At 70.6% G+C, this 114135-nt stretch carries 99 protein-coding genes and 2 pseudogenes (2 of these 101 cut by a window edge); 42 read left to right on the forward strand and 59 right to left on the reverse strand.

What is annotated here, in order from left to right:
• The 3 genes from J8N05_RS15005 to J8N05_RS15015 all read left to right on the forward strand — a co-directional run.
• Window positions 1–1430, forward strand: the 3' portion of a protein-coding gene (locus tag J8N05_RS15005; RefSeq protein ID WP_210883199.1) for an HtaA domain-containing protein. It extends 46 nt beyond the left edge of the window; 1430 of the gene's 1476 nt are visible here — the last part of the coding sequence; its start codon lies beyond the left edge, outside the window; it ends in the stop codon at window positions 1428–1430.
• Window positions 1431–1505: 75 nt separating this feature from the next.
• On the forward strand, window positions 1506–2996 hold the full coding sequence (locus tag J8N05_RS15010; RefSeq protein ID WP_210883201.1) for an HtaA domain-containing protein: 1491 nt from the start codon (window positions 1506–1508) through the stop codon (window positions 2994–2996).
• Between the two features lie 68 nt (window positions 2997–3064).
• Window positions 3065–3709, forward strand: a complete 645-nt coding sequence (locus tag J8N05_RS15015) for a PhzF family phenazine biosynthesis protein (protein ID WP_210883202.1) — start codon at window positions 3065–3067, stop codon at window positions 3707–3709.
• Between the two features lie 468 nt (window positions 3710–4177).
• On the opposite strand, the gene J8N05_RS15020 is transcribed toward J8N05_RS15015, so the two are convergent.
• Complete coding sequence (locus J8N05_RS15020) at window positions 4178–4837, reverse strand: biliverdin-producing heme oxygenase (protein ID WP_210883204.1); 660 nt, start codon at window positions 4835–4837, stop codon at window positions 4178–4180.
• A 182-nt stretch (window positions 4838–5019) separates the two neighbouring features.
• A complete protein-coding gene (map, locus tag J8N05_RS15025; RefSeq protein WP_210883205.1) occupies window positions 5020–5877 on the reverse strand; it encodes a type I methionyl aminopeptidase in 858 nt (285 codons plus the stop codon).
• Between the two features lie 58 nt (window positions 5878–5935).
• Here map and J8N05_RS15030 point away from each other — a divergent pair, with 58 nt between their 5' ends.
• Window positions 5936–6166: an SPOR domain-containing protein gene (locus J8N05_RS15030; protein WP_210883206.1), complete on the forward strand. Its 231-nt coding sequence runs from the start codon at window positions 5936–5938 to the stop codon at window positions 6164–6166.
• Window positions 6167–6372: 206 nt separating this feature from the next.
• On the opposite strand, the gene J8N05_RS15035 is transcribed toward J8N05_RS15030, so the two are convergent.
• Together J8N05_RS15035 and J8N05_RS15040 are read right to left on the reverse strand one after the other, a co-directional pair.
• Window positions 6373–7677 (reverse strand): MFS transporter, encoded by a 1305-nt coding sequence (locus tag J8N05_RS15035; protein WP_383943065.1) that lies wholly within the window; start codon window positions 7675–7677, stop codon window positions 6373–6375.
• Window positions 7678–7758: 81 nt separating this feature from the next.
• Entirely contained in the window at window positions 7759–8373 is a 615-nt protein-coding gene (locus tag J8N05_RS15040) for a hypothetical protein (RefSeq protein ID WP_210883207.1), read from the reverse strand.
• Between the two features lie 113 nt (window positions 8374–8486).
• Between J8N05_RS15040 and J8N05_RS15045 the strand changes: the two genes are divergently transcribed.
• From J8N05_RS15045 to J8N05_RS15055, 3 genes are all read left to right on the forward strand, one after another.
• Window positions 8487–9626, forward strand: coding sequence for a sialidase family protein (locus tag J8N05_RS15045; RefSeq protein WP_210883208.1), 1140 nt, complete (start codon window positions 8487–8489; stop codon window positions 9624–9626).
• A gap of 37 nt (window positions 9627–9663) precedes the next feature.
• Window positions 9664–10368, forward strand: a complete 705-nt coding sequence (npdG, locus tag J8N05_RS15050) for an NADPH-dependent F420 reductase (protein ID WP_210883209.1) — start codon at window positions 9664–9666, stop codon at window positions 10366–10368.
• Window positions 10369–10484: 116 nt separating this feature from the next.
• Window positions 10485–10679, forward strand: coding sequence for a hypothetical protein (locus J8N05_RS15055; protein ID WP_210883211.1), 195 nt, complete (start codon window positions 10485–10487; stop codon window positions 10677–10679).
• A 2-nt stretch (window positions 10680–10681) separates the two neighbouring features.
• Here J8N05_RS15055 and J8N05_RS15060 read toward each other — a convergent pair whose 3' ends face one another.
• Entirely contained in the window at window positions 10682–11482 is an 801-nt protein-coding gene (locus J8N05_RS15060) for a site-2 protease family protein (protein WP_210883212.1), read from the reverse strand.
• A gap of 213 nt (window positions 11483–11695) precedes the next feature.
• Between J8N05_RS15060 and J8N05_RS15065 the strand changes: the two genes are divergently transcribed.
• On the forward strand, window positions 11696–15058 hold the full coding sequence (locus J8N05_RS15065) for an AfsR/SARP family transcriptional regulator (RefSeq protein WP_210883213.1): 3363 nt from the start codon (window positions 11696–11698) through the stop codon (window positions 15056–15058).
• Window positions 15059–15067: 9 nt separating this feature from the next.
• Here J8N05_RS15065 and J8N05_RS15070 read toward each other — a convergent pair whose 3' ends face one another.
• From J8N05_RS15070 to panB, 3 genes are all read right to left on the reverse strand, one after another.
• On the reverse strand, window positions 15068–15898 hold the full coding sequence (locus tag J8N05_RS15070; RefSeq protein WP_210883214.1) for an ABC transporter permease: 831 nt from the start codon (window positions 15896–15898) through the stop codon (window positions 15068–15070).
• The gene (locus J8N05_RS15075; RefSeq protein ID WP_210883215.1) at window positions 15895–16962 is read right to left on the reverse strand and encodes an ATP-binding cassette domain-containing protein; all 1068 of its coding nucleotides are present in this window, start codon (window positions 16960–16962) and stop codon (window positions 15895–15897) included. The genes J8N05_RS15070 and J8N05_RS15075 overlap by 4 nt, the downstream gene beginning before the upstream one ends.
• 335 nt (window positions 16963–17297) lie before the next feature.
• Entirely contained in the window at window positions 17298–18164 is an 867-nt protein-coding gene (gene panB, locus J8N05_RS15080) for a 3-methyl-2-oxobutanoate hydroxymethyltransferase (protein ID WP_210883216.1), read from the reverse strand.
• A gap of 219 nt (window positions 18165–18383) precedes the next feature.
• Here panB and J8N05_RS15085 point away from each other — a divergent pair, with 219 nt between their 5' ends.
• The 5 genes from J8N05_RS15085 to J8N05_RS15105 all read left to right on the forward strand — a co-directional run bounded on the left by J8N05_RS15085 (window position 18384) and on the right by J8N05_RS15105 (window position 24921).
• Window positions 18384–19958, forward strand: a complete 1575-nt coding sequence (locus J8N05_RS15085; RefSeq protein ID WP_210883217.1) for an MFS transporter — start codon at window positions 18384–18386, stop codon at window positions 19956–19958.
• Between the two features lie 169 nt (window positions 19959–20127).
• Window positions 20128–20757: a TetR/AcrR family transcriptional regulator gene (locus J8N05_RS15090; RefSeq protein ID WP_247706286.1), complete on the forward strand. Its 630-nt coding sequence runs from the start codon at window positions 20128–20130 to the stop codon at window positions 20755–20757.
• Window positions 20758–21028: 271 nt separating this feature from the next.
• Window positions 21029–22066 carry an endonuclease/exonuclease/phosphatase family protein gene (locus J8N05_RS15095; protein WP_210883220.1) on the forward strand — a complete coding sequence of 346 codons (1038 nt, stop codon included), beginning with the start codon at window positions 21029–21031 and terminating at the stop codon, window positions 22064–22066.
• Between the two features lie 121 nt (window positions 22067–22187).
• Window positions 22188–23408, forward strand: a complete 1221-nt coding sequence (locus J8N05_RS15100; protein ID WP_210883221.1) for an MFS transporter — start codon at window positions 22188–22190, stop codon at window positions 23406–23408.
• A 157-nt stretch (window positions 23409–23565) separates the two neighbouring features.
• Window positions 23566–24921 (forward strand): MFS transporter, encoded by a 1356-nt coding sequence (locus J8N05_RS15105; protein WP_247706287.1) that lies wholly within the window; start codon window positions 23566–23568, stop codon window positions 24919–24921.
• A gap of 275 nt (window positions 24922–25196) precedes the next feature.
• Here J8N05_RS15105 and J8N05_RS15110 read toward each other — a convergent pair whose 3' ends face one another.
• Window positions 25197–26951 carry an NAD+ synthase gene (locus tag J8N05_RS15110; RefSeq protein ID WP_210883222.1) on the reverse strand — a complete coding sequence of 585 codons (1755 nt, stop codon included), beginning with the start codon at window positions 26949–26951 and terminating at the stop codon, window positions 25197–25199.
• A gap of 575 nt (window positions 26952–27526) precedes the next feature.
• On the opposite strand from J8N05_RS15110, the gene J8N05_RS15115 reads away from it, so the two are divergent.
• Both J8N05_RS15115 and J8N05_RS15120 read left to right on the forward strand, forming a co-directional pair.
• Entirely contained in the window at window positions 27527–28252 is a 726-nt protein-coding gene (locus J8N05_RS15115; protein ID WP_210883223.1) for a DUF998 domain-containing protein, read from the forward strand.
• Complete coding sequence (locus J8N05_RS15120; RefSeq protein WP_210883224.1) at window positions 28249–29163, forward strand: alpha/beta fold hydrolase; 915 nt, start codon at window positions 28249–28251, stop codon at window positions 29161–29163. Before J8N05_RS15115 ends, J8N05_RS15120 begins: the two co-directional genes overlap by 4 nt.
• 17 nt (window positions 29164–29180) lie before the next feature.
• On the opposite strand, the gene J8N05_RS15125 is transcribed toward J8N05_RS15120, so the two are convergent.
• The 3 genes from J8N05_RS15125 to J8N05_RS15135 form a co-directional block, all read right to left on the reverse strand.
• A complete protein-coding gene (locus J8N05_RS15125) occupies window positions 29181–31121 on the reverse strand; it encodes a S53 family peptidase (RefSeq protein ID WP_210883225.1) in 1941 nt (646 codons plus the stop codon).
• Window positions 31122–31298: 177 nt separating this feature from the next.
• Window positions 31299–31922 (reverse strand): DUF305 domain-containing protein, encoded by a 624-nt coding sequence (locus tag J8N05_RS15130; protein WP_210883227.1) that lies wholly within the window; start codon window positions 31920–31922, stop codon window positions 31299–31301.
• Window positions 31923–31927: 5 nt separating this feature from the next.
• Entirely contained in the window at window positions 31928–32596 is a 669-nt protein-coding gene (locus J8N05_RS15135; RefSeq protein ID WP_210883228.1) for a DUF3105 domain-containing protein, read from the reverse strand.
• Between the two features lie 155 nt (window positions 32597–32751).
• Here J8N05_RS15135 and J8N05_RS15140 point away from each other — a divergent pair, with 155 nt between their 5' ends.
• The gene (locus J8N05_RS15140; RefSeq protein ID WP_210883229.1) at window positions 32752–33186 is read left to right on the forward strand and encodes an RrF2 family transcriptional regulator; all 435 of its coding nucleotides are present in this window, start codon (window positions 32752–32754) and stop codon (window positions 33184–33186) included.
• A gap of 490 nt (window positions 33187–33676) precedes the next feature.
• On the opposite strand, the gene J8N05_RS15145 is transcribed toward J8N05_RS15140, so the two are convergent.
• Entirely contained in the window at window positions 33677–34897 is a 1221-nt protein-coding gene (locus tag J8N05_RS15145) for a globin domain-containing protein (protein WP_210883230.1), read from the reverse strand.
• 330 nt (window positions 34898–35227) lie between these two features.
• Between J8N05_RS15145 and J8N05_RS15150 the strand changes: the two genes are divergently transcribed.
• Window positions 35228–36589, forward strand: a complete 1362-nt coding sequence (locus tag J8N05_RS15150) for a glutamine synthetase family protein (protein WP_107018335.1) — start codon at window positions 35228–35230, stop codon at window positions 36587–36589.
• A 75-nt stretch (window positions 36590–36664) separates the two neighbouring features.
• On the opposite strand, the gene J8N05_RS15155 is transcribed toward J8N05_RS15150, so the two are convergent.
• The 15 genes from J8N05_RS15155 to J8N05_RS15225 form a co-directional block, all read right to left on the reverse strand.
• On the reverse strand, window positions 36665–37933 hold the full coding sequence (locus tag J8N05_RS15155) for a tyrosine-type recombinase/integrase (protein ID WP_210883231.1): 1269 nt from the start codon (window positions 37931–37933) through the stop codon (window positions 36665–36667).
• A gap of 79 nt (window positions 37934–38012) precedes the next feature.
• Entirely contained in the window at window positions 38013–38258 is a 246-nt protein-coding gene (locus J8N05_RS15160; protein WP_210883232.1) for a helix-turn-helix domain-containing protein, read from the reverse strand.
• Window positions 38259–38347: 89 nt separating this feature from the next.
• On the reverse strand, window positions 38348–39772 hold the full coding sequence (locus J8N05_RS15165; RefSeq protein WP_247706288.1) for a DNA primase family protein: 1425 nt from the start codon (window positions 39770–39772) through the stop codon (window positions 38348–38350).
• Window positions 39769–40116, reverse strand: a complete 348-nt coding sequence (locus J8N05_RS15170; RefSeq protein ID WP_210883233.1) for a hypothetical protein — start codon at window positions 40114–40116, stop codon at window positions 39769–39771. The genes J8N05_RS15165 and J8N05_RS15170 overlap by 4 nt, the downstream gene beginning before the upstream one ends.
• On the reverse strand, window positions 40113–41021 hold the full coding sequence (locus J8N05_RS15175) for a bifunctional DNA primase/polymerase (protein WP_210883234.1): 909 nt from the start codon (window positions 41019–41021) through the stop codon (window positions 40113–40115). The genes J8N05_RS15170 and J8N05_RS15175 overlap by 4 nt, the downstream gene beginning before the upstream one ends.
• A complete protein-coding gene (locus tag J8N05_RS15180; protein WP_210883236.1) occupies window positions 41018–41389 on the reverse strand; it encodes a hypothetical protein in 372 nt (123 codons plus the stop codon). Before J8N05_RS15180 ends, J8N05_RS15175 begins: the two co-directional genes overlap by 4 nt.
• Before the next feature lie 84 nt (window positions 41390–41473).
• Complete coding sequence (locus J8N05_RS15185) at window positions 41474–41953, reverse strand: hypothetical protein (protein WP_210883238.1); 480 nt, start codon at window positions 41951–41953, stop codon at window positions 41474–41476.
• Window positions 41950–42201, reverse strand: a complete 252-nt coding sequence (locus tag J8N05_RS15190) for a hypothetical protein (protein ID WP_210883239.1) — start codon at window positions 42199–42201, stop codon at window positions 41950–41952. Before J8N05_RS15190 ends, J8N05_RS15185 begins: the two co-directional genes overlap by 4 nt.
• Window positions 42202–42213: 12 nt before the next feature.
• Window positions 42214–42408 carry a hypothetical protein gene (locus J8N05_RS15195; protein ID WP_210883240.1) on the reverse strand — a complete coding sequence of 65 codons (195 nt, stop codon included), beginning with the start codon at window positions 42406–42408 and terminating at the stop codon, window positions 42214–42216.
• Window positions 42405–42680 (reverse strand): hypothetical protein, encoded by a 276-nt coding sequence (locus tag J8N05_RS15200; RefSeq protein ID WP_210883241.1) that lies wholly within the window; start codon window positions 42678–42680, stop codon window positions 42405–42407. Before J8N05_RS15200 ends, J8N05_RS15195 begins: the two co-directional genes overlap by 4 nt.
• 141 nt (window positions 42681–42821) lie before the next feature.
• Entirely contained in the window at window positions 42822–45059 is a 2238-nt protein-coding gene (locus J8N05_RS15205) for a cell division protein FtsK (RefSeq protein WP_210883242.1), read from the reverse strand.
• Between the two features lie 150 nt (window positions 45060–45209).
• Window positions 45210–45590, reverse strand: coding sequence for an RRQRL motif-containing zinc-binding protein (locus J8N05_RS15210; protein WP_210883243.1), 381 nt, complete (start codon window positions 45588–45590; stop codon window positions 45210–45212).
• Window positions 45590–46588 (reverse strand): DUF2637 domain-containing protein, encoded by a 999-nt coding sequence (locus J8N05_RS15215; RefSeq protein ID WP_210883245.1) that lies wholly within the window; start codon window positions 46586–46588, stop codon window positions 45590–45592. Before J8N05_RS15215 ends, J8N05_RS15210 begins: the two co-directional genes overlap by 1 nt.
• The gene (locus tag J8N05_RS15220; RefSeq protein ID WP_210883247.1) at window positions 46585–46875 is read right to left on the reverse strand and encodes a hypothetical protein; all 291 of its coding nucleotides are present in this window, start codon (window positions 46873–46875) and stop codon (window positions 46585–46587) included. Before J8N05_RS15220 ends, J8N05_RS15215 begins: the two co-directional genes overlap by 4 nt.
• 97 nt (window positions 46876–46972) lie before the next feature.
• On the reverse strand, window positions 46973–47785 hold the full coding sequence (locus J8N05_RS15225) for a DUF4097 family beta strand repeat-containing protein (RefSeq protein ID WP_210883249.1): 813 nt from the start codon (window positions 47783–47785) through the stop codon (window positions 46973–46975).
• 464 nt (window positions 47786–48249) lie between these two features.
• Between J8N05_RS15225 and J8N05_RS15230 the strand changes: the two genes are divergently transcribed.
• Window positions 48250–48645 carry a winged helix-turn-helix domain-containing protein gene (locus tag J8N05_RS15230; RefSeq protein WP_210883250.1) on the forward strand — a complete coding sequence of 132 codons (396 nt, stop codon included), beginning with the start codon at window positions 48250–48252 and terminating at the stop codon, window positions 48643–48645.
• A 216-nt stretch (window positions 48646–48861) separates the two neighbouring features.
• On the opposite strand, the gene J8N05_RS15235 is transcribed toward J8N05_RS15230, so the two are convergent.
• Both J8N05_RS15235 and J8N05_RS15240 read right to left on the reverse strand, forming a co-directional pair.
• Window positions 48862–49425, reverse strand: coding sequence for a flavoprotein (locus J8N05_RS15235; protein WP_247706289.1), 564 nt, complete (start codon window positions 49423–49425; stop codon window positions 48862–48864).
• Window positions 49422–50657: a helix-turn-helix domain-containing protein gene (locus J8N05_RS15240; RefSeq protein WP_210883252.1), complete on the reverse strand. Its 1236-nt coding sequence runs from the start codon at window positions 50655–50657 to the stop codon at window positions 49422–49424. Before J8N05_RS15240 ends, J8N05_RS15235 begins: the two co-directional genes overlap by 4 nt.
• Window positions 50658–50956: 299 nt before the next feature.
• Between J8N05_RS15240 and J8N05_RS15245 the strand changes: the two genes are divergently transcribed.
• From J8N05_RS15245 to J8N05_RS15270, 6 genes and pseudogenes are all read left to right on the forward strand, one after another.
• Window positions 50957–52348 carry a hypothetical protein gene (locus J8N05_RS15245; RefSeq protein ID WP_210883253.1) on the forward strand — a complete coding sequence of 464 codons (1392 nt, stop codon included), beginning with the start codon at window positions 50957–50959 and terminating at the stop codon, window positions 52346–52348.
• 149 nt (window positions 52349–52497) lie between these two features.
• Window positions 52498–52584: pseudogene (locus tag J8N05_RS15250) on the forward strand (glutamine synthetase); the annotation flags it as partial.
• A 186-nt stretch (window positions 52585–52770) separates the two neighbouring features.
• Entirely contained in the window at window positions 52771–53244 is a 474-nt protein-coding gene (locus J8N05_RS15255) for a carboxymuconolactone decarboxylase family protein (protein WP_210883256.1), read from the forward strand.
• Between the two features lie 28 nt (window positions 53245–53272).
• A complete protein-coding gene (locus tag J8N05_RS15260) occupies window positions 53273–54196 on the forward strand; it encodes an RNA polymerase sigma-70 factor (protein ID WP_210883258.1) in 924 nt (307 codons plus the stop codon).
• A gap of 140 nt (window positions 54197–54336) precedes the next feature.
• Complete coding sequence (locus J8N05_RS15265) at window positions 54337–55194, forward strand: helix-turn-helix domain-containing protein (RefSeq protein ID WP_210883261.1); 858 nt, start codon at window positions 54337–54339, stop codon at window positions 55192–55194.
• Window positions 55191–55376 carry a DUF397 domain-containing protein gene (locus J8N05_RS15270; RefSeq protein ID WP_210883262.1) on the forward strand — a complete coding sequence of 62 codons (186 nt, stop codon included), beginning with the start codon at window positions 55191–55193 and terminating at the stop codon, window positions 55374–55376. The genes J8N05_RS15265 and J8N05_RS15270 overlap by 4 nt, the downstream gene beginning before the upstream one ends.
• A 31-nt stretch (window positions 55377–55407) precedes the next feature.
• Here J8N05_RS15270 and J8N05_RS15275 read toward each other — a convergent pair whose 3' ends face one another.
• Both J8N05_RS15275 and J8N05_RS47315 read right to left on the reverse strand, forming a co-directional pair.
• Window positions 55408–55845, reverse strand: a complete 438-nt coding sequence (locus J8N05_RS15275; protein WP_210883264.1) for a VOC family protein — start codon at window positions 55843–55845, stop codon at window positions 55408–55410.
• Window positions 55846–55866: 21 nt separating this feature from the next.
• Window positions 55867–55974: pseudogene (locus tag J8N05_RS47315) on the reverse strand (pyridoxamine 5'-phosphate oxidase family protein); the annotation flags it as partial.
• Between the two features lie 170 nt (window positions 55975–56144).
• Between J8N05_RS47315 and J8N05_RS15280 the strand changes: the two are divergent.
• On the forward strand, window positions 56145–59150 hold the full coding sequence (locus tag J8N05_RS15280) for a bifunctional [glutamine synthetase] adenylyltransferase/[glutamine synthetase]-adenylyl-L-tyrosine phosphorylase (RefSeq protein ID WP_210883266.1): 3006 nt from the start codon (window positions 56145–56147) through the stop codon (window positions 59148–59150).
• Between the two features lie 301 nt (window positions 59151–59451).
• On the opposite strand, the gene J8N05_RS15285 is transcribed toward J8N05_RS15280, so the two are convergent.
• Window positions 59452–60306, reverse strand: a complete 855-nt coding sequence (locus J8N05_RS15285; RefSeq protein WP_210883268.1) for a phosphatase PAP2 family protein — start codon at window positions 60304–60306, stop codon at window positions 59452–59454.
• 167 nt (window positions 60307–60473) lie between these two features.
• The gene (locus J8N05_RS15290; RefSeq protein ID WP_282108149.1) at window positions 60474–61508 is read right to left on the reverse strand and encodes a LacI family DNA-binding transcriptional regulator; all 1035 of its coding nucleotides are present in this window, start codon (window positions 61506–61508) and stop codon (window positions 60474–60476) included.
• Between the two features lie 496 nt (window positions 61509–62004).
• Here J8N05_RS15290 and J8N05_RS15295 point away from each other — a divergent pair, with 496 nt between their 5' ends.
• The 8 genes from J8N05_RS15295 (at window position 62005) to J8N05_RS15330 (ending at window position 76398) form a co-directional block, all read left to right on the forward strand.
• Window positions 62005–63279, forward strand: coding sequence for an extracellular solute-binding protein (locus J8N05_RS15295; protein WP_210883270.1), 1275 nt, complete (start codon window positions 62005–62007; stop codon window positions 63277–63279).
• 172 nt (window positions 63280–63451) lie between these two features.
• Complete coding sequence (locus J8N05_RS15300; RefSeq protein ID WP_210883271.1) at window positions 63452–64456, forward strand: carbohydrate ABC transporter permease; 1005 nt, start codon at window positions 63452–63454, stop codon at window positions 64454–64456.
• Between the two features lie 13 nt (window positions 64457–64469).
• Window positions 64470–65381, forward strand: coding sequence for a sugar ABC transporter permease (locus tag J8N05_RS15305; protein WP_210883272.1), 912 nt, complete (start codon window positions 64470–64472; stop codon window positions 65379–65381).
• A gap of 108 nt (window positions 65382–65489) precedes the next feature.
• A complete protein-coding gene (locus tag J8N05_RS15310) occupies window positions 65490–67175 on the forward strand; it encodes a glycoside hydrolase family 13 protein (RefSeq protein WP_210883273.1) in 1686 nt (561 codons plus the stop codon).
• Window positions 67176–67325: 150 nt separating this feature from the next.
• Window positions 67326–68708 (forward strand): alpha-amylase, encoded by a 1383-nt coding sequence (locus J8N05_RS15315; RefSeq protein WP_210883275.1) that lies wholly within the window; start codon window positions 67326–67328, stop codon window positions 68706–68708.
• Window positions 68709–68919: 211 nt separating this feature from the next.
• Window positions 68920–74319 carry a pullulanase-type alpha-1,6-glucosidase gene (gene pulA, locus J8N05_RS15320; RefSeq protein ID WP_247706290.1) on the forward strand — a complete coding sequence of 1800 codons (5400 nt, stop codon included), beginning with the start codon at window positions 68920–68922 and terminating at the stop codon, window positions 74317–74319.
• Window positions 74320–74390: 71 nt separating this feature from the next.
• A complete protein-coding gene (locus tag J8N05_RS15325; RefSeq protein ID WP_210890201.1) occupies window positions 74391–76010 on the forward strand; it encodes a fused response regulator/phosphatase in 1620 nt (539 codons plus the stop codon).
• 31 nt (window positions 76011–76041) lie between these two features.
• Window positions 76042–76398: a 5-carboxymethyl-2-hydroxymuconate Delta-isomerase gene (locus J8N05_RS15330; protein ID WP_210883277.1), complete on the forward strand. Its 357-nt coding sequence runs from the start codon at window positions 76042–76044 to the stop codon at window positions 76396–76398.
• Between the two features lie 151 nt (window positions 76399–76549).
• On the opposite strand, the gene J8N05_RS15335 is transcribed toward J8N05_RS15330, so the two are convergent.
• From J8N05_RS15335 to J8N05_RS15345, 3 genes are all read right to left on the reverse strand, one after another.
• Window positions 76550–77239 carry a TetR/AcrR family transcriptional regulator gene (locus tag J8N05_RS15335; protein WP_210883279.1) on the reverse strand — a complete coding sequence of 230 codons (690 nt, stop codon included), beginning with the start codon at window positions 77237–77239 and terminating at the stop codon, window positions 76550–76552.
• A gap of 50 nt (window positions 77240–77289) precedes the next feature.
• Entirely contained in the window at window positions 77290–79236 is a 1947-nt protein-coding gene (locus J8N05_RS15340; protein WP_210883281.1) for a hypothetical protein, read from the reverse strand.
• A 73-nt stretch (window positions 79237–79309) separates the two neighbouring features.
• On the reverse strand, window positions 79310–79786 hold the full coding sequence (locus J8N05_RS15345) for a tetratricopeptide repeat protein (RefSeq protein ID WP_247706718.1): 477 nt from the start codon (window positions 79784–79786) through the stop codon (window positions 79310–79312).
• Between the two features lie 322 nt (window positions 79787–80108).
• On the opposite strand from J8N05_RS15345, the gene J8N05_RS15350 reads away from it, so the two are divergent.
• Window positions 80109–80564: a hypothetical protein gene (locus tag J8N05_RS15350; protein WP_210883283.1), complete on the forward strand. Its 456-nt coding sequence runs from the start codon at window positions 80109–80111 to the stop codon at window positions 80562–80564.
• Between the two features lie 111 nt (window positions 80565–80675).
• Here the strand turns inward: J8N05_RS15350 and J8N05_RS15355 are convergent, their stop codons facing one another.
• From J8N05_RS15355 to J8N05_RS15390, 8 genes are all read right to left on the reverse strand, one after another.
• Complete coding sequence (locus tag J8N05_RS15355; RefSeq protein WP_210883284.1) at window positions 80676–82265, reverse strand: DUF1996 domain-containing protein; 1590 nt, start codon at window positions 82263–82265, stop codon at window positions 80676–80678.
• A 261-nt stretch (window positions 82266–82526) separates the two neighbouring features.
• Entirely contained in the window at window positions 82527–83180 is a 654-nt protein-coding gene (locus tag J8N05_RS15360) for a LuxR C-terminal-related transcriptional regulator (protein ID WP_210883285.1), read from the reverse strand.
• The gene (locus J8N05_RS15365) at window positions 83165–84475 is read right to left on the reverse strand and encodes a sensor histidine kinase (RefSeq protein ID WP_210883286.1); all 1311 of its coding nucleotides are present in this window, start codon (window positions 84473–84475) and stop codon (window positions 83165–83167) included. Before J8N05_RS15365 ends, J8N05_RS15360 begins: the two co-directional genes overlap by 16 nt.
• 96 nt (window positions 84476–84571) lie before the next feature.
• Window positions 84572–85588, reverse strand: a complete 1017-nt coding sequence (locus J8N05_RS15370) for an NAD-dependent epimerase/dehydratase family protein (protein ID WP_210883287.1) — start codon at window positions 85586–85588, stop codon at window positions 84572–84574.
• Between the two features lie 109 nt (window positions 85589–85697).
• On the reverse strand, window positions 85698–86288 hold the full coding sequence (locus tag J8N05_RS15375) for a winged helix-turn-helix domain-containing protein (protein WP_210883289.1): 591 nt from the start codon (window positions 86286–86288) through the stop codon (window positions 85698–85700).
• A gap of 453 nt (window positions 86289–86741) precedes the next feature.
• Entirely contained in the window at window positions 86742–87770 is a 1029-nt protein-coding gene (gene glnII / locus J8N05_RS15380; RefSeq protein ID WP_210883290.1) for a glutamine synthetase, read from the reverse strand.
• A 307-nt stretch (window positions 87771–88077) separates the two neighbouring features.
• On the reverse strand, window positions 88078–88797 hold the full coding sequence (locus J8N05_RS15385) for an RlpA-like double-psi beta-barrel domain-containing protein (RefSeq protein ID WP_210883291.1): 720 nt from the start codon (window positions 88795–88797) through the stop codon (window positions 88078–88080).
• Window positions 88798–88919: 122 nt separating this feature from the next.
• Entirely contained in the window at window positions 88920–89291 is a 372-nt protein-coding gene (locus J8N05_RS15390; RefSeq protein WP_210883292.1) for an arsenate reductase family protein, read from the reverse strand.
• Between the two features lie 165 nt (window positions 89292–89456).
• Between J8N05_RS15390 and J8N05_RS15395 the strand changes: the two genes are divergently transcribed.
• Window positions 89457–89765 (forward strand): hypothetical protein, encoded by a 309-nt coding sequence (locus tag J8N05_RS15395; protein ID WP_210883293.1) that lies wholly within the window; start codon window positions 89457–89459, stop codon window positions 89763–89765.
• Between the two features lie 76 nt (window positions 89766–89841).
• Here J8N05_RS15395 and J8N05_RS15400 read toward each other — a convergent pair whose 3' ends face one another.
• On the reverse strand, window positions 89842–91041 hold the full coding sequence (locus tag J8N05_RS15400) for a winged helix DNA-binding domain-containing protein (RefSeq protein WP_210883294.1): 1200 nt from the start codon (window positions 91039–91041) through the stop codon (window positions 89842–89844).
• A 346-nt stretch (window positions 91042–91387) separates the two neighbouring features.
• On the opposite strand from J8N05_RS15400, the gene J8N05_RS15405 reads away from it, so the two are divergent.
• On the forward strand, window positions 91388–91675 hold the full coding sequence (locus J8N05_RS15405; protein WP_210883295.1) for a hypothetical protein: 288 nt from the start codon (window positions 91388–91390) through the stop codon (window positions 91673–91675).
• Between the two features lie 82 nt (window positions 91676–91757).
• Here the strand turns inward: J8N05_RS15405 and glnA are convergent, their stop codons facing one another.
• Window positions 91758–93167 carry a type I glutamate--ammonia ligase gene (glnA, locus tag J8N05_RS15410; protein ID WP_107018291.1) on the reverse strand — a complete coding sequence of 470 codons (1410 nt, stop codon included), beginning with the start codon at window positions 93165–93167 and terminating at the stop codon, window positions 91758–91760.
• 199 nt (window positions 93168–93366) lie between these two features.
• Between glnA and J8N05_RS15415 the strand changes: the two genes are divergently transcribed.
• A complete protein-coding gene (locus J8N05_RS15415) occupies window positions 93367–93834 on the forward strand; it encodes an RDD family protein (protein ID WP_210883296.1) in 468 nt (155 codons plus the stop codon).
• A 128-nt stretch (window positions 93835–93962) separates the two neighbouring features.
• Here J8N05_RS15415 and J8N05_RS15420 read toward each other — a convergent pair whose 3' ends face one another.
• The 4 genes from J8N05_RS15420 to lipB all read right to left on the reverse strand — a co-directional run bounded on the left by J8N05_RS15420 (window position 93963) and on the right by lipB (window position 97332).
• The gene (locus J8N05_RS15420; RefSeq protein ID WP_189776609.1) at window positions 93963–94661 is read right to left on the reverse strand and encodes a DUF4191 domain-containing protein; all 699 of its coding nucleotides are present in this window, start codon (window positions 94659–94661) and stop codon (window positions 93963–93965) included.
• Between the two features lie 108 nt (window positions 94662–94769).
• Entirely contained in the window at window positions 94770–94970 is a 201-nt protein-coding gene (locus J8N05_RS15425) for an SCO2195 family GlnR-regulated protein (protein ID WP_107018288.1), read from the reverse strand.
• Window positions 94971–95259: 289 nt separating this feature from the next.
• Window positions 95260–96225 (reverse strand): lipoyl synthase, encoded by a 966-nt coding sequence (gene lipA / locus J8N05_RS15430; protein ID WP_210883297.1) that lies wholly within the window; start codon window positions 96223–96225, stop codon window positions 95260–95262.
• A 309-nt stretch (window positions 96226–96534) separates the two neighbouring features.
• Complete coding sequence (lipB, locus tag J8N05_RS15435) at window positions 96535–97332, reverse strand: lipoyl(octanoyl) transferase LipB (protein ID WP_210883299.1); 798 nt, start codon at window positions 97330–97332, stop codon at window positions 96535–96537.
• Window positions 97333–97614: 282 nt separating this feature from the next.
• Between lipB and J8N05_RS15440 the strand changes: the two genes are divergently transcribed.
• Window positions 97615–99096 carry a tetratricopeptide repeat protein gene (locus J8N05_RS15440; RefSeq protein WP_210883301.1) on the forward strand — a complete coding sequence of 494 codons (1482 nt, stop codon included), beginning with the start codon at window positions 97615–97617 and terminating at the stop codon, window positions 99094–99096.
• A 572-nt stretch (window positions 99097–99668) separates the two neighbouring features.
• Here the strand turns inward: J8N05_RS15440 and J8N05_RS15445 are convergent.
• On the reverse strand, window positions 99669–101039 hold the full coding sequence (locus J8N05_RS15445; protein WP_210883303.1) for an NAD(P)/FAD-dependent oxidoreductase: 1371 nt from the start codon (window positions 101037–101039) through the stop codon (window positions 99669–99671).
• A 194-nt stretch (window positions 101040–101233) separates the two neighbouring features.
• The gene (locus J8N05_RS15450) at window positions 101234–102133 is read right to left on the reverse strand and encodes a TIGR01777 family oxidoreductase (protein WP_210883305.1); all 900 of its coding nucleotides are present in this window, start codon (window positions 102131–102133) and stop codon (window positions 101234–101236) included.
• A 93-nt stretch (window positions 102134–102226) separates the two neighbouring features.
• Between J8N05_RS15450 and J8N05_RS15455 the strand changes: the two genes are divergently transcribed.
• A complete protein-coding gene (locus J8N05_RS15455; protein ID WP_210883307.1) occupies window positions 102227–102715 on the forward strand; it encodes a GNAT family N-acetyltransferase in 489 nt (162 codons plus the stop codon).
• Window positions 102716–102779: 64 nt separating this feature from the next.
• Here the strand turns inward: J8N05_RS15455 and J8N05_RS15460 are convergent, their stop codons facing one another.
• Window positions 102780–103964, reverse strand: coding sequence for a MarP family serine protease (locus tag J8N05_RS15460; RefSeq protein ID WP_210883309.1), 1185 nt, complete (start codon window positions 103962–103964; stop codon window positions 102780–102782).
• 188 nt (window positions 103965–104152) lie between these two features.
• Between J8N05_RS15460 and J8N05_RS15465 the strand changes: the two genes are divergently transcribed.
• On the forward strand, window positions 104153–104980 hold the full coding sequence (locus tag J8N05_RS15465; RefSeq protein ID WP_210883311.1) for a peptidoglycan recognition protein family protein: 828 nt from the start codon (window positions 104153–104155) through the stop codon (window positions 104978–104980).
• A 184-nt stretch (window positions 104981–105164) separates the two neighbouring features.
• Window positions 105165–105404 carry a hypothetical protein gene (locus tag J8N05_RS15470; protein ID WP_210883313.1) on the forward strand — a complete coding sequence of 80 codons (240 nt, stop codon included), beginning with the start codon at window positions 105165–105167 and terminating at the stop codon, window positions 105402–105404.
• Here the strand turns inward: J8N05_RS15470 and J8N05_RS15475 are convergent.
• Window positions 105354–105872 (reverse strand): DUF4240 domain-containing protein, encoded by a 519-nt coding sequence (locus tag J8N05_RS15475; protein WP_210890202.1) that lies wholly within the window; start codon window positions 105870–105872, stop codon window positions 105354–105356. The two genes, J8N05_RS15470 and J8N05_RS15475, sit on opposite strands and share 51 nt — an antisense overlap.
• 122 nt (window positions 105873–105994) lie before the next feature.
• On the opposite strand from J8N05_RS15475, the gene J8N05_RS15480 reads away from it, so the two are divergent.
• Window positions 105995–106972, forward strand: coding sequence for an SDR family oxidoreductase (locus J8N05_RS15480; protein ID WP_210883315.1), 978 nt, complete (start codon window positions 105995–105997; stop codon window positions 106970–106972).
• On the opposite strand, the gene J8N05_RS15485 is transcribed toward J8N05_RS15480, so the two are convergent.
• The 4 genes from J8N05_RS15485 to sucB all read right to left on the reverse strand — a co-directional run.
• Window positions 106969–107991, reverse strand: a complete 1023-nt coding sequence (locus J8N05_RS15485; RefSeq protein WP_210883316.1) for a helix-turn-helix transcriptional regulator — start codon at window positions 107989–107991, stop codon at window positions 106969–106971. The two genes, J8N05_RS15480 and J8N05_RS15485, sit on opposite strands and share 4 nt — an antisense overlap.
• Before the next feature lie 403 nt (window positions 107992–108394).
• A complete protein-coding gene (gene aceE, locus J8N05_RS15490) occupies window positions 108395–111100 on the reverse strand; it encodes a pyruvate dehydrogenase (acetyl-transferring), homodimeric type (protein ID WP_210883317.1) in 2706 nt (901 codons plus the stop codon).
• 329 nt (window positions 111101–111429) lie between these two features.
• Window positions 111430–112071: a GntR family transcriptional regulator gene (locus J8N05_RS15495; protein ID WP_210883318.1), complete on the reverse strand. Its 642-nt coding sequence runs from the start codon at window positions 112069–112071 to the stop codon at window positions 111430–111432.
• Window positions 112072–112676: 605 nt separating this feature from the next.
• On the reverse strand, window positions 112677–114135 hold the 3' portion of the coding sequence (gene sucB, locus J8N05_RS15500; protein ID WP_210883319.1) for a 2-oxoglutarate dehydrogenase, E2 component, dihydrolipoamide succinyltransferase. It continues 380 nt past the right edge of the window; the window shows 1459 of its 1839 coding nt (coding positions 381–1839); its start codon lies off the right edge, out of view; it ends in the stop codon at window positions 112677–112679.

Raw genomic sequence — 114135 nt, forward strand, 5'->3', positions numbered from 1 at the left:
CGGCAGTTGTCGCGGCGCTGCTCCCGGCCGGCCAGGCCCACGCGGCGAGCCGGACCGTGCAGGGCGGCCGACTGGACTGGGGCATCAAATCCTCCTTCCAGAGCTATGTCACCGGGCCGATAGCGAACGGCAGTTTCTCCCTCGCCGGGGGCGCGGCCACGGTCGGCGGCAGCCAGTTCCGCTTCCACTCGGCGACCGGCACGTACGACGGTTCCTCGGGTGCGTTCAACGCCGGCTTCTCCGGCGGTGTCCACTTCCTCGGGCACAAGGAGGACAACGGCACCTACCAGCTCGACCTGACGATCAGTCGCCCCACCGTCCGCCTCGCGGGCAACGGCGGCACCCTCTACGTCGACATCGTCAGCAAGGCGAAGGGCACCGGGGCGGTCACGTCGTCCTCGCAGGTGCCCTTCGCCTCCCTCTCCCTCGGCGGTATCGACATGAAGGGCGGCGGCAACGCCGTCCAGCTGAACAACCTGCCCGCCACGCTGACCGCCCAGGGCGCCAAGTCCTTCGCCGGCTACTACACGGCGGGCACCGCCCTCGACCCGGTCAGCCTCTCCGCGGACGTACAGGCCGCGGCTGCCGAACCGACCCGTACGCCGACCCCCTCGCCGACCGCGTCCACCTCCAAGCCGAAGGCGAAGAAGGAGACTTCGGGCCGGATCGAGAACGGCGCCGTGGACTGGGGGGTGCGCAGGACCTTCCGCGAGTACGTCACCGGCGCCATCGCGCAGGGCGAGTGGAAGCTCAGCGACGGCGCCCAGGACGGCGGCGCGCTCTTCCGCTTCCCCGAGGGCTCGGGCACGTACGACGAGAAGAAGGGGACCCTCGACGCGGCCTTCACCGGAGCCGTCCGCTTCACCGGCGAGCAGGGCCTCGACCTGAAGCTCGGCGGGATCCGGGCCAAGGTCACGGACGACGGCAAGGGCACGCTGTACGCCGATGTCACGAGCGCTGACGTCACGAGCGGCGGCAAGACGGGGACGGACACGCGGAAGAAGGTGCCGCTGGTCACCTTCACCGCCAAGGACCTCAAGGCCGAGGACGGGCTCGCCCAGGTCACCGAGGCCCCCGCGAAGCTCACCGCCAAGGGCGCCGAGGCCTTCGGCGGGATGTACAAGGCGGGCACGGAGATGGACCCGGTGTCCCTCGCCGTCGCCCTGACCGCCCAGGCCGAACTGCCCGCCCTGCCCGACCTGGGCAGCGCGGAGTCGGCCACGCCCGAGGCCGCGGCGGCCGAACCGAAGAAGGCCGAGCCGAAGACCGAGGCCGCCGCGAGCGAATCGGACGTCCCCGTCCTGCCCATCGGCCTCGCGGTCGCCTCCCTGGCCGCGATCGCCGCGGCCTTCCTGATCATCCGCAGGCGCCGTACGCCGCAGACCGCCACCGCCACCGCCGCGACCCCGGACGCCCCCGACGAGAACTGAACTTCTGCGCCCTGTCCGCGAGTTGCGCGGACTCCCACACACTGCACGCACCCTGAACCGAGGAGATCCACGACCATGGCCGCCAACCGCCGCCGTCCCATAGCCCTTGCCGCAGCCTGCGCGACCGCCGTCACGCTCGGCGCCACCGCGCTCGCCGTCACGTCCGCCTCCGCCGCCGAAGTACCGCTCAAGGGTTACGAGTTGACCTGGGGCATCAAGGAGTCGTACCGCAACTACGTGACGGGCATGGCGGCCGGCACCTTCACGCCCGAGGCCGGTGCCACGCAGGCCAAGGACAACGGCGTGTTCACCTTCGTCAACGGCACCGGGAGCTACGACTCCGAGGCCCACACCGTCGCACTCGGCTTCGAGGGCACCCTGAACATCGTCTCCAAGGCGCACGGCTTCGAACTGAAGCTGTCCGACGTGAAGTTCGACAGCAAGGACGCGAGAGTCACCGCCGATGTGACGAAGGCCGGTACGACCCAGCAGGACGTGCCGCTCGCCGAGGTCACCGTCAACCGCACGATGACGGACATGACGACCAAGCTGACCAAGGAGGCGGGCGACGTCTTCGGCAGCTCCTCCTACACGGGTGCGGCCGGCGACCCCCTGACGGTGGTCGAGAAGAAGGCCGAGTCGCCGTCCCCGACGCCCACGGACACCACCACCCCGCCGGCCACCCCGACCGGCACCCCCACGAGCACCCCGACCACCACCGCCACCCCCAAGCCGACGGGATCGGCGACCCCGAAGCCCTCGCCCACCGAGGCCGCCACCAAGGGGGACATCAGTTACGGCACGCTCGGCTGGGGCGTGAAGCAGTCCTTCCGTACGTACGTCGTCGACGGCGTCGCCAAGGGCAAGATCACGGTGTCGGGCGGGGCGGAGCAGGCCTCCGGCAACGGCGTCTTCACCTTCCCCGACGCCACAGGCACCTACGACACGGACGCCGACACCCTCAAGGCCTCCTTCAAGGGCTCGGTCAACTTCAAGGGCCATGAGGACAACGGCACCTACGGTCTCGACCTCACCCTCAGCGACCTGAAGGCGGAGATCGACGGCGGCTCCGGCAAGCTGACCGCCGACGTCGAGAGCCTCGGTGAGAAGTCCGAGGACGTGACCCTCGCCGAACTCAAGCCCAAGTCGGCCGACCTGACCGCGGAGAAGGACGTCATCACCCTCGACGACGTCACCACCACCCTCACCAAGGCGGGCGCGGAGGCCTTCGGCGGCTTCTACCAGACCGGCGCCGAACTCGACCCGGTCGACATCGCGGTGGCCCTGACCGCGGACGCCGAACTCCCGGACACCGACCCGACGTCGACGTCCGGAACGGGTGGCACGACCGGTGGCACCACGGGCGGCACGACCGGTGGGACCACCGGGGGCGGCGCGGGCACGACCGGGTCCACCACGGGTGGTGTGACCGGGAACCTCGCCTCCACCGGCTCCGACGTCCCCGTCGGCGCGCTCGGAGCGGCCGCCGCGGCCACCGTCGCGGCTGGCGCGGGTGTGGTGTTCGCGGTACGCCGCCGCCGGCTGACGGACTCCACCCAGGCCTGACCGGCCTGAACAGCCCGACCGGGAAGTGCCCGCACCACACGTCGTCGTCATGATGTTTGAATGCCGGAGTGACTGATTACGACGTGGTGCGGGTCTTCTGCGGGCCCCGCGGCGAGTACGGCAATGAACTCGGGGTGGTACGGGAGGGTTCCGTCCTCCCCGAGCGGGACGAACGGCAGGCGTTCGCGGCGAAACTCGGCTTCAGCGAGACGGTGTTCGTCGACGACCCCGAGCGCGGGGTCATCGACATCTACACGCCCAGCGTGCGGCTGCCGTTCGCCGGATACCCCTGCGTGGGCGTGGCCTGGCTGCTGGACGTACCCGAACTCGTCACGCCCGCGGGCGTGGTGGGCACCCGGCTGGACGGCGAGTTCACCTGGATCGAGGCGCGCCCGGAGTGGCCGCGGCCGCGCACGCTGCGGCAGTTCGCCACCGCGGCCGAGGTCGAGGCGCTGGCCGTGCCGCCTGCGGGGGAGTGGCTGTACGCCTGGGCGTGGGAGGACGAGGCGGCGGGACGCGTCCGGGCGCGCGGCTTCCCTGGCCGGGGTGACGGCATCGACGAGGACGAGGCGACGGGTGCGGCGGCCCTCCAGCTGACAGCGCAGCTGGGGCGTGCCCTGAACATCGTCCAGGGCACGGGCTCCCAACTCCTCACGGCGCCGCAGCCGGAAGGCTGGATAGAACTGGGCGGCAGGGTCTTCCTGGAACGCTGACACGTTTTGGTCGGGGCGGGTGGGGGATGTCCAGCGCGGGTCCGTTGTGGCTGGCCGCGCAGTTCCCCGCGCCCCTTAAAGGCGGGGCTGCGCCCCGGCCTGTGGTCCCGTGCGGGTCCGGTGGGGGTTGGCCGCGCAGTTCCCCGCGCCCCTTAAAGGACGGGGCTGCGCCCCGGCCTGTGGTCCCGTGCGGGTCCGGTGGGGGTTGGCCGCGCAGTTCCCCGCGCCCCTCAAAGGCGGGGCTGCGCCCCGGCCTTTGCCCCGGCCTTTGCCTTTGCCTCTGCGCCCTCAGGGGCGCGGTTGCGCTTCGGCCTTCGCCCACCCAGGGGCGCGGGGAACTGCGCAATCTTTTGCTTTTCGCCCTTAGGGGCGCGGGGAACGGCGCAGTCTTTTGTTTTTAGGGGCGCGGGGAACTGCGCGGCCAGCCACAACGGACCCGCACCCGAGAACGCGACCCCCAGTGGAACGTCACGCGCTGATGCGGAACTCTTCTCCCAGTGCCCGAAAAACCCCCGTGTTCAGCGCGAACGCCCGCCGGCACTCGGCAACAACCCGCTGCTTCTCCAGGTCGTCCACGGGAAGCGCGTCAAGCAACTCCCGATACCCCCGCTTGAACGCGGCCGGATTCCCGATGTCCTCGAAGACATAGAACCGCACCCCGTCCCCCTTGCGCGCGAACCCCCACGTCTTCTCCGCCGTCCCGCGAATGATCTGCCCGCCGGAGAGATCCCCGAGATACCGCGTGTAGTGATGCGCCACGTACCCGCCGGTCCACGTACGCGCGCACTCGGCGACCCGCGCCGCGTACTCCAGCGTCGCCGGCAGCGCGGTGACGCCGTCCCGCCACCCCGGCCCCCGCAGATGGGCGAGGTCCCGCTCCAGCGAGGCGAGCCGCATCAGCTCGGGCTGGATGAACGGCCCCGCCACCGGGTCGCCGGAAAGATCCCGCGCACCCGACTCCAGCGCCTCGTACACGAACCACAGCTGTTCCGTGTAGCGCGCGTACGCCTCCACGCCGAGCCTGCCGCCGAGCAGGTCGCTCATGAAGGTCGAGGTCTCCGCCTCCACGTGCTGCTCGTGGGACGCGGTGCGGATGAGCGTCGAGAACGGCGTACTCGACGATGTCATGAGGACCTCCGGGGCTGAACGGGGGAGACGGGAGCCGAACCAATCTTCTATGGTTAGGCTTACCTAAGTCAATGGGTTCCCGACGCCCTGTCGGTAAAAACGTACCCCGAATTTCCGTCGCTTCCACATAAAAGAAAAGAACCGCCCGCTCTCGACGAGCGGGCGGTTCGATGGCAGGCTGGCTACGGGAGCGTGAGAACCTCGGCCCCGCTGTCCGTGACGACCAGCGTGTGCTCGAACTGCGCGGTCCGCAGCCGGTCCTTCGTGACGACCGTCCACCCGTCGTCCCACATGTCGTAGTCGTACGAGCCCAGCGTCAGCATCGGCTCGATCGTGAACGTCATCCCGGGCTGCATCACGGTCGTCGCGTGCGGGCTGTCGTAGTGCGGGACGATCAGCCCGGAGTGGAACGACGAGTTGATGCCGTGCCCGGTGAAGTCCCGGACGACCCCGTACCCGAACCGCTTCGCGTACGACTCGATGACCCGGCCGATGATGTTGATCTGGCGGCCGGGCCTGACCGCCTTGATGGCCCGCTCCAGCGACTCCCGGGTCCGCTCGACCAGCAGCCGCGACTCCTCGGCCACGTCGCCGACGAGATACGTGGCGTTGTTGTCGCCGTGCACGCCCCCGATGTACGCCGTCACGTCGAGGTTGATGATGTCGCCGTCCCGCAGGACCGTGGAGTCCGGGATGCCGTGGCAGATCACCTCGTTCACGGAGGTGCACAGGGACTTGGGGAAGCCGCGGTAACCGAGCGTGGACGGGTAGGCGCCGTGGTCGCACATGTAGGCGTGCGCGACCCGGTCCAGTTCGTCCGTGGTGACGCCGGGCGCGATGAGCTTCGCGGCCTCGGCCATGGCTTGCGCGGCGATCCGGCCGGCGACACGCATCGCCTCGATCGTCTCGGGGGTCTGCACCTCCGGCCCGGTGTACGGGGTCGGCGCGGGCTTGCCGACGTACTCCGGGCGGCGGATGTTTCCGGGCACGGAACGGGTGGGGGACAGTTCCCCTGGGACGAGCAGCGACTGGCCAGACATGCCAGCGAGTCTAACCAGCGGAGATGGGGGAACATGTCGGTGGCGAGAGGAGCTGGTCATGGCCCTGTTCAAGAAGCGGACGGTCGGTAAACCGGGCGAGTGGTACTACTGCCTGGAACACAAGAAGGTGGAGGAGGGCCCGGAGTGCCCGGCGAAGGACCGCTTCGGTCCGTACGCGTCCCGCGAGGAGGCCCAGCGGGCGATGGACACGGCCCGTGAGCGCAACCTCGACTGGGAGACGGACCCCCGCTGGCACGACCCCGCCGCAGGAAGCGCAGACGAAAACTGACCCTCTTTCCCCCACCCACCCGCCCACCAAGAGCACTGGACGAAGCCCCCGCGCCCACCCCCCCCCAGGGGCGCGGGGAACGGCGCAATCTTTTGCCTTTCGCCCTCAGGGGCGCGGGGAACAGCGCAGTCTTTGGTCTTTGCTTTTAGGGGCGCGGGGAACTGCGCAGTCTTTTGGCTTTCAAGGGGGCGCGGGGAACCGCCCGCTCACCCCCCACCGGCCCGCAGGGACTTCATCCGCACCGCATGCTCGTTCGTCCGCACGTCGTACGTCATCAGCTTCGGCAGGCACACCGCCAACGCCCCCACCGCGGCCACGCACAGCACACCCCCGGCCCACACGGACGCCCGCACGGAGAACACCGCGGCCATCCCACCCGCCCGGACCTGCCCCAGCTGCGGCCCGGCCGAGTACGACAGCAGCTCGATCCCTGCGAGCCGCCCCCGCAGCTCGTCGGGGATCGTCTGGTTCCACATCGCCGCCCGGAAGATCCCGCTGACCATGTCGAAGCAGCCGGCCAGCGTCAGGAACAGCAGCACCAGCCACACGTCGTGCACCGCCCCCGCGGCCACCATCGCGAGCCCCCAGCACGCCGCCGCGAACACCACCATCCGCCCGTGCCGATGGATCCGCGAGGCCCACCCGCTCGTCAGGCTCACCAGCAGCGACCCCGCAGGCAGCGCCGCGTACATCAGCCCGAGCGACCACTCGGCGTCCAGCTCGTCCGCCAGGAAGGGCAGCACGGCGAGCGGGAAGGCGAAGAACATCGCGGCCAGGTCGATCGCGTACGTACCCAGCAGTTCCTTGCGGCTCCACGCGTACCGGGCGCCCTCCGCGATCGACCTCAGCGACGGCTTCGCCGCCTCGTGCGCGGCGGGCGACGCGGCGAGCCCCACGGCGAGGACGAGCGAGACGACGAACGTGCCGAGGTCCGCGGCATAGGCCCAGCCGAGCCCCGCGTAGGCCACGACGAGCCCCGCGACCGCGGGCCCGGCGACCCCGCCGACCGTCCAGCGCAGCGAGTTGAGCGCGGCGGCGGCCGGCAGGTGCTCGTGCCGGACGATCCGCGGGGTGAGCGCGTCGAGCGCCGGCCGCTGCACCGCGACGAGCGCGGAGGACAGCGCGGCGACGACGTACAGCGGCCACACCAGCGGCTCCGGCAGCAGCGCGTTGACCAGCAGGACGGCAGACAGCACGCCCTGCCCCGCCTCCGTCCATATGATCAGCTGCCGCTTGTCCAGGGCGTCGGCGAGCGCCCCGCCGTACAGCCCGAACACGATCAGCGGTACGAGTTCCACGGCACCGATCGCGCCGACGGCGACCGCGGAACCGGTCAGCTCCTTCATCTGCACCGGCAGCGCGACGAACGTCAGGAAGCTGCCGAAGTTGGTGATGAGCCCGGCCACCCACAGCCGCCGGAAGTCGGCGGAGGTCCGCCACGGCGCGAGATCGGGCAACAGCGCCCGCCACCGCGAATCGGCCTTGGGCTCGGGCTTGCTCAGTTCCGTCACGACGGGACATGCTGCGGTCGCGACCCCGCCGCGGACAAACGCTTTTTCGACCGGAGCGGCCCTGCCCGGGCGGCCCTCGGCTCACCACCGCGCGGGCGGCGGCGCCGTCAACCGGTCCGCCAGCCGCGCCAGCCGGTCGGTGAACCGCCGCCGGCTCCGGGGCGCGGGCAGCGAGTTCTCCCCGGTGGCCGCGCTGACCAGATGCTGAACGGTGTCCAGATCGAGCCCCGTGTCCGGGCCCTGTTCGCGCGGCACCGCCAGCGCCTCGTGCGCCATCGCGTGCAGTTCGCGGTCGCCCGAGTCCAGCGCGAGGACCGTCGCCCCGGCCCGCCGCGCGTCGTGCACCCGTTCCAGGAGCGGCGCCCCGGGCGCGCCCGGCGCCACGACGAGCAGCGTCTCGCCGCGCCGGGCCGCCTCGATCCGGCCGAGCCCCACCGCCAGATGGGCCGGGTCCCCGGGCCGCGCCCCGTGCCGTACCAGCGTCGGTGTCAGCTCCGGAGTGCCCGACCAGGCGGCCTCGTCCACCAGATGGGCGGCGAGGTGCCAGGGCTCGTACTCCGTCGTCCCCACCAGCAGCAGCCCGCCCCCGTACGGCAGCACGGACGACCGCAGCGCCCCCGCGAACCGCCGTGTGGCGCCCGGCCACTCGGTCCCGGCGAGCACTTCACGCAACAAGGCCACCCGTACGGCATCCATGGGGCCGCATCCTGCCGCAGCCGACTGCCCGTCAGACGCCGTTCACGGCGAATTCGCCCATCCTGGGCAGAGTGGCCCGTTCACCTTCACCCGGCCGGCAAGGAGAGGTATCCATGACCAGCACCGAGCCAAGCCCAGAGCCGAGCCCCGGGCCGAGCAGTGAGGCCGACGCCGCCGCCGACAGCCAGGTGTCCGTGCCGTTCCGGGCCGGGCAGGAGGGCTACGCGAGCTTCCGTATCCCGGCCGTCGTCGCCACCGGCGAGGGAACCCTGCTCGCCTTCTGCGAGGGCAGGGTCGGCTCCCGGGACGACTTCGGCCACATCGACATCGTCCTGAAGCGGTCCACGGACGGCGGAGTGACCTGGGGGCCGCTCCAGGTGGCCGCCTCGAACGGCGAGGCGCTCGCCGGGAACCCCGCCCCCGTCGTCCTCGACACCGGCAGGATCCTGCTCGTCCACGTGTGCAACGCCGCCCTCGCCACCGAGGACGCCATCCGCCGGGGGAAGGTGGGCGCCGCCGACGGGCGCCGCGTCTGGGTCCGGCACAGCGACGACGACGGCCGTACCTGGTCCGGCCCGCGCGAGATCACCGCGCAGGCGAAGAAGGCGCCCTGGCGCTGGTACGCCACCACTCCCGGCCACGCCCTGCAGCTCACCACCGGCCGGGTCGTCGTCCCCGCCAACCACTCCCTCCCGCCGACCGGCACGGACACCGGCACCGAGGGCAAATACAACGGCGGGCACTGTCTGCTCAGCGACGACCACGGGGCGACCTGGCGCATCGGATACGTCGACGACAACCCCGGCAACTACGTCAACGTCAACGAGACCACCGCCGCCGAACTCCCCGACGGCCGCGTCTACTTCAACACCCGCAACGACTCCACCGCCCCCGGCACCCGCGCCGACGCCTACTCGCGGGACGGCGGCCTGACCCTGGTCAAGCCCTTCCGCCCGCAGGCAGGACTCGTCGGCCCCGTCGTCGAGGGCAGCCTGCTCCAGCTTCGCGCACCCGACGTGCTCCTCTACTCGGGCCCCGCCGACCCCGGCTTCCGCGCCCTGATGACGGTCCGCGCCAGCACCGACGACGGCGTCACCTGGCGCACGGCACACACGGTCGACGGACTGCCCGCCGCCTACTCCGATCTCGTCCGCGTCGACGACGACACGGTCGGACTCCTCCACGAGACGGGCGACTTCGGCGCGTACGAGACGATCACCTTCCGGCGGATCCCCGTGACGGCCCTCACGTGAGCGGCGCCGACCGGAACCACGCACGTAAAGTCGGCCCATGACCTCTACTGACAGTGCACAGAAGGCCCCCGCCAAGGACCCCTGGGACCTTCCCGACGTCTCCGGGCTCGTCGTCGGCGTACTCGGCGGCACCGGTCCGCAGGGCAAGGGTCTCGCCTACCGGCTGGCCCGCGCCGGGCAGAAGGTGATCATCGGTTCGCGGGCCGCGGAGCGCGCGCAGGCCGCCGCCGACGAGCTCGGACACGGCGTCGAGGGCGCCGACAACGCCGAGACCGCCCGCCGCAGCGACATCGTGATCGTCGCCGTGCCGTGGGACGGACACGGCAAGACCCTGGAGTCGCTGCGGGAGGAACTGGCCGGCAAGCTCGTCGTCGACTGCGTGAACCCGCTCGGCTTCGACAAGAAGGGCGCGTACGCGCTGAAGCCCGAGGAGGGCAGCGCCGCCGAACAGGCCGCCGCGCTGCTGCCGGACTCCCGTGTCACCGCCGCCTTCCACCACCTGTCGGCCGTGCTGCTCCAGGACCCGCAGATCGAGGAGATCGACACCGACGTGATGGTGCTCGGCGAGGAGCGCGCCGACGTCGAGATCGTCCAGGCGCTGGCCGGCCGCATCCCGGGTATGCGCGGCATCTTCTCCGGGCGGCTGCGCAACGCCCACCAGGTCGAGTCGCTGGTCGCGAACCTCATCTCGGTGAACCGCCGCTACAAGGCCCACGCGGGCCTGCGCCTCACCGACGTCTAGGACCGCGTCAGGGGGCCCGGCGGACGTGGGGGACACTGGAGCCGAGCAGTGTCCCCCTCCGGAACCCGCGCGCCGCGGCGCCGGGCCCCCGGAGTTCCCCGACAGGAGCAGACCCCATGTCCCGACTCGCCCTCTACGCCCTCGTCGTCTGCGTCCTCGCCACGGCGGCGGCCGTCGTCTCCTTCGTCCAGGGCAGCTGGCTGGGGATCGTGTGGGTGCTGCTCGCGGGCCTGTCGTCCAACATGACCTGGTACTACGTGCGCCGGGACCGGATGCGCCGCAGGGCGTCGGCGCCCTCCGTCACCGGCTGACGTCACCCGCCGATCGAGCAGTACTGGTCCGTCTCCGTCCAGAACCGGTAGAGGTTCTGCCCGCAGTACGTCCTGATCTCGTCGATGCCCAGCGTCCGCAGCAGCGCGTCGATCGCGTCGAAGAACTGGTTGTTCACCTCGGGGATCCACAGGATCGCGAAGACGAAGAGCAGACCGAAGGGCGCGTACGGCTCCACCTGGCGGCGGATCTTGTACGACAGCCAGGGCTCGATGACGCCGTAGCCGTCCAGGCCCGGGATCGGCAGGAAGTTCAGCAGCGCGGCCGTGACCTGCAGCAGCGCCAGGAACGCGAGGGCGAACTGGAAGTCGGCCGGTACCCCGTCCAGCGCGTCCAGCCAGAACGGGGCGGTGCAGACCACCGCGAACAGCACGTTCGTCAGCGGGCCCGCCGCCGAGATCAGGCTGTGCTTCCAGCGGCCCCGGATCCGGCTCCGCTCGATGAACACCGCGCCACCCGGCAGCCCGATGCCGCCCATGATGACGAACAGGACCGGCAGCACGATGCTGAGCAGCGCGTGCGTGTACTTCAGCGGGTTCAGGGTCAGATAGCCCTTCGCGCCGATCGAGATGTCGCCGCTGTGCAGGGCCGTGCGCGCGTGCGCGTACTCGTGCAGACAGAGCGAGACGATCCACGCCGCCGTCACGAACAGGAACACGGCGACGCCGGGCTGCTCGGCGAACCCGGTCCAGGTCGCCCAGCCGGTCACCGCCGCGACGGCCACGATCCCGATGAACACGGGGCTGATCCGCCGGTCGCTGTGCCGGCCTGTGGCGGTGGTCATGGGGTGGGGCTCCCTGGAATGTTCGAACGGGCTGGGCGTGCCGGTTAGACCGTACCGGTGGTGTGGGGGGAACGTCCTCAGGAGGGTCGGAGGTTCCTGCGACCCTCCACCCGCGCCCCAGGGCCTGTCTGACAGGCCCTTGGCCCCTTCCCGGCCGTCCCCGGTTCACGCCGGTCCAAAATCCGGGGCGGGGCAGGGGCGCAGACAGGGACAATGGTCTGCGTGCGCTATCGCATCCTCGGCACCACCCAGGCACTCCGCCCCGACGGCACCCTCGTTCCGGTCGGCGGGGCGCGGCTGCGCGCCCTGCTGACGGTGCTCGCCCTGCGCCCCGGCCGGACCGTGTCCGTGACCGCGCTGGTCGACGAGGTCTGGGGCGCGGACCCCCCGGCCGACGCCCCGGGCGCGCTCCAGGCCCTGGTGGGCCGGTTGCGCAAGGCGCTGGGCGCCGACGCGATCGGCTCCGACGAGGGCGGCTACCGGCTGCGCGCGGCGGCCGACGACGTCGACCTGCACCGGTTCGAACGGCTCGCGGGCGAGGGTTCGCGCGCGCTGGCCGACGGCGACCCCGGCAAGGCGGCCGTCATCCTGGACGACGCCCTGGCCCTCTGGCAGGGCCCGGCCCTCGCCGATCTCCCGGACCGTACGGCGGAGTCGTCGCGCCGGGAGGCCCGCCGGCTCGACGCGCGGCGCGCCCGTCTCGGCGCCGCCCTGGCCCTCGGCCACGCCGAGCAGTCCCTGCCCGACCTCACCGCCCTCTGCGACACCCACCCGCTGGACGAACCGCTCCAGGCGCTGCGCCTGCGGGCCCTGCGCGACGCGGGCCGCGCGGCGGAGGCCCTGGCCGCCTACGAGTCCGTACGCCGCCTGCTGGCCGACCGCCTGGGCACGGACCCAGGTCCGGAACTGCGCGCCCTGCACACCGAGCTGCTGCGGGCCTCGTACAGCGGCGGTCCCGAGGCCGCCCCGGGCGGAAGCGGCTCCGAGGCGGCGCAGGGGCGACGCGGTGGCGCCCCGCGCGAGCGGCCCGGGGCGCTCGGGAATCTGCGGGCCCGGCTCACCTCATTCGTCGGGCGGGACGGCGATCTGGCCACCATCCGCGGGGACCTCGCCGGAGCGCGCCTCGTCACCCTGCTGGGGCCGGGCGGCGCCGGGAAGACCCGGCTGTCCCAGGAGGCGGCGGAGAGCGTCGCCCGGGACCTGCCCGACGGCGTGTGGCTGGCCGAACTCGCGCCCGTCGCCGACCCGGACGCCGTCCCCGAGGCCGTCCTCACCGCGGTCGGCGCCCGGGAGACCGTGCTGCGCGGCGCCGGCGCCGAGGAGCTGCGGGCCGTCACCGACCGGCACGACGACCCGCTGGTCCGGCTCACCGAGCACTGCGCCAAACGCCGCATGCTGATCGTCCTCGACAACTGCGAACACGTCGTGGACGCCGCCGCCCGCCTCGTCGAGCAACTGCTCGAACGCTGCCCCGGACTGACCGTACTGGCCACGAGCCGCGAACCCCTCGGCGTACCGGGGGAGTTGCTGCGGCCCGTCGAGCCGCTGCCCGAGCCGTACGCGCTGAGGCTGCTCGCCGACCGGGGCGCCGCCGCCCGGCCCGGCTTCCGGATCGAGGACGACCCGGAGGCCGCCGCGGAGATCTGCCGACGCCTGGACGGACTGCCGCTCGCCATCGAACTGGCCGCCGCCCGGCTGCGGATGCTCACCCTGCGCCAGATCGCCGACCGCCTCGACAACCGCTTCCGGCTGCTCACCTCCGGCAGCCGTACGGTCCTGCCGCGCCAGCAGACCCTGCGGGCCGTCGTCGACTGGTCCTGGGACCTGCTGGACGAGGACGAACGCGACGTACTGCGGCGGCTGTCCGTCTTCGCCGGCGGCTGCGACCTCGCCGCCGCCGAGGCGGTCTGCGGACCCGCCGCGCTGGAGGCGCTCGGCTCGCTGGTCGACAAGTCCCTCGTGGTGGCCGCCCCTTCGGGCGAGCACGCGGGGGAGGGGGCGGACGAGAGCGCGGGCCCGGGCGACGGCGCCATGCGCTACCGGCTCCTGGAGACCGTCGCCGAGTACGCGGGACAGCGCCTCGACGCGTCCGGCGAGCGCACCGCGACCGAGCGCGCCCATCTCACCTACTACCGCGAACTCGCCCGCACCACCGACCCGTTGCTGCGCGGCCCCGGCCAGCGCGCGGCCATCGAACTGTTCCAGCTCGAAAGCGAGAACACCCGCGCCGCACTGCAACGCGCCGTCGCCGCGCAGGACGAACAGGAGGCGCTCTGCCTCGTCCTGTCCCTCGCCTGGTACTGGCAGATCCGCGACCTGCGCATGATCACCCGCAACTGGACGCGCGAGGTCATGGCGATGGGCCCCGACCCCTTCGCGCCACCCACCGAACGGGCCGTCCCGCTGTACGAGTCCTGCATCGCCGGGCCGCCGCCCATGAGCCAGGACGTCCTCGTGGAGGCCAGGCGCGGCATCCATCTCCTCCATCTCGCCTGTATGGACCTGGAGCTGGACACCTGGCAGACACCGGAGGCGGAGGCCAAGCTGCTCGCCGTCACCGAGGCCTACGAGCCCGGGCTCCCGCAGGTCTGCCGCAACCCCGGCTACCTCTGGTTCTTCGCCGTGCTGCTGACCGGCGACATGGACCGGCTGCGCCGGGTCATCGACGCGAGCGTGGAGACCTGCCGGCGGCTCGGCACCCGCTGGGAGCTGGCCGTCGCCCTGCAGATGCGGGCCAACATGCTCGCCAACCGCGCCGACTGGGCGGGGGACGCGACCCGGGACGCCGACGAGTCGCTGGAGCTCTTCGTGGGCCTCGAAGACGCCTGGGGCGCCGCCGAGGCGCTCTCCGCGCGGGGCGAGGCCCATGAACGCAAGGGCGACTACCGACTCGCCGCGACGGACTACGAGACGGCCATCACCCACGCCGAACGCCTGGGCGCCCGCGCCCAGATGGCCATCCTCAGCACCCGGCTGGGCAGCGTGCTCATCGACGCGGGCGAGACCGGGCGGGGCGAGCGGCTGCTGCGCGAGGTCCTGGAACAGGGCGACGGCGCGCAGAACGAGGCCATGCCCGGGGCCCGGCTCTTCCTCGCGATGTGGCTCGGCCGCACCGGCCGCGTCGCCGAGGCGCGGGCGCAGATGGAACGGCTGTGGGAGGACTTCGGCGCCGTCCGGTTCGTGGTCTTCGACGGGTTCGTCATGGGCGTGGAGGCCTGGCTGGACTCGCAGGAGGGCCTGTACGACGAGGCGGTGGTGAAGGTGCGGGGAGCCCTGGAGCGGGCCAAGGACCCCCTGACCCAGATGATCGCGCCGCACATGTTCTCGGTGCATCTGGCGACCGCGTCCATCGCCCTCGCCGGGGCCGAGGGCGGCCGGCGCGCCGAGGACGCCGCCCGGTGCCTCGGCGCCGCCGATGAACTCCTGCCGCCCGGGCACTTCCGGGCCGTCGTGGAGCACGAGATCAGGGGACAGGCCGAGGCGGCGGCGCGCGAGATCCTCGACGACCGGGCGTACGACGCCGCGTACGCGCAGGGCGGCGGCCTCTCCTTCGAGGAGGCCGCCGCCCTGGTCTGACAGAGGTCGTCAGGTCTTGGTGCGGTACTTGTGGATGGCGACCGGGGCCATCACCACGGTGATGACGAGCGACCAGAGCAGCGTGATCATGACGTCGTGGGCGACCGGCTGGCCGCCGTTCATCAGACCCCGGGCCGCGTCCGCGAGGGACGACAGCGGGTTGTAGTCGGTGAACGTCTGGAGCCAGCCCGGCATGGTGGACGGCGGCGAGAAGATCGAAGAGCCGAACTGCAGGGGCATCAGCACGAGGAACCCCATTCCCTGGATGGCCTGGGCGTTCTTCATCACCACGCCCATGGTCAGAAAGATCCACATGATGGAGGAGCCGAAGACCAGGGCCAGGCCGATGGCGGCGAACAGGCCGGGGACGTTCGACACGGACAGGCCGAGCAGGAAGCCGACCCCGAGCAGGATCGCCGTGGCGAGCAGCAGCCGGCCGATCTCGACGGAGATCTTGGCGATCAGAACCGAGGCACGGGAGATCGGCAGGGACCGGAAGCGGTCCATCACGCCCGTCTGGAAGTCCTGGTTGAAGCCGGTGCCCACGCCCATCGCGATGTTCATGCCCATCATCGCCATGAGGCCGGGGACGACGTAGTTGACGTACTCGTCCTGGTTGCCCTTGCCGGCGATCGCGCCGCCGAAGACGAACACGAAGAGCAGCGTGAAGACGATCGGCATCAGGATGACGTCGAACATCGACTCCGGGTCCTGGCGGATCCACAGCACGTTGCGGCGGACCAGGGCGCTGATGTGGCGCAGATGGGCGCGTATGCCGACGTGCGGATCGTCGTCGGTGCCGAGCGCCGCGGGCGCCTCGGTGACGGTGGCGGCGCTCATACGGCGGCCTCCTCGTAGGACTCGTGGGAGCGGTCGGCCGGGATGTCCCGCGGGTCGTCCGGATCGGTCGGTTCGCTGGCCCGGTGGCCGGTGAGGGAGAGGAACACCTCGTCCAGGCTGGGCAGTTCGGTGCTGAGGCCGGCGAGGGTGATGCCCCGGGCGGTGAGCGCGCCGACCACGGCGGTCAGCTGCTCGTCGCTGAGGATCGGGACGAGGACCGTGCCGGTGGTGATGTCCACCGTGGCGCTGCCCGGTCCCGTGAGGCCGAACTCGTCGAGCGCCGTGGCCGTGGGGCGCAGCTCCAGCGGGTCGGCCGGGCGGATGCGCAGGGTGCGGCCGCCGACCTTCGCCTTCAGCTCGTCGATGCCGCCGTTCGCGATGACCTTGCCGCGGTCGATGACCGTCAGCTCGTTCGCGAGCTGCTCGGCCTCCTCCATGTACTGGGTGGTGAGCAGCACGGTGACACCGTCCCCCACCATCCGCTTGACCTCGCCCCACACTTCTTGCCGCGTACGGGGGTCCAGGCCGGTCGTCGGCTCGTCCAGGAACAGGACGGTCGGACTGCCGATCATGGACGCGGCGAGGTCGAGGCGGCGCCGCATGCCGCCGGAGTACGTGCTCGCCGGGCGCTTGCCCGCGTCGGTGAGCGAGAAGCGCTCCAGCAGTTCGTCCGCGCGGGTGCGGGCGTCCTTGCGGGTCAGGTCGAGGAGCCGGCCGATCAGATAGAGGTTCTCGCGCCCGGAGAGCTTCTCGTCGACGGAGGCGTACTGGCCGGTGAGGCCGATCACGCGGCGCAGGCGGCGGGGCTGGCGCACGACGTCGAAGCCGGCGACCGTGGCGCGGCCCGCGTCGGGTATGAGGAGGGTGGAGAGGATGCGTACGAGGGTCGTCTTGCCGGCGCCGTTCGGGCCGAGCACGCCGCGGACGGTGCCCTCGCGTACGTCCAGGTCCACGCCGTCCAGTGCTTTGGTCTCGCCGTAGTGCTTGACCAGTCCCCGGACGCTGACGGCGTCGGGGCGGCCGGGGCCGCCGTCCTGCCGGGGCTCGTTGTCGATTCGCGTCATGCCACCCAAACTCGCACCCCCCACCGACAAACCACCGACAGCTCACCGACAGGCTCCGCCTGGGGGGTGGGCCTAAAAGATTGCGCAGTTCCCCGCGCCCCTGAAAAACGAGGCCCAGCGTCGGCCGACGCCCGGTGGGGGCGGGCCTGAACGATTGCGCAGTTCCCCGCGCCCCCAGGTACCTGGGGGCGCGGGGAACTGCGCAAAAGGGGGACGAGGGGGCGGAGCCCCCATGCAGTGACGGGATGGGTAGGGGCGGCGGGGGCGGGAAAAAACGGCAGCCCGCCGACGGGGGAAATCGGCGGGCTGCCTTCTTGCCGCAGTGGACCAGTGCGTCAGTGGACGGAGTGCTCCTCCTGAGGGAACGTTCCGCCGATGACATCGTCGGCGAACGCCTTCGCCGCATCCCCCATGACCCGCCGCAGATCCGCATACTGCTTCACGAACCGCGGCATCTTCCCACCCGTGAGCCCGAGCATGTCGGTCCACACGAGCACCTGCGCGTCCGTCTCGGCCCCCGCCCCGATCCCGACGGTCGGAATGTGCAGCACACGCGTGACCTCGGCGGCCAGCTCCGCCGGCACGAGCTCCAGCACGACGGCGAACGCCCCCGCGTCCTGCACGGCCTTGGCGTCACGCAGCAACTGCTGAGCCGCCTCCTCGCCGCGCCCCTGCACCCGGTATCCCATGGAGTTCACGGACTGCGGCGTGAGCCCGATGTGCGCCATCACCGGGATGCCCGACTCCACGAGCAGCTTGATCTGCTCGTGCGAGCGCTCACCGCCCTCCAGCTTCACGGCCCCGACCCCGGCCTCCTTCACCAGCCGCATGGCCGAGCGCAGCGCCTGCACCGGCCCCTCCTGGTACGACCCGAACGGCAGGTCGCCCACGATGAGGGCGCGCGAGGTGCCCCGGACGACCGCGGCCGACAGCATGGCCATCTCGTCGAGGGTGACGGGCACGGTGGTCTCGTAGCCCAGGTGACAGTTGCCCGCGGAGTCGCCGACGAGCATGACCGGGATGCCGGCCTCGTCGAAGACGGACGCGGTCATCGCGTCGTACGCGGTGAGCATCGGCCACTTCTCGCCGCGCTCCTTGGCCACCGTGATGTCGCGGACAGTGATACGGCGTGTGCCCTTGCCTCCGTACAGCGCCCTGTTGCTGCTGTCGGTGGTGTTCTGGGCAGCCGAAAACTGCGTCATTGCAACGGCTCCTTCTGTCATCTCGAAGCGCCCTGACGGCGTCCCCGGATCCCCTCCATGGTGGCACCTCGTGCCACAGAACGGCTAGAGGGGTCACCGTGGCCCTCGTCTCCACCGCCGCGGCCCCGTCCCCAAGGCCGCCTCCAGGGCTCGTAAGATCTCGGTAAAGGATTCCGATACGAGACGGTCTCGTATCGAATCTCCTCTAGCCTTTTCAGCATGACAACTCCTGCCGACACCGCGCCCCGGATACCGGAGGCCGTGCACCGACGACGCTGGGCGATCCTCGGCGTGCTGATGCTGAGCCTGCTGATCGTCGTTCTCGACAACTCGATCCTGAACGTCGCGATCAAGACCATCTCGACGCCCGCCCCGACCGGCCTGGGAGCCACCCAGAGCGAGCTGGAATGGGCGATCAACTCGTACACCCTCGTCTTCGCGGGCCTGCTCTTCTCCGCGGGTCTCCTCGGTGACCGGCTCGGGCGCAAGAAGGTGCTGCTCGGCGGCCTCCTCGTCTTCGGGATCGGCTCGGCGCTCGCCGCGTCCTCCGGCTCCCCGGTCGAGCTGATCTCGTTCCGCGCGGTGATGGGCCTCGGCGCCGCCTTCGTGATGCCGGCCACCCTCGCCGTCCTGATGAACGTCTTCGAGCGCGACGAACAGCCGAAGGCCATCGGCATCTGGGCGGGCGGCGTCGGCCTCGCCATCGCCATCGGCCCGATCACCGGAGGGGTCCTGCTCGACCACTTCTGGTGGGGTTCCGTCTTCCTGATCAACGTACCGATCGTGATCGTGGCGCTCGGCCTGATGATCTGGCTCGTCCCCGACTCCCGCGACCCGAAGCCCGGCCGTATCGACCCGGTGGGCGTGGTGCTGTCCGTCATCGGCCTCGTCCTGCTGGTGTACGGCATCATCAAGGGCGGCCAGCTCGCCGACTTCACGGACGCCACGGTCCTCGCGACCATCGGCGCCGGACTCGTCGTCCTCGTCGGCTTCGTCGTGCACGAGAAGCGCAGCGACCACCCGTCGATCGACATCGACTACTTCAAGAACAAGGTCTTCTCCGCGGCCATCGCCGCCATAGCGCTGGTGTTCTTCGCGCTGATGGGCGTCACCTTCTTCTCCGTCTTCTACACCCAGAGCGTGCGCGGTTACTCGCCCCTGCAGACCGGCCTGCTGATGCTGCCGCTGGCCGTCGCGCAGCTCGTCTTCGCGCCGCGCGCCCGGCTGGTCGTGGACCGTTTCGGCAACCGGGCCACCACGACCGCGGGCATGCTCACCATCGCCGCCATGCTGGCCGCGTTCGCCGCGCTGGAGGCGGACACGCCGATCTGGATCCTGGAGGTCATCTTCTTCCTGATGGGCGCGGGCATGGCGCACATCATGACGCCGACCAGCGTCGTGATCATGCAGGCGCTGCCCCGTGAGAAGGCGGGCTCCGCCTCCGCGCTCAGCAACACCTTCCGCCAGGTCGGCGGCGCCCTGGGCATCGCCGTACTCGGCTCGGTCCTGTCCGCCGCGTACCGCTCGGGCATTGAGGACAAGCTGCCCGACGCCGCCCGGCACGAGGCGGGCGAGTCCATCGAGGCGACCCTCGGCTTCGCCGCGAAGCTCGGCCCCAAGGGCGACGCGCTCATCGGCCCGGCCAACGACGCCTTCCTCCATGCGATGCACGTGACGGCCCTGTGCGGCGCGGGAGTCGCCGTGGTCGGCGCACTGGTCGTCTACCTCTTCCTCCCGGGCCGCACCCCGACAAAGACAGAAAAGGAAACGGACCTGGTAAGCGCCGACCACTGAAGCGCCCTGAAGGGGCGCGGGGAACTGCGCGGCCAGCCACAACGAACCCGCACCCATGTCACAACCCGCGGTCGCCCAGGGACAATCGTCGGCCAGGGACAATCGATCCAAGAGGCGACCGACGGCGCGGCGTCAGGACGGCAACACCCAACCAGAGCGGAGCGAAAACGTGGGCGGCGCGGAGCAGTCGGCGGGCACGACAGGGCGCGGCGGCCCCGCCAGAGGCCGCCCCCGCAGCGAGGCGGTGGAGCGCTCGATCATCGAGGGCGTCATGCGCCTCCTGGAGGAAGGCGTCCCGCTCGCGGAGATCTCCATAGAGCGCGTCGCCCGCATCGCAGGCGTCGGCAAGGCCACCATCTACCGCCGCTGGAGCGGCCGCGAGGAACTCTTCTGCGATGTGATGCGCACCGCGGAACCGCCCGACCCGCAACTGCCCGGCACCTCCATGCGCGACGACCTGATCGTCATACTCGAATCGCTGCGGCACCGCGGTCTGGCCTCGCGTTCGTCGGCGATCATGCACAACGTCTACGCGCAGATGAAGAGCAGCCCCAAGGTGTGGAAGGTCTACCACGCGGCCGTCATCGAACCGCGCCGCCTGATGACGCTCGACGTCCTGCGGCGCGGCCAGGCGAACGGCGAGTTCCGCGCGGACGTCGACGTCGAACTGGCCAACGACCTCTTCGTGGGCCCCATGCTCGTCCGCGCGGTCATCCGTCCGGACGCGGGCCTTGAGGAGGGACTGTCCGAACGCATCGTCGACACGGTCCTGGCGGGACTGGGCCCCGCCGCTCGCTGAGACCGTGAGCGCCGAGACTGTGAGCGCCGAGACCGTGGGCGCCGGGACCGTGAGCGCCGAGACTGTGAGTTCCGCCCCCTGGACACCGGTCGGTCCAATGTGCGCGTTCCGTCACAGACCACCCCACCTGGACGGCCGCCGGAACTCGCCGCGCCCCCTCGGTCGTCCTTGTGCCCGTACGGCCGCCGTGCGGCGGCGGGAGCGATCGCGATCATCCCCTAGGGTCTTAGGGCGCGGGGATGTTGTGAACGGCAGTTGGTGAGGCGACGGTATGGCGCAGGCGTACATGACGGAGACGGGCAGCGGCGGCCAGGGACCCGACCGCAGAGGCCCCCGGCTCCGCCGCCTGCTGACCTCGCTCCGCACCGACCGGGGCATCTGGCGGCGCGGGATCGTCCTGGCCGCGTTCGCCCTCGTGCTCGCCCTGGTGATGGCGCTGCACGCGCAGATCCCGAACAGGATTGGCAACCTCGGCAGCCTCCTGGAGACCTTCCTGCCCTGGCTGGGCCTGGCGATCCCGGTGCTGCTCGTCCTCGCGCTGGTCCGCAGGTCCGCCACCGCGCTGATCGCCGTGCTGGTGCCCGCGATCATCTGGGTCAACCTCTTCGGCGGGCTCCTCGTCGACCGGACGGGCTCGGGCGGCGACCTCACCGTCGCCACGCACAACGTCAACGCGGACAACCCGGACCCTGAGGGCACGGCGCGTGACGTGGCCGCCTCCGGCGCGGACGTGGTGGCCCTGGAGGAGCTGACCACCTCGGCGGCCCCGGTCTACGAGAAGGCCCTCGCCTCGACGTACAAGTACCACTCCGTGCAGGGCACGGTCGGCCTGTGGAGCAAGTACCCGCTCAGCGGCGCCGCTCCCGTCGACATCAAGCTCGGCTGGACCCGCGCGATGCGGGCGACCGTCACCGCGCCCGAGGGACGGCTCGCGGTGTACGTGGCGCACCTGCCCTCCGTGCGGGTGAAGATGGAGGCCGGTTTCACCGCGCGGCAGCGCGACAAGAGCGCCGACGCGCTCGGCGAGGCCATCGCCGACGAGAAGCTGCCGGACATCGCCCTCCTCGGCGACCTGAACGGCACGATGAACGACCGCGCGCTGAACGGCGTCACCTCGCAGATGCGCTCCGCGCAGGGCGCGGCGGGCAGCGGCTTCGGGTTCAGCTGGCCGGCGTCGTTCCCGATGGCGCGGATCGACCAGATCATGGTCAAGGGTGTGGAGCCGGTCACCTCGTGGACCCTCCCGGAGACGGGCAGCGACCACCTTCCGATCGCCGCCCGCGTGAAGCTGTCGGCAGCCGGCTCGTAAGAGCTTGTGTCACGGGCTCTAACCTCTGGGAAACCTCTGGGAATACTGGGGCTGGAAGGCTTTGTTCCGCAGGTGAACATAAACTGCACGGAACACCGCTCTCCCCTGTGAAAGGTCCCTCATGCCCCTGGCCCTGCTCGCCCTCGCCGTGGGCGCCTTCGGCATCGGCACCACCGAGTTCGTGATGATGGGGCTGCTGCCCGACGTCGCGGACGACCTGGGCATCTCGATCCCCACCGCGGGCCACCTCGTCTCGGCGTACGCGATCGGCGTCGTCGTCGGCGCCCCGCTGCTCGCGGCGGTCACCGCGCGCATGGCCCGCCGCAAGGTCCTCATCGGGCTGATGGTGCTGTTCGTCGTGGGCAACACGCTCTCGGCGTTCGCCCCCGACAACACCTCACTGCTCGCGGCCCGCTTCCTGAGCGGCCTGCCGCACGGCGCCTTCTTCGGTGTGGGCGCCGTCGTCGCCACCGGCATGGTCTCCGCCGAGCGCAAGGCCCGCGCGGTCTCCCTCATGTTCCTCGGCCTGACCGTCGCGAACATCGTCGGCGTCCCCGCCGCGACCTTCGTGGGCCAGCAGTTCGGCTGGCGCGCCACCTTCCTCGGCGTCAGCGTGATCGGCCTGGCCGCCATCGGCTCCCTGGCGCTGCTCCTGCCCCGGAACACCGAGCACGACTCCGCACCCACCGGGCTGCGCGGCGAACTCCGGGCGCTCAAGTCGATCCCGGTCTGGCTGGCGCTCGGCACGACCGTCGCGGGCTTCGGCGCGCTCTTCTCGGCGTACAGCTACATCACGCCGATGCTGACGGACTCCGCCGGGTACGCCGACTCCAGCGTGACCCTGCTGCTCGCGCTGTTCGGTGTGGGCGCGACGGTGGGCAACCTGCTCGGCGGCCGCCTGGCCGACCGCTCGATGCGCGGCACCCTGTTCGGCGGGCTCGTCTGGCTGGCGGCGGTCCTGGCCCTGTTCCCGCTCATGATGAACACGGCGTGGAGCGCGCCCCTCGCGGTCGTCCTGCTCGGCGCGGCGGCGTTCATGACCAGCTCCCCGCTCCTGCTCATGGTCATGGAGAAGGCGTCCTCGGCCCCGTCCCTGGCCTCCTCCGCCAACCAGGCGGCCTTCAACCTCGCGAACGCCGGCGGCGCCTGGATCGGCGGCCTGGCCCTCGCGGCGGGCTACGGCGTCACGTCCCCGGCCCTCGCGGGCGCGGCCCTGGCGATCCTGGGCCTGGGCGTCGCGGCCGTCGCGTACGTCGTGGACCGCAACCGCGGCACGACGAACGCGGGCCGCATAGTGGCGACCCACTCCCCGCAGCAGGCGGAGGTCCCGGCCCACCACTGACACCGGCCGCCTCCGACGACACCGGCCGCTTCCGACGACACCGGCCGCCTCCGAGAGGAGTGCCGCCGGCGGGATAAGCAGTTGAGGGGCACCGGCATCCCTGTTACAAACGTGGGCCGGCCAGCGGGTGGCCGGCGGAACGAGCGGGGTGCATCGCGTGGCAGGGGCGAGGACGGGCGGCGTTACGGGCCGGAGCGGCTTACGGCGCGGACGCCGGCCGCTGCTGGCGGCGGTGGCGGTCGACTCGCTGGGCACGGGCCTGTACCTCCCGCTGTCCATGCTGTACTTCCTGCGGGTCACCGATCTGGACCTGGTGGCGATCGGCGTGCTCACCAGTGTGAGCACCGCCCTGACCCTGCCGCTGCCGCTGGTCGTCGGAAAGCTGGTCGACCGGTTCGGGCCCCGGCTGGTGGTCGCCGCCGGGCAGGCGCTGCAAGGGACCGGGTTCCTGCTCTACCTGCTCGTCTCGGGAACGGGTTCGCTGGTGGCCGCGATGCTGGTGACCACGGCGGGCCTGCGCGTCTACTGGTCCTCGGTCTTCACCCTCATCGCGGACCTGGCGGACGCCGAGAGCGCGGACGCGGCGGGCACCGACGCGGTGGGGGCGGCCGTGGTGGGGGCGGACGGCAAGGACCACTGGTTCGCCCGTGCCGGGATGATCCGGGAAGCGGGCGCGGGCGGCGGTGCCCTGCTCGCGGGCGCGGTGCTCGCCGTCGACTCGGCACGCGTCTACGACGGACTGATCCTCGCCTCCGGGCTGGCGTTCCTGGCCGCCGCGCTGGTGGTCGCCCTCGCAGTACCCGCCGTACCGCACGCCGCCCCACCGGCCGAGGGCCGCTCCGGCTACGGCGCGCTGCTGCGGGACCGCCCCTACCTCGCGCTGATCGCGATCTCCACGATCTTCGCCACGTGCAGCACGTTCCTGTCCCTGTCGCTTCCCGTGTACGTCATCCAGGGCCTGTCCGGGCCGGACTGGGCGCCCGGCCCCCTGCTGGCCCTCAACACCCTGCTGCTCGCCACCTGCACGGCCGCCGTGACCCGCTTCGTGCGGCGCCGCTGCACCCGCGCCCGCGCCATGGCCTGGGCCGGCGGTCTGTGGGCGCTGTGGTGCGCCGCGTCCGCGTCGGCCGTCCTGCTGCCGTCCCGGGCGCTGGTGCCGTTCCTGGTGGCGGTGGTGGTCTGCTACACCCTCGCGGAGATGGTCTACGGACCCGCCTCCAACGCGCTCGCCGCGGACGCGGCGCCGACCGGGTCCCGGGGCACCTATCTGGCGGCGTTCCAGTACTCCTTCGCCGGGGCGAACGTCCTCGCGCCCACCCTGTTCGGGGTGCTCTTCAGCCGCGACCGCCTGCTTCCCTGGCTCGCCGTCGGCCTGCTCGCCGCACTGGGCGCGGCACTGATGCTGCTCCTGGCCCCCCGCCTGCCGCGAGAACACGGCCCGCGACAGCGCGTGGCCGCCGCCCCGGCCGTGCCCCCGCAAAACAGAAGCCCGCGCCGTTCCCCGCGCCCCTGAGGGCCACGGGGAACGGCGCGACCGGGCGTGCTTTTCGGGGGCGCGGGGAACTGCGCGCTCAGCCCCCGCGGTCCGCGGTTGACGACGGAGGTGCCGTCGGGCGTGCCTTTTTGGGGGCGCGGGGAACGGCGCGCTCAGCCCCCGCGGCCTGCGGTTGACGACGGAGTTGTCGTCAGGCGTGCCTTTTCGGGGGCGCGGGGAACGGCGCGCTCAGCCCCCGCCGGTCCGCAGTCGACGATGGAGGTGCCGTCGGGCGGGAAGAGGGGCGCAGCCCGTCACAACCGCTCGCGCCACTGATTGGTGATGGGCAGCCGCCGGTCCTTGCCGAAGCCCTTCGCCGAGATCTTCGTGCCCGGCGGATACTGCCGCCGCTTGTACTCGGCCGTGTCGACCATCCGGAGCGTCTTGGTGACCATCTCCCGGTCGAACCCCGCGGCCACGATCGCGTCGGCCCCCGTGTCCCGGTCGACGTACAGCTCCAGAATCGCGTCCAGGACGGGATAGTCCGGCAGTGAGTCCGTGTCGACCTGCCCCGGCCGCAGTTCGGCGCTCGGCGGCTTGGAGATGGAGTTCTCCGGGATCGGCGGAGTCTGCCCCCGCTCGGCCGCGGCCCGGTTGCGCCACTCGGCGAGCCGGAAGATCGACGTCTTGTAGACGTCCTTGATCGGCCCGTACGCGCCCACGGAGTCCCCGTACAGCGTCGAGTACCCCACCGCCAGCTCGGACTTGTTGCCCGGCGCCAGCACGATGTGCCCCTCCTGGTTGGAGAGGGCCATCAGCATGGTGCCGCGCAGCCGCGACTGGAGGTTCTCCTCGGCGAGCCCGGTGAGGCCCAGCGACTCCATGTACGCGTCGAACATCGGCTCGATCGGTACGGTCCGGAAGTTGAGCCCGGTCCGCCGCGCCAGCTCGGCCGCGTCGCCCTTGGAGTGGTCCGAGGAGTACTTGGACGGCATCGACACGCAGTACACGTTCTGCGCGCCGAGCGCGTCGCAGGCGATCGCGGCGACGAGGGCGGAGTCGATACCGCCCGAGAGCCCGATCAGCACGGAGCTGAAACCGTTCTTCGCGGTGTACGCGCGCAGGCCCACCACGAGCGCCGAATACACCTCCTCGTCGGGGTCGAGCCGTTCGGCGTACCCGCCGGAGAGCTCCGCCTCGTACGGCGGCAGCGGCTCGTCCGAGATGACCAGGTGATCGATGCGCAGCCCGTCGTCCACGATGCCCGAGGGCGGCTCGGGCGCGGCGGCGGGCAGGTCCAGGTCCAGGACGACACACCCCTCGGAGAACTGGGGCGCCCGCGCGACGACCTCGCCGTGCCGGTCCACGACGATCGAGTCGCCGTCGAAGACCAGCTCGTCCTGGCCGCCGATCATGGCCAGGTAGGCGGTCGTGCAGCCGGCCTCCTGCGCGCGCTTGCGCACGAGGTCGAGCCGGGTGTCGTCCTTGTCCCGCTCGTACGGGGAGGCGTTGATCGAGAGCAGCAGGCCCGCCCCGGCGGAACGGGTCGCCGGGACCCGGCCGCCGTCCTGCCAGAGGTCCTCGCAGATGGCGAGCGCCACGTCGATGCCGTGCACCCGGACGACCGGGAGGGTGTCGCCGGGCACGAAGTAGCGGAACTCGTCGAAGACGCCGTAGTTCGGCAGGTGGTGCTTGGCGAAGGTGAGGACCACCTCGCCGCGGTGCAGCACCGCCGCGGCGTTGCGCGGGGCGCCGGCCGGCTGCCCGTACCTGGGCTGGGCCTTCTCGGAACGGTCCAGGTAGCCGACGACGACCGGCAGCTCCCCGAACCCCTCCTCGGCGAGCCGCGCGGCGAGGGCGTGCAGGGCCGCGCGGGACGCCTCCACGAAGGACGACCGCAGGGCCAGGTCTTCTACGGGGTACCCGGTCAGCACCATCTCGGGGAACGCCACGAGGTGCGCTCCCTGCTCGGCGGAGTGCCGGGTCCAGCGGACGACCGCCTCGGCGTTCCCGGCGAGATCGCCGACGGTCGAGTCGATCTGATTCAGAGCGAGGCGTAGTTGAGGCACGATCCCCAGTGTAATCGTCAATCCGACACAATGGGCTGCGGCCCCTGCGCACGCCCTGCCGGGGGTTGCCTGCGCCCTGCCTCCGGCTGCGGGCCGGTGGGGGTTGCCCGCGCAGTTCCCCGCGCCCCTGGGGGTGCCCCCTCGGGCTCGTCGGTCGGCTGCGGGTCCGGTGGGGGTTGGCCGCGCAGTTCCCCGCGCCCCTTAAGGGCGACTCGGTGCGCGACGTCCCCCTCGGAGACACGCCCAGCCCCCACCGGCACGCTTTCAGGGGCACAGGGATCGACACCCGCAACCCCCACCGGCCCGCTTTTAGGGGCGCGGGGAACTGCGCGCTCAGCCCCCACCGGGCCCGCACCCGAGAACGGCCCGTCTTTTCAGGGGCGCGGGGAACTGCGCAATCTTTGAGGGGCGCGAGGGGGCGCATGCCCAGCCCCACCGGGCCCGTCTTTAAGGGGCGCGGGGAACTGCGCGGCCAGCCTCCACCGGAGCCGCAGTCGAAAGCGACCCGCTCAGCCCCGCCGGGCCCGCACCCGAGAACATGCGAAAACAACCCCCCGCCCCGATCATGGGCGTCAATGATCACACCCCGCCCGGCCGCGACAGCCACCCTCCTGGCCCTGGCAGCCCTCACCTACTCCGCATGGACCCTGGAAACGTTCCTCGGAACAAGCCTCCCCCCACCCCACACCTACGTGAGTGAACTCGCCGCGACCAACCAGCCGTACAGCACCCTGTTCCGCACGGCGGACCTCCTCGCGGGCACGCTGGTGTGCGCCGCAGCCGCAACCGCAACCGCGACCCTGTCGGCCCGCCGCATCCCACGGACCGCCCGCGCCGCCCTCCTCCTCTTCGGCGCGGCCACAGCCGTCGACTCCCGACTGCCGCTGAGCTGCACCCCCACCACGGACCCGGCATGCGCCGCGCGAGAGACCGCGGCCCAGGTCCCGTGGACCCACTCCGCGCACACGGTGAGCAGCACGCTCGCCCTGTGCGGCATCCTCGTCGCCATGGCGACCCTCACCCGCACGGCCCGCGCGGGCCGCGCCCTCCTGGCGCTCGAACTGGCCGCCACCGCCTGGACCCTGGCCGCGATCGCCGCCCTGGAGACGGGCCACGACGGCTGGGGCGTCGGCATCGCCCAGCGCCTCCAGGTCGGCGTCATCGCCATCTGGCTGGGCGCACTGGCCGTCACCCTCCTCCACACCCGCGAACCCGCCGAACGCGTACCCGCCACCCACGAGCCCGCCACCCACGAGCCCGCCACCCGCGGGGCCCTCCGCCGAGCGGACGCCCGCCCATGACCTTCGTCCGCATCGACGGAATCCCGCACCACCTGCGCATCGACGGCGCAGGCCCCGTCTGCCTGCTCAGCGCCGGCCTGGGCATGTCCTGGTTCGACTGGGACCCCGTGGTCCCGCTCCTCGCCCCGTACCGCACAGTCGTCCGCTTCGACCGGCCGGGCCTCGGCCTCAGCGCCCCCGCGCCCGCGCGCGCGTGGCCCACGCTCACCGGCGAGGCGCACCGCATCGCGCGCGTGCTCGACGCGGCCGGGGTCCGCACGCCCGCCACCGTCGTCGGCCACTCGCTCGCCGGTTTCCACTGCGAGGCCTTCGCCCGGCTGTACCCGGGGCGGACGGCCGGGCTCGTCCTGGTCGACTCCAGCGTGGAGGAGGAACCGCGCCCGAGCCGCGCCCCCGCCCTCCGGAACACCGCTACGCGCGCGTGCGGCACGCTGCTGGCGGGCGCGGGCCTCCCTCGCGCACTCGGCCCACTCCTGCGGCGTACCGCGGTCAGGGCCGCACGCCACCACGGCGGCGACCCCACCCCGTACGACCCTGCGCCCCACGACCTCGTGCGGCGCGCCTACTCCACCAGCCGCTCCCTGCGGGCCGCCCTCGCCGAGAACGCGACCTACCGGGACCAGGCGGTCGCGCTGGTGGGGCTACGGGAGCGGCCTCTGCCGGAGGACGTACCCGTCACCGTCCTGGCCGCCGGAGCCAACCCCGGCCGCGACGGCCCACGGCACTGGCTCGACCACCAGGAACGCCTCGCCGAGCGCCTCGGCGCCACCTTCCGCGTCTCCGCCCCCGCAGGTCACCTCGTCATGCTCGACCGCCCCCAGGACGTGGCGGCGGCCATCATGAACCCACCGAACGGACCGGTGCGCCCGTCCCCCGCCGGCCAGGAAGAGGAACGGACGCACCGGAGATGAGGAGAAGCCTCAGCGGCTCAGTGGCGGTACGAGGTCACGTAACCCGGCGCGGGCGAACCCACCCCCGTGACGTCGTCGTACCCCCGCACGGCCTTCAGGCTGCTGTCCTTGCCGAGGCTGCGGACCGAGGTCAGCAGGCCCTCCGAGGCGTCGAAGGCGTTGACGAAGTCCACGCGTGCCACCGCGAGGTCGCGGCCCGTGGGGCGGTCCGTGACGTCGTGGTAGAGCTTCGTGCCGTAGCGGTCGTAGATCGCCGGGTTGGCGAACCCGATCGGGCGTCCGCCGCGCGCCTGCTGGGCGAGCGCCTGGACACCGGCGATGACGGGCGAGGCGAGCGAGGTGCCGCCGATGCGGTACTCGTCGTACCGCTGCGTCCCGTCCGGGAACGTCTGCGTCTGCCCGACCAGGAACCCGGTGTTCGGGTCGGCGATCGCCGCGATGTCGGGAACCGTGCGCATGGCCTGCCGGCCGTTCGCCTTCGCGAGCCGCGACGGCACGACACCCCGCTGGTAGAACGGCTGCTTCACCGTCGCGCTGGTCCCGCCGCCCGCACCCGAGGTGTACGCGCCCGGGAAGTCCGTCCAGCTCTTCCCGTCGTCGGACAGCGTGGCCCTGAGCGTGCCCCAGCCGGTCTCCCACTTGTACGTGTCGCCCTTGCCGACGGCGAGCGAGGTGCCCCCGACCGCCGTGACCCACGCCGAGTTGGCGGGGGTGTCGACCTGCTTCGTACCGGTGTTGGCGACCTCGTCGCCGTTGTCGCCGGACGAGAAGTAGAAGCCGATGCCCTCGATCGCGCCGAGTTGGAAGACCTGGTCGTAGGCGGCGGCGAGGTCCGGCGTCTGGTTGGCCTCGATGTCGCCCCAGGAGTTGGAGACGATGTCGGCGAGGCGCCCGTCGACGATCTTGCCGAGCGAGTCGAGCAGGTCGTCGTCGTAGCAGGACGAGGCGCCCACGTAGACGATGTCCGAGGCGGGCGCGACCGCGTGCACGGCCTCCACGTCGAGGGTCTCCTCGCCGTACCAGCCCGCCGCCCCGCACTCCTCGGTCCGCGTGTACTGACCGGGCAGCACCTGCGTCAACTGCCCGCCCTTGTACTTCGAATCCCCGTGCTTCGCCGCGTACGTGGCCGCGTCCGCCGCGATCGTCGGCGAGGCGTACGCGTCCGTGATCGCCACGGTCACACCCTTGCCGGTCGCCTTGCCCGCCCCGTAGGCGGCCCGCAGCTGCTTGCCGGTGTAGCCCTTCACGGCGTACGGGACCTTCGTGCCGTACGCGCCCGGCAGCGTCGTCGCGGTCTTCGAGCCGTAGTACGATGAGAACGGCCCGGCGTTGCGGAACACGGCGTCCGGCGGGGGCAGGGTGTCGGAGTGGTCCGCCTTGTGCGGGGCGTTGTCCAGGCCGGTCACGGTGAGGACGGCGCCGTTCAGCCCGGCGGGCGCGGAGGCTGCCTTCGAAGGGGCGCGGTAGGTCTTCTTGCCCTTCGCGTAGTTGTGCAGCTGCGTGCCGAACGCCTTCTCCGCGTCCGCCACTTCACCCGTCACCGACACGTAGTGCGTACTGGTGCCGGTGACGGTCAGCCCCGCGGACTTCAGCCAGGCCGTCACCGCGGCCACCTGCGCCCCGGTCGCGCCGAAGCGGGACCGGGCCTGCCGCGCGGTGAGGTACTTCCCGTACGAGGCCGACGACGGGTCGGAGACGGCCTTCGCGTAGGCGCTCAGGCCCGCCGCGTCCCGTCCGGCGAGGTAGACCCGGGCCGACACCCGGGAGCCGTCAGCCGTGGCCCCCTTGTCCGCCCCGGCCGTGGCCCACAGGGGCTTGGTGCCCTGGAGCGTGTCACGGCCGGCCGGACCGTCGGAGGCGTGGGCCGCGGGTATGCCCAGGGCCAGCGCGCCGGCGAGCAGCGGCAGGGTCGCCGCCATGCTCACTCCGGCGCGCACCGCGGCGCGATTGGATCTCATGGAACCCCCAAAGGATCACTGGATGGGGGTCACTCTTGCGATGAACCGTTCATGCCAGGGGAATGGCCGGGACATGGCTGGCCCAAAAACCACCCAAGGAACCGTATGGGAAGGGCATTTGGGGCGTTATGGATCAGTTGCTGTCCGGTTGTGGATCGGTGGTGGATCGGTCGTGGATCAGTTCAGCGGCTTCGCGCCGCGCTGCTCCAGCAGATCCGAGATCAGCTTCATCTCCGACTCCTGGGCCTGCACCATGCCCTGCGCGAGCCGCCGCTCCACACCGACCTGGCAGCGCTCCACACACCCCTTGGCCATGTGCACACCGCCCACGTGATGGGCGTACATGAGCTGCAGATAGCGGACCTCGGCCGCCTTGCCGCTCAGCTTGCGCAGCGCGTCCATCTCGGTGTTGGTCGCCATGCCCGGCATCAGCGCGCCGTCCTCACCGGACCCCATGCCGGCCATGCCCATCCACTCCATGGGCTCGTCGGCGGACACCTTGGGCAGCTCCCACAGGTCCAGCCAGCCGAGCATCATGCCGCGCTGGTTGGCCTGGGTCTGCGCGATGTCGTACGCGAGGCGGCGCACCTCCTCGTCGTCGGTGAGGTCGCGCACGATGTACGACATCTCGACGGCCTGCTGGTGGTGCACGGACATGTCACGGGCGAAACCCGCGTCCGCCGAGTCCGCCGCGGGTGGCCGCATCCCGGAGTCGTCGCCGTCGGCGACCGCGTACGTGATCGCCCCGGCCGCCACGAGGACGGCCGCGGCTGCTCCGGTGATCCAGCCCGCGGACTTCATCTTCCTCACTTCGACAGGCCGTTGGTGCAGGCGGCGCCGGGCTCCGGCGTCTGCTCGCCCTGGACGTACGTCTCGAAGAACGTGCCGACGTCCGGGTCGCTCGCGCTCTTCACCGTCCGCTGGTGACCCCACGCGGAGAGCATGATCGGGTCCTTCTGGTCCTCGACGGGGCTCATCAGCGAGTACGGCGTCTTCTTGACCTTCTCCGCGAGCGCCTTCACGTCGGCGTCGGACGCCTTGCTGTTGTACGTCACCCAGACCGCGCCGTGCTCCAGCGAGTGCACGGCGTTCTCGTTCTTGATCGCGTCCTCGTAGACGTCGCCGTTGCAGTTCATCCACACCTGGTTGTGGTCACCGCCGACCGGGGGCTCCATCGGGTACTTCACGTCCTTGGTGACGTGGTTCTGCGTGAGCTTGGTGCTCCACTTCTTCACGCCGTCCTTGCCCGTGACGAACTTCCCCGACGCCGCCTTCGAGTCGCTCGCCGCGCTGTCGCTGTCGTCGGACTGCGACTTGATCAGGAACGCGCCACCGGCGACGAGACCGGCGACGACGATCACGCTGGCGGTGATCGTGAGGATCCGGTTGCGCCGCTCGCGGGACTGCTCGGCGCGCCGCATCTCCTCTATCCGCGCCTTGCGCGACGCGGACTCTGTCTTCTTGGCGGAACCCATGGGGTGGTCCTTCTGGGGGAAAGGGGCGGTGGAGTGGTCTGCTGATCGTAGTGGGGGAGGAGGGGTTCCAGGTGGGGAGCCCTGGGGATTGGCCAAATGGTCGGGGCCGCGACAGATAATTTGAAGCCGGGATGCGCATTATTTACGCTGCCGGTATGCGGCTGTTGCGATCGACCGACCTGGCTCTGCGCGTCCTGATGCGGCTCGCTGTCGCGGAGGACGCCGCGACGCCGACGACGCGGGACGTGGCGGCGGCGATGGAGGTGCCGTACACGCATGCGGCGAAGGTGGTCGCCGAGCTCCAGCACCTCGGGCTGCTCTCCGCGCGGCGGGGGCGCGGGGGTGGGCTCGCGCTCACGGAGGAGGGGCGGGGGGCGTCGGTGGGGGCGGTCGTGCGGGTCTTCGAGGGCGAGGGGGATGTCGTCGACTGCGAGGGGGCGTCGCCGTGTCCGTTGCACACGGGGTGCCGCCTGCGGGTCGCCTTGCGGCGGGCCCAGGAGGCGTTCTACGCGTCCCTGGACCCGCTGACGATCAGGGACATGGTGGCTGCGCCGACGGGTCCGTTGCTGCTGGACATCACGATGAGATGAGCGGGCTTGTCGGTCGGCTGCGGCCCGGTGGGGGCCGTTCGCACAGTTCCCCGCGCCCCTTGGGGGGTGCCGCCTCGGGTTTGCCGGTCGGCTGCGGGCCGGTGGGGGTCGGCCGCGCAGTTCCCCGCGCCCCTTTGGGGCGGGCACAGGTGGCCGTCCGCGCCAGCCCCCACCGGACCCGCTTTTCAGGGGCGCGGGGAACGGCGCAATCGTTGAGGTGCACGAGGAGCGGCGGCCAGCCCCCACCGGACCCGCTTTCCAGGGGCGCGGGGAACGGCGCAATCCTTGAGGTGCACGAGGAGCGGCGGCCAACCCCCACCGGGCCCGTCTTTCAGGGGCGCGGGGAACGGCGCAATCTTTAACGAGCACGAGGAGCGGCGGCCAGCCCCCACCGGGCCCGCTTTTCAGGGGCGCGGGGAACGGCGCGGTCAGCCCCCACCCACCCGCAGCCAAGGCGCAACCCCGCCCCCTCGGCGAGGCGGAGCCCCTGTCAGGCGTCGGCGTCCGCCAACCACAGGTCCGGCCCGAACACCTCGTAGTGGATGTCGGCAGCAGCGACCCCCTTCGCGAGAAGCTGCCCCCGCACCGCCCGCATGAACGGCAACGGCCCACACAGATACGCCCGCGTGCCCGACGCGACCACCACTCCGGAGAGATCGACCAGCCCCACCCGCTCGACCGGATGCCCCGCCGCAACCCCCCGCTCGTACCAGAAGTGCGCCACCCCGTCGGCAAGCTTCGAGACGCACCCCGCGTGCTCCTCGCGCAGAGCGTGCTCCCCCGGGGACCGGTCCGCGTGCACCACGGTCACCGGCCCCCGATGCCCGGACGCCACGAGCTGCTCCAGCATGGCGATCATCGGCGTCACCCCGATACCCGCGGACGCGAGCAGCACCGGCGCCTCCGAGCCGGCGTCGAGGACGAGATCCCCGTACGGGGCGGACACGTCGAGCGTGCTGCCGACCTCCACGCGCGCGTGGAGGTGGTTGGAGACCTCCCCCTCGGGCGCACCCCCGCCGTGCACCCGCTTCACACCGATCCGGCGTACGGACGAGCCGGCCGCGCCGATGAGGCTGTACTGCCGGGTCTGGAGCGCCCCGTCCGGCAGCTCGACGCGCACGGAGACGTACTGGCCGGGCCGGAAGGCGGGCGCGGGGGAGCCGTCGGCCGGGCGGATCAGGAAGGTGGCCACGTCCGCGGTCTCCTCGACGCGCTCGACGACCTCCCAGGCCCGCCGCCCACCCGGGCCGCCGTCCACGCCGTCCGCCTCGCTCGCCGCGTACAGCCGCTTCTCGATGGCGATGAGGGCGTTGGCCATCAGCCAGTACACCTCGGTCCAGGCGGCGGCGACCTGAGGGGTGACCGCCTCGCCGAGGACGTCGGCGATGGCGGCGAAGAGGTACTGGTGGACCACCGGGTACTGCTCGGGCGCGATGCCCAGGGACGCGTGCTTGTGCGCGATGCGGTTCAGCATCGCGTCGGGCCGTACGTCCGGCCGCTCGACGAGCTGGGTCGCGAACGCGGCGAACGCGCCCGCCAGGGCCTGGCGCTGGGTTCCCGAGGACTGGTTGCCGCGGTTGAAGAGGTCGCGCAGCAGCTCGGGGTGGGCGGCGAAGAGGCCCGCGTAGAAGCGGTCGCTGATCTCTCCCAGGGCCCCGCCGACGGCGGGAAGGGTGGCACGGACGGTGGCGGCGGACTGCTCGGACAGCATCGGGGCTCCTCAAGCTCGACTGCCCGCACGGTATTAAAACTTGCATCTCAAATGCAAGTTATAGGCGAGGGGTTGGCGGGTGTCCGTGCGTGTGGGGAAGGTGACGGAGAGACGCCAGTGGTCGGCCATTTCCTGTGCGCCGCTCAGCGGGCAAGATGGGCGTCAGTGCAGTACACCTGCCGTGTGCGAGGCGTTCGGGCGGAGGTCGGCCGGACGATCGGGGCCCGCAACGCGCATGAAATGCTGATGTGGTGTGATGCGCAGGTGCCCGACCGCCTCCCTGGGACGGGAGCAGGCGGCCTGACCAGCAAGATTGGGTGGAAGCGGAAGATGGACAAGCAGCAGGAGTTCGTGCTCCGTACTTTGGAAGAGCGCGACATCCGTTTCGTACGCCTGTGGTTCACGGACGTGCTGGGCTTCCTCAAATCGGTGGCCGTGGCCCCGGCGGAGCTGGAACAGGCCTTCGACGAGGGCATCGGCTTCGACGGATCCGCCATCGAGGGCTTCGCCCGCGTCTACGAGTCCGACATGATCGCCAAGCCGGACCCGTCGACCTTCCAGGTGCTGCCGTGGCGGGCCGAGGCCCCCGGCACCGCCCGGATGTTCTGCGACATCCTGATGCCGGACGGCTCGCCGTCCTTCGCGGACCCGCGGTACGTGCTGAAGCGGGCGCTGGCGAAGGCCTCCGACCAGGGCTTCACCTTCTACACCCACCCGGAGATCGAGTTCTTCCTGCTGAAGGACAAGCCGACGGACGGCTCGCGGCCGACCCCGGCCGACAACTCCGGCTACTTCGACCACACCCCGCACAACGTCGGCATGGACTTCCGCCGCCAGGCGATCACCATGCTGGAGTCGATGGGCATCTCGGTCGAGTTCTCGCACCACGAGGGCGCGCCGGGCCAGCAGGAGATCGACCTGCGGTACGCGGACGCGCTGTCCACGGCCGACAACATCATGACGTTCCGGCTGGTCATGAAGCAGGTGGCGCTGGAGCAGGGCGTGCAGGCGACGTTCATGCCGAAGCCGTTCAGCGAGCACCCGGGCTCGGGCATGCACACGCACCTCTCGCTCTTCGAGGGCGACCGCAACGCGTTCTACGAGTCGGGCTCCGAGTACCAGCTCTCCAAGGTCGGCCGTTCCTTCATCGCGGGCCTGCTGAAGCACTCGGCGGAGATCGCCGCGATCACCAACCAGTGGGTCAACTCGTACAAGCGCATCTGGGGCGGCTCCGAGCGCACCGCGGGCGCGGGCGGCGAGGCGCCCTCGTACATCTGCTGGGGCCACAACAACCGCTCGGCCCTGGTCCGTGTCCCGATGTACAAGCCCGGCAAGACGGGCTCGGCGCGGGTGGAGGTCCGCTCGATCGACTCGGGCGCGAACCCCTACCTGACGTACGCGGTCCTGCTGACCGCCGGCCTCAAGGGCATCGAAGAGGGCTACGAGCTGCCGCCGGGCGCCGACGACGACGTGTGGGCCCTCTCCGACGCGGAGCGCCGGGCGATGGGCATCGAGCCGCTGCCCCAGAACCTGGGCGAGTCCCTGTCCCTGATGGAACGCAGCGAACTGGTCGCCGAAACCCTCGGCGAACACGTCTTCGACTTCTTCCTGCGCAACAAGCGCCAGGAGTGGGAGGAGTACCGCTCCGAGGTGACGGCGTTCGAACTGCGGAAGAACCTGCCGGTGCTGTAAGGGCAGGTCAGAGCGGGTTTTCTCGCCGGTCAGACGAGTGGGCCGACGGTCGCGTACCGTCGGCCCAACCCTGTCTTACTGCCCCTGGGCCGTCTGTGGGCCGTCCGGTGCTGGATCGGGCCCCGCGTACAGGCTGTCCACGGCCATGCGAGCGCGCGCGTCGCTGTTCGGCATGAGGTGGGTGTAGACCCGGAGCGTGAACCCCGGGTCGTTGTGCCCGAGATAGCGGCTCAGCGCCTTGATGTTCTCCCCGGCGTTCAGCAAAACCGACGCGTAGAAGTGCCTCAGGGCGTGCATGCCGTGTTCGCGGGCCGCTTGGTGTCGCTCACCCGCCTCCGGCTCCGGCAGCACGCCGGCCGCTACGAGAGCGGGCTTCCAGGCGCGATCGTTGAAGTCGGTTCGGCGAACCGCGCCTGCACCATCAAGGCGGGTGAACAGCAATTGCCGTGTCACCGGGCGGCCGTCCTGCCGGAGCCACGGCAGGGTGATTGAGACCGGCGGGAACGCCTTCATATGGCTTTTGAGGATGTCCGCCACGCGGTCGGACAGAGGAACGTCACGAAGCTTGTTGCGCTTCGGCGGACCGAACACGAGTCCCCCGGTCGTCACCTTGACCTGGTTCACGACGTGCAGCCACCCGGAGTCAAAGTCGATTTCGTCCACGGGTAGTCCGAAGATCTCCCCTTGCCGCAACCCGCATCCTGCCCCGAGGTCGACCGCCGCACGGAAGCGCTCGGGCAGAGCCTCCCGGACGCCGAAGACGCGTTCAGCCGCCCACGGCACCACACGGCCGGTTCCCGGCGCAGGAGGGCGTACGGACTGTGCGCGGCACGGGTTCTTCAATAGGTGACCGTCATCGACGGCCGCGTTGAGGATCGTCGACACGCTGTTGTAGATCACCCGTCGGTACGACGACGCGGGTATGGCCCGCTCCAACTCGCTCAGCCAGTCCCGGATGTGCTCCGGCTTGAAGGAACCGAGAGGGCGCGTGCCGATATAGGGAATCGCGTGACCGCGAACGGAAGAGGTGACCGTTTCACGGGTTGTCAGGTCGGTGGTCTGGGTGCTCAGCCACTTCTCGGCGTACTGCCCGAACGTCGTTCGGCCGGCGGCAGGGTCCACGTAGGTGCCGCTGTCCATGTCGGCTTCCGTCTTCGTGAGCCACTTCTCGGCGAGCCGCTTCTGTCCGTCGGGGTAGCTCTTGGACTTCTCGGTGCCGTCGGGGCCGATGTAGCGGGCCCGGTAGCGCAGGCCGGTGCCGTGGCGGTCGCTTTTGACGCGGGTGGTCTTGCCCTGGGCGTTGGTGTTGGTCTTGTACCAGCGGTCTTGGATGTGGCCTGCCATGTGGCGGCGGTCCTCTCGACATGCAGCAGGGAGAGCCGCCGGGTGGCGGCTCTCCCTGCTGTCTGCGGTAGTTGCGGGATCAGGCGGCGGCCTGGTCGTCGGTCTTGCGATCAGTGACGTAGTCGTGGACGTCGGCGGGGTCGTAGCGCAGGTGTTTCCCGATGCGGAATCCGGGTGGTCCGGTGCGCTTCTTGTGCCACTGGTAGACGGTCTCTTTGGGCACTTTGAACATCACGGCGATGTCATCGGGGGTCAGGTACTGGTCTGGAAGGCCGCGCCGGAGGGTGGCGAAGGGGTCGGCACGGACGGGGGCGGATGCGCTCACTGCGTCCTCCACAAGGTGGAATCACATTGCTCTGAGTCGTGACTCATCGCGACTCAGAGCAGGTTGGCGGGGTCTTGAGTCGCGATGAGTCACGACTCAGGCGAATGTGGTTCGCGCTGGTTGAGGGTGATTCCGCTGTAGGTGGCGACCTGTTGCCCGTAGGCGTCGCGGGGGCGGGTGCGGTTGAGCTGGGGAACCACGGAGAGCAGGTTGCGGCCGAAGACCTGCTTGGTGCCGGCGCGGACGCCGTTGTCCTCGGCCCACTCGCGCCAGACCGTCCACAGCGCGTCCACGGGGACGCTGCATGTCGGGCCGGTCGCGCAGCGTTCACGGACGAACGCGCTGGTGGGTGAGGCGGTGTCTTGCATGGTGGTGACCGCTTCACGGCTGGACTTCGGTTCCGTGATCCGGCCCGTCTGCTGGAGCCGGGCGAGGCCTTCCAGAGCCCAGTTGAGGATGCCGGGCATCTCCGTGGTGAGCTTGTCCATGAGGGTGGGATCTTCCTTGCCCAGCCACGACACGGTCATGTTGAGCAGCACGAACCGTTTGGCGATGACGCCTGAGGAGTCGCCGAAGTGCGGCAGCTCGTTGGACAGGATCATCAGCCGGGTGGGCAGCTTGCCGGTCCACACGGCGCGGTACTTGCGGTCCACGTCGATCGTGTCTTCACCAGAGATCGTCAGGAGTCGTTCAACGACCTGGCTGTTGTTGCTGTTGCCGTCCAGCCGGGCGTCCGAGATGACGGCGAGCGGCTTGCCCACGAGGGTGGACAGACCGAAGTTCGTGCCGAGTCCGGCGAGGGTGGGCCCGGCCAAGTTCTCCTTGCCGACCAGTTCTTTGAGGACGCGGGCGATGGTGCCTTTGCCGGATCGTGTGGGGCCGACCATGAGGAGGATCTTCTGCTGGTCGGTGCGGCCGGACAGGACGTAGCCGAACCACTCCTGAACAGCGTGGACGGCGTCGGGGTCGTCGGGCCACAACTGCGCCAGGAAGCGTTCCCACGTTGGTGCGGCGGCGGTGGGGTCGTAGGTGAAGGGGACGGAGACGAGGTTGAAGAATCCGGGACTGTGCGGCAGGAGCGCGCGGTCACGAATCCTCAGCAGTCCGTTCTCACACGCCACGATCGGGCTTTCCTCCTGCTCGCCGGCGCCCTGGTTGTCGAGCCATGCGGGGGCGTCCAGGTCGGTGGGCAGGAGCGTGATCGAGCCGAGCGCGTCCAGCAGGTTGCTGATCTTCTGCTTGGTCGGTGCCCAGTCGCGTTCCTCGGTCTGCCCGTCCTTGACGGGCACCCGGTAGAGAGCGTGCTCAAGACGCTCGTACATCGCTGCGCGCACCTGCGCTTCGTCGAACTCGCGCCAGCAGGTGCCGTTCCAGCGCATCCAGGACGCGCGCCAGCGCCGGTAGATGAGCTGTTCGTCCTCGGTCTCCCAGTCGGGCAGCAGACGACGGGCGACGGCCATGGGGTGGGACGGCGCGGGAAGTTCCTCGGTCTCGGTGGCAGGCTGCTTCATCATGCGGCGGCCCTCCCTTCCCGGGGGGTGCGAAGCGGGCATGCGTCGCGGTGGTCGGTGTGCTCGATGATCAGGGCCAGGACGCGCCGCCGGCCGAACGCCCGCCGCTCCCACCCACACGCGCACCGCGAGGACGCGGTGGGGGTGGCGCCGTACGGGGCGCAGATGGTCAGCCACGCGACCGGGTAGCGGCCGTCTGCGGTCTGTCGGTCAGGGAGAACAGCAGTGGGGACGCCTTCGGCGACGCCCTTCGAGTCGCCTACGGCCGTCCGGGGTCCGGCAGGTGCGGCGGCCTGCGGACCGGTGGGGTGCCGGGTGAGGCTCTTAGAGGGGAGAGGGTTGGTCATGCGGCCCTGCCCCGCGGGGAGTTGTGGGTGATCGACCAGTCCAGCGCGCGGCGGATCACGTCGTCGTAGTAGCGCTGTGGCTGTGTGGCGTTGGCCCCCGCCGCTCCCCTAAGAGCCTGCTCAACCACAGATCGGGCGAGGTCGCCGGACGCGACGAACCGTCCCAGAGCCCGTGCGGCTCGTAGGAGGGTGGCGTTGCGGGTGCCGTCGGCGGCGGTGGCCACGTTCCGCACCTCACAGTCGAGTGCTACGTCCGCGTATCGGCGTGATTGCCCCGCTACGACCCCTGTAGGAGCCTGTACTGGCTTGGGGGCGGGTTGAAGGATGCTCAGCAGCCACGCGGGCACCGGGGCCGCCACAGAGCCGCCTATGGCTTCGTACGGTCCGGAGGGGGTGGTGCTGCCCGCGGCGACGACATATCCACCGCACGCTCGGGTGTCGACCAACGGAGCGATGCTGCCTGCCGTGTTGGTCAGCCGCACGCCGTCCGGTGCGGTGAAGTACAGGTGCTGTCCGCCGCTCGCGGTCCGGGTCCGGTAGGTGTGGGGGACGGCGTGGCCGGTGTGCTCGCAGAGCGCCTCAAAGGTCGTCACGCCGTCAGGCGTGCCCGCATCGCCCTTGTCTTGGCTCTTGTCCTTGGGCACGTCCAGATCGACGACGACCAGCCGTGACGGACCGGTGGCGATACCGACGTTGAACGGCCCATGTGACCAGGCCACACGGATACGGTCCGGGTCCGTCGTGGCCCGCTGCTCCCACTTGGCATGGCCGCTCGCGCAAGGGCCGGTGCCTGGGCACGACGTTTCGCCGTGCAGGGCCGGCCGCTTACTGCCGACCCGGAGCGGGAAGACGTACCAGCCTCGCTCTGTGGCGCTCATGGCCGCGTTCAGGAGGTGCTCGCTCATGCCGCAACCTCCGGGTGAAGGTAGGCGACCAGCTTGCCCAGCGCGCGGGCATAGGCGATCTCGGAGCGGGTGGACGTGCCGATACGGGTTCCGACGACGATGACCTGATCGGCAAGCCGGATCTTCGCCTTGTGGAGCCGGTCAAGCCGGTCTTTCAACAGGTCGGCGTCGGTGGGGTCGGCCCACAGGAGATGCGGTTGTTTCATGTTGCAGCCGACTGAGAGGACGATCCGGCCCATGGCGGTCTGCCTGAGATTGGTCTCGGTGAACTCATCCATGAACTCGGTGGATCCGCACAGAACGACGATCAGCGGCATGTCCGCGAGGGGTGCGGCGAGGGCTCGCCGGATGGGGGTGAGTTGGGTCATGCTGGAGTTCTCCTGTTTCTGTCGAAGGGACGGAGAACCGGGGCGGTCGCGGTCTTTGGCGAGAGGCGACCGCCCCAGCCACGTCTAGCCGTGGAAGTGATTGCGCTTGATCACGGCCTTGCGGATGTGGAAGGTGTTGCCGCCGTTGTGGCCGCTCGCGCTGAACACCTGCACCGCCACCCAACCGCCGAAGATCACGGCGGCGAGGATGACGAGCTGGGTGATCAGGGCGGTCAGTGCGGTGATGAACGCGGTCAGCAGGAAGAGGCCGCCGCACACCGCGCCGAACCCGATCCCTCCGAGGGCGATGTTCACCGCCGTGCGCGAGACGGCCGGCTTGGCCGCGAGGGGTTCGGGCTTGGCGGGCTCGATGGAGTAGCCGGTGACGACGCGACCGTCCGGTAGGACGACGCTCGTCACCGCCGGGATGCTGCTCGGCTGTACCGGTACGAGCGGCGCGGCGTGCTGAATCGGGGCGAGGGGCATCGGGTGGTGGACTTCCAGGGCCGCCGCGTCACGCACGGCCGGATGCTGCCGGTCGTAGGGCGTGGTGGGATCGTTCACTTTGTACCCCCAGCGAGGTAGGCGCGGCCCGCGGCGGTCGCCTTCACGGGATCGGTGTGGCCGTTGCCGATGTCGACGAGCCCGAGGGCGGCCAGCGGGTGAAAGGTGCGGTCGTTGACCGTGTACTGCGTGCCATCAAGGCGCCAGCGGCCACAAGGCGCGTGGTGGAACAGGATTCCGTGGCCGTCGTCTTGGTCAGCGATGGTCTGCAACAGCGTGAGAACGGCGCGCGAAAGTTTGATGGTCATGGGTGCCTCCCGTCAGTTGCCGAGAGCGGACAGGGCGTCGGCGGACGCCTGCACGAGGTTGCGGATGGGCTCGTACGCACCGGTCCCAGCGGCGAAGAACCCGAAGAGGAACAGCACGATGGCCGCGCCCCCTCCGGCGGACTTGGTCTTGACGGCGAGGGCGGACGCGGCGCCGAACAGCAGCACGGCGGAAATGTTGAGGATCATCGGGAGCCTTCCGGGCGCGGGGTGTCGGTGCCGGCGCGGTAGATGCGGGCCCACCGGTTGTAGAGCCAGCGGCCCACTCGGATGCGCTTGCCGGTCGCGTGGCAGCGGCGGCAGTCCTTGCCGCGCTTGGGCCGTCCCTTGCGGTCGGTCTTCAGCGCGTGGCCCATGCCGCGGCACTTGCGGCAGTTGCCGAACGGCGAGCCAGCACACACCGCGATATAACAGAGAGTGACGCCGAGAATCAGGGTGATAGCGAGCAGGGCAGGGGTCATCACGGGCCCTTCCAGGCGGGTTTCCAGGGTTTCCGCAGGTGGGCCGCTATCCGCTAGCGGCCTGATCAGAGCAGGTTTGGGGCGCTAGCGGGGTCGCTAACGTTAGCGGGGTGTGCCGCTAGCGTTAGCGACCCCAGAGGGTCAGCCCGCGTCCCGCTTTCCGTCACGCTCCGCAATCGCGGCGAGGATGTGGGCACGCTCGATGCCGCGCCGGTTGACGACCTTGCCGTCCACGCGGCGGCCCACCTGGATGGTGGCGACGCCGTGCGGCTTCAGGGCCGCGTTCAGCGCGTCGGGGTCCCATCCGTCGTAGACCTCGGGGCGCAGGTCGGCGAGCCGGGCAACGACCGTCTCGGACCACGCCTTGGGCTCCTTGGCGGGGACCACGGCGAGGATGTCGGCGAGCAGGTCGTAGGCGGGACCGGTGACCGTCTCGGGTGCTTCCCCGAGCGCGTGGCCGGACAGGAGTCCGGCCTTCTCGCGGACCTTGCGGGCGCGGGCCGCGATGACGTCGGCGCCGGGTCCGTCGACGTAGACGGAGCCGACGATCCTCGCGTCCGAGCCTTCACCGATGAAGTAGTGAATGCCCTTGTCACCCCACGCGAACATCGTCGCGCGGACCCCGCGCTTGTAGGCGGAGGTGCCGAGCACCATGTCGTTCTCGGTCTGGCCCATGACCTTCAGGCACCACCGCGCCGACGCGTTCGCGCTGATACCGGTGGGCAGGGACTTGGCATCCGGGCGCTGGGTGGCCGCGAGGAACACGATGCCGGTCGCGGGACCGCGCTTGACCAGGTCAGTTGCGATCTCCTCGAACTCCTTGCCGTGCTCCCCGTGCTCGAACAGCACCTGGCATTCGTCCACCGCGATCACGATCGGGTGCAGACCCAACGACCGCTTGTCCGCCAGCGCGCTGGTCACCTTGTTCTCGGGGCAGATGTCCCGCGGAAGCGACCGGATCACCTTCGTGCGGCGGCGCAGTTCCTCGCGCAGGGCCCGCCAGTCGGCGAGCGCGTAGGCGATGGCTTCGTCGTCGTCACCGGCCGCGTGCCGGTGGGAGACGGCGTTGCCGACCGGGTCAAGGTCGCCGGTGCCCTTCATGTCGTAGGTGTGCAGCTCCGCCCGCGGGTCCAACGCGGCGATGAGCATGAGCAGCCTGAGCAGGAAGGTTTTACCCATGCGCGGGATGGCACCGATGACGCCCGCGATGTACATGAGGGTGATCTCGACCCAGCGTCCGCGCTGGTCGGTGCCGTAGGCGACCGGCTTGAACAGGTCGACCGTACCGGCCTTGGCCAGCGGCCAGGCAGGCTTCTTCGACTTGTTCAGATCCTGGTCCCCGACCCACAGCACGAGGTGCCCGGTGTGCTCATCCGGGACCGCCTCCGGCCACACGCACCCGAGAGGGCGGCGCAGGCCGGACGCGAGGCGGTCGCGCCGCTCGATGACGTCGGTGACCGTCACGCCGTAGGGGAGGTTCCCCTCCGCACGCCATCCGGGGCCGTCGCGGGTGATCGGGGCGGTGAACTCGAACCCGTCCCGCCCCTTGCCCTGCGCCTGGTTGATGGCGGGAATGCCGAGCGCTCCCAGCGCGCGCAGCACGATGTCACTGGTGAGCTTGACCGCCTTGGGCAGTTCCACAGCCTTGTGGATGACCGGTGCATCCGCCTTGCGTCCCGCGGCCCCGAGCGCCATCGTCACGGCGCCGACCGACACGGCCTGAAGCCAGTCGGGGGCGAGGACGTAGAGGGCGAGTGCGGAGCCGAGTCCGATGAACATCGCCAGCACGGTCACGAGGGTCCGCAGTCGGACCCGTCCGTCGCGCTGCCGGGACAGCTTCAGGTACTCGGCCGCGTCCTCGCGCCGTACCGCGGCGAGCCTCACCGGTTCACCCTCGCGGTCTGCCACCCACCGCATCGTGCCGCCGATGAACCGCGCGGTACCGGTCGGCGCCTGGAAGGCGAGGCGGGCGGCGTAGACCGGGGAGCGGAGCGCGTGGTAGCCGAGCGAGTGGGCGTAGTGCCGGGCCACCCACGCGGTGGCGGTCTTCAGTTCCGCGAGCGACTTGAGCCAGATGGGGACGACCGGGCGGCGCCGTGCGGCGAGCAGCCGACCGAGGTAGCCCGGACCGGCCGCCTTCACGGTCGGCTGGTCGACCATGATGCGGGCGGTCGGGTCGGCCGACTCGGCACCCGACCGGTCCGGTGTCGAGTCGGCCGACGGGTCGGCGTCGGGTCGGGCGGTCGAGTCGGCCGACTCGCTGCGGGCGGATCGGGCCTTGTCGAGGTCGACCACCTCGCCCCCGGTCGGGGCGGTCGGGTCGGCCATCTCGGCTTCCAGTCGGTTGAACAGTTCGTTGTCGTCGTCGGGGTGCTTCACTGAGGTTCCTTCCACTTCCGGGTGTGAGGGAGAGCGGGCCCGGCCGTCGCTGTAGGAGGTGGGCGGCCGGGCCCGTGAACTGATGCTGAGCGCTGCGTTGAGCGGTAAGGGCTACAACCTGTAGCCCTTCTACGGGTGGACACTTCGTCGTCAGGTGCGCTGTTCTTCGAGGGCGATGCACAGTCCGCAGATGCCGTACGAGGTGGGGATGCAGTAGCCGACATCGATCCGGCAGCGGGGGCAGGTGCGGCGGGCGAGCATCGCCAGCGCGAGCGCGCCCCACTTGCGGGAGGTCATCGGCCGGACCGGCTTGGCCCGGTCGACGTGGTAGAGGTACGCGACGCGGACACCGCCGGCGCGTCGGTTGCCGCGCATCACCTGTGCCGCGATCGGCTGTCCGCCGGGCCGTAAGCCCTTCGCCCGGAGTTGGCGGCGGGTCGCCAGACCCTCCGGCGCCAGACGCCATGGGTAGGTGGGAATCCCGTGCAGTGCGCCGGTCGGGTCGTTGCACTTCCCCCAGACCGCGGACATCAGGCGGCCACAGCCGTCGGTGTCTCGCCCTCCGGGTTCACGGCGTGCAGCGGGCGGCCGTCGGCACGCTCGGTCTTCATCGCGTCCCGGAGCTTGCGGGCGTTGGCAGCCGAGCAGTGCACCGCAGTTCGGACGGCTTCCGCGTTCAGCTCCGCATCCGTCCACGACGCGGTGAGCGTGCGAGCCTCGCTCAGCAGCTCCTCAAAGGTGCGCTGAGGGGTGCCCTTTGCCTTCACCCTGGTCTGCCGGGGCGGGCGCTGCTTGGACGCGGCCGGGGGCGCCGGCCGCTTCCCCGCCGGGGGCGGGGCGGGGATGTCCTGCTCGCTGCCGGGGGCCATAGTGCCCATGCGGAGCATCACGCGCTCACGCCGCGGGGTCTTGGTCCGCCACGAGCGGCCGTAGGTTTCGCGCAGGTCCGCGCGGGCCAACTGCCGCTCCTTCTCCCGCGCCAGTGCCTCGCTGTAGGAGGTGATCTCCCACAGCGTCATCCGGCGCCACAGCGCGAACGTGGACGGGAAGGCGAGCAGCCAGCGGGAGAACCGGATCTTCTCCATGCGGCGGCCGGTGGCGGCGCCGATCCGCACGGCGTAGATGTGCGCGCCGATCTCGGAGAACACCACCCACAACAGCGGCATCGTGCCGTGCGCGACCTTCGCCCACACCTCATGGCCGGCAGCGACGTTCAGCCCGCAGGTGATCAGGGTGAGGATCCAGGGCACGAACCGCACCCACGCGAGCGCCATGTCCATCCGGATCAACAGGAGGTTGGCGACGGTGAACACCGGGATGGCCACGTCGATACCGACCGGCAGCATCCACGGCGAAGTGAACCCCCACCGCGCCGCGGCCTCGGAGACAGCGGCGAAGGAAGAGATCAGACCGAGCGCGCCGACACCGGCTGCGGCCAGCGCTCCGACACCGGCGAGCCCCAACTCAGGACGGGTCAGCGGCGGCACCCCGGACGTGGCCGTCTCAGGGGCGGGGACTGTAGCGCTCATGCCGCTACCCCCTTGCGGGCCACGCGGCGGCGCCGGGCGGTGCGGGTCAGCGGGGTGACGTCGAACAGGTCCGGGTTGTCCTCGACGACCTGCGCCGCGATGCGGATCAGGTCGTCGGGCAGGTCCGGGTTGTCGGCGAGGATGTCGCGCGCCGCGTCCTCGCGGGCCGCGCGCTCTTCATCCGTCTCGCCCTCGACCCCGAGCCACAGTTCAACGGGGGTGCCAAGCGCGAGTTCCGCGAAGTCTTCGGCAGAGATCGCCTGTTGGCGGCCGATATAGGTACGCATGGAGGAAGTCCTGACGTCGAAGGGATGCCGGGGCGGTCGCGGTCTTTGGCGAGAGGCGACCGCCCGGGAAGAGAGGAAGGGGTGCGGGGCGCGGGGGCTAGCTGATCTGGACGGAGCCGCTGGTCACTCGGCGGCGGATGTCCAGGTGCGAGGCGCCAGTGATGCGCGCGCTCCCTGAAGTGGCGTTCACGGCGAGACGGCCGGTGGCCTGCGGTGTCGCGGCCATGCGGACGTTGCCGGAGGTGAGGTTCAAGCGGGCGTGATGGCCGCTGTAGGCGCCGACGGTGACGTTGCCGGAGGTGAGATTGATGTCCAGCGGACCGCTCACCTCGCCGACGATGACGCTGCCGCTGGTGACCCTGGCTTCCAGGTCGCCGACCTGCTCGGCGGTCAGCATGCCGGAGGTGCCGTCGTACTCCAGGCGTGCCAGTGCGCCCGTGACGAGGGTGTTCGTGGAATGCGTGCTGATCGCGGCTACCGACCGCGCGGGCAGGTGGACGATCGCGCTGATCGGCGTCGCCGCGTCGCCGGCCGGGCCGGTGGCGGTGACCTCGCGGCCGTTGACGAAGACCTTGCCGCCACCGTGACCGGTGACGTGCACGTTGCCGGTGATGACGTGTACGCCGCTGCCGCCGGAGAACGTCATGGTGCTGCCACCCATGCTGATCGTGGTGCTGCCACTCATGCCGCCGGCCACGTCCGGGACGCGGACCATGAGGTTCTGCCCCCGGAGACTGACGTCGGTGTCGCGGATCGCGTCCGCCGACGGGCCGGAGGCGGCGTCGGTCTTCAGCACCATGTATGCCTGCTTCAGCTCCGGGTCGACCACGACGCGGATGGCGCCCGCGTTCATGGTCAGATTCAGGGCGATCGGGCCGAGGACGTCCACGGGAATCGTGCGTTCGGTCACGGTGAACTCCAGGAAGTCGAAGGGACGTACGAAGCACCGGGACAGCCGCGGTCTTTGGCGAGAGACGGCCGTCCGGCTCCCCCTCACCGCACCTGCGAGAGATGCGGATCAGGCAGCCGGCCTTCGCGCTAGGTGCGAAGGCGAGGTGAGGTGGTACTGGTGTCTCCTTCGGGAACACGGGCTCCCGGCGAAGGCGTACGGAGACGTGACCTTTCGGTCTGTAAGCCCTCCGGACTGCCAAGGGGTCCGGGTCCCTCGCCCCCGCCGAAACGGGGCCTCATGACCCCTTCCGGGGCCCTTTGGTGCTGCGGTCTTGCAGGTCAAGCACTTACGAACACAGCCGGTCGAAGCCCTATCGGGCTCGGCGTGCTGTTGTGACTTCAGATTGACCTAGGTCAATCTGACTGTCAAGGGGGTGCGGAGAAGGATCAGAGATTGACCTAGGTCCGGCTACTCTCGAAGCCATGGACCAGAGCCCCGAAGCGCCCAAGCAGACGCCCACGGCCAAGGAGATTGCGGGGGAGTTCCGTGACAAGATCACGGGCCCCGATCGCGAGTACGAGCCGGGGGACCAGCTCCCAGTCGCTCGCAAGCTCGCCAAGGAACTTGGCGTGCAGCTCATGACTGTTCAGAGCGCGTTTGGCCAGCTCCGTGATGAGGGACTGGTTCTCACTCAGCAGGGCCGTGGAACGTTCGTCCGCGATCCTTCTGTACCCCTCGGCACCGAGCCGGGCAGTAGCCCCGCATTCAGTGCTTTGGCGGCTGAGCTCAGCACGATTCATGACGCTCTCCACTCGCTCGGGGAACGTCTGGAGCGGCTTGAGCGGCTCGTGGGCAGCGAGACTCCACCATCGCCGTGAGTTCATCCGCGCGCCTCAGCAGTCGTTCGACCTTGACGCGCGCCTCGCTCAAACTCGCTTTGATCAAAGCGAGTTCAGCAGGAGTCATGCCTTCCAGCTCGCCGCTTCGCTCATTGATCCCTGACATGCCAATGAGCATGTGGCCAGGAACGGCAGAGGACCCGGACAGTCTGTCCGGGTCCTCTTTCCATGCAGATCAGGCGAGTTGACGGCTCGTCACCGAGTAACCTCATCGACCGTGTCGAGCACGGCCGACCATGGGAGCGTGCGCCCCGCCGGCGCTTCCCGCGGTTCGTACAGCGGCCACACGTCCGAGCCTTGGACAACGTGCACACTCCCGGCTCGAAGGGCATCGATGTGACGCTGCCACGCAGGGTGGCGAGCGTGCGCCGCGTTCACCCGTGGAAAGACGACAACGGGCAAACCGAGAGTGCCGATAGCCTCGCCCACCTGCGTCAATGCCTGGTTGTCCATCAGGCCCGTCGCCAGCTTGGCAACCATATTGGCGGATGCGGGGGCGACCACGTAGCAGTCAACCGGCGGGTGCGGTCGGGCCTCGCCGGGCAACCGCGGCTCATCGCGAACGGGAAGTCCGGTCAGCTTCTCCAGCCGCTCGACCTCGCCGCTCAGTCGTAGCCACTGCCCCGCGGTCGGCGTCAGCGTGACAGCCACCTGCCACCCACGGTCCATCGCAGGCTCGACCAGGCCGGTGCGCAGCGCCTCCACACCTCCGGCCGCCGAACCGACGACTCCCAGCACCCCGCGCTTGCCTGCGCTCACTGCACCGCCCTGCACCGTTGAGCCATCATGAACACTTCGGACGAACGTGAGCCGCCTGTAACCGGAGACTGCTTGACCAGGTCCCGCAGCGTCTCACGCACCCTGGGATTGTTGCGTACGAGCTGCGGTGCTGAGCGCTCAGCGGTTCGGAGTTCCGCGAATGCGTCGTCCCCCTGCCCGCTGAGTGACAGGGCGCGCGCGAAGTCGATTCGGTGCGACACGCTCCGCTCCTGCGGCATGTGGTCGACGTTGATCCGGCCGTGTTCCACCACGTACGACACGTTGTCGAGATCCAGCTCAACGGACAGCCGGTGAAGCAGTACGTTCGTAGGCCCAAAACCGGTCTGCCAGTAGTTCTCATCCGATCCGAGGTCATCCGCGAGTTCCTCGGCACGATCCAACAGGCTCGTTGCGGTCGGCCGGTCCTGATGACGTGCCGCTGCCACGGCGGCGCGCAGGTGGATCATCCCCAGCAGGCTCAGCGCCGCAGGGTCGTTGCCGGCCACCCGAGACGACAGCCATGCAGCGGCCGTATTGCCCAGCTCCAGCGCGTCGTCATACCGGCCGTTTGCCAGGAGGGCGTGTGTGCCGGAACGGGCGGCCGATGCCAGTACGAGCGGGTCGTCCGACTCGTCCGCGGCACGCATCGCGCGCTCGGCAGCGAGCCATGAGATGTCCGATTCGCCGATCTTCGCAAGCGTTGTCGCTGCGAGGTGGTGAGTACGAGCCGAAACGGCCCAGCAGTCGCTACGGTCCTCGCCGCGCCGTGCCGCTCGCTCCTCCAGCTCCTGTGCGGTCTGGAGGAGTGTGGGCAGCGCGGCGATGACGCTGCCGAGCCGCCCACCCTGGTAGTCGTTCCACGCGTGCTCGACACGTACGGCAGTGGGGACGGGAGTCGGGAGCTGCATCTCAGCCTCAGGACCGAAGAGCAAACGAGACAGACGGCGCGGGCTCATGAGCGCGTCGCGCACGGCCGGAACGTCGTCGTGTTGCCTCTCGTCCTCCATGAGTACGGTCTGACCTAGTAGATCCCCGAGGGGGACCCGCAGGATGCGCGACAGTTCAGCGAGCATGTCGATGCGGGGCGGCTTACGGCGGCCCGTTTCGATCTTCGCCAGCCAGTCAGTGCTGTAGCCGACCAGCCCAGCCAGAACCTCTTGCGTATAGCCGCGCCGCTTGCGGTAGAACGCGATCCGCTCGCCGATGCTGAGGTGATCTCCGAGACCACGCATTGCGTGCTGCCTCCTGCTGGTAGTGGGGGCCGGTTTCACCGTACAGAGCCCAAGACCGGGTAGGTAGTTGGCCATGCTTAGCTCTGCAGGAACAAGGGTGAGTGGTTCGTGGTGGGGGGACCCGGACATAGTGTCCGGGTCCCCCACCATCACGACTTGAAGAGGGAGGCGGTTTGACGGCTGTGCCGACGACCTAAAAGTGCGTACGTGCGACTGTCCACTTGTTTCCATATGTGGCAGGTGATGTCGTTCGAGCGCTGATAACCTGCCTCTCAGATCTGCTGGCGGAGGGGCGTGTAATGGAAATTGAGTCGTCGGAATTTCTTGAGCGGAAAAAAGTTGAGCTTGGTGATGGGGAGCCGCGGCGTGAATTGGAGAAGCTGTGTCAAGAGAGGCGCATTGAGTGCTCTTGGATTTGGCACGAGTCACTCGGGCTCCGATTTCGTGTCGGATTCCCGAATGGGAGAGAGAAGAGGTGGCAGATAGTCACCCCTGCGGACGCAAAAGACCTTCTTCTGGCTGATTTTCCTGTCTTCACCTACTTGGGGGACTTTGATGCCGTGCTCTTCAATTCCTCGCAGACTGTAGAGGCGGCAATCCGCTCTGATATTTCATATCAAGCCTTCTTTGATCTTCCGGGAGTTCGGAAAATTGAGCCCCCTCAGCCAGAGCTTCCGGGGCTGGAAGACGATGTCGATGAGGAGTCGAGGTTTGGCTCGCGAATCCAAATCAATGATGCGTGGGTTCTAGATTTTTCACCAACGCCGGATCGCCCTGACCTGAGAGTTCAAATCGGGTCTGCATCTCGAAATTTCAGTGCCGTATCTGATCGCAAGCGTAGAAGGCTGACTGCCAGGGATAGACCCCCTCTTCCGGGCGGGTTGGGGCGCTTTCCGACTTTGCGTATATCCGGCATGCAGGTGACGCGACACGATGATGCGCTAGATCTCTTGAAGCGTATCTCGGGCGCCATCTTCTTCGAACTTGACTTGCAGTATGGTGTAGCGGCATCCATTATTCCCTCCTTCGCGTCTGAGCTGGCACGGCGGAAGGGTAGGGTGCAGCGCGAAAAAAATCAGCAGCTTCCGAGGAATCCCCAGAATCAATATCCAGAAAAGCCGCTGAGTCTCTACCGGTATGGGCGATCGAGTGGGATACCGCTCTTGGAGTATTTGGCCTACTATCAAGTGCTCGAATACTTCTTCCCTAGCTTCAGTCATCGAGACACCCTCGCAAGGCTGCGCAATGAACTCCTGGACCCGCGTTTCAGAGCTGATGATGATAGTAATTTGGTGCGAATAATCGGCTTGACGGCGGGAACCGGAAAAGCGTTCGGGAGTGAACGGGATCAACTTCGATCGACAATAGCGGGTTGCGTGACTGAAGGGCACCTTCGGGATTTCATAGCTAGTGACGACATTCTCCATGAGCATTTTTCAGGGAAGCAGAAAATTAAAGATGTGACCCATCTGAATCTCGCGGATACGAGGAATGACTTCCTAACGGCAGTCGCGAATCGCGTGTACGATATTCGGTGCCGGATCGTGCATACCAAAGATGATGGCGGTGGTGCTGCGGATCTCTTGTTGCCCTTTACGAAGGAGGCGGAGGATCTTGGTCCAGACATTGAGTTGGTCAAGTACCTGGCCCAGAAGGTCCTTATCGCCGGAGCTTCTCATTTGCGCCTCTGATGAGGAGTGTGACGACGCTGCGGCCGGGCCGTCTGTGGGCCGTCGAAGGGTGGCCCACGACGACCAACAACACCCAATGACGGCCGTTCGATCGCAGTTCAATGCTGCGCTGACGTCGATTGTGTGAGGTCACTAAGGGTCGACGCCACTTCCTGCGCAACAAGCGCCAGGAGTGGGAGGAGTACCGCTCCGAGGTGACGGCCTTCGAACTGCGGAAGAACCTGCCGGTGCTGTAGGCGTCGCGGGCGGGTCGCGGGAGCGGCCGGCTGTTTGAATCGTGTGGACCACTTGGGGTCGACGGTCGTGGACCGTCGGCCCCGACTGGTTTTCCGGGAGACGCGGGTCACACGTGTGCGTGTCACAGGGGGTCGGGCTGTCTCGTCTCAGGGGTGTAGGCCCCGACGAGCACCGAGGAGTGCGTGATGGACGCTCGACTGAACTATTTCGCCAGCCCGATGGCCGGGAAGGCCCTCAAGTACTTCATGTCGGCGGGCAAGGCGCTCAAGGAGTCGCCCTTGCCGGTCGTGACGCAGGAGTTGGTGGCCCTGCGGGTCAGTCAGGTCAACGGGTGCGCCGTCTGCCTCGACATGCACACCAAGGAAGCCGCCGCCGCCGGGGAGAGCGCCGTGCGGCTCGGTCTCGTGGCGGCCTGGCGGGAGGCCACCGTCTTCACCGAGGCCGAGCGGGCCGCGCTGGAACTGGCCGAGCAGGGGACCCGGGTCGCGGACGCGGCCGACGGGGTCAGCGACGAGGTCTGGGCGCGTGCCGCCGAGCACTACGACGAGGAGCAGCTCACCGCCCTGGTGATCCTGGTGTCCTTCATGAACACGGTGAACCGGCTGAACATCATCACTCGGCAGCCCGCCGGTGACTACAAGGTCGGCCAGTTCCACTGAACCGTACGAACGACGAAGGGGAGTCGGCGTGAGCAAGGTCGAGGAGTTCGAGGAACTGCGGCCCCTGCTGTTCTCGATCGCCTACCGCATGCTGGGCAGCGTGAGCGAGGCCGAGGACGCGGTCCAGGAGACCTGGCTGCGCTTCGACGGCTCCGCGACCCGGCCCACGTCGGTCAAAGCCTTCCTGTCCGCCACGGTGACCCGTGTCTCGATCGACGTGCTGCGCTCCGCGCGGGTGCGGCGCGAGGAGTACGTCGGGCCGTGGTTCCCCGAGCCGCTGCTCACCGACCCCTACCAGGACCCGGCCCGCTCGGCGGAGCTGGCCGACTCGGTGTCGATGGCCGCGCTGCTCCTCCTGGAACGGCTCAGTCCGCTGGAGCGGTCCGTGTTCGTGCTGCGCGAGGTGTTCGGCTTCGGCTTCGACGAGGTCGCCGCGGCGGTCGGGCGGTCGGAAGCGGCCTGCCGGCAGCTCCAGGTACGGGCCCGGCGGCACATGCGGGCCGGACAGCCACGGTTCGAAGCGGACCGTCAGGAGCGGGAGGAGCTCGCGACCCGCTTCTTCGACGCCCTGCGCGAAGGCGATGTCGACGGTCTGCGGGATCTGCTCGCCGCCGACGTGTCGATGGTCGGGGACGGCGGCGGCAAGGCCCCGCAACTGGCCCGGGCCGTCACCGGCGCCGAGAGCGTGGCCCGGCTGCTCGCCTCCGTTTTCCCCCACATGGCCCGCGTCGACGTGACCTTCGAGCCCCACGAGGTCAACGGCCGCCCCGGCGCGGTCTTCCGCGACCGCGACGGCAAGGTGCTCCACATCCTGGCCCTTGAGGTGCTCGACGGGCGCGTCCACACCATCCGCTCGGTGATCAATCCCGACAAGCTCGGCCACCTCGGGCCGGTCGCCGACGCGTGGGCCGTCGACCGCGAGGTCAAGCGGGCCCGCCGCCAGGCGAATTGAGCGATCGACCGACCCGTACGCGGGCTCAGCGTACGGGCTCACCGTGTGGACAGTATGTGTAACCCTCCGTGACCATGGGTGGGTTGGCGGTGTTGACGGTGTGGACGGGTCGATGGGCGCGGGTGAACGGAGGGCCTGGCATGGCGGACGGTACGGGTGGGGCGGGCGCCCCCCTTGGCTGTGGTGGCGGCGAGCCGGAGGTGTCCGACAGCCTCAAGACGTTCGGCGAGGTGGTCAAGGCCTTCCGGAAACGGGCCCGCCTCACGCAGGAGGAGTTCGCGCCCAGAGTGCGGTACTCGGCGCCGACCGTGGCCTCCATCGAGCAGGGCCGCCGGTTTCCGCCGCCGGAGTTCGTCGAGCGCGCGGAGGAAGTGCTCGACGCGTTCGGGGCGTTGCGGGGTGCCGCGCGGCATCTGTCGCGGCAACCGGGGCTGGCCAGCTGGTTCCGCCAGTGGGCCCGCCTGGAGGAGACGGCGGTGAGCCTCTACACGTACGAATGCCGCCTGATCCCGGGGCTGTTGCAGACCGAGGCGTATGCGCGCACGCTGTTCGTGAACCAGCTGCCTCCGCTGGGCGACGACCAGATCGAGGCCCAGTGGGCGGCACGGGCTGAACGCCAACGGCTGCTGCGGGAGCGGCCGAACACGGCGTTCAGCTTCATCCTGGAGGAGCATTTGTTCCTCCGGAGGACAGGGGAGGCCGAAGTTTCCCAGGGGGTTGTGGACCATGTACTGGAGCTTGCCGAGCAGCGCAACGTCGAGGTCCAGGTGATGCCCCTTGCCCAAGGGGCACATGCCGGTCTCGCGGGGCCGATGCAGCTGTTGGAGACTTCGGAGAACCGTTGGTTTGCCTACAACGAGGGTCAGCGCGGGGGCCTGTTCGTTTCCGAATCGAAGGAAATCAGCGTCCTCCAGATGCGGTATGCCAGGATGCGCTCACAGGCTCTCTCCCTCGATGACTCTGTGAGCCTGTTGCGGCAGATGCGAGGAGCGCTATGAAGACGACCGAACTGGCCTGGTTCAAGAGCAGTTACAGCAGCAGTGGTGATGGCGACTGCGTCGAGATGGCCGTCTGCCCGGATCTCATCCACGTACGTGACTCCAAGGCGCAGGCGGGTCCTCAACTCGTCGTCACCCCCAGCGCCTGGACCAGCTTCCTGGCGTACGCGGTCAGCGGCTGACGCCGGCCGGTCCAGGCGCCCGGGCCGGGGGCTACTGCTGTTCCGCCTGGTCCGCCAGCAGGCGATGCAGCGGCTTCGCCGCGCGCTCGCGGTACTCCTGGATCGCCCAGCCGTTGCCGTCCGGGTCGGTGAAGTGCATGAACGTGCCGCCGTCCTGAGGGGCGTACGCGACGGGCTCGCTGAGTTCCAGGCCCCGCGCGGTCAGCTCCTCGTACGCGGCTTTCGCGTCCGCGACGACCAGCTGCATGCCGTGGTACGTGCCCGGCTGCGGGGTGCCCGACGGGATCGGCACGCCCTTGGCGAGCGCGATCGAACAGCCGGAACCGGGCGGCGTCAGCTGGACCACCCGCGCGCCCGGCATCACCTCCGTGTCGATGTCGACGTGGAAGCCCACCTTGTCCTCGTAGAAGGCCTTCGCCCGGTCGATGTCGGTGACGGGCAGCATGATCACTTCAAGGGCCATGTCCATGAACGACTCCTTTGTCGTACGTCAGGCGAACCGCCGGCGCGTCCGGCCGAACGGCTCCCCCTTACCGAAGCCGAAAACGGTCCCGGGCGCCACCGAGAAGACAAAGGCATTCCCGGCACCGTGGTGGAAGCCTCGGGCAGCGGCGTCACGTGCGGCCCGCCGGTGAAACCGCCGTCCGCGTCCAGGCGCTTCCCCGCGGCTCTGCGGTTAGGCTCAAGCCGTACGACCTTGATCGCGTGGGCGGCATCCGGTGGGTGGCGTCGCGCTGGGTGACATCGCGGGGGACGACGGAGGCCGGGATGACGGTGCCGGGACGCAGGAGCAGTACCTTCTCTCGGCTGCTGCGGCACGGTTTCACCGATCCGTCGGGCGCCGAGCGGCTGCTCGACAGCCCGCAGCTCGCGGCCGTGACCAACGACCCGGTGCTGCTCGACGCGCTCGGCGCCACCGCAGACCCCGATCTGGCGCTGCTCGGGCTCGTCCGGATCGTCGAGGCGCAGGACAGCGACGCGGGGCGGCGTGAACTGCTCGACACGCTGATCGCGGCCAAACCGCTGCGCGACCGGCTGCTGGGGGTCCTCGGCGCCTCCGACGCCCTCGGTGACCATCTCGCGCGCCACCCGCTCGACTGGCAGGCCCTCGTCACGTACGAGCCGCAGGACCTGCATCCCGGCGTCGCGGAGTTCGAGCGCGGGCTCGCCGAGGCGACCGACCCCGTGTCGCTGCGGGTCGCCTACCGGCGCTGCCTGCTGTCCATCGCCGCCCGTGACGTGTGCGGGACCACCGACGTCACGCAGGCGGCGGCCGAGCTGGCCGACCTCGCGACCGCCACCCTGCGCGCCGCGCTCGCCCTCGCCCAGACCGACGCGCCCGAGGACGCCGGGATGTGCCGGCTGGCCGTGATCGCGATGGGCAAGTGCGGCGGCCACGAGCTGAACTACGTGTCGGACGTCGACGTCATCTTCGTCGGGGAGCCCGCCGAGGGGACCGACGCGGCCGACGAGGACAAGGCGATGCGGGCCGCCACCCGGCTCGCGGCCCATCTGATGCGGATCTGCTCGGAGACCACCGTCGAGGGTTCCATCTGGCCCGTCGACGCCAATCTGCGCCCCGAGGGCCGCAACGGCCCGCTCGTGCGCACACTCAGCAGCCACCTCGCCTACTACCACCGCTGGGCCAAGACCTGGGAGTTCCAGGCCCTGTTGAAGGCGCGGGCCGTCGCGGGGGACCTCACACTGGGAGAGGAGTACGTCTCCACGCTGGCCCCCCTCGTCTGGCAGGTCGCCGAGCGGGACAACTTCGTCGCCGACGTGCAGAAGATGCGGCGGCGCGTCGTCGAGAACATCCCGCCCGCCGAGATAGAGCGGGAGCTGAAGCTCGGCCCCGGCGGACTGCGGGACGTCGAATTCGCCGTACAGCTCCTGCAGTTGGTGCACGGGCGGGTGGACACGTCACTGCGCAGCGGGACCACGCTGGACGCCCTGAAGGCACTGGCGGCGGGCGGGTACGTGGGACGCGTCGACGCCGTGCAGTTCGACGAGGCGTACCGGTTCCTGCGGTCCATGGAACACCGCATACAGCTCTTCCGGCTGCGGCGTACGCACCTGGTGCCCGAGGACGACGCCGATCTGCGGCGCATCGGACGGTCGCTCGGCCTGCGGACCGACCCGGTCAAGGAACTCAACCGGGAGTGGAAGCGGCACGCCGGTGTGGTGCGGCGGCTGCACGAGAAGCTGTTCTACCGGCCGCTGCTCGACGCCGTCGCCCAACTCGCGCCCGGCGAGAGCAGGTTGAGCGCGGGAGCGGCGCGGGAGCGACTGGTCGCCCTCGGCTACGCGGACCCGGCCGCCGCGCTGCGCCACCTGGAGGCGCTGGCCTCCGGCGTCACCCGCAAGGCAGCCATCCAACGCACGCTGCTGCCCGTCCTGTTGGGCTGGTTCGCCGACTCCGCCGACCCCGACGCGGGACTGCTCAACTTCCGCAAGGTCTCGGACGCGCTCGGCAAGACCCCCTGGTATCTGCGGCTGTTGCGGGACGAGGGCGCCGCCGCAGAGAACCTCGCCCGCGTGCTGTCCGCCGGACGACTCGCCCCCGACCTGCTGATGCGGGCGCCCGAGGCCGTGGCCCTGCTCGGCAACGGGTCCGGCGGCGGCCTCGTGTCCCGCACCCGCGCCCACCTGGAGCAGGAGATCCTCTCCGCGGTGGGCCGGGCCGGCAAGGGAGAGGCCGCGGTCACCGCGGCACGCGGCGTACGGCGGCGGGAACTCTTCCGTACGGCCGCCATCGACATCGTCAGCTCCTACGGCACCGAGGAGACGCCCGCCAACGCCGACCAGGGCGCGCTCGTCGACCTCGTCGGAGGCGCCATCTCCGACCTCACGGCGGCGACCCTCGCCGGCACCCTGCGGGCCGTGGTGCGCGACGGCTGGGGCGAGACCCTGCCCACCCGCTTCACCGTCATCGGCATGGGCCGCTTCGGCGGCCACGAACTGGGCTACGGGTCCGACGCCGACGTCCTCTTCGTGCACGAGCCCCGGGAGGGCGTCGGCGACGAGGAGGCCTCACGGGCCGCCGGCGCCGTCGTCTCCGAGATGCGCAGACTGCTCCAGATCCCCAGCGCCGACCCGCCGCTGCTCATCGACGCCGACCTGCGCCCCGAGGGCAAGTCGGGGCCGCTCGTACGGACACTGAAGTCGTACGAGGCCTACTACCGGCGCTGGTCGCTGGTGTGGGAGTCGCAGGCCCTGCTGCGGGCCGAAGTCGTCGCGGGGGACGAGGAGTTGGGGCGCCGGTTCCTCGACCTCGCCGATCCGCTGCGGTACCCGGCGGAAGGGCTCGGGGAGGACGCCGTACGGGAGATCCGGCGGCTCAAGGCCCGCATGGAGACCGAGCGGATGCCCCGCGGCGCCGACCCCACACTGCACACCAAGCTCGGCCGGGGCGGGCTGTCCGACGTGGAGTGGACCGTGCAGTTGCTGCAGTTGCGGCACGGGTGGGTGGAGCCGGGGCTGCGGACCACGCGCACGCGGGAAGCGCTCGCCGCGGCGTGTGCGGCCGAGCTGATCTCCGGCGAGGACGCGGCGATCCTGGACGAGGCGTGGGTGTTGGCGACTCGGGTGCGGAACGCGGTGATGTTGGTGCGGGGGCGGGCGGGGGACACGTTTCCGTCCGACGGGCGGGAGCTGGCGGCCGTGGGGCGGTACCTGGGGTACGGGCCCGGGCATGTGGGCGACATGCTCGACGACTACCGGCGTACCACGCGGCGGGCGCGGGCGGTGGTGGACGAGCTGTTCTACGGGGCGTAGCCACGCCCACGGGCTTTTTCTCGCCCCCGCCGCCCCTACCCTTCCCGTCACTGACTCGGGGGCGCTGCCCCCGAACCCCCGGTCCTCAAACGCCGGACGGGCTGAGATGTCGCGGACGGCCGGAGATCTTCAGCACGCCCGCGAATCTTCCAGCCCGTCCGCGTATCTTTCAGCCCGTCCGGCGTTTGAGGACAAAGGGGGGCGAGGGGGCGCAGCCCCCATGCGTGGACGGGAACGGGTAGGGGCGGCGGGGGCGAGGAAAGGCCACCCCCCCCAGCACCTGCGGGGCCGCGCTGGTCGCTCAGGGCTTGGGCGGGACCTTTTGCTGGACCTGTTGCGGGAGCGCGTACGGCAGCGCCCCGTACCAGAGCCTCGCCACCGTGTAGCCGAACGCCAGGCACGCCATGCCGCCCACCGCGTCCAGCCAGAAGTGGTTGGCCGTGGCGACGATGACCACCAGGGTCGCCACCGGGTACAGCAGGCCGAGGACGCGGACCCAGGGGACCGAGGCCAGGGCGAAGATCGTGAGGCCGCACCACAGGGACCAGCCGATGTGCATGGACGGCATCGCGGCGTACTGGTTCGACATGCTCTTCAGGTCGCCCGAGGCCATCGAGCCCCAGGTCTGGTGGACCACGACCGTGTCGATGAAGTCGTTGCCGGTCATCAGGCGCGGCGGGGCCAGCGGATACAGGTAGTAGCCGATCAGGGCCACGCCCGTGGTGGCGAAGACGACCGTGCGCGTGGCCGCGTACCGGCCCGGGTGGCTGCGGTAGAGCCACACCAGGACGCCGATGGTCACCACGAAGTGCAGCGTCGCGTAGTAGTAGTTCATGCCGACGATCAGCCATGTCACCGAGTTCACGGCGTGGTTGACCGATTCCTCGACGGCGATGCCGAGATGGTGCTCCACTCTCCAGAGCCAGTCGGCGTTCTCCAGCGCCTGACTCCGCTGCTCCGGAACCGCGTTGCGGATCAGCGAGTACGTCCAGTAGCTCACGCCGATGAGCAGGATCTCGAACCAGAGCCGGGGGCGGCGGGGCGTACGCAGCCTTCGCAGGAGACGGTGTCCCGCGCTGCCGTGCGCCTCGTCCGCGACGGGCTGTGGAGGGGCCTGCTCCTGGCCTTCCAGTGTCGTCACGGTGCTCTCACCCATAGGGACAGAGTCTGCCAGATGAGCCTTTCTCGACCGATCATCCCTTGGGTGGGTTCTGGCCGCACGTTCTACACCTGAAGTAGGTGGACCACTACTTCCCGCGCACGACCACGCCCGGCCCGCACCCCTACGTAATACCCCTGGGCGGTACCTCTGAGCTGGTGTTCCTACGAGCGGTTGCGGTCCCCGGGGGACGAGGCCGTCGAGCCCCGCACCACCAGCTCGGGCATGAACACGAACTCGCTGTGGGGTGCCGGCGTCCCGCCGATCTCCTCCAGCAGCGTACGCACCGCGGCCTGGCCCATCGCCGGGACCGGCTTGCGGACCGTGGTCAGGGGCGGGTCGGTGAACGCGATCAGCGGGGAGTCGTCGAAGCCGACGACGGAGATGTCGTCCGGGACTTCCAGCCCGCGCTGCCGGGCCGTGCGTATGGCACCCAGCGCCATCATGTCGCTCGCGCAGACGATCGCCGTGCAGTCGCGGTCGATGAGCGCCGCCGTGGCGGCCTGGCCGCCCTCCAGCGTGTACAGCGAGTGCTGGACCAGGCGCTCCTCGATGTCGGCCGTGGCCAGCCCCAGCAGGTCCTGCATCGTGCGGACGAAGCCCTCGATCTTGCGCTGCACCGGCACGAACCGCTTGGGGCCCAGCGCGAGGCCGATCCGGGTGTGGCCGAGCGAGACGAGGTGGGTGACCGCGAGGGCCATCGCCGCCCGGTCGTCCGGGGAGATGAAAGGTGCCTGCACCTTTGGCGAGAAACCGTCGATGAGGACGAACGGCACGCCCCGCCCGCGCAGTTGCTCGTAGCGCTGCATGTCCGCGGAGGTGTCCGCGTGCAGTCCGGAGACGAAGATGATGCCGGCGACCCCCCGGTCGACCAGCATCTCGGTCAGTTCGTCCTCGGTGGAGCCGCCGGGGGTCTGGGTCGCGAGGACCGGCGTGTAGCCCTGCCGGGTCAGCGCCTGGCCGATGACCTGGGCCAGGGCCGGGAATATCGGGTTCTCCAGCTCCGGGGTTATCAGCCCGACGAGCCCCTCGCTGCGCTGGCGCAGCCGTACGGGCCGCTCGTAGCCGAGCACGTCGAGCGCGGCCAGTACGGACTGGCGGGTGGTGGCGGCGACGCCCGGCTTCCCGTTCAGGACCCGGCTGACGGTCGCTTCGCTCACCCCCGCCTGCGCTGCGATGTCGGCAAGCCGTGTGGTCACGGGATTGGACTGTACCGGCCGGGGATCGCGTTGCCCACTGAACGAACGCCGTGCACGGGCACTTGGACGGCCCGCTCCGGGCTGCTGCGTCATCGCGTTCCCTCGTGATTCTGGTCGGCAGTGTCGTGGCGGGGTGGTCGTCGTCCGCCGCGTGCGCCCGTGCGGTCGGGGTGCTTCCTGCAAGGCGCCGAGCGCCGATGATCCTCGTGACCGACGAGTATGGCAAGAGCTTGCAGAGTCTTGCACGGCGGGCCCGCACCCCACGAATGCCCCTGTGGCAAGGCATCGCGGCAGATCGGGACGGTTCCGAAGAGGTCACGGCGGGGTAACTGTCGGCGGGTCTTGCACTTTTTTGCTGCAAGGTCTTTCGCGCCGCTTACATCGCTGTTACGTTCACGTCGCCCGACGGCGGCAACGGTGCGGTCGGCGAGTCGGCAGGGACGGCGGACGGGGCCGCTCCCTCAAGCACACGGGCTTTCACCCTCAAGGAGAACTCATGCGGCGTGGCATAGCGGCCACCGCACTGGTGGCGTCCCTCGCCCTCACGGCGACGGCCTGCGGCGGAGACAGCGACGACAGTGGCAAGGCGGACGGCCCGGTCACCCTCACGTGGTGGGACACGTCCAACGCCACCAACGAGGCACCGACGTACAAGGCCCTCGTGAAGGAATTCGAGAAGGCCAACCCGGACATCAAGGTCAAGTACGTCAACGTGCCCTTCGACCAGGCGCAGAACAAGTTCGACACCGCCGCCGGTTCCAAGGGCGCCCCGGACATCCTGCGTTCCGAGGTCGGCTGGACCCCCGCGTTCGCCAAGAAGGGCTTCTTCCTGCCGCTCGACGGCACCGAGGCCCTCGCGGAGCAGGACAAGTTCCAGGCCAGCCTGATCGAGCAGGCCAAGTACGAGGGCAAGACGTACGGTGTGCCGCTGGTCACCGACACCCTCGCGCTGGTCTACAACAAGGACCTCTTCGCGAAGGCCGGCATCGACGCGGCGCCCACCACCTGGGCCGACCTCAAGACGGACGCCGGCACGGTCAAGGACAAGACGGGCGTCGACGGCTACTGGGGCTCCACCCAGGCCTACTACGCGCAGTCGTTCCTGCACGGCGAGGGCACCGACACGGTCGACGCCGACGCCAAGAAGATCACCGTGAAGTCGCCCGAGGCGGTCAAGGGCTACAAGACCTGGCAGGGCCTGTTCAGCGGAAAGGGCCTGCACAAGGCGGACACCACCGCCGACGCGTACGCCCACATCCAGGACGCCTTCGTCAACGGCAAGGTCGCCTCGATCATCCAGGGCCCGTGGGAGATCACGAACTTCTACAAGGGCTCGGCCTTCAAGGACAAGGGCAACCTCGGTATCGCCACCGTCCCGGCCGGCTCCGGCGGCAAGGCGGGCGCCCCGACCGGCGGCCACAACCTCTCCGTGTACGCGGGCTCGGACAAGGCCCACCAGGAGGCGTCGCTCACGTTCCTGAAGTTCATGACGTCGGCGAAGTCCCAGGAGACCATCGCCCTCAAGAACTCCACGCTGCCGACCCGCGAGGACGCCTACACCACCGAGGTCAAGTCCGACCCGGGGATCGCCGGCTACCAGGGTGTGCTCGCCGCCGCCCAGCCGCGCCCGGCGCTGCCCGAGTACAGCTCCCTGTGGGGTCCGCTCGACACCGAGCTGCCGAAGATCGCCGGTGGCAAGGAGTCCCTCGACAAGGGCCTGAGCAACGCGGAGACCGCGATCGCCAAGCTGGTCCCGGACTTCAGCAAGTGACACCGGGTGGCCGCCGGATCCGTCCCCGTCCAGAACGGGGGGCGCGTCCGGCGGCCACCGGCCCACGACCGGCCCAAGACAGGCCCGTCGGCCCACGACCGGCCCACAGGCTCGGGCCCGCAGACCCACCGGCCCGCTGATCAGCCCCTGATTTTCCAGAAGGTGTCGAATCATGACAGTCGTCGTCGACCGCGCGACCGGCAAGCGCCGGGGGAGCCGGGCCCCGCGCCCCGGCCCGCTCCAGCGCGTGAAGCGCGCGTACCAGAAGTACTGGTACGCGTACGCGATGACCGCCCCGGTGGTCGTCGTCCTCGGTGTGCTGGTGCTCTATCCGCTGCTGCGCGGCATCTACCTGACGTTCACCGACGCCACCAGTCTCAACTCGGCCCGCACGATCGGCGTCAACCACATCGACGCCACGTACGAGTTCATCGGCCTGGACAACTACGCCGACATCCTGTGGGGGCCGACCGCGTACGACCGGTTCTGGTCGCACTTCATCTGGACGATCGTGTGGACGGCGCTGTGCGTGCTGCTCCACTACGTCATCGGGCTCGGGCTGGCGCTGCTGCTCAACCAGAAGCTGAAGGGCCGCACCTTCTACCGGCTCATCCTCGTCCTGCCATGGGCCGTGCCCACCTTCGTCACCGTCTTCGGCTGGCGGTTCATGCTCGCCGACGGCGGCATCATCAACTCCATGCTCGACGCGGTCCATCTGCCCTCGCCGCTCTGGCTTGAGGACACCTTCTGGCAGCGGACCGCCGCGATCATGGTCAACACCTGGTGCGGTGTGCCGTTCATGATGGTCTCGCTGCTCGGCGGCCTCCAGTCCATCGACCCCGTCCTGTACGAGGCCGCGGAGATGGACGGCGCCAACGCCTGGCAGCGCTTCAGGAACGTGACGCTGCCGGGTCTGCAGTCGGTCAGCTCCACCGTCGTCCTGCTGGGCGTCATCTGGACGTTCAACCAGTTCGCCATCATCTTCCTGCTCTTCGGCGACACCGCGCCGGACGCGCAGATCCTCGTCACCTGGGCCTACTACCTGGGCTTCGGCCAACAGCCGCGCGACTACGCGCAGTCCGCCGCGTACGGCGTCCTGCTGCTGTCCATCCTGATCGTCTTCACCTCCGTCTACCGCCGCTGGCTGGCCCGCAATGAGCAGCAGCTCGCGATCTGAGGCAGGAGCCCCCATGAGCACCACGACCGTCAAGACCCCGCCCCCGGTGGACGGGGCGCCCACGGGCACCGCACCGGCCGGCAAGGGGCCGCGGCGCGGCGAGCGCAGTCGCGCCGGGGCCCTGACCTCGCACGGCATCCTCAGCGTCGCCAGCCTGATAGCGCTCTTCCCGATCGCCTGGCTGATCTATCTGTCGCTCGGCCCGGACAAGGACGACTATCTGCACCCCGGGGGCATCCTCGGCAAGATGACGTTCGACAACTACACGTTCGTGTTGCAGCACACGCCGTTCTTCGACTGGCTGTGGAGCACGCTCGTCGTGTCGCTGGGCACGACCGTCATCGGCGTCCTGGTCGCCGCCACCACCGGCTACGCGGTCTCGCGCATGCGCTTCCCCGGCTACAAGAAGTTCATGTGGGTGCTCCTGGTCACCCAGATGTTCCCGGTCGCGGTACTGATGGTCCCGATGTACGAGATCCTCAGCGAACTCCAGCTGATCGACAACTACTTCGGCCTGATCCTCGTCTACTGCTCGACGGCCGTGCCGTACTGCGCGTGGCTGCTCAAGGGGTACTTCGACACGATCCCCTTCGAGATCGACGAGGCCGGACGCGTCGACGGGCTCTCGCCCTTCGGCACGTTCGCCCGGCTGATCCTGCCGCTCGCCAAGCCGGGGCTCGCCGTCGCCGCGTTCTACAGCTTCATCACCGCGTTCGGTGAGGTCGCGTTCGCCTCGACGTTCATGCTGTCCGACACGAAGTACACGTTCGCGGTGGGGCTGCAGAGCTTTGTCAGTGAGCATGACGCTCAGCGCAATCTGATGGCTGCGACGGCTGTGCTCGTGGCCATTCCGGTGTCCGCGTTCTTCTACCTTGTGCAGAAGAACCTGGTGACCGGGTTGACCGCGGGTGGCACGAAGGGTTAGCCGTACGCGGCGAGCTGCGGGTTGTCTGCCGTCTGCGGACCCGCTGTGGCTGGTCGCGCAGTTCCCCGCGCCCCTTCGGGGCGCTCTCCGTCACGTATCTAGGAAGCCATGAGCCAGCAGTATTCCGCCGACCCGGCGCCGAACTCCGCTCTTGTGACCGTCGCCGACCGCCGCGACTGGTGGCGGGACGCGGTGATCTACCAGGTCTATCCGCGCAGCTTCGCCGACAGTAACGGCGACGGCATGGGCGACCTGGAGGGCGTACGTTCCCGACTCCCGTATCTGCGCGACCTCGGCGTCGACGCCGTGTGGCTCAGCCCGTTCTACGCCTCGCCGCAGGCCGACGCGGGCTACGACGTGGCGGACTACCGGGCCGTGGACCCCATGTTCGGCAATCTGCTCGACGCCGACGCGCTGATCCGCGACGCCCACGAACTGGGCCTGCGGATCATCGTCGACCTCGTCCCCAACCACTCCTCCGACCAGCACGAGTGGTTCAAGCGCGCCCTCGCGGAGGGGCCCGGTTCGCCGACCCGGGAGCGCTACCACTTCCGCGCCGGCCAGGGCGAGAACGGCGAACTGCCGCCCAACGACTGGGAGTCCATCTTCGGCGGCCCCGCCTGGACGCGCGTCACCGAGCCGGACGGCACCCCGGGCGAGTGGTACCTCCACCTCTTCGCGCCCGAGCAGCCCGACTTCGACTGGGACCACCCGGCGGTCGGCGACGAGTTCCGCTCGGTGCTGCGGTTCTGGCTCGACATGGGCGTCGACGGTTTCCGGATCGACGTGGCCCACGGTCTTGTGAAGGCGGAAGGGCTCCCGGACCTGGGATCCCACGAGCAGCTGAAGCTTCTGGGCAACGATGTCATGCCGTTCTTCGACCAGGACGGGGTGCACGAGATCTACCGCCAGTGGCGGCTCGTGCTCGACGAGTACTCCGGCGACCGCATCTTCGTCGCCGAGGCATGGACGCCGACCATCGAGCGCACCGCCAACTACGTGCGCCCCGACGAGCTGCACCAGGCCTTCAACTTCCAGTACCTGAGCACCCATTGGGACGCCGATGAGCTGCGCGCCTGCATCGACCGCACGCTCGACGCGATGCGTCCCGTGGGCGCCCCCGCCACCTGGGTGCTGTCCAACCACGACGTGACCCGGCACGCGACCCGGTTCGCCAACCCGGCCGGGCTCGGCACCCAGATCCGCCTCGCCGGAGACCGCGAACTGGGTCTGCGCCGGGCCCGCGCCGCCACCCTGCTGATGCTCGCGCTGCCCGGATCCGCGTACCTGTACCAGGGCGAGGAACTGGGCCTGCCGGACGTCGTCGACCTGCCGGACGAGGTCCGCCAGGACCCCGCGTACTTCCGGGGCGCCGGCCAGGACGGATTCCGCGACGGCTGCCGGGTGCCGATCCCGTGGGACCGCGAGGGCTCCTCGTACGGCTTCGGCGGCGGGGGCAGCTGGCTTCCGCAGCCCGCCGGGTGGGGCGAGCTGAGCGTCGAGGCGCAGACCGGCGTCGCCGGTTCGACCCTTGAGCTGTACCGGGCCGCGCTCGCCGCGCGCAGTGAGCAGGCCGACCTCGGCGCGGGCGACAGCGTCGAGTGGCTGAAGGCGCCCGAGGGCGTGCTGGCCTTCCGGCGCGGGGCGTTCGTGTGCGCCGCCAACACCGGGGGAGAGGCGGCGACCGTCCGCGCGTACGGGCGGGTGCTGCTCGCGAGCGGCGAGGTGACCGTCACGGACGACGGCGAGGCGAAGGTGCCCGCCGACGTCACCGTGTGGTGGATCGCCGACTGACGGTCCACCAACCGGCGCGTCCTGTAAGAAGTTTCAGGAATTTTCAGAAGCCCGTCTTCCGCTTTGGGAGACGGGCTTCTACGATCTGCGGCACCGCACTGCTGTTGAATATTGCAGCAAGAACCTTCAACGGAGAAGGGACCCCCACACATGGCCAAGAGAGCACTGTCCTGCGCGCTCGCCGTGGCGGCCGCCGCGTTCGTCGTCCCCGCGAGCACCGCCGGAACCGCCCACGCCTCCCCACCGGGCACCAAGGACGTCACCGCCGTCCTCTTCGAGTGGAACTTCGCGTCCGTGGCCAAGGAGTGCACCAACCGGCTGGGCCCGGCCGGTTACGGATACGTCCAGGTCTCCCCGCCCGCGGAGCACATACAGGGCTCGCAGTGGTGGACCTCGTACCAGCCCGTCAGCTACAAGATCGCCGGGCGCCTCGGTGACCGTGCCGCCTTCCAGAACATGGTCAGCACGTGTCACTCGGCGGGCGTGAAGGTCGTCGCCGACACGGTGATCAACCACATGTCGGCGGGCAGCGGCACCGGTACGGGCGGCTCGTCCTACACGAAGTACGACTACCCGGGCCTGTACTCCTCCTACGACTTCGACAACTGCACCTCGCAGATCAGCAACTACCAGGACCGCGCGAACGTCCAGAACTGCGAACTCGTCGGACTCGCCGACCTGGACACCGGCGAGGAGTACGTCCGCTCCGCCATCGCCAAGTACATGAACGACCTGCTGTCGCTCGGCGTCGACGGGTTCCGCATCGACGCGGCCAAGCACATCCCGGCCGCCGACCTCGCGAACATCAAGGGCCGGCTGAGCAACACGTCCGCGTACTGGAAGCAGGAGGCCATCTACGGGGCCGGGGAGGCGGTCCAGCCGACCGAGTACACCGGCACGGGGGATGTGCAGGAGTTCCGGTACGCGTTCGACCTCAAGCGCGTCTTCAACAACGAGAACCTCGCCTACCTGAAGAACTACGGGGAGGGCTGGGGGTACATGAGCAGCGGTGTCTCGGGGGTCTTCGTCGACAACCACGACACCGAGCGCAACGGGTCGACGCTCAGCTACAAGGACAATGCGAACTACACCCTCGCGAACGTGTTCATGCTGGCGTATCCGTACGGGGCGCCCGACATCAACTCGGGGTACGAGTTCTCGTCCACGGACGCGGGGCCGCCCAACGGGGGCTCGGTGAACGCCTGCTGGCAGGACGGGTGGAAGTGCCAGCACGCCTGGCCGGAGATCCAGTCGATGGTGGGCTTCCGCAACGCCGTCCGGGGGGAGTCGGTCTCCAACTGGTGGGACAACGGGGGTGACGCGATCGCCTTCGGCCGTGGCGGGAAGGGGTTCGTGGCGATCAACCACGAGTCGTCGTCGCTTTCGCGCACGTATCAGACGTCGCTCGCGGCGGGCACGTACTGCAATGTGCAGGCGGGGTCCACGGTGACGGTGAACGGGTCCGGTCAGCTGACGGCGACGCTGGCCGCGAATACCGCGCTGGCGGTGTACACGGGCAAATCCACCTGCTGATTCGCCTGCGGGCGGGCGGGGGCGGGCCCTAAGGATCGCGCAGTTCCCCGCCCCCACCGGCCCGCAGCCGAATGTCGTCTTCAGGGGCGCGGGGAACTGCGCAGTCGCTTAGGCGGTTGCTGAAAACTCTTTCTGCTCTTTGCAAGGGTCTTGCTGAAAGCGTTTCGGCGGGGATAGCGTCGCGCCGATCCCACCGCAAGGAGTCAGGCCTGTGATACCGAGACGGACCGCGGCCCTCACCGCCGCAGCCCTCGCCGCCGCGCTCGTCCAACCCCTCGCCGCCCAGGCGGCAACCCCACCCGCGCCCCCCTCGGACGCGGCCCTGGCGAAGACGTCCGCCCGTAACGACCTCACCCGCGAGCAGTTCTACTTCGTCCTGCCGGACCGGTTCGCCAACGGCGACACCGGCAACGACAGGGGCGGCCTCACCGGCTCCCGGCTCGCCACCGGTTACGACCCCACCGACAAGGGTTTCTACCAGGGCGGCGACCTCAAGGGCCTGACGAAGAAGCTCGACTACATCAAGGGCCTCGGCACGACGGCCATCTGGCTGGCGCCGATCTTCAAGAACCAGCCCGTGCAGGGCACCGGTGAGAACGCCTCGGCCGGCTACCACGGTTACTGGATCACCGACTTCACCCAGGTCGACCCGCACTTCGGCACGAACGCCGACCTGGAGCGGCTGATCGACAAGGCCCACGGCAAGGGCATGAAGGTCTTCTTCGACGTCATCACCAACCACACGGCCGACGTCGTCGACTACGAGGAGAAGTCCTACTCCTACCTCTCCAAGGGCGCCTTCCCGTATCTGACGAAGGACGGCGAGCCCTTCGACGACACCGACTACGCGGACGGCGAGCGGAGGTTCCCGGCCGTCGGCGGCGGTTCCTTCCCGCGCACGCCCGTCGTGGCCGCCGCGAAGAAGAACGCCAAGGTGCCGTCCTGGCTCAACGACCCGTCGATGTACCACAACCGCGGTGACTCGACCTTCGCCGGTGAGAGCTCCGAGCAGGGCGACTTCTCCGGGCTCGACGACCTGTGGACCGAGCGTCCCGAGGTCGTCACCGGTATGGAGAAGATCTACCAGCGGTGGGTGCGGGACTTCGACATCGACGGCTTCCGGATCGACACCGTGAAGCACGTGAACATGGAGTTCTGGACGCAGTGGGCGACCGCGCTCGACGCGTACGCGGCCAAGCAGGGCCGCGACGACTTCTTCATGTTCGGTGAGGTGTACTCGGCGGACACGTCGATCACCTCCCCGTACGTCACCGAGGGCCGCCTCGACTCCACGCTGGACTTCCCCTTCCAGGACGCGGCACGGGCGTACGCCTCCCAGGGCGGCAGCGCGCAGCGGCTGGCCTCGGTCTTCGGCGACGACTACAAGTACACGACGGACAAGGCCAACGCGTACGAGCAGGTCACCTTCCTCGGCAACCACGACATGGGCCGCATCGGAACGTTCCTCAAGCAGGACGACCCCGACGCGTCCGACGCCGAACTGGTGAAGAAGGCCGGGCTGGCCAACGAGCTGATGTTCCTAAGCCGCGGCAACCCCGTCGTCTACTACGGCGACGAGCAGGGCTTCACCGGCGCGGGCGGCGACAAGGACGCCCGCCAGAGCATGTTCGCGTCGAGGACCGCCGACTACCTGGACGACGACCAGCTCGGCACCGACCGCACGCACGCCGAGGACGCGTACGACACGAGCGCGCCCCTGTACCGGCAGATCGCCGCGCTGGCGAAGCTCCGCAAGGCCAATCCGGCCCTCGCGGACGGCGTGCAGACCGAGCGGTACGCGGCCGACGGCGCCGGCGTCTACGCCTTCTCCCGCACCGACGCGAAGACCGGAGTCGAGTACGTCGTCGCCGTGAACAACGCGGACGAGGCGAAGAGCGCCACCTTCGCGACCGGGTCGGCGGGCATGACCTTCCGTGGGATCCACGGGACGGAGGAGTCGCTGAAGAGCGGGTCCGACCGGCGGGTCGCCGTGACCGTTCCGGCCGGGTCCGCCGTCGTCTACAAGGCGGCGGGGCGGCTCGCCCCGCCCGCCACCAAGCCGACCGTCACGCTGAACGCCCCCGCCGCCGGCGCCACCGGCACCGTCGAGATCGCCGCCGACGTCGACGGGGGACAGCTCAACCGGGTCGTCTTCGCCGCGCAGGTGGGCGGCGGGAAGTGGCACACGCTCGGCTCCGCCGACCACGCCCCCTACAAGGTCACCCAGGCCGTCGGGAAGGACGTGCCGGCCGGAACCGCCCTGCGCTACAAGGCCGTTGTCGTCGACTCGGCCGGGCGCACCGCGAGTGCGACGGCCGCCTCCACCACCGGCACCCCGCCCGCCGAGGAGGTGCCCACCGCGTCCTCGCGCGAGGACGCGATCGTCCACTACAAGCGTGCCGACGGCGACTACACCGACTGGCGGCTCTACGCCTGGGGCGACATCGCCGAAGGGGAGGAGACCACCTGGCCGGCGGGCCACGACTTCGTGGGCCGGGACGCCTACGGGGCCTTCGCGTACGTCAAGCTCAAGCCGGGCGCCTCGGCCGTGAACTTCCTCGTCATCGACAAGGACGGCAACAAGGACGTCTCCGCCGACCGCACGATCGATGTCACGAAGACGGGCGAGGTCTGGGTCGAGCAGGGCAAGGAGGCCGTACGGACCGAGAAGCCCGCCGCCGACTACCCGGCGCCGGACAAGAGCAAGGCGGTCCTGCACTACCACCGGGCCGACGGGAAGTACGACGGCTGGGGTCTGCACACCTGGACCGGCGCCGCGAACCCCACGGACTGGTCGAAGCCCCTGGAGCCGGTACGGACCGACGCGTACGGCGCCGTCTACGAGGTGCCGCTCGCCGAGGGCGCCACGAGCCTCAGCTACATCCTCCACAAGGGCGACGAGAAGGACCTCCCCACCGACCAGTCGCTCGATCTCACGGCGAACGGCCACGAGGTGTGGATGCTGGGCGGCCGGGAGAAGTACCTCCTGCCGCAGCCCGCGGGCAGCGCCGCCGCACTCGACCTGACCACCTCCAAGGCCATCTGGATCGACCGGAACACCGTCGCCTGGAAGGGCAACGAGAGCGCCGCGTCGACCCAGTTGCTGTACTCCCGCAAGGGCAGCATCAAGGCGGAGAACGGCACGCTCACCAGCACCGACGAGCGCTGGCTGCGGCTGGGGAAGACCTCCCTGACCGACGCCCAGAAGGCCGCGTTCCCGCACCTCAAGGACTACAGCGCCTGGACCGTCGACCCGCGTGACCGCGACCGGGTGCGCGAGGCACTGAGCGGCCAGCTCGTCGCCTCGCAGCGGGCTGCCAACGGGGCCGTGCTCGCGGCGACGGGCGTACAGATCGCGGGCGTGCTCGACGACGTGTACGGGACGGCCGCGACGAAGGCGGACCTCGGTCCGACGTTCCGCGGCGGCCGGCCCACACTGGCCGTCTGGGCGCCGACCGCCCAGGAGGTGGCGCTGGAGATCGGCGGCACGACCGTTCCCATGAAGCGGGACGCCGCCTCCGGGGTCTGGTCCGTCACCGGGCCGGCGTCCTGGAAGAACAAGCCCTACCGGTACGTCGTCAAGGTGTGGGCGCCCAGCGTCCGCCGACTCGTCACCAACAAGGTCACCGACCCCTACTCGGTCGCCCTCACCGCGAACTCCGAGCGCAGCCTCGTCGTCGACCTGGACGACAAGTCCCTCGCCCCCGGCGGCTGGTCGAGCCTGAAGAAGCCGAAGGCCGTACCGCTGAAGGACGCGCAGATCCAGGAACTGCACATCCGTGACTTCTCCGTCGAGGACACCACCGTCCCGGCGAAGGACAAGGGCACCTACCGCGCCTTCAGCGACAAGGACAGCGCGGGCTCCCGGCACCTCAAGAAGCTCGCCGAGGCCGGGACGTCGTACGTCCATCTGCTGCCCGCCTTCGACATCGCCACGATCCCCGAGAAGAAGGCGGACCAGACGGTCCCCGACTGCGACCTCGCCTCCTACGCGGCCGACTCCGACAAGCAGCAGGAGTGCGTGGCGAAGAGCGCCGCGAAGGACGCGTACAACTGGGGGTACGACCCCTACCACTACACGGTGCCGGAGGGCTCGTACGCCAGTGATCCCGACGGGACGCGCCGCACGGTCGAGTACCGGCAGATGGTGAAGTCGCTCAACGAGGACGGTCTGCGGGTCGTCATGGACGTGGTCTACAACCACACCCCGGCGAGCGGTCAGGCCGACACGAGCGTGCTCGACAAGGTGGTCCCCGGCTACTACCAGCGGCTCCTCGCCGACGGCTCGGTCGCCACCTCCACCTGCTGCGCCAACACGGCACCCGAGAACGCCATGATGGGCAAGCTGGTCGTCGACTCGATCGTCACCTGGGCCAGGGAGTACAAGGTCGACGGATTCCGCTTCGACCTGATGGGCCACCACCCGAAGGCCAACATCCTGGCGGTCAGGAAGGCCCTCGACGCGCTGACCGTCGCCAAGGACGGCGTCGACGGCAAGAAGATCGTCCTCTACGGCGAGGGCTGGAACTTCGGCGAGGTCGCCGACGACGCCCGGTTCGTCCAGGCCACCCAGAAGAACATGGCCGGGACCGGCATCGCCACCTTCTCCGACCGGGCCCGCGACGCCGTACGCGGCGGCGGACCCTTCGACGAGGACCCCGGCGTCCAGGGCTTCGCGTCCGGCCTCTACACCGACCCCAACGACAGCGAGAACAACGGGAGTCCGGCCGAGCAGAGGGCCCGGCTGCTGCACTACCAGGACCTGATCAAGGTCGGCCTGTCCGGCAACCTCGCCGACTACACCTTCACCGACACGGCGGGCAAGCAGGTCAAGGGCTCCCAGGTCGACTACAACGGGGCGCCCGCCGGCTACGCGGACGCGCCCGGCGACGCCCTCGCGTACGCGGACGCCCACGACAACGAATCGCTGTTCGACGCGCTCGCCTTCAAACTGCCCAAGGGCACCTCGGCGGCCGAACGCGCACGGATGCAGGTCCTCGCGATGGCCACCGCCACCCTGTCGCAGGGACCCGCGCTTTCCCAGGCGGGCACCGACCTGCTGCGCTCCAAGTCCCTGGACCGCAACTCCTACGACAGCGGCGACTGGTTCAACGCCATCCACTGGCAGTGCCGCGAGAGCAGCGGCGGTGGCAGCGGCAACGGATTCGGGCGCGGGCTGCCGCCGGCCGCCGACAACGAGGCCAAATGGTCGTACGCCAAGCCCCTGTTGACGTCCGTCGAGGTGGGCTGCCCGCAGATCGAGGGCGCCTCCGCCGCGTACCGCGATCTGCTGCGCATCCGTACGAGTGAAGCCGACTTCGGGCTCGGCACCGCCGGACAGGTGCAGTCGAAGCTGTCCTTCCCGCTGTCCGGCAAGGACGAGACACCCGGAGTGATCACGATGGAACTCGGCGACCTCGTCGTCGTCCTCAACGCGGCCCCCGGGGCGCAGGAGCAGAAGGTGACGGACGTGAAGGGCACGGCGTACGCGCTGCACCCCGTCCAGGCCGAGGGCGGGGACACCGTCGTCAAGTCCGCCTCCTACGCGGCGGACTCGGGCACGTTCAGCGTTCCCGGACGGACCGTGGCGGTGTTCTCCCGAACCTCCTGACTGGGCATTAACGTTGGTGGGGCGGTCCCGGGACCCCGGACCGTCCCACCGGCATGTCCGAGGGCTGGCAGATGGACGGCAACGGCAAACGAACAGACGCGACCGTGCTGCTCGTGGACGACACGGCGGCAGGCCGGTACGCCATGGGCGCCCTGCTGCGCCGGGCCGGACACCAGGTCGTCGCGGCCGCCACCGGCAACGAGGCCCTCGTCGAACTCGACGCACGGCTGCGCAGGGGAACCCTCCCCGACGTGGCCCTCGTCGACGTGGAACTCTCCGACATGAACGGCTTCGACCTCTGCCGCAGGATCAAGGCCCGCCCGCACATGGCCGGCCTGCCCGTCGTGCACTTCTCGGTCTCCGCCGTGAGCCCCGCCGACCGGTGCCGGGGTCTTGAGGCGGGCGGGGAGGCGTATCTGGCGGTGCCGGCCGAGCCCGAGGAGATCGACGCGGTGGTCCGGGCCGCGGTGCGCTCCGCGCGGCTACGGGCCGACGACCAGGCACTGGCCCGGCGGCTGACCCTGCTGTCGGAGACGATCGTCACCATCCAGGCGGCCCGCAACCTCCAGGAACTCGCCGACGCCGCCGCCAACGGCACCGCGCGGCTCACCGGCGGCCCCGCCGCCGTCTTCTTCCTCGGCCCGGACGACGAGCTGTACCGCGCCCTCTCCCGGGACCGCACCTCGCTCGCGCTGCCCGACGAGGGCGCCCACCGGGCCGTGGCCGGGCTGCTCCGGCGGCTCACCCGAGGGCAGTCCGGGGTACGGATCACCACGGTGCCCGCGCCGCTGTGGCCCGCCGGGTTCTTCCGGCCCGGCATGGAGCACGACGCCCGGCTGGCGCTGATCCTCACGCAGGAGGGCAAGGCCTCGGTGTGCCTGGCCACGCCCACCCGCGGGATGCGCAGGGTCAACCCGGAGGAGGAGACCCTGGTGGCCCGGCTCGCCCAGGCCACGGCGTACGCCGCCGAGCCGCTGCTCATGTACCAGGTCGAACGGCACGTCGCCCTCACCCTCCAGCACAGCTTCCTGCCCCAGCCGCACCGGCTCCCCGAACTCCCGGGCATCGACGTCGCGGTCCGTTACGTGCCCGCCTCGCAGCAGACCGAGATCGGCGGCGACTTCTACGCGGCACTGCGCACCGACGACGGCGTGCTCGTCGCGGTGGGAGACGTCGTCGGACACTCGCTGGACGCGGCCACCGTCATGGTCGAGATCCGGCACGCGCTGCGCGCCTACTGCGTCGACGAGAGCGACCCGGCCGTACTGGCCGAGCGCCTCGACAAGATGCTGCGCTACTACCACCCCGGGGTCACCACCACGGTCTGCCTGGCCCTCATCGACCCCGCCACCGGGCGCACCCGCATCGCGAACGCCGGCCACATCCCGCCGCTGATCATCCGCGACACCGGTACGGCCGACTACGCGAAGGCCGCCGGGCCGCTGCTCGGGATCGGGCTGCCCCATCCGGCGCCGACCGAGCTGTTCCTCGAAGCGGGCGACCGGCTCCTGATGGTGACCGACGGGCTGATCGAGACCCGGGGCACGGACCTGTCCGCCTCGATGGAACACCTCCGGGCCGCCGCCGTCGGTGCGCTGCCCGGTCTGGACGCCCTGTGCGACACGCTCCTGGACTGCTTCGGCCATGAGCGGGAGGACGACATCGCGCTGCTCGCCCTGAGGCTAGGGTGAGGGTTGTTTCCCCCCCCGAACAGGAGTGCCCATGCCGCAGATCACCGTCGACTACTCCGCGTCGCTCGGCGACGCCTTCGACCGGCAGGGGTTCGCTGCCGCGCTGCACGCCGTGGTGGTGGAGACGGCCGCCGCGAAGATCGAGGCCTGCAAGTGCCGGTTCCGGGCCGTGGACGACATCGTCGTCGGCGCCGATGTCACGGGGCATGCGCTGGTGCATGTCGGTCTGGCACTGCTGCCGGGGCGCTCCGCTGCGGTGAAGTCGGCGTTGACGTCGGGGGCGTTGGAGCTGGTACGCGCGCATGTGAAGCCGGTGGATGGACTCGCGCTGCACGCGTCCGCGGAGGTCCGCGACCTGGAGCCGTCGTACCAGAAGTTCGTGGACTGACGTCCGGGTCCTGCGGGCCGGCTTCACCGTGCGGCCCGGTGGGGGTCACCCGCGCAGTTCCCCGCGCCCCTGATGGGGCGCAGCCCCTCTTGAGGGGCGCGGGGAACTGCGCAGTCTTTTAGGCCCGCCCCCACCGGCCCGCACTGTGGGGTCAGCCGGCCAGGGCCACCAGTCGGGTCACCAGGTCCGCGAACGGGCTCTCGGTCGGCTCCTGGGACAGGGCCGAACGAAGGACCGCCGCCATCTCCGCATCCGACGCCGCACTGACCGCCGCCAACGCGGCGAAATCATGCACCAGCTGAACTTCGAGCTCCGCCCGAGGAATCCGGCGGCCGTCCAGCCAGATCAGCGCGGTCGCCTCCGCCAGCGAGATCCAGGAGCGGACGACGAGTTCGAGCCGGGCGGACGGCCGCTCCACCCCCAGGTGGGACAGGATCTGCAGATACGCCGCCTGCCGCACCCCGTCGACCAGGGCGTTCGTCGTGGTGGACCCGACCGAGGGCCCGCCCCGCATCAACGCCGAGAAACCGGGCCCGTGCTCGTCGACGAAGTCGAAGAACCGCCGCATCACACGCAGCAGCCGCGCCCCCAGCGGACCTTCGCGCGGCTCAACGAAACGTTCCGCCAGATCGTCCGAGGCACGCTTCAACGCGGCCTCGTACAGGCTGAGTTTGCCCGGGAAGTAGTGGTAGACCAGCGGTCGTGAGATGCCCGCGGCGGAGGCTATCTCGTCGATGGACACGTCGTCCGGCGAGCGCCGGCTGAACAGGTCGAGGGCGACGCCGATCAACTGCTGTCGTCGCTCCTCGACGCCCATTCTGCGCCGCACCCCGGTAGTCATATGAACACCTTACCGATCGAACCGATCGGAACCGGCCTTCAACGGGCCGCTCAGTGGAGCCCGCCGATCTCCCGCCCGCCGCTCAGCGTGCCCTTCAACTCGGCCTGCGCGCCCTGTTCGGCCCGCACGGCGAGGAGATTGCTGCGCGCCGCCCCGCTGACGCCGCCCGTCGCACGGATCGACGCCGTGTCCTCGCCGCCGGCGGCCAGGAGGTACCAGTCGCCCTCGACGGACTTCCACAGCACACCCGCCAGGACATGGGGATCCTTCGAGCCGCACGCGGACGCGTTCTCCGCCTTCGCCGCGACCGCGCCGAACCGCTGCCCCGGCGCGTGGAACTGGGCGAGCACCCGCGGGCCGCCGCCGCGCCAGGTCTCCGCGCGGGTGCACAGCCACTCAGCGGTGCCGCTCCCGTCGGGGAGGGGCTGGCGGGCGTAGCTCCAGGAGTTGACCGAGCGCACGCCCTGGCCGCGGGCGTCCACGAGGGAGCAGGCCAGCGGGGACCAGTCCGCCGCCGAGGCGTCGCCGGGCCGCCCCGGACGGCCCGAGGTGAGCCGGGCGGGCGTCAGCTCCCCGAGGTCGGTCGACAGACGGGTCCCGCTCTTGTCCGTCAGCTCCAGCACGTTCCAGGAGCGGCACGCGCCGGTCTGCAGGGCCGGGCTCGCGAACGGCTCGCTCACCCCGTCCGCCGAGCGCGCCAGCGGTGTCGTACCGGCGGTGGGTTTCAGCAGGTCGCGCACGACGGCGGTACGCACCCAGGGGGCCGTCAGATAGCGGACGTTGCCGTCGGAGCGGCCCAGGACCAGCGCGTCGGCGTCGGCCCCCGAGGCGCCGTCGACCCGCGCGAAGTCGAGGGCCGCGCCCTGGGTGCCGCCGTCCTTCGCCTCCGCGTACCGCGCGATCCGCAGTCCGTCGTACAGCAGCACCACCCGGCTCTGGTCGACCTCGCCCGCGTACAGCAGCTGTGGCGGTCCCGGCGGGGCGCCCGAGGGGGTGCCGGGGGTCGCCGAGACCTGTACGGTCCCGCCGGGCCGCGCCCATACGGCGAGCGCGCGGCGCAGCAGGGCCTTGTCGCCGGTGAGCGCGCCGCGCGCGGGCCAGACGGAGAAGTCGGTGCGCGCGGACGACTCCCACGCCCCCGCCGGGACCAGCGTGAGCTTCGCGGGGTCCAGGGCGGCCTGAGCGGCCGGGTTCTGCGCGTACGGGGGCGCGGCGGCGCCCTCGGGGCCCCAGCCGTCCCCGGGCATGCCGAGGAGCGCCCCGCACACGGCGACCGCGGCCGCCGCGGCGATCGCCGCCTTCATGTGCTGGCGGCGGCGCACCAGGTCCGTGGGCCGGGCGTGCAGCGAGCACGGGTCGAACTCGGGGGAGGACAGCAGCGCGTCGGCGCCCTCGGCCGTGTCCACCGCGTCCGCCGCGGCGAGGGCGGCGGCCGGGTCCGGCTCACCGGCCGCGGCCAGCACCCTGCGTACGTCCGCGTCGGCCATCCGCTCCAGGCCGCGCAGGACGAAAGCGGCGCGGGCCGGGGCGGACAGGGCCGACAGCCGCTGGTCCAGGGCCAGTTCGTCCGCTCCGCCCGAGCGCGGGAACAGCCGCAGGCCCCACACCTGCGGGAGCAGCGGCGGCAGTTGGGCCCGGGTGGGCCAGGCCCGGAAGGTCAGCGGCCTGGCCGCCTCCAGCGCCGTCCGCAGGACCCGCAGCCGCACGTACGCGTACCCGGGGTCGCCGTCACGGCCCTCGGTGGCGGTCTTCTGGGCCGGGAGCACGGGGGCGTCGCCGGGAGTCCGGCCGCGGGGCAGGGTGCGCTGGGTGAGCGCGTGCGCGGTGAGCACCCGGCGGTTGCGGCCGAGGCTCGGCGGCAGCACCAGATAGGCGAGCCGCACGAGCCGGGGGTAGTGCTCGACGAGCGCGGCCTCGGCCTGCTCGATGTCGACCCCCGGCCCGGGGGCGGCGGCTGATGCGGGGCGGGGGCGCGGGGCGACATCCTGTGACTGCACGTTCAGCAGAACGAGCGAATCGGTGGATGGTCACCTGGACCGCCGCGACACCAGCGGGACTTGGCGGCTCGTGCTATGCCTCCGGCTCCACGAGCAGGCGCGCGTAGTTCGCCATGGACCGCTGGTAGCGCGGCAGATGAGGGGCGAGGGCGCCCAGGACCAGCGAGAGGCCTTCGCGCTCACGGCCGAGGCTCGCCAGGCACAGGGCGAGGGTCGCCCGCACGGCGTCGTCCAACTCGTCCGACACGCCGACGAGTTCGGGCGACAGGAGCTTGACGCCCTCCTCCGGCTGCCCGGTGTTCCGCAGTGAGCTGGACAGCTGGATCTTCGCGCGCCGGCCCCGGTAGCCGTCGAGGCCGAGGTCCAGGGCCTCGCGGTACAGCGGAACGGCGTTGTCCGAGTGGCCCGTCGAGTCCCACGCGCACGCCCGCTCGAAGGGGGCGACCGGGCTGCCGGCGGGCAACTCGGCGGCGAGCGCGTCGATCAGCGCCCGGAACCGTGCCGCGTCCGTCTGCGGATCGGCCTCGAAACCGGCCCAGGCGGCGGCCACCCGCTCGTCCGAGTCCGCCGCGCCGCCGGCTGTGCCTCCGGCCGTACGGTCCGCTGCCCTGTTGGTCGCGCTGTCCTCTGTCGTCACGCGCTCACCTTCGCACACGTGCGCCAATCAAAAGCAATGCTTCTGTGGCGCAGGTCACTGTCACGTGTCCCGTGGTGCCTGTATGACGGAATCGGTCGCCCGTGCCGTCGTCGTTTGAGCGCGGAGCGCGCGGGAGCCGTATCGAAGACCGGGGCCCCTGTGCGGGCTCTCGCAGGCGTGGGCGCACGGCCCCGGCGAGGCATGTCGCCGGAATGGACCCGGAGGTACGGACGTAATGAGTTTTACGGGCAAGAGGCTCGCGGTCGGCACGGCCGGGGCGGTCGTGGCACTCCTCGCGGTGACCGGCTGCGGCTCCGACGGCGGCGACGAGAAGAAGGTTCCCGAGACCGCGACCGGGAGCCTGGAGCACATCGCGAGCGAGGCGGGCTGCAAGCCGAACATGCAGACCGACGCGGACACGATCCGGCAGGCCATCTGCAAGAGCTCCGGCGAGAAGTACGTCCTCGCGACGTTCGCCACCGACCGCGGTCAGGCCGAGTGGCTGACCGGGGCGAAGGACTACGGCGGCTACTACCTCGTGGGCCGCAAGTGGGTCGCCGTCGGGGAGAAGAAGACGGTCACGGCACTGCGCGGCCGGCTCGGCGGGACCATGGAGGAAGGCTCCGAGCACATGAACCCGGGCGGCAGCCACAACAGCGGCACGCACAGCGGCGGCAGCCACGAGGGCTGACCCCGCACGGACGAACAGAAGCAGACGAACGGAAGCGGACGAACAGAAGCCGGCGGTGGGAATTCCCACCGCCGGCTTCCTCATGCTCGACGTTCAGCTGCCGCGTAAGGACTACGTGCAGTTCTGACCGCTGTTGATGCAGTCCACGACCTCGTTCATCTCGTTCTCGTCGAAGAAGTTGATGAAGTCGTTGTGGTCCGTGATCGGCTTGTGCAGCTGGTCCGGGAAGGAGTCCACCGCGAACGCGTTGGTGATCTGGTCACCCTGGATCTGCGGGGCCGCCACGTCGTAGACGAGACGGACCTGCAGCTGCGGGATGGCCTGGAAACCGTTGCCGCAGGTGCCGTCCGCCTGGACGAAGGACACGTGCGTGCGGTGGTTGGCGCTGTCGATGTTCTGGCCGTCCCAGCAGCTCTGGAAGTTGGACGTGCGCACCACGGAGCTGCCCTCGGGGCAGATCGGGAACTTGTCCGTCAGCTGGCGGTCCTCGAAGCCGGTGCAGCTCCAGTTCGTGTTGGCGTTGTTGAGGCCGTTGACGAAGGCCTTGGCGTCACCGGTGATGATGCGCAGCGCCTTCGGCATCGCGACGACATCACCCTGCTTGTTGCCCACGAACTTCAGCTGCGCCTCGCTGGCCTGCTGGATCGTGCCGACGTTGCCGTCCTGACCGCCACCGGCGGCGTCCGCGTCGATGTCGTCCTTGCCGTCCTGCACACGCAGCACCGGCCAGAAGTACGAGGACTTGTCGCCCTGGTTCTGGCAGGTGGTGTCGGCGTTCGCCAGGTCCTCGTCGCTCGCGAAGGCGTCGTTGGACTGGTTGCCGACGTAGTCGTGCTGGTGCTGGGCGCCGTTGCTGACACCCGGGGCGACGATCACGTTGTCCGAGTTGCGGAGCTCGTTCTCGTTGGTGCCGCAGCTCGTGGTGAAGGTGCCGGTGGAACCGCTGTCCCCGTTCGCGGGGAGCCCGTTGGCGCCCACACCCTTGGGGCCGCCGTTCGGCTGGACCTGGGTGATGTCCTGGAAGTCGGCTGCCACGGGCCCGTTGTCGGCCTGACCGCCGTTACCGCCGTCGCCACCCTGGCCGCCGCCGTTGCCGGCCTGACCACCGTTGTTGCCCTGGCCGCCATTGTTGCCCTGGCCGCCATTGTTGCCCTGGCCACCGTTGTTCCCCTGGCCGCCGTTGTTACCGGCCTGGCCACCGTTGTTGCCCTGGCCCCCGCCGGTGGGATTCTCGGCAGGCACACCCTGGCATCCGGCGAGCTTGCCGCCTCCTCTCGGACCCTTGCCGCCCGCGCGCTTGATGTTGTTGCTGATCCTGTCGATCGTGGCAACACGCTTGGACTTCAGTGGACCGAGGATGGCGTTGTTGACGTAGCCGGGGTCCCCCGCCTGGGCCTGGCGAGTGTCCGCAAGACGCTTATAGGCCTCCGTGACCTGCTGGTCGAGCTGAGCCAGCTCCTTGTCGACACCGGCGCGGGCGCCCTTGGGCACGGAGGTCAGCTTCTGGCCGACGTCCGGGCATTTGATCGTGGCCACCGAAGCGGCGGTCGTCTGCGCGTTCCGCGTCGAGTTCTTGCTCTCGCCCGCGGAAGCGTAGATGTTGGCCGCAAGCAGACCGCCGCCACCCAGCGCGAGAGCCGCCGATGCGGCTATCGCCCGGTTGGCGAGCGTGGAGCGGCGTTTTCGGTTCGTGCGTCCCATGGAACTCCCTCTGGCTTCCTTGCGGGGGCATCGAGGCGCCCGGCAGGAGGTGAAGCGGCTCCGTTCAATACGGAGGAGGTTCCTGGGGCGTTCAGAGGCCTCAGAAATTGATGAGAGTTCCGTGGAGCAATCCTGCCGCAAGGGGCCCAGAAGCCCCTCAAACAACGGCAGTTGAGCGGGAATTACTGAATATCATTCAGCGGTTCCGATACTCGGGAACGGTTTCGCGCCCGGCCTTGTCCCCCTTGCTTATGAACCCTTTCAGCGGCCCTGGTCCAAATAGGCGAGAACGGCCAGGACGCGACGGTTGTCGTCGTCCGACACATCCAGGCCGAGCTTCTGGAAGATGTTCGACGTGTGCTTCGCGATCGCCCGCTCCGTGACCACGAGTTGGCCCGCGATCGCCGCATTCGACCTGCCCTGCGCCATCAGTTCCAAAACCTCCAGCTCGCGAGGTGTCAGCCGCCCCAGCGGCCGGCCGTCGCCCTGCCGCCGCGCCAGCAACTGCTGGATGACCTGCGGATCCATCGCCGTGCCGCCCGCGGCCACCCGCCGTACCGCGTCGATGAACTGCTCGGCGTCGAACACCCGGTCCTTCAGCAGATAGCCGACCCCGCCGTTCCCGTCGGCGAGCAGTTCACGCGCGTACAGCTGCTCGACGTGCTGGGACAGGACGAGGACCGGCAGCCCGGGTCTGGCCCGGCGCGCCGCGAGCGCGCACTGCAGCCCCTCGTCCGTGTGCGAGGGCGGCAGGCGTACGTCGACCACGGCGATGTCCGGCTCCAGGTCGGCCAGCGCCCGCGTCAGTTCGGGCCCGCTCTCGACCGCGGCGGCGATCTCGAAGTCGAACGCCTCCAGCATCCGCACCAGACCGTCGCGCAGCAGGAACAGGTCTTCGGCTAGGACAACTCGCAAGGGATCTCCATGGTCACCATGGTGGGACCGCCCGCGGGGCTGCTGACGGCCAGGACGCCGTCGAATGTACCGAGTCGCCGTTCGACTCCGGACAGTCCCGACCCCGAGCCGATCGCGGCGCCGCCCCCGCCGTCGTCGGTGACGGCGATCCGCAGCATGCCGCCGTGCTCGGGGGTGTGGTGCACGTCGACCCAGATCCGCTCGGCGCCCGAGTGCTTGACCGCGTTGGTGAGGACCTCGCTGACGGCGAAGTACGCCGCCGCCTCCACCGGTTCCCCGAGCCGGCCGGGCAGGTCCACGTCGACCTCGGTGGCGATCGGCAGCCGCAGCGCCAACGCCCGTACGGCGTCCCCGAGTCCGCGCTCGGCGAGCACCGGGGGATGGATGCCGCGTACGAGGTCCCGGAGTTCGGTGAGGGCCTCCGCGGAGGACCGGCGGGCCTGCGCGACGAGCTGCCTGGCCTTCGCCGGGTCCTTCTCGATCAGGGCCTCGATCGTGCCGAGGTCCATGCCCATCGCGACCAGCCGGGCCTGGGCCCCGTCGTGCAGGTCCCGCTCGATCCGGCGCAGTTCGGCCGCGGAGGTGTCCACGGCGTCCCGCCGGGTCTCGGTCAGTACGCGGACCCGCTGGGCGAGTTCGCCCTGCCCGGACGCCAGGACGGACCGGGTCAGCAGGAAGTGGACGCGCAGCAGGAAGGGAGCCGTGTACACGCCGACGACGAGCAGGGCGGCGCCCAGGGCTCCCGCGGCGAGGGCGCTCGGCTGCCCGCCGATCGGCACGAACCCGTACCACCAGCCGACGTACGTGCCGTCGGTGAAGACCCGCCACAGCCCGGCGGCCAGCGCGAACCCCTCGAAGGGGTAGAGGATCAGCAGGGCGGGCAGCAGCGCGGTGACGAACCCCGCGGTCATGTCCACCGGGAGCCACAGGAGGTCCCGCCGGACGGCCGGGTCGCCGAGCAGACGGAAGCACCGCTCCCACGGATTGGCGTCCGGCGGGACGGGCCGGTACTCGGGCGGGATCCGCACCCCGCTCCACCGGACCGCCAGCAGCCGCCGCCAGTTCGCGAAGCCGCGTACGGCGGCCAGCACCCACGGCGTCGTGACGATGCCGATGCCCAGCGGCACGAGCACGATCGACACGACGGAGAACAGGAACAGGACGATCGACCCGGTGAGAGCCACGACGGCCAGCAGCAGGGCCCGCACTCCGGCGAGCGCGGCGGCGAGCGCCCGGCCGCCCGCCTCGCCGTCCCCGTGATCCCGGCGCTCCCCGCGTTCCCCGTTGATGTCCATGCCCTCAGTCTCGCCCACCCCGCGGCCGTGGTCAGGGGGTCGAACCACCGGAAGGGGGGTGGTGCCAGCACCACCCCCTTGTCCGCTCCGCCGGTCTCAGCCGCCCAGGAGTTTCTCCTCCACGGCGGGATCGAGTCCGACCGCGGGACGATCGGGGCGCTGGGGCGGGACACCGCCGATGCCCTGGAGCCAGCTCCAGGTGTCGGCCACCGTCTCGGAGACGGGACGGCAGCGCAGCCCGGCCCCTACCGCCTTCGACACGTCGACGCGGTGCAGCATGGCGTGCAGCTCGGAGTCCGGCGGCACCCACACGGGCAGCTGCGTCCAGGGCTCGACACCGGCCGCCAGGATCTCCTCGGGCCCGGTCCACCGGAGCTCGGCCCGCCCGCCGGTGACCCGCGCACAGGCGTCGAGCAGCGTCCGCGTGGTCGCGTGCCCCGAAGGACTGATGAGGTTGTACGCCCCGCCGGCGGCCCCGCCCTCCACGGCCCCCAGCGTCCACTCGGCGAGGTCGCGCACGTCGATGTACTGGAGGGGGAGTTCACGGGGGCCGGGCGCGAGCACGGGGCCGCCCCGGGCCGCACGGGTGAGCCACCACGGCAGCCTGCCGATGTTCTCGTACGGGCCGAGAATCAGACCGGCCCGTACCAGGAGCGACCGCTCCTCGCCGAAGGCGTCGAGCACGGCCAGCTCGCCCCCGCGCTTGTCGCGCGCGTAGTCGGTCCGTCCGGCGTCGGGGGAGGCCCCTTCGACCGGCGGAGCGCTCTCGTCGTAACCGGCCGGCTGCGGCCACGCGTACACGGAGCAGGTCGACACGTACACGTACTGCCGGACGCGGTCCTTCAACAGCCGCGCGGAGTCCCGCACCACCCGTGGAGCGCCGGACCAGGTGTCGACCACGAGGTCCCATGAGCCGCCGCCGGGGCCCTGTCCGTCCTCGGCGAGGGCCGCGAGCCCGTCGGGCGCGGTGCGGTCGCCGTGCAGGGAACGTACGCCCGCGGGCGGTTCGTGCCGGCCGCGGTGGAAGACGGTCACGTCCCAGCCGCGCTCCAGCGCCGCCTCCACGACGGCCCGCCCCACGAACTCCGTACCGCCGAGCATCAGAAGTCTCATGGAGGGGACTCTGCCCTGCTCGGCCGTGCGGCGGAACGGAATTCTGCCCACAGGCGATCTGCCCGCAGGCGGTCTGCCCAGAGGCGAACCCGTCCCGCCGCCGGATGGATCAACCGCCGTTGACGGGCGCGTACTTGTAGCCGACCCGCCGCACGGTCCTGATGGTGTCGCGGTGCTCCACGCCGAGCTTGCGGCGCAGCCGGGCGATGTGGACGTCGACGGTCCGGCCGTCGCCCACGTGTCCGTAACCCCACACCGTGGTGACCAGCTGGTCGCGGGTGTGCACCCGGTGCGGATGCGCCACCAGGTGCGCGAGCAGCTCGAACTCCAGGTACGTGAGGTCGAGCGGGCGCCCGTCGACCTCGGCGGTGCGCTGGACGGTGTCGACCCGCACGGGCAGATCGTCACCGGCCACCGCCTCCGTCTCCGCCCCGGTCTCCGCCTCCGGCACGGCGACCGGCAGGAGGGAGGGCTGATCGGCGGGTACGAGGACCAGGTACCCGATCATCGGCGGATGGCCCGGCAGCGCGGGCAGGGTGTGCGGGGGAGCGGGCAGCCAGGTGGCGCCCGGCGGCAGGAAGTCGGTGACGTCGACCACCTCGTCCCGGTCGACGGCCCGCAGCCGATGACGTGCGGAGCCGGTGGACGGGGCCGGGGAGGTGGCGGTGGCCACGGAGGAGAAGGAGCGGGTGTTCGCCATGAGAGGTCAGCTCTTTTCGCGCGAGAGGTCGTCGAGGACGTACGTCGTGCGCGCTGGCCGAAGACCGGTGTACGGCTTTAGAGGGCCCGCGCGTTCGTCGCGCGACAACACACCCGGTCGAAGTCGTGGTGCTGACGGGAAGGCCAGAAGGGCTCAAGGTCGTGACGACCCGTAGCGATGCACTCCTGGAAGCTGGCCATGCCCCCATTGAAGCAGACACAGCCCCGCAACATCAGCCTCCTCTCACTGTCCGGACACCCAGCACGGCCCGGAGCCCGCACAGGGGCGCCCCGTCAGGGGCGCGGGGAACTGCGCGACCAGCCCCCACCGGCCCGCACGCGCCCACAACCCCCGCCCACACCCCGCCGCCCCCACCCCTCCCCCGAGCGGACGCGAAAGGGCGCCCACCAACGCAGGTGAGCGCCCCTTACAAGTTCAAACAGAACAGCCGATTCAGACCTGCCCGGCCTTCTCCAACGCGGAGCAGCACGTGTCGACGATCAGCCGGGTCACCACATACGGGTCGACGTTCGCGTTCGGACGCCGGTCCTCGATGTACCCCTTGCCGTCCTTCTCGACCTGCCAGGGGATACGCACCGAGGCCCCACGGTTGGACACCCCGTACGAGTACTCGTTCCACGGCGCCGTCTCGTGCAGCCCCGTCAGCCGGTCGTCGATCCCCGCGCCGTAGTTCTTGACGTGGTCGAGCGGCTTCGAGCCCTCGCCCAGCGACTCGCACGCGGTGATGATCGCGTCGTACCCCTCGCGCATCGCCTTCGTGGAGAAGTTGGTGTGCGCACCGGCGCCGTTCCAGTCGCCCTTCACCGGCTTCGGGTCCAGCGTCGCGGAGACGTTGAAGTCCTCGGCGGTGCGGTAGAGCAGCCAGCGGGCCACCCACAGGTGGTCGGAGACCTCCAGCGGCGAGACCGGTCCGACCTGGAACTCCCACTGCCCGGGCATGACCTCGGCGTTGATGCCGGAGATGGCCAGACCCGCCTTGAGGCAGTTGTCCAGGTGCGCCTCGACGATCTTGCGGCCGAAGATCTCGTCCGCGCCGACGCCGCAGTAGTAGCCGCCCTGCGGGGCCGGGAAGCCGCCCACGGGGAAGCCGAGCGGACGCTCGCCGTCGAAGAAGGTGTACTCCTGCTCGATGCCGAAGATCGACTCCTGGGCGGCGAACTTCTCGGAGACCTCGCTGAGCGCGGCACGCGTGTTGGACTCGTGCGGCGTCATGTCGATGTTGAGGACCTCGCACATGACGAGGATGTCGTCACCGCCGCGGATCGGGTCCGGGAAGGACGCGACCGGCTTGAGCACACGGTCCGAGGCGTGACCCTCGGCCTGGTTCGTGGACGAGCCGTCGAAGCCCCAGATCGGCAGCTCCGCACCCTTCGCGTCGTCGCCCAGTATCTTCGTCTTCGAACGGAGCTTGGCCGTCGGCTCGGTGCCGTCGATCCAGATGTACTCAGCCTTGAAGGTCACGGGCCACATCCTTCGGGGTGGGTCTCTAAGCGCAGTGCGGTAGCTGCGGCGCTGCGGCACTGGGGCGCCGCGGAGGATGCCCGAAGCCTGTCAACAGGCAGTTTCCCGATCATTGCCCGGATGTGAACCCCGTGTTACCTGGTGCCCATGTGGTGGGGGTCACCTATGGAGAGTGTCCCTTACTCGTATGCGATGGGTTTCGGACAGGTGGCGGCGGCCCGGGCCGCCACCCGACACGAAACAGCCCGGCACGAAACAGCCCGGCACGGAACACCCGGGCGGGACGCAGCGGTCCGACGGGGGACCCTCAGCCCACCTTCTCGATGACGGCCCTGCGGATCAGGAACTTCCCGGGCTCGCGGACCTGCTCGAACGCCTCGTTGTTCAGGAGCGCGCAGCTGCCGGAGACCGAGGTGACCTCCACGGTCGTGGACTTGTTGTTGTCCAGGTTCGTGACCTTGAGCTTCGTACCGGCGGGGAACTGGTTGCTGGACGCGGCGGGCGCGCCCGCCTCACCCGAGAGGGTGACCGTGGACCCGTTGCAGACCTGCTCGCCGGCCGCGGCGCCGCCACCGCCACCGGCGGCCGGGGCGGACGGAGCCTGCGACGGCTGCTCGGCGGGAGCGGACGCGGCGGGCGGTGCCTCGGTCCCCGCCCCGGTACCGTTCCCGGTGCCGGCGTCGCCGCCCCCTTCGCCCACGTTCGCGTCGGACTCGCCGACCGTGCAGCCCGAGGCCTCCTGCTGCACCTTGATCTGCGCGATGACCGCTTCACGGTTGGCGATCCGCGCCTCGGACTGGGCGTCCGGTGCCGTGCGCTGTCCCTCGATGAACTTCTCGTTGTTGCCGAGGGCGGTGGCCAGTCCGCTGCACACCACGGAGGACTGCGCGGTGGACTTGGCGGAGTTCGTGGCCGGCGTCGCGTTCGACGTGGCGGCCAGGGCGAAGGCCCCGCCACCGGCCACCGCGGCGGCGCTCACCAGCAGGGCGATCTTCTTCTTCGTCCCGAGAGTTCTTCTGCGCGACATCAACGGCTCCTGTCCCCGGCCGCCCCTGGCGGCGACCGTTCGCCGTTATGTACGAGATACCGAACGAAGTTACTCAGTGGTTGACCGGAGTCGTTCAAGTAACGTGGATCACATGGGTGTTGTCACGGCCGCTGCCGCCTGCCCAGCGCGTCCCGCACCGCCTCGTCCGTCCGCGCGACGACGGCGCTCCCGTCCTCCGCGGTGATGATGGGCCGCTGGATGAGCCGGGGGTGCTCGGCCAGTGCCGTGACCCACCGCTCCCGCGAACCGGCGTCACGCGCCCACTCCTTCAGCCCCAGCTCCTTCGCCTCGGCCTCCTGGGTCCGGGTGATGTCCCAGGGCTCAAGACCGAGCCGCTCCAGGACCTCCCGGATCTCGGCCTCGCTCGGCACGTCCTCCAGATACCGCCTGACCGTGTACTCGGCCCCCTCGGCGTCCAGCAGACCGATGGCGCCGCGGCACTTCGAACAGGCCGGATTGATCCAGATCTCCATGCCGCCCAAGGTACGCGAGAACACCGTGCCACTCACTTGTCACGGCACCCCCAAAAGGCCTGTGGCCAGGGGCGATTGTCAGTGGGCGGCAGTAGAATAGAAGCAGTGTTCGAGGGTGCCGCCGGAGACGCCGACCGGTGCCCTGACCGCGACAGGAGGATGCCTGTGCCCGCTGCCGCACTGAGTCCGCTGCCCACCCAGTCCACCGCCAAGAGGGCGGTCCAGCTGGACCTGCCCTACCAGCCCGTCGAGAAGCGCGCGCTGCCACCGGGGCGCCCGCGCGAGTGGTACATCACGCACAACCGCCGCCTCAAGGCGATGCGGCTGGCCATCGCCCTCCTCGACTCCGGCGTCTACGTACCCAGGCAAGCCCACAACGACACGATCCGCAGCACGGCCGCACTCATAGGCGTACACCCCCCGTCGGACACGACCTGCCACATGGTCCGGGCCCTGATGAGGTACGCGCGCTGAGCCCGCGTCCGTAGCGCCACCCGTGTCCGTAGCGCCGCCCGCGTCCCGGGCGGCGCTACGGCACGGCTTCCCGGTCTCAGCCGGACGCCAACTCCCGTTCCAGCGGCGTCCGGAAGCGAGGGGTGACCCGGGTCGGCCCCATCCACGACCGCAGCCGCTCGGCCTCGGCCCCGATCGCGTCCAGGGCCTCGGCGCCGACGCCCTCGGTGTCCGCGCCCTCGTTGTCCAGCAGCCGCCAGGCGATCTCGCCGTCGGGGCGCTGCGCCCAGCCGCCCACGATCCGCCCGTCCCACCAGACGGTCGGCCCGATGTTCCCGCTGCGGTCGAAGAGCGCGGGCCGCAGCCCGGGCGGGCAGTACCAGTCCCGTTCCCGCCATCCCATGGCCGTCGGGTCCAGGCCGGGCAGCAGCGCGGCCCACGGCTCGACGGCGCGTACCGGCTCCACCGCGTCGGCGAGCACGTACGCCACGCCCTCGTCCACCGAGACGGTCACCGCCCCCACCGCCCCCAGCGCCCGCCGTACGTTCCCGGCCTTCCACCCCGTCCACCACTTCAGGTCGGCCTCCGTGGCCGGCCCGCACGCGGCGAGCCAGCGCCGGATCAGCTCCGCCTGGGCCTCGGCGACGGGCAATTCGGCGCACGGGGGAGCCGCGGCCCACCGGAACTGCGTGGACGTCCACGACCCCAGCGGCCGGCCCCGTACGACCCGGCCCTCGATCCCCAGGACACGCAGCAGCCGCGACGACACGGTGTGCACCCCTTCGTAGCTCGTGCCCGGCGCGTACGCGAACCGCTCCCTCAACCGGGGCTCCTCGCGCGCCAGTTCGGCGGCCGTCGCCTCGCCGCGCCGGGTCAGCACGGCCAGCGTGGACGTCTCCACCTCCGCGAGCCACTTCGCGTCGGGGGCACCGACTCGGGCCATGTCCTTGACCAGCGAGGCCCGCGCCCGGGCGGCCACGGCGAGGCCGGTGGACGCGTGCACGACCGGGACCAGCCCGGTGGGGAACACGAACACGGTCTGCCGCATGCCGTGCATCCGGATTAGCGTCCGGTCCTCGTACAGGGCCCGTTCCATCTCCGGCACGAGCCCCGCCGCGTCCGTGAGCCGCGCCCCCACGGCGAGGTGGACGCTGACGGGATCCGTCCCGTGCAGGGCCACCAGCGAGGCCGCGACCTCCTCGGGGGTGTCCGCCCGGGCGGCCCCGGCCAGCCGCTGCCCGACGGCCAGCCGGGCCCGCCGCTCGGCCGCCCCGATGTGCCGCCGCTGCCCGCTCATACCGTTCCCCCGCCCGTGTTCCCGCCGGCCCCGTCCTCTGATTCTCCCGGATCGTCCCCGGATCCGCCCTTGCGGCAGCCGGGACGGATCCGGGGAGGGCAGTGGCCCCGGACGCAGATTTACTCACTCCGAAGCACCCTCATTGCTCCCCTCTGTGACGATTTCGCTTGACTCCGGGCTGTTTTGTGACTGCTCGTAAGCGGACCCGACCGTTATTCGTTTCCGTCGGACGGGGATCGCGCGGCATCCTGAGGGCTACTCTCGACGTCATCGACGGCCCGGCACACAGTCCGGCACGGCGTCGGTCAGCTCAAGGTCCCACCACCCACGTACAAGGAGACCCGCCATGGGTACCTTGATCATTTTGGCGATCCTCGTCCTGGTAGTCCTGGGATTCAACAGTCCCGTCTGGTGGCTCACCGCGGCCGCCCTGATCTATCTCTACGTCCGCTACTTCCGGGCGGGCCAGGGAGCCTCCGGCTCGTCGGGCGGTGGAGGCGGCGGTGGAGGCGGCGGTTCGAGCTCCACGACCCGGATGGACAGCGACTACCACGCGTACCGCCAGCGCCGCGACCGGATGGCCAAGTGGGAACGCCGCTACCGCCGCGAACGCCCCTGGAACGTCAAGAAATGACAGAACCCCGCCACTGCCCGAGGGGCGATGGCGGGGCTCCGGTCACACCGTACGACCGGTCACCGGGCGGACACCGGATCGATCACACGTCGTAGTACAGCTCGAACTCGTGCGGGTGCGGACGCAGCTGCAGCGGGGCGATCTCGTTCGTGCGCTTGTAGTCGATCCACGTCTCGATGAGGTCGGACGTGAAGACGTCGCCCGCGAGCAGGAACTCGTGGTCGGCCTCAAGGCGGTCGAGGACGGCCGGGAGCGAGGTCGGGACCTGCGCGACGCCCGCGTGCTCCTCGGGCGCCAGCTCGTAGAGGTCCTTGTCGATCGGCTCGGCCGGCTCGATCTTGTTCTTGATGCCGTCGAGGCCCGCGAGGAGCAGCGCCGAGAAGGCGAGGTACGGGTTGCCGGAGGAGTCGGGCGCGCGGAACTCGACGCGCTTGGCCTTCGGGTTCGAGCCGGTGATCGGGATACGCATGGCCGCGGAGCGGTTGCGCTGCGAGTACACCAGGTTGACCGGGGCCTCGAAGCCGGGGACCAGGCGGTGGTACGAGTTCACCGTCGGGTTGGTGAAGGCCAGCAGCGACGGGGCGTGCTTGAGGATGCCGCCGATGTAGAAGCGGGCGGTGTCCGACAGGCCCGCGTAACCGGCCTCGTCGTAGAACAGCGGGTCGCCGTTGGCCCACAGCGACGAGTGGATGTGCATGCCCGAGCCGTTGTCACCGAAGATCGGCTTCGGCATGAAGGTCGCGGTCTTGCCGTTGCGCCACGACACGTTCTTCACGATGTACTTGAAGAGCTGGAGGTCGTCGGCCGCGGCGAGCAGCGTGTTGAACTTGTAGTTGATCTCGGCCTGGCCGGCCGTGCCCACCTCGTGGTGCTGGCGCTCGACCTGGAGGCCGGACTTGGCCAGCTCCAGGGAGATCTCCGCACGCAGGTCGGCGAAGTGGTCGACCGGCGGGGTCGGGAAGTAGCCGCCCTTGTAGCGGACCTTGTAACCGCGGTTGTCCTCGATGGCACCGGTGTTCCAGGCGCCGGCCTCGGAGTCGATGTGGTAGAACGCCTCGTTCGCCTTGGTGTCGAAGCGGACGCTGTCGAACACGTAGAACTCGGCCTCGGGGCCGAAGAACGCGGTGTCGGCGATACCGGTCGACGCGAGGTACGCCTCGGCCTTCTTCGCCACGTTGCGCGGGTCACGGGAGTACTGCTCGCCCGTGATCGGGTCGTGGATGAAGAAGTTGATGTTGACCGTCTTGTCGCGGCGGAAGGAGTCGACGCGCGCGGTGGACAGGTCGGCGCGGAGCGCCATGTCGGACTCGTGGATGGCCTGGAAGCCGCGGATGGAGGAGCCGTCGAAGGCCAGTTCCTCGGTCGGGTCGAAGGCCTCTGCCGGAATCGTGAAGTGCTGCATCACACCCGGCAGGTCGCAGAAGCGGACGTCGACGAACTTGACGTCCTCGTCCTTGATGAACTTCTTGGCCTCGTCGGCGTTCTGGAACATCCAGCTCCTCCTACTCCCGCTCACTTCGGACCGGGGTGGTAGTTCGTTCGTGCGGCCAGTGCGGTGGCACACGCTGAGCCCGACCTTAAGGACGGGTGATTTCTCCAGCGTGACCCATTTGTTTCGCCCAAGTTAACCGGACGAGGTCCGGTGTACCCCACCCGTCCGCATGGCAAAACGGTCGCAGTACCGTGGACGGGTGGACAACAGGCAAGCAATCGGATCGTGGCTGTCCGGACCCCGCGCGGCCGCGGAGGACGCCGGTGCCGACTTCGGATACCGCGGAGAGCAGCTGGGCCTGCCCGAGTCGGGCCCCGGCTCCATCGCGAGCCCCGGCAGGCGTCTGGGCGCCCTCGCCGTCGACTGGGGCCTGTGCACCTTGATCGCATACGGCCTGATCACCGACGGCTACGGCCAGGCGACCGGCAACTGGGCACTGCTCGTCTTCTTCGTCGTGAGCGTGCTGACCGTGGGCACCCTCGGCTTCACACCCGGCAAGCGGCTGTTCGGCCTACGGGTCCTCGACCTGCGGACCGGCACGGTCAACCCGCTGCGCGCCCTGCTGCGCACGGCCTTGCTGTGCCTCGCGCTCCCGGCCCTGATCTGGGACCGCGACGGACGCGGGCTGCACGACCGCCTGGCCCGCACGGTCGAGGTCAGGATCTGACCCGGCCGCTCCCTTCGCGCGACGGGCCCGGCTTCCGTGCGGAAGCCGGGCCCGGGCATGAGGAAGGGGCGCCCCGGAACCGTCGGTGATTCCGGAACGCCCCTTCCCAGTGCAGCTCAGGTGCGGCGCTAGCGCATCTTCCCGCCGCGCGGCATCCGCATTCCCTTGGGCATCGGGCCCTTGGGGAGCGGCATGTTGCTCATCAGGTCGCCGAGGGCGCGCAGCCGGTCGTTGGTCGCGGTCACCTGCGGGCCGGTCAGGACGCGCGGCAGCTTCACCATCGTCGTACGGAGCTTCTTCAGCTCGACCTGGCCCTCGCCCGTGCCGACGAGGATGTCGTGCACCGGCACGTCCGCGACGATGCGGGCCATCTTCTTCTTCTCGGCGGCCAGCAGGCTCTTCACCCGGTTCGGGTTGCCCTCGGCCACCAGCACGATGCCGGCCTTGCCCACGGCCCGGTGGACCACGTCCTGGCTGCGGTTCATCGCCACGGCCGGGGTGGTCGTCCAGCCGCGCCCGACGTTGTCGAGCACCGCGGCCGCCGCGCCCGGCTGGCCCTCCATCTGGCCGAAGGCCGCCCGCTCGGCCCGGCGCCCGAACACGATCGCCGACGCGAGGAAGGCGAGCAGGAGGCCGAGAATGCCGAGATAGATCGGGTGACCGATCCAGAAGCCGATCGCGAGGAAGACACCAAGGGTGACGATTCCGACAGCCGCGAGTACAAGGCCGATCTTTTTGTCGGCCTTGCGGGTCATCTTGTAAGTCAGAGCGATCTGCTTGAGTCGCCCGGGGTTCGCAGCGTCCGCTGCGGGTTCCTTCCTCGCCATGCCGTGAAGTCTACGTGTCGGGGGAAGCGACGACGACGGCGGTGCCCGGTCGGCCTTCGGTACGGCCCTCGCTCGGAGGCGGGGGACGGCTCGCGGACGGGTGGCGACTCAGAGGTGGGTGACGAAGGACTGCTCCACGACACGCTGTGCCTCGACGCGGTCCTTGGCGCGGCGGCGGTCCTCCAGGACGGACGTCCAGGCGTTGCGGCGGGCGGTGCGCTGGCCACTGCTCAGGAGCAGGGACTCGACGGCACGGAGTGCATCGGTGAACGACGGAATCGCTGTGGCGCGGACGGGCGCGGCCTGCATGATGGGGGTCCCCCCTCGGGACGGCGGCTCTGGCTAAGGCTCTACGGGGTGTAAAACCAGGGTCACTGAATGGTGTTACCAGGGCGTGACCGACCGGTCAAACGCCGGTGAAGCCTTGATATGCAGGCCTCAAACCCTGACGCGGCCCTGATGGGGCCCCCATCTGCGGGGACGCTCAGGACCGCGTCGTACAGGCCATTACTGGCGAGTAGCCACTTGTGCGCAGATTCACACGTGCGGCTGGCACTGCGTGCCATTCGGCGGGGTGGCCGATGGCGGCCGATACGGCTCAGACGGCCTGCGAGGCGACGTACGAACCGCGCTTCTCGATGGCCATCTGGTAGAGGCGGCCGGCCCGGTACGAGGAGCGGACCAGCGGGCCCGACATGACTCCGGAGAAGCCGATCTGGTCGGCCTCCTCCTTCAGCTCCACGAACTCGTGCGGCTTCACCCAGCGCTCGACGGGGTGGTGGCGCACGGAGGGCCGCAGGTACTGCGTGATGGTGACCAGCTCGCAGCCCGCCTCGTGGAGCTGGCGCAGCGCCTCGCTGACCTCTTCGCGGGTCTCGCCCATGCCGAGGATCAGGTTCGACTTCGTGACCAGACCGTAGTCGCGGGCCTCGGTGATGACCTTCAGCGAGCGCTCGTACCGGAAGCCCGGGCGGATGCGCTTGAAGATGCGGGGGACCGTCTCCACGTTGTGCGCGAAGACCTCCGGGCGGGAGGAGAAGACCTCGGCGAGCTGGGCCGGCTCGGCGTTGAAGTCCGGGGCCAGCAGCTCGACCTTGGTCCGGCCCTCGGCGCGGTCCGCGGTCTGCTGGTGGATCTGGCGGACCGTCTCCGCGTACAGCCAGGCGCCGCCGTCCTCCAGGTCGTCACGGGCCACGCCGGTGATGGTGGCGTAGTTGAGGTCCATCGTGACCACGGACTCGCCCACGCGGCGGGGCTCGTCGCGGTCCAGTGCCTCGGGCTTGCCCGTGTCGATCTGGCAGAAGTCGCAACGCCTCGTGCACTGGTCGCCGCCGATGAGGAACGTGGCCTCGCGGTCCTCCCAGCACTCGTAGATGTTGGGGCAGCCCGCCTCCTGGCAGACCGTGTGCAGGCCCTCGCTCTTCACGAGGTTCTGCATCTTCGTGTATTCGGGACCCATTTTCGCCCGGGTCTTGATCCACTCGGGCTTGCGCTCGATGGGGGTCTGGGCGTTCCGGACCTCCAGGCGCAGCATCTTGCGTCCGTCGGGTGCGACTGCGGACACATCGGCTCCCTGTAGCTTCGATTCTTCGGCGTACACCAGGGTACGCCCGTTCGGTGCGTGGCCTCCGAGGAGGGGAACCTTCGGGAACGGGGGTGCATTCCCGAAGCTCGGGGGCGCCGGCTGAAGCCTTCGGCTGCGGGCCGGTGGGGGCGGGCCCAAAAGATTGCGCAGTTCCCCGCGCCCCTTGGTATCTCGACCCGTCCGCTGCCTTTCAGCCCGTCCGGCGTTTGAGGACACGGGGGGCAAGGGGGCGCAGCCCCCATGCGTGGACGGGAACGGGTAGGGGCGGCGGGGGCGAGGGAAAGCCCCCTACACCCCCGCCCCCTCGACCGCCCGCGGCAGCAGCTCCGCGTTGCCCAGGACGTCCGCCAGGTGCCGCTCGGCCACGGGCAGCACGTCCGAGATGGCCAGGTCACGACCCAGCTCGTGCGCCAGCGACGTAACCCCCGCATCCCGGATCCCACAAGGAATGATCTTGTCGAAGCTGGACACGTCGGGGTTCACGTTCAGCGCGAAGCCGTGCATGGTGACCCCCTTGGCCACCCGGATCCCCATCGCGCAGATCTTCCGGTCCTCCCGCCGCTGCCCGGCATTGGAGGGCGCGTACTCGGGCCCGTTCAGCCGCGGATCGAACTCCTCGTCCGCCAGCCGGGGATCGAAGTCGAGCGAGAGCCCGCCGAGCGCCGGCCGCCGCTCCACCGGGTCGCCGAGGACCCAGACACCGGCCCGCCCCTCCACCCGGCTGGTCTCGACGCCGAACTCCGCGCAGACCCGGATCATCGCGTCCTCAAGCCGCCGGAGGTGGGCGACGACGTCCACCGGACGCGGCAGCTTCTGGATCGGGTAGCCGACCAGCTGCCCCGGACCGTGCCAGGTGATCTTCCCGCCCCGGTCCACGTCGACGACGGGCGTGCCGTCGAGGGGCCGCTCGTTGTCCGCCGTGCGCCGGCCGGCGGTGTAGACCGGCGGATGCTCAAGGAGCAGACATGTGTCGGGGATCTCGTCCTGGAAACGGGCCGTGTGGACACGGCGCTGTTCGTCCCAGGCTTCCTGGTACTCGACGGCGTCCGCACCGAAACCCATGCGGACGAACCGCAGCTCACTCACGGCAAGCGCCTCCCTTGCAAGAGTTCATGGGGCCGGTGGACGGTCCCGTAAGGCTCGTAACGCCCCACGCCACTGTACGTCCGGTCGGCGCGCGTCAGCCCTGAGGGCAATCCTCACACGATCGGATGAATGAACGTCGAAATGTGCGATCGGTTGCTTACAGACCGCTACATTCGCGCCGTTCACGAGGCAAATAAGGGCTGCTCAAGGCATGGCGGCCGACCTCGCCCCGGGCCTGCCCGCGCAGGCCCCCAGCCCGGAAGGCAGGAGTTCGCACCGCAGATGACGGAACGACCCGCGCAGCGCACCCCCAACCGTCAGCTCGCCGCACTTATCGCAGAAGCGGGGTTCTCCAACGCGGGGCTCGCCCGTCGAGTGGACCAGCTCGGCCTCGAACACGGTCTCGATCTGAGATACGACAAGACATCAGTGACCCGCTGGCTGCGAGGGCAGCAGCCACGGGGCACCACACCGGCCCTCATCGCCGAGGTGTTCACCCGCCGCCTCGGCCGCCGGCTCAGCGCACAGGACCTCGGACTCGACGCCTGCGCACCCGTCTACGCGGGTCTTGAGTTCGCCGCCACACCGGAGGAGGCCGTCGACATCGTCGGCGGGCTCTGGCGCAAGGACTCGGGAAGCCATGCCGAGCTGCGCAAGATCGCGTTCACTCCGGCGGGGCTCGTCGTGCCCAGCCGGGACTGGCTGATCGGCCGGGCCGACGACCGGGTGAGCCGCGGCGACCCCGGTGCCGCGCGCATCCCCGTACAGGGCGGCCGACCGGTCTCCGCCAAGCCCCTGGCCGTGCCGGAACAGGTCAGGCCGCCGTTCCGGCAGCGCGCGGGGACCGAGCGCGGACCCGGGCAGCGGGTGACCGCGGGGGACATCGCGGCCCTGCGCTCGGTCGGCGAACTCTTCCGCTCGCTCGACAACGCGTACGGCGGAGGGCACGCCCGGCAGGCCCTCGTGCGGTACCTGGAACACGAACTGGAGCCGATGCTCCGCGGCACGTACGGCGAGCAGACGGGGCGTCGGCTCTTCGCCGCGGCCGCCGATCTGACCCGGCTGGCGGGCTGGACCTCGTACGACATCGCCGCGCACGGGCTCGCGCAGCGGTACTTCGTGCAGGCGCTGCGGCTGTCGCAGGCGGCGGCGGACCGGGCGTACGGGTCCTACGTGCTCGTCACGATGAGCCGGCAGGCCGTCTACCTCGGGCACGGGCGCGAGGCGGTGCAACTGGCACGGGTCGCGCAGCAGGGCGTGGGGTCCTCCGCGCCGCCCGTCGTCCAGGCGCTGCTGTACGCCGTCGAGGCGCGCGGGCACGGGGTGCTCGGTGAGGTGCGGGCGGCCACGGCGTCGCTCGTCCGGGCCGAGCGGGCGCTGGAGATCGCCCGGCCGGGGGACGAAGTCCCTTACTGGGCGCGGTTCTTCGATGACGCGCAGCTCGCGGACGAGTTCGGGCACTGCCACCGGGATCTGCAGCAGTACCGGGCCGCGGCCCAGCATGCCGAGCGGTCGCTGCAATTGCGTTCGCCCGGGTATGCGCGCAGTCGGCTCTTCTGCCGGGTGGTGCTGGCTTCGGCGCGGCTCGGTCTGGGGGAGCTCGACCAGGCGTGCCAGCTGGGCGCGGAGGCTGCTGCGCAGGCGTCCGAGATGCGGTCGGTTCGGGCGCTGGAGTATGTACGGGACTTCGAGCGCCGGTTGGAACCGTATCGGGACGCGGCACCGGTGAGGGGCTACCGGGACAAGGTCGCTGCGCTCGGCTGAGCGCGGTTGATCGGTCGCGGTTCGGCCGCGGACCGGTGGGGGCGGGGGCGGGGCGCGGCGGGTCGTGACTCGGCCGCGGACCGGTGGGGGCCGTTCGCGCCGTTCCCCGCGCCCCTTTAGGGCGCCGGTGGGGCGGGTCGTGACTCGGCTGCGGACCGGTGGGGGCCGTTCGCGCCGTTCCCCGCGCCCCTTTGGGGTGCCGGTGGGGCGGGTCGCGTCTCGGGTGCGGGCCGGTGGGGGCCGTTCGCGCAGTTCCCCGCGCCCCTTTGGGGTGCTGGTGGGGTGGGTCGCGGTTCGGCCGCGGGCCGGCTGTGGCTGGCCGCGCCGTTCCCCGCGCCCCTGAAGGGGCCCGGGGGCGGGGAGTGGAGGTCCCGCCCCGCGTCGGGACCTCCACTCCGGCTTGGCGGGGGGGGGTGTTTGTCTTTAGGGGCGCGAGGAACTGCGCGACAAGCCCCCACCGGCCCGCGGCCGACATTCGACCGCCGCCGGAGGGCTGTTTTTCGGGGGCGCGGGGAACTGCGCGAACGGCCCCCACCGGCCCGCGGTCGAAATGCCACCCCCCCCGGGAGGGGCTACGCGGCCGTGGGTGTTCGTAATGGGGCCGCAGCCGCTGCCGTGGAAGCGACGCCCAAGTCCTTCAACAGGGCCCGCGCCACCCGCCGCCCCGAGTGCAGAGCACCCTGCACCGTGCTCGTGTCCCGGTGGTCCCCGCACACGTACAGGCCCGCCAGCAGCCGCACCGGCCGCCGCAGGTCGTGCGGCGGCAGCATCGCCGGCACGGCGTCGGGCGTGTGATGGACCGCCAGCAGTTCCCACCGGTGCGTGGCGGTGCCGTAGAGGGCCGCCAGCTGCGCCCGTACCACCCGGTCCGTGTCCGCGGGCGGCGCGCCCAGCACCGTCGACGAGATCAGCGCACGCCCCACCGGCGCCCGCGACGGGTCGACCTGGCTGACGACCGCCGTATGGGCCACAGGCCCCCGCCGGTCCGCGTCCAGGAGCAGCGCCGCGTCCGCCATGGGCGGCTCGTCCGCCGTGTGGTGCACCACCGTCACGGGATGGCACGGCGGCACCCGCAGACCGGGCAGCAGCTCCGCCGCGGCGCGGGCGCCGGTCGCCACCAGGACGGCCCGGCAACGGAGTTCACCGTGCTCGGCCGTCGCCACGGACGTCGTTGAGACGGCGGTGGCCCGCACTCCGGTCCGGACCGTCCCCGGGGGCAGGGTCGCGGCGAGCAGCTCCGGCAGGGTGTCCGCCCCGCCCTCGGGCACGCACAGCCGCCCGGAGGCGAAGGCCCGGAGCGCGAGGTCGGCGCACCGGCTGGACGTCGTCAGGTCCGGATCGCAGAGCAGCGCCGCCAGGAGGGGGCGCAGAAAACCCTCGACCGTACGCGCGGGCATGCCGCGCGCCGCGAGCGCCCGCCCGGCGGGCCGCTCGGGCCGGACCAGCAGCCGTTCCACGGGGACCGTCGCGATCCGGCCGAGGGCCGCGGCGAGCCGGGCCTGGTCGAGCGCGCCCCCGAGCGGGGGATACGCCCGTGACACGGGGGCGGCGGCCGCCGGCAGCTGCCGGAGCCTGCGAGGGGGGCTCACAAAGGCGCGCGCCGCGTCGAGTGCGCCCCTTGCGCCCCCGGCGCTCGCGGGCTCGCCCGCCCGGTGCACACGCCCCTCGGCGTGGACGAGGACGCCGGCGGCGAACGGGCGCAGGACGAGGGCGTCCAGGCCCGGCGTCAGGCGCAGTTCGGGGTACGACGTGGAGAGGAGCCGTCCGACACGGTCGAGACGGAAACCGTCGATCTTCTCGGTCGCCATCCGGCCGCCCACATGAGGGGCGGCCTCCAGGACGACGGTCGACACACCTGCGCTGTTCAGCCGTTGGGCGGCCGAGAGTCCCGCGACCCCGGCCCCCACGATGACGACGTCCGCCTGGCAAGCGGGCTCAAGCACGTGCCCCTCCTAGAGGTCGCGCGGCTGCTTGGAGGCGTCCCGCCCCCAACGGGTATCCGGAATACCCGACTTCGGGACGAGAGTAGGGCCGCGACCGGCCGGGGGAACTCGCGCATCAGCAGGGCACGGTCGCACGCCGGTCGCATGTGACCGGCGTGCGCGCGCCGGGAGGCGTGCCCGGTGCCTGCGCCGTACTACGCCTGAGCCGCCCGGATGGCCTCCTCGATGCCGGGGAACGCGAAGGTGAAGCCCGACTCCAGCAGCCGGGTGGGCAGGACGCGTTGGCTGCCCAGCACCTCCGAGGCCATCTCGCCGAGCGCTGCCTTCAGGACGGGCGCGGGCACCGAGAACAGCGTGGGTCGGTGCAGGACGCGCCCCATGGCGGCGGTGATCTCGCCGTTGGTGAGCGGCTCGGGCGCCGTCAGGTTGAAGGGCCCGGACAGCGCGTCGGAATCGATCAGGAACCGCAGCGCGGCCACGTGGTCGTGCAGCGCGATATAGCTCCAGTACTGCCGCCCGTCGCCCATCTTCCCGCCGAGCCCCGCCTTGAACAGCGGGAACAGCCGCCCCCAGGCGCCGCCCTTGGGGGCCACCACCAGTCCGGTGCGGGCGAAGACGGTCCGTACGCCCGCCTCCTGCGCGGGCGCCGCCGCCTCCTCCCACTCCACGCACAGCGAGGGCAGGAACCCGTCCCCGGGAGGCGCGCTCTCGTCCACGGCCCGCGTGCCGGTGTCTCCGTAGAAGCCCATGGCGCTGCCGTTCAGGAAGACTCTCGGCGGCCGGTCGAGGGAGGCGGCGGCCTCCGCGAGCGTGGCGGTGCCGAGGAGCCGGCTGTCGCGGATCGTCCGCTTGTACGCGTCGGACCAGCGGCGGTCGGCGATCCCGGCGCCCGCGAGGTTCACCACGGCGTCGCAGCCGGTCAGGCCCACGGCGTCCACGTGACCGCGCTCGGGGTCCCACTCGACCTCGTCGTCCGTCCGGGGCCTGCGGCGTACCAGCCGCACCACCTCGTGCCCGTCGGCGGTCAGTGAGCGCACCAGGGCCGTACCGATGAGGCCGGACGCGCCGGCCACGGCGATTCGCGAAGCTTCCATGACCCCATCCTGCGCCAGTCCGCCCGCGAGCACCGCGCCGAGGGGGCCCGCGGCCGGGGTGGCGCCCCGTGCGTGCGTTCTACAGTGACGTCCATGCCCGAGCCGTACATACGCACCGCGGTGCCCGAGGACGAAGACGCGCTGGGCCGTCTCGACCGCGCGGTCTGGTCCTACCAGCACGCGGTCAGACCCCGGGAGCAGCCGCCGTACGAGCCGTTCTTCAACGACCGCTTCGGGCCCCGTGACCACCTGGTCGCCGAACTGGGCGGGCGGCTCGTCGGCTACGTACGGGTCGGATTCCCCACCCCGCTCGCGTCCAACGCGCACGTACGCCAGATCCAGGGCCTCGCCGTCGCCGACGAGGTCCGCGGCAACGGGGTGGGCCGGGCGCTGATCCGCGCCGCCGTCGCCGAGGCCCGCCGCCAGGGCGCACGCCGGATCACCCTGCGCGTCCTCGGCCACAACACGCCCGCGCGCAGGCTGTACGAGTCGGAGGGCTTCGTGGTCGAGGGCGTTCAGCCGGGAGAATTCCGTCTGGCCGGCGAGTACGTGGACGACGTACTCATGGGCCGCAGGCTCTGACCACCCCGCCGGCCGGGACGGCGGTCACGACGTCACGCGGTCACGCGGTCATGACGTCAAGCGGTCATGACGTCACGAGGTCTCCCGTGTCCACCGGCGACGTCGCCTTCGCCGCCCGTGCCGCGTCCTCCGCGACCTCGTCGGCCGTCAGTACGTACCCCGTCTCGGCGTCGCTCGTGGAGCGGGCGAAGACGACTCCGTAGACCTTGCCGTCGGTGGTCAGCAGGGGGCCGCCGGAGTTGCCGGGGCGGACCGTGGAGCGGATCGAGTAGATCTCGCGGTTCACCACGGCGGAGCCGTAGATGTTCTTGCCCTGAGCGTTGATCTTGTTCGCGACCGTCGCGGCCTGGAGGTCGAGCCCGCCGTCCTGCGGGTAGCCCGCGACCACGGCCGCGTCACCGCGCTTGGCGGTCGTGTCGAAGGACAGCACGGGTGCCTTGAGCCCCGGCACGTCGAGCACGGCCACGTCCTTCTGCGGGTCGAAGAGGACGACCTTCGCCTCGTACGCCCGGCCCGTGCCGCCCACCCGCACGGTCGGGTCGTCGATGCCCGCCACCACGTGCGCGTTGGTCATCACGTGCTCCGAGGCGAACACGAAGCCGCTGCCCTCCCGGCCCTGGGTGCCGACGGCGCCCTCGACCTTCACCGTGGAGCGCTGGGAGGCCCGCGTGGCAGCCGCGGTGACGCTGTCCCCGGAGGGCTTGGCCACCGACGCCGTCGGCTCGTTCTCGAAGGGATTGAAGACCTGCGGGAAACCGGCCTCCGTGAGCGCCGAGGTGGCCCGCGAGAACCAGGCCGGGGTCGTCTCCGGCATCGTGTCCTGCACCGCGCCGAGCAGCGCGGAGTCCCGGATCGAGGAGGTGACGACCGGCGAGGCCGACGCGCCGAGGACACTCGCGGCCACCCAGGCCACGAGGAGCACGGAGACCGTGTTCGCCGCGGCGCCGCCCACTCCGTCGACCACGCGCAGGGGACCCTGGTCCAGCTCGCGGCGCAGCTTCAGCCCCAGCCGCCCCGCCAGCTCGTGGCCCACCGCGGCGGGCAGCAGCACGGTGAGCACCGCCGTGACCGTCGCGGTCGTGGTCCCCGTCTCCACCAGGTCCATCACCCAGGGCAGCACCCATACGCCGATGACGGCACCGCCCACGAAGCCGGCCAGCGAGACACAGCCCGCGACCAGTCCGCGCCGGTAGCCGGACGCCGCGTAGCCGAGGATGACCAGCAACAGCAGGATGTCGAGCAGGTCCACGGAGCTCCCTTTCTCTTGGGCCCCTTAGTACGTGCCGGGCGAGCCCAGTGATCAGGTACGCGCGTGGGGGACCGGCCGGCCGGCACACGTGCGTGGACCTGTAGAAACGTCCCGGACCGGGGCGTTGGTTCCACCGGGTGGCACACCACACATCGCGGACCCTTCCGGTGTCCCGGAGAGTGGGTGGCATGTGTGCCCACCGGAGCCCGCTCACGGCCCGCATACCTCGCCTCCCCCGCCTCCCGCGCCTCGGGCCGGACCGGCTGCCCCGGCCCGCGCGCGCCGCGCTGGCCTGCGTACCCGGCCTCGCGGCCGTCGCCGCGCTGGTGCTCTGTGCCGTGGGCGTCGACCGGACGCAGGGTGACGCCGAGCGGGCGGTCGCGGCCCGCGCCTCCGTCGGGCACCGGGCCCCGAAGCCGCCCATCGTGCCGAGGGAACGCTGGCTGGGCGACGCCGCGTCCACCCAGCCGCCGGCCAGGTACGCCGACCGGGTGTCCGCCGTCTTCGTGCATCACACCGACTCGCCCAACGGCTACGACTGCGCCGACGCGCCCCGCATCATCCAGTACCTGTACACCGGGCAGGCCGGGGTCCGGCACTGGGACGACATCGGCTACAACTTCCTCGTCGACCGCTGCGGCACCGTGTACGAGGGGCGGGCGGGCGGCACCGGGCGGGCCGTCGTCGGCGCCCACACCCAGGGCTTCAACGTGGGCACGGCGGGCATCGCCGCGCTCGGTACGTTCACCGCGGGGGTGCCCGTGCCCAAGGCGATGACCGATGCCATCGCTGCCGTCGCCGCGTGGAAGCTGGGGCTCACGGGTATCGACCCGCGGGCGTCCGTGCGGCTCGTGTCGACCAACAGTCTGAGCAAGTACCGGGCGGGGACGCGGGGTACGTTCACGGCGGTCTCCGGACACACCGACGGGTACTGGACGGCGTGTCCGGGGGCGGCGCTGATGGCCCGGCTGCCCTCGATCCGGCAGGAGGCTGCGCGGTTGCAGGGGCGTCGCTGAGCGCTGGGCTGGGCTGGGCTCGAAAGGTTGTGCTTCGGCTGCGGCCCGGTGGGGGCTGGTCGCGCAGTTCCCCGCGCCCCTTCGGGGCGCCGGTGTTCCTCACAGGTTGGCCACAGCGGGGGCATGGATCACCCCGAGCTGCGCCTTCTAGCGTCAGGGCACGCACTGACCGGAGGTGGGGATCATGAACAGTCGTACGAGTACGAGCGGTCGCGAGCAGGAGCCCGGGCGTACGTCCCTGTGGGCGCGGGTCGCACGCAGCCCCTGGACCGTCGCCTGCGTGGTGGCCGCGGTCGTGGTCGGCCCCTCCGCCGCCACCGCGTCCGCGCTGGACCGGGCCAACGCGGCGCCCCCGCACAGCGCCCCGCGGACGTCAGCCGGCGAAGCGGTCCCACAGGCGCGGCAGGCGTTCCTCAAGGAGTGAGTGGTTCTCCAGGTCGAGCGGGGTGCCCAGCGGCTCGGGAGGGGCCGCGGGGATACCCAGGTCGGGGGCGACGGCGCCGGTGAGCTGCTCGTACGCCTCGTCCGCCGCGTACCCCAGCTCCTCGGCGTCCCCGTCGACCTCGTCGTCGAAGTCCCCGAGCAGCTCGGCCAGCTTGTCCGGGTCGTGCACGGCGCCCTCGTACGTCTCCCGGCCCTGGCCGATCAGCCAGCAGCGGAAGAAGTCGAAGGCGTCGTCGCTGGCCCCGTCGAGCAGGATCCAGGCCGCGCCCCACAGGTCCCAGGTGTACGCGCGGTTGTAGCGGGCCTCGAAGTGACGGGCGAAGTCGAGGACCATCTCGGGGTCCAGCCGGAGCAGCCGTTCGACGAGCAGGTCGGCCTGCTCCTCGGGGTCGCCCTCGGCGGCCTCGCGGGTCGCGTCCACCAGCTCCCAGAACTCCGTCTCGTCCATCACGGGACAAGCATCGGGCCTGTACCCGGCCCGCGCACCCGGGGACAGGCGGATCGTTATGCGCGCACATGCCGCCGGAAAATCCGACAGCAGGTGTCGCCATTCGGCGCGATGCTCGGCACATGGAGAGAGCAGAGCAGGCTTCACAGCAGAACGCGGGACCGCTCGACGGCAGGATCGCGCTGGTCGCGGGTGCCACGCGCGGCGCCGGCCGGGCCATGGCGGTCGAGCTGGGGCGCGCGGGGGCCACGGTGTACGTGACGGGACGCACGACCCGCGATCGGGTCAGCGAGGTCGGCCGGACCACCGAGACGATCGAGGGGACGGCCGAACTCGTCGACGAGGCCGCCCGCGCCGCGGGTGTCGCGGGCCGGGGGATCGCCGTCCCCACCGACCACCTGGAACCGGAGCAGGTACGCGCCCTGGTCGAGCGCATCGACCGGGAGCAGGGCCGCCTCGACATCCTCGTCAACGACATCTGGGGCGGGGACGTCCACCTCGACTTCACGACCGACAAACAGCCCGACATGTGGGACATGGATCTCGCCAAGGGGCTGCGGATCATGCGCCTGGGCATCGAGTCGCACCTCGTGACCAGCCACATCGCGGCGCCCCTGCTCGTCCGCAACCCCGGCGGACTGCTCGTCGAGGTCACGGACGGCACCGAGGAGTACAACCGGCGCTACCGCAAGCCCCTGTTCTACGACCTCGCCAAGACGGCTCCCATCCGGATGGCGTACGACCTGGGGGAGGAACTGAAGGAGTACGGCTGTACGGCGGTCTGCGTCACCCCGGGCTGGCTGCGCTCCGAGGCGATGCTCGACACGGCGTTCAAGGTCACCGAGGAGGACTGGCGGGACGCCTGCGAGCAGGCACCGCACTTCGCGATCTCCGAGTCGCCCACGTACATCGGGCGGGCTCTGGTCGCCCTGGCCGCCGACCCGGACGTGGCCCGGTGGAACGGGCAGTCGCTGTCCAGCGGTGGGCTCGCCCGGGAGTACGGCTTCACCGACGTCGACGGCTCGGCGCCCGACGCGTGGCGCTATCTGCTGGAGGTGGAGTCGCAGGGCAAGCCGGCGGACGTGACGGGCTACCGCTAGTCCTTGTCGGCCCGGGTCGCCGCGTCGATGTAATACGCGGCGATCCGGGCCGCGGCGTCGCAGAAACGTTTCCTTAGCTCGGCCGGCTCCAGTACCTCCGCCTCCGGACCGAGGGAGAGGAACTGCGTGTACGCGACGTCGTACGACTCGACCGGCAGCGTGAGCGTCACCCGGCCCTCGCCGTCGGGCGGGCCCGCCGCGTCCAGGGCCTCCTGGGCCGAGAGCGGGTCCACGGTGTGTTTGAGCCGCCGCGCGCCGGCCTCGGTGAGGCGCACCACGATCGTCGCCCGCAGGAGCGAGCGGGCGAACTGCTCGGCCTGGTCGGCCCAGAAGCCGGGCAGGTCGAAGGTCTCGTCGCGCTCGAAGCGGTCGCCCGCCGGTTCGGCGGAGGTGAACCGTTCGATGCGGTAGACCCGGAAGGGGCCGGGGCGCTGCTCCGGTGCTTGCTCCGGCCCGACGACCCTGGCGCACACGTACCAGACACCGGCCTTGAGGACGAGCCCGTACGGCTCCAGCTCGCGCTCCAGGTCCGTCTCCTCGCGGCGGTAGCGCGCGGTGATCCGGCGGTCGTCCCAGACCGCCTCCGCGATCGCGGGCAGCAGTTCGGGGGTCTTCGGCTCGGCGAACCACCCGGGGGCGTCCAGATGGAAGCGCTGGGCCGCGGTGCGGGAGGCGTCCTTGAGGGAGGGCAGCAGGGCGGCGGACACCTTCAGGAGGGCGGCGGAGGAGGCGTCCTCCAGGCCCATCTCGCGCAGGGCGCCGGGTACGCCGGACAGGAACAGGGCCTCGGCCTCGCTGCGGGCGAGGCCTGTCAGGCGGGTCCGGTAGCCGCCGACCAGGCGGTATCCGCCGGTGCGGCCGCGGTCGGCGTACACGGGTACGCCCGCTTCCGACAGCGCCTGCGCGTCCCGCGTGATCGTCCGCTCGGACACCTCCAGCTCGCGCGCCAGCTCGGCGGCGGTCATGGAGGGCCGGGACTGCAGAAGCAGCACCATCTTGATGAGCCGGGCAGCGCGCATGCCCCCCATGATGCCGGTGGCTCCGCCGGTTGAGCGGGCGGGGTCGCCTGCGGCGGGCCGGGGGGTGGGGGTGCACGGTCGGGTGCGACCCCGTCGTGGCTGGCCGCGCAGTTCCCCGCGCCCCTAAAGACGGACCGGTGGGTGACCAGTTTCCCGCGCCTCTGGATCTGCCGGGGCCGGTGGGTGGGTGCGGCGCCGTCGTGGTTGCTCGCGCAGTTCCCCGCGCCCCTGAAAAGCGGGGCTGCGCCCCTGCCTTTCGTCTTTGGGGGCGCGGGGAACTGCGCGACCGGCCACACGCGACCCGCACCCGACGACCGGCCTGCTTTTAGGGGCGCGGGGAACTGCGCGGGTCACCCCCACCCTCCCGCAGGCGGCGAACCGGCCGCGGGAGGGTGGAGTGGAACTACAGCCCGTACCTCGCGCGGGCTTCCTTCACCGCGGACGCGGGCACCTCGCCCCGCCGCGCGAGCTGCGCCAGAGCAGCCACCACGATCGACTGCGCGTCGACGCCGAAGTGCCGCCGAGCAGCGACCCGCGTGTCGGAGAGCCCGAACCCGTCCGCGCCCAGCGACGAGTAGTCCTGCTCGACCCACTGCGCGATCTGGTCGGGAACCTGCCGCATGTAGTCGGAGACGGCCAGCACCGGCCCCTCCGCCCCCTGCAGCGCCTGCCGCAGGAACGGCACCCGCTCCTCGCCGCGCAGCAGCGCCGCGTCGGCCTCCAGCGCGTCCCGCCGCAGCTCGGTCCAGGACGTGGCGGACCAGACGTCCGCGGCCACACCCCACTCCTCGGCGAGCAGCTTCTGCGCCTCCAGGACCCAGTGGATCGCCGTGCCGGAGCCCAGCAGCTGGATCCGCGCGGCGTTGGCGGCGTTGACCTGGACGCCCGCGGACTCCGCCGTGTTGAAGCGGTAGAGCCCCTTGACGATGCCTTCGTCGATGCCGGTGGCGGCGGGCTTCGCGGGCTGCGGGATCGGCTCGTTGTAGACGGTGAGGTAGTAGAAGACGTTCTGGTCCTCACCGGGGGCGGCCTCGCCGTACATCCGGCGCAGCCCGTCCTTGACGATCGTCGCGACCTCGTAGGCGAACGCCGGGTCGTACGACAGCGCCGCCGGGTTCGTCGCCGCGATCACCGGCGAGTGCCCGTCCGCGTGCTGCAGGCCCTCGCCCGTCAGCGTCGTACGGCCGGCCGTGGCGCCGACGAGGAAGCCGCGGCCCAGCTGGTCGCCGAGCTGCCACATCTGGTCGGCCGTGCGCTGCCAGCCGAACATCGAGTAGAAGATGTAGAACGGGATCATCGCTTCGCCGTGCGTGCTGTACGCGGTCGACGCGGCGATGAAGTCCGCCATGGAACCGGCCTCGGTGATCCCCTCGTTGAGGATCTGGCCGTCCTTGGCCTCCTTGTAGTACATCAGCTGGTCGCGGTCGACCGGCTCGTACGTCTGGCCCTTGGGGGAGTAGATCCCGAGCGACGGGAAGAGGCTCTCCATGCCGAAGGTGCGCGCCTCGTCGGGGACGATCGGCACCCAGCGCTTACCGGACGTCTTGTCGCGGACCAGGTCCTTGACCAGGCGTACGAAGGCCATGGTCGTCGCGACGTTCTGCGAGCCGGAGCCCTTGTCGAAGGCCGCGAACGCCTTGTCGGCGGGCGCGGGAAGGGGCGCCAGCGGCTGCGTACGACGGGCCGGGGCCGGGCCGCCGAGGGCCGCGCGGCGCTCCTGGAGGTAGCGGACCTCGGGGGAGTCGGCGCCGGGGTGGCCGTAGGGGACCACGCCGTCGACGAAGTCGCTGTCCTTGATCGGCAGCTCCAGCAGGTCGCGCATCTGCTTGAACTCGTCCGTCGACAGCTTCTTCATCTGGTGGTTGGCGTTCTTCGACGCGAAGCCCGTACCCAGGGTGTGACCCTTGACCGTCTGGGCCAGGATGACCGTCGGAGCGCCCTTGTGCTCGACGGCGGCCTTGTACGCCGCGTACACCTTGCGCGCCTCGTGACCACCGCGGGAGAGGTGGAAACACTCCAGGATCTTGTCGTCGCTCAGCAGCTTCGCCAGCTCGACGAGCGCCGGGTCCGAGCCGAAGAAGTCCTGGCGGATGTAGGCGGCGTCGCGGGTCTGGTACGTCTGCACCTGCGCGTCCGGGACCTGCCGCAGACGGCGGACGAGGGCGCCGGTGGTGTCGAGCCGGAACAGCTCGTCCCAGGCGTTGCCCCACAGCGACTTGATGACGTTCCAGCCGGCGCCGCGGAACTGGGCCTCCAGCTCCTGCACGATCTTGAAGTTCGCGCGGACCGGACCGTCGAGGCGCTGCAGGTTGCAGTTGATGACGAAGGTCAGGTTGTCGAGGCCCTCGCGGCTCGCGAGGGCGAGTGCCGCGGTCGACTCGGGCTCGTCCATCTCGCCGTCACCGAGGAACGCCCACACGTGGGACGCCGAGACGTCCTTGATGTCGCGGTTGGTGAGATAGCGGTTGAAGCGCGCCTGGTAGATCGCGGAGAGCGGGCCGAGGCCCATCGACACCGTCGGGAACTCCCACAGCCAGGGCAGGCGCCGCGGGTGCGGGTACGACGGGAGGCCGTTGCCGCCCGCCTCCTGGCGGAAGTTGTCGAGGTGCGTCTCGTTGAGACGGCCGTCGAGGAAGGCGCGGGCGTAGATGCCGGGGGAGGCATGGCCCTGGATGTAGAGCTGGTCGCCGGACCCGTCGGCCTCCTTGCCCTTGAAGAAGTGGTTGAAGCCGGTCTCGTAGAGCCAGGCCGCGGAGGCGAAGGTGGCGATGTGGCCGCCGACGCCGTGTTTCGCGCCGCGGGTCACCATCGCGGCCGCGTTCCAGCGGTTCCACGCGGTGATCCGGCGCTCCATCTCCTCGTCGCCGTCCACGGTGGGCTCGGCGGCGGTCGGGATGGTGTTGACGTAGTCGGTCTCAAGCAGCTTGGGCAGCGCGAGTCCGTTGCCCTCGGCGCGCTCCAGCGTGCGGCGCATCAGGTACGCGGCACGGTGCGGCCCGGCCGCCTCGGTGACGGCGTCGAGGGAGGCCTGCCATTCGGCGGTCTCCTCGGGGTCGCGGTCCGGGAGCTGGTCGAGCTCGCTCGGCTGGATAGCGGTGGGGTCGGTCATTGCGCCGCCTTCCGGATGCGGAGGGGGTTCCCTCGTCGGCAAGGGGTGTGTCGGGGGATGCCCTTGGTCTTTGGCAGGACAGGGCGGCGGGCTCTGGTGGGAGCCCGCCGATGACTGTAACTCGCTGATCGATGATCGATCAAAGGGTTGAAGGGCAAAACCTCTTGATCACGAGAAAGTAGGCACGCGGTGCCTTCGCTGTGGGCACGGGGTGCCTTGTTTTCGCAGGTGAGGTGGGCTGTGGGCGTTCTGCGGGGGTACGTATGAGCGGGCCCGCGCTCCACTGGTCGCGATCACGGTCGCGATCACGGTCGCGATCGGTTTCGCGGTCACGAGGCGGGTTCGTCGCCCGTCCTCGGGGCGCAGCCCAGCACATGCGCCTTCACCAGCTCCGCGATCAGCGGATCCCGGCGCCGGAACGCCTCCACCAGGGCCTCGTGCTCCTCCGCGTACGACTGCTGGACCGTGCCCAGCCAGCGGATCGACAGGGCCGTGAAGACCTCGATGCCGAGGCCTTCCCAGGTGTGCAGCAGCACGCTGTTGCCCGCGGCGCGCACCAGCTCGCGGTGGAAGGCCACCGTGTGGCGGACCTGGCCCGTGCCGTCCGCCCTGCGGTCGGCCTCGTACAGGGCGGCGACGTGCGGCTCCAGCGTCGAGCAGTCCGCCGCGAGGCGCTCCGCGGCCAGCTCGGCGGCGATGGCCTCCAGGCCGGCCCGGACGGGGTAGCTCTCCTCCAGGTCGGCCGCGGTCAGATTGCGTACGCGTACGCCCTTGTTCGGGGCCGACTCGATCAGCCGCAGGGACTCCAGCTCGCGCAGGGCCTCCCGTACGGGGGTCTGGCTGACCTCCAGCTCCGTGGCGATCCGGCGCTCCACGATCCGCTCGCCCGGCTTCCAGCGGCCGCTGACGATCCCCTCCACGATGTGCTCGCGGATCTGCTCGCGGAGCGAGTGGACGACGGGCGCGGTCATGGGGGCTCCTTCGTTTTGACCTTTAGACAATAAGGCCACGGCGCTTCGCGGGGATTGGGCGGGCGCGTATGGGGTGGGGCTGCGGGTTGTTCTTCGGCCGCGGACCGGTGGGGGCTGGCCGCGCAGTTCCCCGCGCCCCTTCAGGACGGGGCTGCGCCCCGGCGGGTTGCGCGTCGGCTGCGGGCCGGTGGGGGCCGTTCGCGCAGTTCCCCGCGCCCCTAAAGACGGGCCGGTTCTACACCTGCAGGCCGGTGGGGGTTGCTCGCGCAGTTCCCCGCGCCCCTGAAAGCGGGCGGTTCTGCATCTGCGGGTCGGTGGGGGCTGGTCGCGCCGTTCCCCGCGCCCCTTCAGGGCGCCCCTGGCGGGGCAAAGGCTGGGGCGCAGCCCCGTCTTTGAGGGGCGCGGGGAACTGCGCGAGCAACCCCCACCGGCCTGCAGGTGTAGAACCGGCCCGTCTTTAGGGGCGCGGGGAACTGCGCGAACGGCCCCCACCGGGCCGCAGGTGAAGGACCGGCCCGTTTTCAGGCCCGCGGGCAACGCGAAAGTGCCCCTGTCCGGTGGACCGGACAGGGGCACCTCGTCGTGCCTTGCGGGGGCGGCGGAGCCTACAGGCCGAGCTCGACCTCGAACTCGCCCGCCTCAAGGATCGCCTTGACCGCGGTCAGGTAGCGCGCCGCATCGGCACCGTCCACCAGCCGGTGGTCGTAGGAGAGGGTCAGGTACGTCATGTCGCGGACGCCGATGACCGTACCCTCCTCCGTCTCGATGACGGCCGGCCGCTTGACCGTCGCACCGATGCCCAGGATCGCGACCTGGTTCGGCGGCACGATGATCGTGTCGAACAGCGCGCCACGCGACCCGGTGTTGCTGATCGTGAAGGTCGCCCCGGACAGCTCGTCCGGCGTGATCTTGTTCGCCCGGACCTTGCCCGCCAGCTCGGCGGTGGCCTTGGCGATACCGGCGATGTTGAGATCACCCGCGTGCTTGATGACCGGAGTCATCAGGCCCTTCTCGGAGTCCACCGCGATACCGATGTTCTCGGTGTCGAAGTAGGTGATCGTGCCCTCGTCGACGTTGATCCGGGCGTTGACGGCCGGGTGGGCCTTCAGCGCCTGGGCCGCCGCCTTCACGAAGAACGGCATCGGGGAGAGCTTGACGCCCTCACGCGCCGCGAAGGAGTCCTTCGCCTGCGCGCGGAGCTTCATCAGCCGGGTGATGTCGACCTCGACGACCGAGGACAGCTGGGCCTGCTCGTGCAGGGCCTTCACCATGTTGTCGCCGATGACCTTGCGGATGCGGGGCATCTTCACGGTCTGGCCGCGCAGCGGAGAGGCCTCCAGCGTCGGCGCCTTCTTGCCGGCGCCCGGCGCGGCCGGGGCGGCGGCCGGAGCCGGCGCGGCGGCAGCGGCCTTCGCGGCCTCGGCGGCGGCGATGACGTCCTGCTTGCGGATCCGCCCGCCGACGCCGGTGCCCTTGACGCTGGACAGGTCGACGCCGTGCTCGGCGGCGAGCTTGCGCACCAGCGGGGTCACGTACGCGCCGTCGTCGCCGGAGGTCGCGGCGGGCGCCGCGGCCGGGGTGACAGGGGCGGGAGCCGGAACCGGCGCGGCCGGAGCCGGGTCGGGCGCCGGGGCGGTCTGCTGCTGCGGCGCGGGAGCCGAGGGCGCCTGCGGAGCCGGAGCGGCCGGGGCCGCCGGAGCAGGAGCCGGAGCGGCGGGAGCGGCCGGAGCCGGTGCCGGGGCAGCGGCGGCGGGCGCCGGAGCCGGGGCGGCCGGAGCGGGCGCCGCGGCCGGAGCCGCGCCGGGAGCGCCGATGACGGCCAGCTTCGCGCCGACCTCGGCGGTCTCGTCCTCGCCGACCACGATTTCGAGCAGCACACCGGAGGTGGGCGCCGGAATCTCGGTGTCGACCTTGTCCGTGGAGACCTCAAGCAGCGGCTCGTCGGCCTCGACCGACTCCCCGACCTCCTTGAGCCAGCGGGTGACGGTGCCCTCGGTGACCGACTCGCCCAGTGCCGGAAGCACCACGTCGGTGCCCTCGGCGCTGCCACCGCCGGAGGCGGCC

The sequence above is a fragment of the Streptomyces liliiviolaceus genome, assembly GCF_018070025.1.
In the GTDB taxonomy this organism is placed as follows: Bacteria; Actinomycetota; Actinomycetes; order Streptomycetales; family Streptomycetaceae; genus Streptomyces; species Streptomyces liliiviolaceus.

Bases quoted from the DNA above. Each gene is read 5' to 3' on its own strand.
- J8N05_RS15325 (WP_210890201.1), top strand. From the start codon at position 74,391: ATGGACGGCAACGGCAAACGAACAGACGCGACCGTGCTGCTCGTGGAC.
- J8N05_RS15285 (WP_210883268.1), bottom strand. From the start codon at position 60,306: ATGGGTGAGAGCACCGTGACGACACTGGAAGGCCAGGAGCAGGCCCCT.
- J8N05_RS15195 (WP_210883240.1), bottom strand. From the start codon at position 42,408: ATGATCCTCAACATTTCCGCCGTGCTGCTGTTCGGCGCCGCGTCCGCC.
- J8N05_RS15385 (WP_210883291.1), bottom strand. From the start codon at position 88,797: ATGTCGCGCAGAAGAACTCTCGGGACGAAGAAGAAGATCGCCCTGCTG.
- aceE (WP_210883317.1), bottom strand. From the start codon at position 111,100: ATGACCGACCCCACCGCTATCCAGCCGAGCGAGCTCGACCAGCTCCCG.
- J8N05_RS15060 (WP_210883212.1), bottom strand. From the start codon at position 11,482: ATGACCACCGCCACAGGCCGGCACAGCGACCGGCGGATCAGCCCCGTG.
- J8N05_RS15190 (WP_210883239.1), bottom strand. From the start codon at position 42,201: ATGACCATCAAACTTTCGCGCGCCGTTCTCACGCTGTTGCAGACCATC.
- J8N05_RS15255 (WP_210883256.1), top strand. From the start codon at position 52,771: ATGGACGCTCGACTGAACTATTTCGCCAGCCCGATGGCCGGGAAGGCC.
- J8N05_RS15125 (WP_210883225.1), bottom strand. From the start codon at position 31,121: ATGAGATCCAATCGCGCCGCGGTGCGCGCCGGAGTGAGCATGGCGGCG.
- J8N05_RS15245 (WP_210883253.1), top strand. From the start codon at position 50,957: ATGGAAATTGAGTCGTCGGAATTTCTTGAGCGGAAAAAAGTTGAGCTT.
- J8N05_RS15150 (WP_107018335.1), top strand. From the start codon at position 35,228: ATGGACAAGCAGCAGGAGTTCGTGCTCCGTACTTTGGAAGAGCGCGAC.
- J8N05_RS15390 (WP_210883292.1), bottom strand. From the start codon at position 89,291: ATGGAGATCTGGATCAATCCGGCCTGTTCGAAGTGCCGCGGCGCCATC.
- J8N05_RS15200 (WP_210883241.1), bottom strand. From the start codon at position 42,680: ATGACCCCTGCCCTGCTCGCTATCACCCTGATTCTCGGCGTCACTCTC.
- J8N05_RS15455 (WP_210883307.1), top strand. From the start codon at position 102,227: ATGCCCGAGCCGTACATACGCACCGCGGTGCCCGAGGACGAAGACGCG.
- J8N05_RS15070 (WP_210883214.1), bottom strand. From the start codon at position 15,898: ATGAGCGCCGCCACCGTCACCGAGGCGCCCGCGGCGCTCGGCACCGAC.
- J8N05_RS15230 (WP_210883250.1), top strand. From the start codon at position 48,250: ATGGACCAGAGCCCCGAAGCGCCCAAGCAGACGCCCACGGCCAAGGAG.
- J8N05_RS15350 (WP_210883283.1), top strand. From the start codon at position 80,109: ATGAGTTTTACGGGCAAGAGGCTCGCGGTCGGCACGGCCGGGGCGGTC.
- J8N05_RS15085 (WP_210883217.1), top strand. From the start codon at position 18,384: ATGACAACTCCTGCCGACACCGCGCCCCGGATACCGGAGGCCGTGCAC.
- J8N05_RS15040 (WP_210883207.1), bottom strand. From the start codon at position 8,373: ATGGATGCCGTACGGGTGGCCTTGTTGCGTGAAGTGCTCGCCGGGACC.
- map (WP_210883205.1), bottom strand. From the start codon at position 5,877: ATGTCTGGCCAGTCGCTGCTCGTCCCAGGGGAACTGTCCCCCACCCGT.
- J8N05_RS15425 (WP_107018288.1), bottom strand. From the start codon at position 94,970: ATGCAGGCCGCGCCCGTCCGCGCCACAGCGATTCCGTCGTTCACCGAT.
- J8N05_RS15400 (WP_210883294.1), bottom strand. From the start codon at position 91,041: ATGAGCGGGCAGCGGCGGCACATCGGGGCGGCCGAGCGGCGGGCCCGG.
- J8N05_RS15485 (WP_210883316.1), bottom strand. From the start codon at position 107,991: ATGCGCGCTGCCCGGCTCATCAAGATGGTGCTGCTTCTGCAGTCCCGG.
- J8N05_RS15355 (WP_210883284.1), bottom strand. From the start codon at position 82,265: ATGGGACGCACGAACCGAAAACGCCGCTCCACGCTCGCCAACCGGGCG.
- J8N05_RS15175 (WP_210883234.1), bottom strand. From the start codon at position 41,021: ATGAGCGAGCACCTCCTGAACGCGGCCATGAGCGCCACAGAGCGAGGC.
- J8N05_RS15130 (WP_210883227.1), bottom strand. From the start codon at position 31,922: ATGAAGTCCGCGGGCTGGATCACCGGAGCAGCCGCGGCCGTCCTCGTG.
- J8N05_RS15295 (WP_210883270.1), top strand. From the start codon at position 62,005: ATGCGGCGTGGCATAGCGGCCACCGCACTGGTGGCGTCCCTCGCCCTC.
- J8N05_RS15315 (WP_210883275.1), top strand. From the start codon at position 67,326: ATGGCCAAGAGAGCACTGTCCTGCGCGCTCGCCGTGGCGGCCGCCGCG.
- J8N05_RS15275 (WP_210883264.1), bottom strand. From the start codon at position 55,845: ATGGACATGGCCCTTGAAGTGATCATGCTGCCCGTCACCGACATCGAC.
- J8N05_RS15265 (WP_210883261.1), top strand. From the start codon at position 54,337: ATGGCGGACGGTACGGGTGGGGCGGGCGCCCCCCTTGGCTGTGGTGGC.
- panB (WP_210883216.1), bottom strand. From the start codon at position 18,164: ATGACGCAGTTTTCGGCTGCCCAGAACACCACCGACAGCAGCAACAGG.
- J8N05_RS15300 (WP_210883271.1), top strand. From the start codon at position 63,452: ATGACAGTCGTCGTCGACCGCGCGACCGGCAAGCGCCGGGGGAGCCGG.
- J8N05_RS15495 (WP_210883318.1), bottom strand. From the start codon at position 112,071: ATGACCGCGCCCGTCGTCCACTCGCTCCGCGAGCAGATCCGCGAGCAC.
- J8N05_RS15370 (WP_210883287.1), bottom strand. From the start codon at position 85,588: ATGAGACTTCTGATGCTCGGCGGTACGGAGTTCGTGGGGCGGGCCGTC.
- J8N05_RS15480 (WP_210883315.1), top strand. From the start codon at position 105,995: ATGGAGAGAGCAGAGCAGGCTTCACAGCAGAACGCGGGACCGCTCGAC.
- J8N05_RS15270 (WP_210883262.1), top strand. From the start codon at position 55,191: ATGAAGACGACCGAACTGGCCTGGTTCAAGAGCAGTTACAGCAGCAGT.
- J8N05_RS15210 (WP_210883243.1), bottom strand. From the start codon at position 45,590: ATGTCCGCGGTCTGGGGGAAGTGCAACGACCCGACCGGCGCACTGCAC.
- J8N05_RS15135 (WP_210883228.1), bottom strand. From the start codon at position 32,596: ATGGGTTCCGCCAAGAAGACAGAGTCCGCGTCGCGCAAGGCGCGGATA.
- J8N05_RS15310 (WP_210883273.1), top strand. From the start codon at position 65,490: ATGAGCCAGCAGTATTCCGCCGACCCGGCGCCGAACTCCGCTCTTGTG.
- J8N05_RS15115 (WP_210883223.1), top strand. From the start codon at position 27,527: ATGATCACACCCCGCCCGGCCGCGACAGCCACCCTCCTGGCCCTGGCA.
- J8N05_RS15280 (WP_210883266.1), top strand. From the start codon at position 56,145: ATGACGGTGCCGGGACGCAGGAGCAGTACCTTCTCTCGGCTGCTGCGG.
- J8N05_RS15375 (WP_210883289.1), bottom strand. From the start codon at position 86,288: ATGGCGAACACCCGCTCCTTCTCCTCCGTGGCCACCGCCACCTCCCCG.
- J8N05_RS15475 (WP_210890202.1), bottom strand. From the start codon at position 105,872: ATGGACGAGACGGAGTTCTGGGAGCTGGTGGACGCGACCCGCGAGGCC.
- J8N05_RS15020 (WP_210883204.1), bottom strand. From the start codon at position 4,837: ATGACATCGTCGAGTACGCCGTTCTCGACGCTCATCCGCACCGCGTCC.
- J8N05_RS15215 (WP_210883245.1), bottom strand. From the start codon at position 46,588: ATGAGCGCTACAGTCCCCGCCCCTGAGACGGCCACGTCCGGGGTGCCG.
- J8N05_RS15095 (WP_210883220.1), top strand. From the start codon at position 21,029: ATGGCGCAGGCGTACATGACGGAGACGGGCAGCGGCGGCCAGGGACCC.
- glnA (WP_107018291.1), bottom strand. From the start codon at position 93,167: ATGTTCCAGAACGCCGACGAGGCCAAGAAGTTCATCAAGGACGAGGAC.
- J8N05_RS15440 (WP_210883301.1), top strand. From the start codon at position 97,615: ATGACGGAACGACCCGCGCAGCGCACCCCCAACCGTCAGCTCGCCGCA.
- J8N05_RS15120 (WP_210883224.1), top strand. From the start codon at position 28,249: ATGACCTTCGTCCGCATCGACGGAATCCCGCACCACCTGCGCATCGAC.
- J8N05_RS15145 (WP_210883230.1), bottom strand. From the start codon at position 34,897: ATGCTGTCCGAGCAGTCCGCCGCCACCGTCCGTGCCACCCTTCCCGCC.
- J8N05_RS15075 (WP_210883215.1), bottom strand. From the start codon at position 16,962: ATGACGCGAATCGACAACGAGCCCCGGCAGGACGGCGGCCCCGGCCGC.
- J8N05_RS15010 (WP_210883201.1), top strand. From the start codon at position 1,506: ATGGCCGCCAACCGCCGCCGTCCCATAGCCCTTGCCGCAGCCTGCGCG.
- J8N05_RS15450 (WP_210883305.1), bottom strand. From the start codon at position 102,133: ATGGAAGCTTCGCGAATCGCCGTGGCCGGCGCGTCCGGCCTCATCGGT.
- J8N05_RS15140 (WP_210883229.1), top strand. From the start codon at position 32,752: ATGCGGCTGTTGCGATCGACCGACCTGGCTCTGCGCGTCCTGATGCGG.
- J8N05_RS15045 (WP_210883208.1), top strand. From the start codon at position 8,487: ATGACCAGCACCGAGCCAAGCCCAGAGCCGAGCCCCGGGCCGAGCAGT.
- J8N05_RS15240 (WP_210883252.1), bottom strand. From the start codon at position 50,657: ATGCGTGGTCTCGGAGATCACCTCAGCATCGGCGAGCGGATCGCGTTC.
- J8N05_RS15170 (WP_210883233.1), bottom strand. From the start codon at position 40,116: ATGACCAACCCTCTCCCCTCTAAGAGCCTCACCCGGCACCCCACCGGT.
- npdG (WP_210883209.1), top strand. From the start codon at position 9,664: ATGACCTCTACTGACAGTGCACAGAAGGCCCCCGCCAAGGACCCCTGG.
- J8N05_RS15030 (WP_210883206.1), top strand. From the start codon at position 5,936: ATGGCCCTGTTCAAGAAGCGGACGGTCGGTAAACCGGGCGAGTGGTAC.
- J8N05_RS15330 (WP_210883277.1), top strand. From the start codon at position 76,042: ATGCCGCAGATCACCGTCGACTACTCCGCGTCGCTCGGCGACGCCTTC.
- J8N05_RS15405 (WP_210883295.1), top strand. From the start codon at position 91,388: ATGGGTACCTTGATCATTTTGGCGATCCTCGTCCTGGTAGTCCTGGGA.
- J8N05_RS15465 (WP_210883311.1), top strand. From the start codon at position 104,153: ATGTGTGCCCACCGGAGCCCGCTCACGGCCCGCATACCTCGCCTCCCC.
- J8N05_RS15065 (WP_210883213.1), top strand. From the start codon at position 11,696: ATGGTCTGCGTGCGCTATCGCATCCTCGGCACCACCCAGGCACTCCGC.
- J8N05_RS15055 (WP_210883211.1), top strand. From the start codon at position 10,485: ATGTCCCGACTCGCCCTCTACGCCCTCGTCGTCTGCGTCCTCGCCACG.
- J8N05_RS15420 (WP_189776609.1), bottom strand. From the start codon at position 94,661: ATGGCGAGGAAGGAACCCGCAGCGGACGCTGCGAACCCCGGGCGACTC.
- J8N05_RS15335 (WP_210883279.1), bottom strand. From the start codon at position 77,239: ATGACTACCGGGGTGCGGCGCAGAATGGGCGTCGAGGAGCGACGACAG.
- J8N05_RS15165 (WP_247706288.1), bottom strand. From the start codon at position 39,772: ATGATGAAGCAGCCTGCCACCGAGACCGAGGAACTTCCCGCGCCGTCC.
- J8N05_RS15470 (WP_210883313.1), top strand. From the start codon at position 105,165: ATGAACAGTCGTACGAGTACGAGCGGTCGCGAGCAGGAGCCCGGGCGT.
- J8N05_RS15220 (WP_210883247.1), bottom strand. From the start codon at position 46,875: ATGCGTACCTATATCGGCCGCCAACAGGCGATCTCTGCCGAAGACTTC.
- J8N05_RS15305 (WP_210883272.1), top strand. From the start codon at position 64,470: ATGAGCACCACGACCGTCAAGACCCCGCCCCCGGTGGACGGGGCGCCC.
- J8N05_RS15100 (WP_210883221.1), top strand. From the start codon at position 22,188: ATGCCCCTGGCCCTGCTCGCCCTCGCCGTGGGCGCCTTCGGCATCGGC.
- J8N05_RS15365 (WP_210883286.1), bottom strand. From the start codon at position 84,475: ATGGACATCAACGGGGAACGCGGGGAGCGCCGGGATCACGGGGACGGC.
- J8N05_RS15155 (WP_210883231.1), bottom strand. From the start codon at position 37,933: ATGGCAGGCCACATCCAAGACCGCTGGTACAAGACCAACACCAACGCC.
- J8N05_RS15180 (WP_210883236.1), bottom strand. From the start codon at position 41,389: ATGACCCAACTCACCCCCATCCGGCGAGCCCTCGCCGCACCCCTCGCG.